Raw genomic sequence first — 115,343 nt, 5'->3', positions numbered from 1 at the left:
GCATGGCAACCGGATAGTTCTGTTTTTATAATGAGATCAGACTTTGAGTGCAGGTCCGGGAGATCTGCCGCCTGCAAGGTTCAAAACGCATAAAAGGGAGGCAAATCATGCGAACTGACAGCGAAATTGGCGTACACGTAGAACTCAAAGAAGGGGTTCTGGTCCGTATAAATAATGGCCTGCTGGAGCTGGACATCGATCTGGCGACAGGGGAGGCTTCCTGCACCAGCAGGAATTCCTCCGAAGTGAGGGGGATGCGCAGCGCATACCGCTGGAACGGCCGGGAATATCATACCGGAAGCTATGAGAGCCATCAGCTGAAGGAGCAGCACGGGATTGTTCAGGACGGATTCGGCAGAGGCATTCATCTGATTGTCCTGCACGAGTCGGCAGAGCTTCCGCAGCTGGAGCAGCATTTTTATATTTATGAGCAATCCGCATTTGTCCTGCTGCAGAGCGTAATGGCCAGTGATTCGGAGCTCCGGATCAATCGTATGGCAGTCCTTCAATCCGGGGAAGTGTCCCTGGACGGGGAGTCCGGACCGGCGGATGTAAGTGTGCTGCGGGTGCCTTATGACAATGACAAATGGGTCAGATATACGGTGGAGAAGCCGCCGCTCCAGACGGAGAGCTACGAAGTAACAGCATTGTTCCGGCCGGACAGCCGCCGCGGAATAATTCTCGGTTCCCTCACCCATAAGGTATGGAAAACCGGAATTAAGGTGAAAAGCGGGCAGGCCGGAGGAATCTTGGATTTGGAGCTGTACGGCGGTGCCGCAGGCGAGATGACCCGCGACTTTCAGCCGCATGGATATGTTAAGGGGACAAGTGTAGAATCACCGCTGGTATGGCTGGGCTTCTATGAGGATTACAGAGAAGGTCTGGAAGCCTACGGACGGGCCAACACCTGGATCGAAGCTCCGCTGCCATGGGCAGGAGGGGTGCCGGCCGGCTGGAACAGCTGGTCCGCCGCGATGAGCAACCTGGATTATGACCTGTACACTTCAACCAGTGATTTCCTGAAACAGGAAGTACAGCCGCTCGGATTCCACAATGAGGACACGCTGTACATCAACTTCGATGCTTTCTGGGACCAGCTGACACCGGCCGAAATGGCGGATGCGCTGAACGTGGTGCGGAACAACGGCCATAAGCCCGGCACCTATTGGACGCCTTTTGCCTTCTGGGGCAGTCCCGCCCAGTTCGGTAAGCCTGTTGAAGGGACGGACGGCAAATACACGTACGCCGATATCCTTCTGCGGGACAGTGAAGGCGAGGTTCTGCCCGATGTGGACGGCGGTCTGGCTATTGATCCTACGCACCCGGGCAGCGTACTGAGAATCGACTGGTTCACGGACAAATTCATTGCTGAGGGATTTGAGTATATCAAGCTGGATTTCCTCGCGCATGGTGCGCTGGAGGGACAGCACCACAATCCGGAGATTACCACCGGGATTGCGGCTTATCATTACGGGATGTCGTACTTGCAGCAGAAGCTCTCACCGGAAGCGGCAGGCCGACCATTCTTCATCAACCTGTCTATTGCTCCGCTGTTCCCGTATGCATTCGCGCACAGCCGCCGCGTATCCTGTGACGTCTTCGGTACGCTTAAGGACACGGAGTACCTGCTTAACTCACTGACGCATGGCTGGTGGATGAATAACACGCTATACCGCTATAACGATCCCGACCATTCGGTGCTGTATAAGAGCTTCAACCAGGAGCCGACCGGATGGCATGAGGGAAGAAGCCGGCTGACGGCTTCGGTCATTGCAGGTACGGTTCTGCTGCTGGGCGATGATTTCCGCAAGGAGGAAGCGGCCATCCGGGCCAAGGCATGGCTCGGCAACAAGGATATCATGGATGTGGCCCGTCTCGGGAAGACCTTCCGGCCGGTTGAAGGCGATCTGGGCGAGCGGGCTTCCGATGTCTTCGTGCTTGAAGCTGCTGAAGAGGCAGCCTTCTATCTGGCTGTCTTCAACTTCGATGATGCACAGGCTGCGCATAAATCCGTCCCGCTTGCGCGCGCCGGGCTGGATGCCAAGGCGGCTTACATTCTTCAGGATCTGTGGGAAGGCACGCAAGGAGAAGTATCCGGTGGTGAGCTTTCAATAACACTAGAACCGGCAGAATCGAAAATTTACAAGCTGATTGTAAAGACATGGCAGACAGGAGAATGAGGGATGAACGACTATAGATTGTGGTATTCGGCCCCCGCGGAGGGCTGGGCTCAGGGGCTGCCTCTGGGTAACGGCAGATTAGGGGCCGTTGTGATGGCTGCTCCGCACCGTGAAGTGTGGAGCATGAGCGAGGTTACCTATTGGTCGGGACAGACTGACCCGGTGCCTGCCTCCGGAGGGGGCAAGGCTGCGCTGGAAGAGATGCGCCAGCATTTCTTCAGCGGGGACTACGACGCTGGCGACCGTCTTGCCAAGCAGCATCTGCAGCCTAAGAAGCAGAATTTCGGTACGAACCTCGGATTATGCGAGGTGGTGATTGAATTTGCGGAGCAGAAGCAAGAGCGGGAGCATGAATCAGGAGATGCCGGGCACTTCCGGCGGGAGCTGAATCTGACGAACGCGGTGGCTGGAGCCGTGTATCAGGGCAAGAGCGCAGCGCTGCACCGTGAGGTTTTCGCCTCGCATGCCGGCAATCTGGTGGCTTCAAGAATCTGGAGCGGTCTGCCGGGCGAAGTGTCCTTTACGCTGAGTCTGGTGAACGGAACGGAGTCGTTCACAGCGGCAGCCGTGGATGATGAAACGCTGGAATTCAAGAGCCAGGCAACAGAACGTATACACAGCAACGGTGCTTGCGGGGTCCATGCCAAAGGGTTGGTCAAGGTGGCGGTATCCGGCGGTACGATTCATAGCGGGGACGGCAAGCTGACAGTCACCGGAGCCGATGAAGCGCGGATTTACTTCGCCGTCAGCACCGATTACCGCCGTACAGATACGGACTGGGAATCAGACAGCCGCTGCACACTGGAGCAGGCAATGGGCAAGGGGTACGAACTGCTGAGGGAAGAGCATATTGCCGATTACCGCCGGGAGTACGACAAGGTAAGTATTCAGCTGGGCCGCTCAGACAAGGCGGATCTCCCTACCGATCAGCGTATTCAATCCCTGGCCCGGGGCGGCGGGGAGGATCCTCAGCTGTTCGCGCTGTTCCTGCAGTACGGACGATATCTGACAATCACCGGCTCACGGGCGGATTCACCGCTGCCGCTGCATTTGCAGGGCATCTGGAATGACGGTGAAGCCTGCCGGATGGGCTGGAGCTGCGACTATCACTTGGACGTTAACACACAGATGAATTATTACCCTACGGAGATTACGAATCTGGGGGACAGTCATCTTCCGCTGATGCGCTATATTGAAGAGCTGGCACAGGTTGGAAGATCGACCGCAAGCCAGCTGTATGGCAGCGGGGGCTGGGTCGCCCATGTCTTCTCCAATGTCTGGGGATTCACACTTCCGGGCTGGGAGACTTCATGGGGACTCAATGTAACAGGCGGACTATGGCTCGCCACCCATCTGATCACGCATTATGAATATACCCTTGACCATAAATTCCTAGAGCAACAGGCTTATCCTGTACTCAAAGAGGCTGCAACCTTCTACCTGGATTACATGTGTGTCCATCCCAAGTACGGATGGCTGGTTACCGGCCCGGCCAATTCGCCGGAGAACAGCTTCTATCCCGGTGATCCCGGTGAAGGAGCGCAGCAGCTGTCCATGGGACCGACCATGGATCAGATTGTGGTGCGGGAGCTGTTTGAATTCTGCCTGATGTCGGCGGAACTGCTGGACAGGGATGAAGCGTTCCAGCGGATGCTGCGGCAAGCTATATCTAAGCTTCCGCCGCTTCAGATCGGCAAGAAGGGCCAGCTGCAGGAATGGCTGGAGGACTATGAGGAAGCCCAGCCGGAGCACCGGCACCTGTCCCATATGTTTGCACTATATCCCGGCAATGGGATCACTCCCGGCCGGACACCGGAGCTCAGCAGGGCAGCCCGAGTGACACTGGAGAACCGGATGCTCCAGAATGAGCTGGAGGATGTGGAGTTCACCGCGGCTTTGTTCGGGCTTGGCTTTGCCAGGCTGCATGACGGGGAGAAGGCCTACAAGCACATCTCCCACCTCATCGGCGGCCTGTGTTTCGATAATCTGTTCACCTATTCCAAATCGGGTATAGCCGGAGCGGAGAGCAATATCTTCGTTATCGACGGAAATTTCGGCGGTACGGCTGTTATTGCCGAGATGCTGCTGCAAAGCCATGCCGATGAGATACACCTGCTGCCTGCTCTTCCGGCCGCCTGGAGCACAGGAGCGGTATCCGGCCTCCGTGCCAAGGGGAATGCCGAAGTGGACGTTGCCTGGCATGACGGCCGGCTGACAGCAGCCGAGGTCCGCACCTTCTCTCCGGGAATGGTTACGGTACGCTGGGGAGATCAAAGAACTTCCTTCCTGGCAGAAACAGGCGGAAGCTACAAATTGGACAGCCGGCTGGAGCTGTTATCATGATACAGGCGGGGGGCGAAGGTTGCCCCCGTCTTTTCAATTAAATTAAAAAGACCTTAGACATCCACTACAGCGAAGATGCATATTTTGGTTGCCCTTTGTTCTTCTCAATTCCAATGCTGGAGAATTAGGCAATAAAATCATAGATTTCGGCTACCCCAGCATTGGACCTGAATGGAATAATAAAACTGCGGAACCAAATATGAAGTCATGGTAGAAAGGAATGTTTGAAATGAAAATCAACAAAACACCTCCCCATCCGTATATCGGGATGTGGGAAACTACTGATGGTTATGTGCGGCATGAATTGCTGCCTAACGGCCGTTATGATGAGGCGCGCGGGAATCGAAATCATGCTTATCAGGGATGCTATACCATTCTGGGCGATCATATCGAATATGTGGATGATACAGGCTTCACTGCTGACGGTGATTTTCGCGATTCGGTGCTCTATCACGGGGGCATGGTTTTTTACCGGAAAGAGTAGAATAAATATTCAATAAAAAGCGAAAAAAGCACTGCACTCTCAAGAAAGAGAATGTGCGTGCTTTTTTTATTGCGGATTCATTCCCAGGAATCTGCGTACATCCCTAATGGGCGGCTGACCGAACAAGCGGGCGTACTCACGGTTGAACTGCGTGGCACTCTCGTAGCCAACCTGATAAGCAACACTTGTAGCATCGCTCATTGTCGCAAGGAGAAGCCTTCGGGCTTCGGTAAGCCGCAGTCGCTTTTGGTACTGGAGGGGGGTCATGGCCGTTACTTCTTTAAAGCAGGAAAAAAAAGACGATGTGCTCATTCCAGCTGCTTTCGCAAGATTATCCACTCGCATGGGTTCTGTATACTCCCGGTTAATCTGTTCAATCACGGGGACAATTCGCTGGGCGCGGCTGCCCAAGAGAGCGAAGTTCCGTATGGTGTTCCCCTGTTCGGTCTGCAGCATGCGGTAAAGAATCTCGCGCACTGCATAAGGGGCCAAGGCAGGCAGGTCTTCTGGAGTATCTAGCAAACGAATTAGACGTAAGATGGCTTCATGAAGTGAATTGCTCATCTGGCCGATAACTAGGGCGCGATGAGATTTATGTCCTGTGTTTTCTGTGAAATAAGGTTGTTGAATTATATCCAGTATTTGATCCATCTCGAATTGAAGCTGCAGAGACAAGTATGGTTTCTCCGGAGAGGCATCAATTACTTGACCGGTAATCGGCAGGTGCACAGATGCGACCAAGTAACTGCCAGGATCATAAAAATAGCTTTCCGGGCCTAACAGTACTTGCTTGGCGCCTTGGGCAATCACACACAGGGATGGCTTGTATACTGCAGGAACCGGCTCGGACACATCGGAAGAACGAACAAATGAAAGAGCGTGATAAGCGGTAATGATAGTTCCGTCCTGTATGGCAAGACGTTCAATTCGTTCGGTCAATTCAGTCAACGGTATTCTCCATTCTGTAGGTCCTTTAATATACTTTATTACTTTTTGGAGAATTAGGCAATTCTTTAGCAGCTTTCGGCTAACTCAGGGTAGGAAGTTACCGCCATAATGAAGATGTAACAACGAGCTTATTTCATTAATTCATAAAGGAGAGATGCTGCATGTCTGAATTAAAAGAGAAAGTAGTGCTTATTACCGGTGCCAGCAGTGGTATCGGTGAAGCAACCGCCAGATGGCTCGCTAAGCGCGGCGCGAAGGTAGTGCTCGGAGCACGACGGACGGACAGGCTGCAAAAACTGGCGGAGGAAATCAGAAATGAGGGTGGTATGGTGGAGTACCAGCTACTTGATGTAACCGATTTTGAGCAGATGAAGGCGATTGTCCAATTTACCATAAATCAATTCGGACGTCTTGATGCTCTCGTAAATAATGCTGGCGTGATGCCGCTGTCACCGCTTGATGCATTGAAGATCGAGGAGTGGAACCTCATGCTTGATGTCAATGTTCGTGGTGTACTGCACGGAATCGGAGCTGTAATTCCGATCATGAAGAAACAGAATTTTGGTCATATCATTAATATCGCCTCTGTCGGTGCCTATACCGTCTTTCCAAAATCAGCGGTGTATTGCGCTACCAAGTTCGCGGTCCGAGCAATCACAGAGGGCCTACGCCAGGAGATGGGGGAGACCATTCGTACAACAGTTATTTCTCCTGGAGTTACCGAATCGGAATTAGCTGATACTATCACAGATGAGTCAGCACGTGAGATGATGGAATCGTTCCGGGCTAATCCACTTCCGGCTTCCGGCATTGCCCGCGCCATTGCCTATGTCCTTGAACAGCCTGCGGAAGTGGATGTGAATGAATTGATTGTGCGACCAACGGGGCACCCGGCTTAAATCGTATACTAGCTTTGAAACAAGAAATATAGCAAATTGTCAGGATAAAGGTATTAGACTCGCATAGCGATTGCAGCCACTTACGACGGCAAATCATCGCTACAGAGTCTAATGCTTTTTGTTATATGACGAGAGCCAGGCTTGCGTGTAATACCCTTCGCATTTCCAGCAAGAGCTGCTTTTTGTTCCAGAGTAACCGGTAACTCTAGGCAGCGCAGATAATGACTTCCATCGACGATTTTAGAGCAGAAGCGGTATACTCCTAATTAACGAACTATACCTGAAAATGACTTTCTTTGTTCCGGGCCATCGTTGAATGGCAGGAAAAGAATATAATTGGAGTGGAAGCAGGCAGCAAAGAGGGGGGACTCCGGTGTACAGCATTTTTCTGGTAGATGATGAAGCACTTGAACTTGAGACGCTGAGAGACTATATACGCTGGGAAGAGATGGGGATCTATGTCGTTGGCACAGCCGGCAATGGCAGGGAAGCCCTGGAGAAGATAGAGGCTACCCGGCCGGACATTGTGCTTACGGATGTGCAGATGCCCATTATGAACGGCATTGATCTTGCCCATACCCTTAATGAACGTTATGACTGGATTCAGGTGATGTTCTTAACCGGGCACGATGAATTCCATTATGTGAAATCCGCCCTCCATGCAGGAGCTGTCGGATATTTGCTGAAGCCGCTTGATCTGAGTGAAATTGAGAGCGTTATCACCAAAGTGAAGCAGCTCTGCGAGGAATCGCGGATGAAGCTTCGTTCGATAGAGGCTGCCAAAGCCAAGATCCTCAAGGAGCTTTCCTGTGAAAAAAATACGGAACTTGCCGCCGGACTGGCGAACAGCTTCAGTCTGCTGGCACGCCTGCCGGAGACGACCCGTTATGCCTTGGCATTATTCAGCGTTGATCCTAAGGAAGCAGAGGGGGAGCAGCAGAGTCTGGAGGAATGGATGAGCAGGCTGGAGGCTTATCTCGGTCATTTTTTCAAGATGAAGAATGTGGATACGGTCTTTGTACCCTATAAGGAAGGGGAAGTAGGAGTCTATATGGAAGCTGCGAAGCAGCCGGGCCACTATGCCTGGGAGGACCTCGCTGAGGCTATGCGCAGGGCGCTGGATTTCACAGTAACCGCTGCTGTAGGCGGGCAGGAGTCCACTCTCCCCTATATCCATGAATTGTATGAACAGACGCGTGTGATCCTGAACGAGCGCTTCTATGAAGGTGCGGGCAAAATCATTCATGGCGATGCGGTCCGTGGCCAGTTCTACAGCGAACATCTGCCGCCATTTGAGCGGAAGGAATGGTTCAATACGATCAATCAGCTGGATTTCGGGGAGGCTGCACAGCAGCTCCACCGGTATTTCGGGGGATTGGCCACGCTGCGGGTCAAACAAAAAAACATTTGCGACTGGGCCATTAATCTGACGGACGAACTGCTGGCGCTGCACGAGCCGGCCCCTGAAGGCTTCAAGCGCGCGGAGCTGTATCATTCCATCTATAATGCGCTGACGCTGCATGAGATTGAAGATCTGATTCTGGGTACGGCGGAAACTGCTGTGAGCATGCTGGGTGAGCGTTTGCTGGACAAAAATGCAAAGCTCGTCCACAAGGTCCGTACCGTGATTGACCAGCAGTATGATCTGCCGATTACGATCAACAGCCTGTCGGAGCAGGTGTATTTGTCGCCGAACTATTTACGGTCTATTTTCAAGGATAAGACCGGTATGACGATTCACGATTATCTGACACGCATCCGGCTTGGCAAGGCGAAGGAGCTGCTGGCAGACGGCTCGCTTAAGGTTCAGGATATTGCACAGCGTGTCGGCTATGAGAGCACATCGTATTTTATATCCTTGTTTGTGAAGAATCTGGGGGTCACTCCGAACGAGTTCCGTAAAAGTATGTGAGCGTAAGCAAGAAAGATGATTTCCCTTATGAATTGTAAGATTGCGATATGGTGCATTCCCCTCCCGGTTTTTACAATTAGCTTGGAAAGCGATTACAAGAGCTATGGAGACAACCAAACGGAGGGATGTTATGCTTGGACAGTTTATGAAAAAAGGGTTTCTGTTTCTTATCATCATCTGCCTGGCGGGGGCCGGCGGGAGCCAGTTCATCAGGCCGGTATACGCAGATGATGCGAACACCTATGAAGCCGAGGCTGACGGGAATATTTTGAACGGGAATGCTTCGATTTCGGACAGTCCTGTGGCTTCCGGCGGCAAGAAGGTCGGGGGCATGTATCAGGGCAGCTCCCTGCAGTTTACGAATGTCAATGTCAGCGCGGCGGGAGATTATACAATCACTGTGTACTATATCTCCGGCGATTCCCGCCCCTTCAATATCAGTGCCAACGGCGGGGCCAGACAGTTCGAGGAACCGCCTGAGACTGCTGACTGGGATACGGTGGGCACTTACGATGTGAGGCTATCCTTGAACGCTGGAGCCAACACCATCCTGATCGATGACAACAATTGGTATTCACCGGACATCGACAAGATCGTAATCGGCGGCTTGGCGCCTACCGGTCCGGGTGAAGGTGAAGGCGACTGGATGAACAATCTGCACGGTGCAGTGATTGAGGCTGAAGCAGCCGGGAATATCGTAACCGGCAATGCCAAGGTGGCAGACAGCAGTATCAGCTCCGGCGGCCAAAAGGTAACGGATCTGTATCAGAACAGCTCCCTGAAGTTTACGGACGTCACTGTTCCGGCAGCCGGAACCTATCTGATCCGGATATCTTATATTTCCGGCGATCCCCGGCCTGTCTATATGCAGGTGAATCAGGGTCCGGACGAGATAGTTGATCTGCCGAAGACGGCCAGCTGGAATACGTTAGGAACTTATGATGTGGAGGCGGGACTGCAGGCGGGACTGAACACGATCACCTTCTCGGACCATAACTGGTATTCCCCGGATATGGACAAGATCGAAGTGATTCCGTTCACGGTCAGCTATGAAGCGGAAGCTCCGGGTAACGGGTTGACCGGCGAGGCCCGGGTTTCGGACAGCCCTAAGGCTTCCGGCGGGCAAAAGGTAGGGTATCTGAATGGCGGAAGCTCCCTGACCTTCAACAAGATAACCGCCCCTATGACAGGTGATTACCGGGTCACGGTAGCCTATATTTCAGGCGATCCGCGCAGCTTCTATGTCCGTGCCAACGGCGGTGCCGAGCAGTATTATGAACTGCCAAAGACTCCGGACTGGGATACAGTAGGCATGTATGAACTTACACTACCGCTGAACGAAGGCGAGAATACCATTACTTTTGCCGACGGCAATTGGTATGCGCCGGATATTGACCGGATTATCGTCGAGCCGGCGGCGAACACCGGGCCGGAGAATCCGGGTGAAGAGGATGACAATCTCGGGACAGCGGGAGAATCGCACAGCTACGGGACGATCACGGTTACCGATTATACTTACGGCCAGCTGGTATCAGGCGGACCCTATGAGGTCTCCTTGAATACCAAGACCGGGTACACCGGTTACAGTTGGGCTGACGGACAGAAGCTGCAGGGAATTTACAGCAGCATCAAGCTCGGAGGCACTCTTATAGAGAGCAAAGGCTATGAGAGTCATGCCAGTGCCGGTGCACCCGTTGAGATTCAGGACGGATTCGGCAAAGGGATTGAGCTGACTTTTGTCCATACTTCGGCTGGTAAGCCAGTACTGAAGCAGGTCTACAAATTTTATGAGGGTAAAGACTATTTCCTTACCCGCCTGGATGCAGTCAGCGATACGGCGATTCAGACCAATTATATGTCGCCGGTTACCGTGAAACGTACGGGTGGTGTGGATATTGGTACCAGTGCGGATAACCGGGTGCTGACGGTGCCTTTTGACAACGATGCCTGGATCCGTTATAAATCCCAGACCATGAACCGGGCGGATACCAGTTATGAGCTGACGGCAGTATTCAATAACTCGACCCGCAGCGGACTGGTGCTCGGCTCTGTAACCCATGATACCTGGAAGACCGGCATTGATTGGAAAGGTTCAGCGGGCCAGCTCAATGAGCTGGCGGTCTATGGCGGTGCAGCCAGCGATGTGACCCGCGATAGCCAGCCTCATGGCAGCCTGACGGGCACAGAAGTATCCTCGCCGCTGATTATGGTAGGCGGTTTCAGCGATTACCGTACCGGTCTGGAGGAATACGGCAAAGCCAATGCCATCATTGCGCCTCCCCTTGAGCTTAGCCAGGCGCTGCCGCAAGGCGTGCCGGTCGGCTGGAACAGCTGGGGTGCTTATGAAAGCTCACTGTCGTATCAGGACGTGGTGGATGTCTCCAACTATTTCAAGGAGCATCTGCAGAAGTTCAACAATAACGGCAATGTATTCATCAACATGGACTCTTACTGGGACAATCTGAATGATCAGCAGCTTGCAGATGCCGTATCCGTAATTAAAGGCAACGGCCAGCATGCCGGGATCTATTGGGCACCGTTTGTATACTGGGGCAATAATATGAGCCAGCCGGTAGAAGGCACCAATAACCAGTATACGTATGGAGATATTGTGCTTAAGAATTCCGCAGGTCAGCCGCTGCCGACGCTGGATGGGGCCTATCCGCTGGATGTGACGCACCCCGGAGCACAAATGCGGATGAATTATTTCCTCGGCAAGTTCAAGAGTCTTGGCTTCACGTATATTAAATTGGATTTCCTGACTCATGGCTCTCTGGAAGGTCAGCATTATGACCCGGAAGTAACGACAGGAATCCAGGCGTATAATGAAGGAATGCGTTATGTTAATGAGCAGCTGGACGGAACCATGTTCATCAGCGAATCCATTGCTCCGATCTTCCCGAGCCAATATGCACACAGCCGGCGCATTTCCTGCGACACTTACGGCAAGATCAATGAAACAGAATATATGCTGAATTCATTGACCTACGGCTTTTGGCAAAATGGAACAATCTATCCGTATACCGACCCCGATCATCTCGCACTCAGCCGTGCTTCAAGCTTGACGGAAGCGCGCAGCCGGGTGAACTCGGGCGTCATTGCCGGAACGGTACTGCTGGATTCGGATAATGTGAACGATACTAAGGCACAGGAGTACATGGCTGCCTTGTATAACAACACGGACGTTCTCCAGTTGGCGCTGAAGGGGCAAGCGTTCAAGCCGCTGGAAGGAAACACGAATGCCAATGCTGCCGACACCTTTGTTCTGAAGGAAGGAAGCGATTATTACTTGGCTGTATTCAACTTCAGCGCCAATGCTTCGGCGGATAAGACGGTTGATCTCGGCCGCGCCGGACTGGATGCTGCGGAATCCTACACGATGCAAGACCTGTGGACGGGAGAAACTACGTCCATCACCGGTTCTTTGGCGGTGTCGCTGCAGCCGGCGGAATCGAAATTGGTGAAATTGACGGTCAGTCCGAAGCCGGTAACAGGTGTCACCCTCGACAAGGCGGAGCTTACACTTACCGCAGGTGAAACCGCTAAGCTGACTGCTGTGGTGAACCCGGAAGCGGCAACCCATAAAGCGGTAATCTGGACTTCCAGTGATACCGCCGTAGCCACTGTAGCGGATGGAATGGTAACTGCTGTTCGAGCCGGCAAGGCCACGATTACGGTGAAGACAGTGGACGGAGGATTGACAGCCAAGGCAGACGTTACGGTCACAGCTGCCGCTTCTGAAGGACCGGGGAATCCTGGGAACCCTGGCAACAATGGAAATAACGGAAATAACGGAAATAACGGAAATAACGGAAATAACGGAAATAACGGAAACAACGGAAACAACGGAAACAACGGCAACAATGGCAACAATGGCAACAGTAATAACAACACCGTCTCCGGCAGTATTGTGAGCCCGGCCAATGCCGCTGGAACTCTGGCCCTCACGCCGGATATGCTCCAATTGGACAATGCGTCCGGACTAGCGGCCGTGAAGCTCAAGGGAGGTGTGCAGGAGCTGCAGCTGTCTTCCGCTGTAGTCCGCCAGCTGGCGAATCTTACGCTGGAAGTGAAATCGGGCAAGCTCTCGCTGCAGATCCCGGGAGATCTGATCCGCCAGCTGCAGAACAGGCTGCCGGAGAACCAGCGTGAAGACAGCGTGATTTCGCTGAAGATGGTGCCGCTCGGCAGTAAGGGAAGTGCGGTGGTAGCCGCCGCTGCGGGAACCCTCCGTGCGGATCTTGCCCTGAAGGGGGATATCTATGCATTCAGCCTGTCGGTTACCACAAAAGCCGGGGCTACGGAGACGCTCCCCGCATTCAATCTTCCGGTCACGCTGAGCCTGGCAGCCGCAGAGGGCTTCGATGCTAAGCGGGGAGGCATCTACTATATTACCGATAACGGTAAGCTGGAATATATCAAGGCCGATTATACCAATGGTGTACTGACGGCCAAGGTCAGCCACTTCAGCACCTATGCCGTTCTGGAACTGGACCGGACCTTTGCCGATGTTCCGGCCGCACATTGGGCCGGCTCCGTAATCAGGGAACTTGCGGCGAAGCTGCTTATTCAAGGCACCAGCGCAGACAAGTTCGAACCGGGACGGGCGGTTACCCGTGCCGAATTCACCTCCATCCTCGTTCATTCCCTTGGACTGACGGCTCCAGGCGAATCACGCTTCACGGATGTGGCGCCGGATGCCTGGTATGCAGAGCCGGTCTGCATCGCATACACAGCCGGTATCGTAAGCGGCAGAGCTACGGCAAGATTCGAGCCCGGCGCACAGATTACCCGTGAGGAAATGACGGTGATGCTGATGAAGGCTTATGCGTTGAAGAACGGCCAGGCACCGGCTGGTGCTTCTGTTGCGGCTTTTGACGATATGAACCTCGTGTCTTCGTGGGCGAAGTCTTCTGTATTTGAGGCAGCAGAACTCGGACTGGTTCAAGGAGAGCGGCCGGGACAGTTTGCCCCTCAAGGGATCGCTTCCCGGGCAGAAGCGGCCCAAGTGATCTATAACCTGCTATTCGCTGTCCAATAAGCTTTACACTCATGAAACAGGAGAATCCCGCAGCCATGAACGGCTGGCCGGGATTCTCCTGTTTGGCATGCCTGAAGGCAGCTGCGGCTTAACTGTACATCGTACAACTAAATCATCTGTTTTTCTGACAATCATCCCTTTAGTTGTATTTCGTACAATTAAAAAGCCGGATATAGGCCGGTTTAACCGATTTATGCAGTTTAGTTGTACAGACTGCAGTTAAAAGTTGTGCGGGCACCCTTTTACAATTTTTAAATGTACTAAATACAACTATCGCTGAGTTTTTGGGCCTTGGGCCGGATACGCCTCTTCAACTGCCGGCCTTATAACTTTGCTAGTCGCCGGCCTCGTACCTTTACAAGCTGCCGCGCCTCATTGGTTGCTGGACTACACTGCCTTTTGCGGCAGCCGGATTTGTACGACCGTACCTATGCCTAGCCGGCTGTATACTTTTACCCCGTAATACTCACCGAATTTAAGCTTGATCCGCCGGTCTACGTTCATAATGCCATAGCCCCGGCCCGGCTTCTCTCCCATCAGCGACTGCAGTGTCTCCCGGCTCATACCCATGCCGTCATCAATCACAGACAGGATAATGTCATTGTCCTGTGTGACGCCTTTGATATGGATGTTCAGCGGGTTGTCTTGATTCCAAGAGGCATGGATTACCGAGTTCTCGATAAAAGGCTGCAGGGTCAGTTTCACTGTAGAGTAGGGCAGGATCGCCTCATCAATCGTGTAGGTAATGTTCAGCTGCCCCTTGAAGCGGATCAGCTGGATGGCATTATAGCTCCGGGTCAGTTTGATCTCTTCATTGATCGTCAGGATACTCTTCCCTTTATTGAGCGAGATCCGGTAGAACTTGGCCAGATTCTGCACCATATCCTGGATCTGGCTGTCCTGATGCTTAACCGCAAGGGAGGAGATGGAGCCAAGCGTGTTATACAGGAAATGAGGATTGATCTGGGCCTGCAGCAGGTCGAGCTCTGCTTCCTTGCCGAGCAGCTCTTTCCGGGACACCTCGGTAATCAGACCGCTCAAGCGGCCGGTCATCTGGTTGAAGGCGAAGTGCAGCTGGCCGATCTCGTCATTGCCGAGCTGCTCTTCCCTAGGCGTATTGAAGTCGCCCCGCTCAATGCGGCGGACCATCCGGATTAAGGTCCGGATACGGTTGCTGAACAGCGACGCGGTAATATAGATAAGAAGCAAGGCTACGCCAATGAAGGCGAGCGAGATTTTGATAATGAGCTGTGACAAGGACTTGGCGTCTTTGATGATGCTCTCGTAAGGGACAACTGACACGGTCTTCCAGCCGTTGGCGAGGGTGTTGTAGACGGCAAAAGCCTTAACCCCCTTGTACGTGGTATCGAACCGGCCGGAAGCTTCTCCTGCGAACTGATGATTGAGCATTTCGGGCAGGCTTGTATCCAGAAGCTTCTTGTTGGCGGACGACAGAATAATGCCCTCGTCATTGATAATGAAGATGTCTTTGCCGCCGGCTTCCTTCTCCATCAGGGAAAAGATGACCGATTCGGAGACACTGAAGACCAGCGTTCCGTAGGGATATTCGTTCCGGTTGTTGTTCAGCAGTCTGGCGAGAGTGAACATGGCGGGACTGTCTTCACTTTGCGGAGTAGTCAGATAGATGATATTGCCATGGGACTGCTGCAGCTGCTTGTACAGCTCTGTAGCTTGAACTTCGGGTGTAACGGGTTTGATATAATAATTATCTTTGGGCAGAGACGGATTATCGGAATAGATGAATGCGCTGTCAAAATCAGGATAAGCCGCCATAACCGTATCTATGCGGTTGCCAATATACTTATAGACGTCCAGATAAGAAGGATCATCCACGTATTCAGCCGTCAGATAGCTGGCGAGCCTGTCATCCAGATAAATAGAAGCAGATATATGTTCATAGCTGTCCAGTTTGTTTTCGAGATTCTTATTAATCTGCGCCGTTGAACTCATCATATTGATATAGATCTGCTCGGTGAGTTTGGATTTGGTAAGTTCATAGGAGAAATAGACCAGCAGCATCATCGGAATGATGGTGACCAGAACGAACACCAGGAACAATTTGGAGCGGAAGCTCAGGTCGACAAAAGGCAGATAAATATACTTTCTATACAATTGACGCATCGGAGAAGCCCCTTCTTTACCGGTTATTGACTAGTTCATCATAGCAGACGCAATAATGAAATCCAATAATCGGATGTGCCGAAACATCTTTAAAAAGCGCTATCATTCGGAGGATTGGAGTATAGAAAGCACCCCGCTGCAGATTTAAGATGAATACATGAAGTCGAACTGAGAGGTAGCCAGGCATGCTGCTGTAGAGGAAAAGGGAGGGAATTTGATGTATAAAGCAAGCGCTATCAAATCAGTCAGGGGCAATAGCCTGTGGAACAGGTTAAAGGAGCAAAAGTGGTTATTTGTGCTCATGCTGCCTGCTTTTATTGCGACATTGCTATTTTCTTACGGGCCTATGTTTGGAATGTACATGGCGTTTACGAATTACCAGCCGGGCGGAGGCACATTTCTGCACCAGTTCTTCGGGGCCGAATTTGTGGGCTTCAAATGGCTTGAATACTTCTTCACCACCGGTGATTTCTACCGGATCATGCGCAATACGCTGGCGACAAGCCTGCTGACCCTGCTGTTCGGGTTCCCGGCTCCGATCATCCTGGCGCTTATGCTGAATGAGGCAAGGCAGGGATTCTTCAAACGTTTTGTGCAGACGGTCTCCTACCTGCCGCATTTCATCTCCTGGGTTATCGCGGCCAACATTGTGATTACGATGCTAGCTTCGGACGGGATGTTCAATAATCTCCTGGTGCTGCTGGGAATTGTCAAAGAACCGGTCGCTTTCCTGCAAAATGGCCCCCTGTTCTGGTGGATTATCGCCTTGTCCAACATGTGGAAGGAAATGGGCTTCAGTGCCATCATGTATCTGGCAGCAATATCTGCCGTTAACCCTGAGTTGTATGAAGCGGCAAGGGTAGACGGAGCCAGCCGGTTCCGGCAAATGTGGCATATTACGCTGCCTGCGCTGCGTCCAACCATTGTGATCCTGGGAATCCTGGCGGTCGGAGGCATTCTGAATGCGGGCTTTGAACAGCAATATCTGCTGCAAAATAACACCGTGCTCCAATATTCGGAAGTTATCGACATATATGCTTACAAATACGGGCTGCAGAACAGCATGTTCTCTTACGGGGCTGCCGTGGGGATGTTCAAATCTGTGGTTGCCTTCATCCTAGTTGTCATTGTGAACCGGATTTCCCGTAATGTGAACGACCAGGCGTTGTTCTAAATACAAGAATAGAGAGGAGCGCTTGTAATGATTTTAGACAGATTCGGTGATCATATCTTCAGATTCATTGTATATTCCATTCTTATCCTTGTCCTGCTGGTTACCTTTCTGCCCTTTTGGAATATTCTCGTTCTTTCCTTGAACAGCGCGGAGGATACAGTGAGGGGCGGGGTCTACTTCTGGCCCAGAGTCCTCACCCTGGACAGCTATAATCAGATACTCAAAGACAGTGAGATTATGAGCGGTTTATGGGTAACGGTCAAACGGACCGTGGTTGGTGCTCCGCTGTCGGTGCTTGTCATTACGATGCTGGCGTATCCGCTGAGCCGGCGTAATCTGGTAGGCCGCAAGGGCTGGAATCTCTACTTCGTCTTTACCATGTATTTCGGCGGCGGTCTGATTCCCTATTACATGGTGCTCAAAGCGCTGAACATGATTGATACGTTCTCTGTATTTATCCTGCCAAGCCTGATGAATGTTTTCTATATGATCATTGTCCGCACGTTTATGGAACAGCTGCCCGGTGAGATCGAAGAGTCGGCGAGGGTAGACGGGGCGAATGACCTGACGATTTTCTTCCGGATCGTACTGCCGCTGACCACGCCTGTACTGGCGACAGTGGGTCTGTTTCAGGCCATCGGGCACTGGAATTCCTGGTTCGATTCGTATGCGTTCACCTACAGCTCTGATCTGAAGACCCTGCAGGCCGTACTCGTCAAAATATTAAGCCAGTTCCAGACCGGAGGCATGGTATCGCAGACGCAGATGCTGGCCAACTCCGCCAAGCGGAATGCGGTTTCGAGTGATACAATCCGGATGGCGGCGACGATGGTGGCAACCCTGCCGATTATTCTCGTGTATCCCTTCCTGCAGAAGTACTTTGTCAAGGGTATGACACTGGGGGCAGTAAAAAGTTAATATAGTTAAACAGATTCTGAAGGGAGGTGGGCGGAAGCTTGTGCCTTGCTGCTTAATGCACTAATGAATTCTTATTTAATGGGAGGAATCAGGGTGTCAATGATAAACAAAAACAAATGGATGAACGTGGGGTTCTCTGCCGCACTTACTGCCGGACTGCTTGCCGGATGCGCTTCGGGTAACGGGAAAGAAAATGCTGGTGCAAATACAAATACAAATACAGCAGCAGGCGAAGAGACGAAGCAGGAATCGATTACGTTAACCTGGTTTGACGGAAATACCAAGGGAGAACCGTTCACGGATGCAGTAGCCCAGGAAATTACGAAACGGACCGGCATACAGGTCTCTATTCAGCAGCCGACCGGAAATCCGACGGAGAAGCTTAGCCTGATGCTTGCCAGCGGCGACTATCCGGATGTGGTACTCATGAGCCGTGGAGATGCTTCCCTGGATAAGTACATTACAAGCGGCGCGTTCATTCCGCTCGATGATTTAATAGAGAAATTCGGCCCGGATCTGAAGGCCATGTATGGTGACACCTTACAGAAAACCCGTTATAAAGACGGTAAGAATTATTATTTCGCGAACTGGTACGGACTGGACAGCGATCCGGTGTTCGGGATGAATATCAGACAGAACCTGCTTGAGGAGCTGGCTCCGGACAAGGCAGACGGCTCCACTCCGTTCACTACGGATGAATTCGAGGCCCTGCTCAAGAGCTTCAAAGCGAAGTACCCGACCATTGACGGCAAGGAATCGATTCCAATGGCCATGAACGGTGAGAATATGGGTGCCATTCTGGGGACGTTCAAGGGAATGTGGGGTCTCAAAACCTACTATGATAACAACGGAACGCTGCAATATGATGTGAAGGATCCGAAGTACCGTGAGATGATGATGTACATTAACCGTCTGTACCGGGAAGGTTTGATTGAGAAGGAATTCGCCATCAGCAAAACCCAGACCTGGATTCAGAAGCTTGCCACAGGGGCCGTATTCGCCACACCGGCTGCCTATTGGGATCCGGGTAACGGAAACGCGGCACTCAAGAAAGACGGCGGTGTGAAGAACCAGCTGTTTGCATACAAGGTGGTTGCGCCAGGGATTGATCCGGCACAGACAACCTTTGGACCGCGGAGCTCGCTGGGCTGGGATGCTATCGGAATTACCAAGAACAACAAGCACCCGGAAGAAACCATGAAGCTGTTCAATTTCCTGGCCAGTGACGAAGGACAGCATCTGCTGTTATGGGGTCTGGAAGGTCAGCAGTACACCATGGTGGACGGCAAAAGACAGCCTGATCCGGCGTTCCTGCAGAGCTTCAAGGATAACTGGGACGATACGGTGAAGAAGAGCGGTGTCCGCAAATGGCTGTGGTTCATTAAGAACGGGCTGGATCCAAATGGCCAGCCTTACGATTTGGCGGTTAAATATCAGCGCAGTGAAGGCGATGAGCTGGCGATCAAGAGCCTGGGGGATTCCGTATGGGATACAGCGGAATTTGACAATCTCAATCCTGACGGCGGAACGCCCGAAGCGCTGACTGCCCAGAAGGTTAAGGATATTATGGATCAGAGCATCACAAGAACGATTATTGCCAATTCCGAGGAAGCTGCCAACGCCACCTTCGACAAGATGCTTGCCGATATGAAGAAGGCCGGGGATGAGGAAGTGGAAAAGATCATTAACCAGAAGTACAAAGAACGTATGGAACTGTGGGCTTCCAATTAAAGCATAATGAATCTCAGGGCTTCCTCTCTCGCGCATGCGGAGGGGAAGCCCTCTTTGTTGTCACATTAATGCTGGGAGATTCAGAGAAGCGTCCGGCTCTCCTGGCCGTTCCTGCGGAAATCCAGCGGAGCTTGGCGGTAGATCTTCTTGAATTGATGATAGAAGTGGCTGACGTTCTCAAAGCCGGCTTCGAGGGCAATCTCGACGACCCGAAGCTCAGTGGTGAGCAGCAGATTGCGGGCTGTATTCAACCTCAGCTAATTGATATATCCGGTAGGCGTCTGGTTCAAATACTGCCGGAATGCCCGGTTCACATGGCCGGGGCTTCTTCTGGACAGCTTGTACAGAGCCGGGAGACCCTGGTTCAGATTCTCCTTCAGCTGGATTTTGGAGACGGCGTGCTCCAGCCACAGGGGAAATTCAGGCTGCCCGGCGGTCTCCGGTGAGAAGAAATAGCGGGTCAGTGTATCGATGAGCAGGCCCTTCAGATGAATTCTTGCCTTCACTCTGTCGATCGTGCAGAGCATAAGGTAACGTTCGATATGACGAAAGAATTCGTCCATTTCCTGCCGGGACAGCATGGCGATCCGGGGAAGCGCCGGGCCCAGTACTCCGCGCGTAAACTCTTCTTCATTCAGATAAGCGAGCGCTTCCCCAATCAGGCCCGGGCGGCAGGGAATGTTCAAGAAACGGCAATCCCCGTCACCCTCCGCTTCATATCTGTGCGTGTCATCGGGCCTGACGAGTACAAGACAGCCGGCCTTGAGCACCTGAACCTCCCCATTGACGATATGCCTGCACGCACCTTCGGCCGGAAGTCCAACTATCACCGCAGCGGCGATAGTTCCTTTGCTCTAAAAAATTTAAGTTCAATTAATATAGGGAGGGTTAAGAAATGCAGCTTGTTGATCTTAAAGGCAAATGGAAAATGAGGCGGCTTGAGGGTCCGCATTGGCTGGAAGCCAGTGTGCCGGGATCTGTCTATCATGATTTACTGAATGCAGGAGCAATGCCAGACCCGTTCTACCGCGAGCAGGAGTACGGGGTTCTGAAATTATCCAATTACGATTATGAATTCCGGCGTACGTTTCAGATCGATACCGGTATACTGGCACATGACCGTGTGGTGCTGCGGTGCGAAGGGCTGGATACCCTATGTGAGCTGTACCTGAACGGGATGCTGATTCTGAACAGCGACAATATGCACCGGACATATGAAACGGATATCAAGGCTGCACTGATTCCCGGTGACAATACCATCCATGCGGTGTTCCGCTCCCCCATGGAATACTCCCTTAGGAAACAGGCGGAGCTGAAGCTGGTCAATTGTGCCGATGCGGTCGAGGGGATCTCCCACCTGCGCAAGGCACATTCCATGTTCGGCTGGAACTGGGGTCCGAAGCTGCCTGATATGGGCATCTGGAGAAGCATTTCCATCCAGGGCTATAACAGTGCCCGCCTCGAGGATGTGTATATTACGCAAACTCACGGGGAGGGCCGGGTCTCGCTGGATGTCCGGGTAAGAACAGAGGGCTGGGTTGCCGCCGAACGTGAGATTGTGGTCAGCGTCCACGCGCCATCGGGGGAAGTCCTGGAGCAGCGTGTGTCCGAGAAGGCTGGCACAGATCTTCATATCGGGCTGGGTATTGATCAGCCTGAGCTGTGGTGGCCGAATAATCTGGGCGGACAACCGCTGTACCGGGTAGAGGTTGTTCTGAACCAGCAAGGGAAAGTACTCGATCAGCAGACGCTGCGGATCAGGCTCCGAACGATTACGGTGAAGCAGGAAGAGGACGAGTGGGGAGAATCGTTTGCTTTTGAGGTGAACGGGGTGATTATATTCTCCACGGGTGCGGACTATATCCTGGAAGACAACCTTCTGGCACGCACGAACTGTGAACGGACAGACCGTCTGCTTCAAAGCTGCGTTGCCGCTAATTTCAACACCATCCGTGTCTGGGGAGGCGGATATTACCCGGATGATTATTTCTATGATCTCTGCTACGAATATGGCCTCATCGTCTGGCAGGATCATCTGTATGCCTGCTTTATTTTGCGCTGACCGAGGGATTCGAGGAGAACATCACCCATGAGACCATCGACAATATGAAGCGTCTTCGCCATCATGCCTCGCTGGGTCTGTGGTGCGGCAACAACGAGCAGGAATTGGCTTGGGACGAATGGAACTGGGAAAATGTTACCTCCCTACAGCTTAAGGCGGATTATATCAAGCAATATGAGGTGCTGCTACCAGCGATTGCCCGGGTGATCGATCCGAATACATTCTACTGGCGGGCTTCGCCGTCCTCCAAGGGCGGATTTGACAAGCCGAATGACGAGAATTACGGCGACATGCACTACTGGGGAGTGTGGCACGGAAAGGAACCCTTTACGGACTACCGGAAGCTCTATCCGCGCTATATGTCGGAGTTCGGACTTCAGTCTTTTCCAGGCCTGTAGACGATCGAGAGCTTCACCTTGCCGGAGGACCGCAATATCTTCTCCTTTGTGATGGATTCCCATCAGAAGAACAACACGGGGAATGAGGAGAAAGACAGGTTCGTCATCACGGTGAAATCCAAGGCTTATGCCCGGTTTGTAGCGCTGGATTTCAAGCAAACGGACGCCATCTTCAGCGACAACTATTTCGACATGCCGGGCGGCGCTGCAAGAACCGTTACAGTTGCCAAGAAAGCTCTCAGCAGCTCCAGGACAGCAGAAGAGCTATACGGTCAGCTTAGTCTCCGTTCTGTCTTTGATATCTAGGCAGATCCCGCTTCACCATATGGATCGTTTCCCCGGCGGTAGTCTGCATCATACCGGCAGGACCTGTGTGCGTCTGCACTTCCCCGGAGGAGCGGGTGCATTCGGCCCCTTGCTCCCAAGGAATATAGAAGGATAACGGAGCTCCTGCTTCACTGAACACCTCGATTTGCTGCACTTCACCTGCCCGGATGGACGCGCTGACCAGGAACCCGCCTACCGCTCGCAGGCTACGGAATTCTGCGCTTTGCTGCTCCGGCCAATTAGGGAAGAAGCGCAGCACGCCGTTATAGCTCTGGAGTAGGCACTCGTTGATAACGGCGGGCAGTGCGAAATTCTCGAACCAGATGCCCATACGCGACATGTAGCTGAAGTCGTCAGTGTCGGAGTACCGTCCGCCGCTCATCAGCACTTTGTCTGTGCAGGTGCCGTTCGGCAGCAGGCAGTAGGAGATCTGCCGCTTGAAGCGCTCCAGATCAAGGATACCAAGCCGCGCTCCGGCCAGGGACTGGAACACCAGCTCATTCCCGCCCTCATTCAGATGATTCCGGTAAGTATTCACCGCAATCTGATACTCTACGGGCGGAGAATGCAGGCCGTGCTCTTCGCCGGGGAATACCGTGGTCAGCGGAACCGGGACGTTGTAGACAGTCTCCGGGTCCTCGCTTGCCACCGACACCAATACACGGCCTTCAGCGGATTGGGCTGCCGGATATACCGGGAAGTGATTCAGGATATCCTGTACTTCGGTTAGCAGAGCTGCTTCTGCTTCATCCTCACCCAGAACTGTACAAGCGCTGATGAACGCCCGGAAGATAAATTTGGTCAGCGTCAGGTCGATCAGGCAATCGCTGTTGCGGGCAAATCCCGGAGTGATCTCATACAGCTCGGGCACCACCGTCGGAAAAATATGATAACAGCCGTCCTCCCGGAGACGGTTATTTACTTCGGGACGTTTCATATAAGCAGTCATGAACAAGACGGCTTCCCTGATGGGCGTGAAGGCGCGATTGCGTAGGAATTCCTTATCCATGGAATATAGATAATGCCACCATAAGCTCTGTACAGTCCACGGGGTCTCACATATTTCCCGGCCCCAATGCGGAACAGGGTAAGGCATCATGCTCATTTCAACAGGATAGGCTGAATGCGGGAAATAGGCACCGGGCAGACCGTAATAGTCACGCGCCCACTTGCGGCTGACCGGCAGTACATGATCTACCATGTCTACATAAGGCAGATGCTTCTCCAGATGGTTGCTGGAGAATGTCACCCAGAACGGCTGCTGTGTATTGTAGTTCATATGGTAGTCTCCGTGCCATTCCGAGCCGATGGAACCATAGCTCCAGTTGGCGAACAGGCCAGGGCAGGTGATCCCCGCCTTGACGGAGCAATTCAGGAAGTAGAGATTACGATACCAGATCCGCTCCAGGAATTCATCCTCCAAGGCGATGAACGAATGTCCCCAGTAATTTCGCCATGCTTCCCGGGTCCCTAGCAGTGCAGTGTTGTACTGGGTGCGTGTAGGTGAACCCATAACAGCTGCTACACCAACTCCAGTTACTGGTTCTGCTCCGGCCCGGGCTCCAGACTCAGGCTGAGCTCCAAATACAGGTACAACGTCAGTCATAAGGTGAACGCCAGCTTCAGATCCGAGTCCGGTTTCAGGCCCAGTTTCGGTTACTGTTCGTGGTCCTGCTCCAGGTGTAGTTCCAGCTTCAACTGCAGGTCCGGCATCCTCCGCCTCTGCGGCTGTAGATTCAACGCCCGCTCCTTCAGCCCCTATCTGTGCTGCAAAGCCCTCCTGCAATTCTGCGCAGGCCAGGAATCCGCCGGAGTTCACTGAGATGTCCAGGCGGGCAGTGTCACTGCCGCTGATTATTTCTGCTCCCGGTAGCCGGAGCGCCAGCCGGAAGGCCTTATCCCGCTCATGCGGAATATAGGGCGAAGCGGGAAACTCCATATGCGGCAGAATTTGTGTAAAAGACAGCCGGCCAGCCGCAGCATCATCCCAGTGTGCCGGAGGGAATTCCTGCGGCGTTTTGGGATCGGGGATCAGTCTGGCTTCGTGGAACAGAGGGAGCTGCGCCCCGGTTGCCGTATCTATGACAGACATCCACAGCCTATCCTGTTCCATCTCCACGAACAGCTCGAATACCGCCGGTTCACCGCCGACTAGAAAATCAACCGTGCAGCGTCCCTCGCCTATATGCACCGTGTGACCCAGCACCTCAGCCCGGCGCCGGTCAAACCGGAGCAGCAGCGAGCCGCAGGGCATCGGGCGCGGATAAGGTTTGCTGTAATTGTCTCCGGCCATTTCGCAGTATTCCCGGTACCACGGGTTGTCCGTAAGCTGTGGAAGGTCAGCGGGAAGCGCAGTGAAGCGGTCGTACACTTCCTGGAAAGTCATGATCTCTTCTGCGTGATGCTCGGCAATGCGGATATCCCAGACATTATTGTGTCCGAAGTGCAGTATAACCGCATCCGGCCGGGTGGTCACCACCACACCCAGCCCGCCGTTACCAAGCAGTGCCCCCTCGAAGAAATCTGCCGCCGGCCCGCGGAAGTTAATATTATGACGGCTGGCTTGCTCCTGGGCATGAATCTGACCGCCCGCCGCTGTATAACCTGCTGCTGGTCCAGGTTTCTCCTCTGCCGCCCCAGCCTCCGTCTTAGCCTCTACCACAGTGACCGCCATAGAATCTGCCGCCTCCGCAGTCACCGCCCCAGCACTCACTGCCGCAGCCACCGCCCCGGCCATCCCAAGCTCCACCACCTCTGTATTCGCCGCTTCCGCACCCTCTGGCACCGGTGGTACCTTAGTTTTTTTCATAATAGTTATGCCTCCTCCAAGCAGTGCTCACCTATACTTCCAATACGCCAAACTATCTATATGGTTTTCCTGCATAAATCGTAGGCGATTCCCTCCGGAAAGTATTTAGCGGAGGGTCCGGTTTTTGCACGATCGGCGGATGAATTGGTGCCGGGCTGTTGGGCCAGGCCTGAACAGGGGAAAGGTACGCTGCTGCCGCAAATGTACCTTTACGATGAGCAGACAACGGCTTATATTCAGGTCAGAAAGCGCTATCAATAAGCGGTGTCTATTTGTTCTAGGGGGATAAACAGCGATGGCTAAAATGAAGGCAAAACAAACAAAGAAAAGCTTCGGGTTCGCAGTCTCGGTTATTGTAATCAGTGTGCTGGTGCTCATTGTATCCGTGGCCTTCCTGACACGGTCCAAAGCGGCCGGCGGACTGGAGGGACTGCCCAATTATATGGAAATCCGCGGGGACTTCGATGCAAACGGTCTGAAATATGAGAAGCAGCCGCATTTGGGCAGCAGCACAGCCAAAGCCAAGGTGATCGAATTTGCCGATTTCAAATGCCCTGCCTGCAAAAAGTGGAAGGAGACCTATTTTGAGCGGTTCAAACAGGAATTCATCGATACCGGTAAAGCCGAGCTGTTCTTCACAAATTTTGCTTTCATTGACCGCGATTCAATCATGGCAGCGAGTGCCGGAGAAGCGGTATTTGCTCAGGACAACAATAAATTCTGGGATTTTATGAGCAAGCTGTACGATCAGCAGGGGGATGAGACGAAGATTTGGGCTACACCCCAGTTTATGCTTGATTTTGTGAAGGACAATATCAGCGGCATCGATTATGACCGCTTCGCTAAGGATCTGCAGGCCCATACGTACATGCTACCGGTCAAAGAGGATTTCAAAACAGCGGGGAATTACGGAGTGAACGGTACTCCGAAGTTTATGGTGAACGGCAAGCTGCTGCAGACGGCATCCTATGAGGAGCTCGCTGCTGCCATTGAAGCCGCGCAGGCTTCCAGCGGTACAGAGTAACCGCTGCGGAAGGGGGGAGACGGTATGAACTTTTCCGCTATACATCCGTATGTCTATCTGGCTACCCGCTATCCTTTTGCCAAAGGACAATCCAGCTCCCCGAGAATCTGCTATATGAGCTCGGTCTACCTGATCAGCGAGGGACACGGCATCCTCTTGACCGGCGGGCAGACGCTCCGGGTAAGTCCGGGAATGCTGATCCATCTTCCGCCCGGACAGCTTCATGAATGGCAGGCAGACTCTGCCGATCCGATGGTTCATCAGTGCTGCTACTTCGATTGGCATCATGTGGACCGGGAAGGCCGCTTTGACTGGGCCTGTCCGATCTGTTATAAGCCGGAGCAGCTGCAGCAGGAGATGCTGGGTCCTCTTTTCCCGTATCCGCTTCCGCAGTTCATGGACGTGGGGCTGCTGCGCGGGTGGACTGAGCGGTTTCAGAAGTTCTATAAGGCAGGGGAGTTCGACAATGAGCAGACCTTCATCCGCAATCTGACCATCCAGCGTCATTTCCAGGAATTTGTTGATGATCTGCTGCATCTGCTGCTGAGCGGCCAGCCGATTCCGGACCGGAGGATCAGCGGACTGCTGGAGCAGATGGAGCAGGATTTGCTGCATGATGTACCGAAGCCGCTCGAAGCTTACTACAGCAGTCTTCACCTGAGCAGAGGGCATTTTTTCGAGCTGTTCCGCAAATCCACCGGGGTCTCGCCAGTGGAGTATATGAACCGCTTCCGGATTAACCGGGCCAAGGAAGACCTGCTGCATAGCCCGCTGAGCATCACCGAGATTGCCGCAAAAAACCACTTCAGCTCACTCCATTACTTCTCCCGTCTCTTCCACCGGATGACTGGCCTGACCCCGCGGGAATTCCGAGTGCTTTGAAATGGTACCGCCCTTTAATAAGACTGCAAAGCCGTCACTTGTCCTGTGGGGATAAGCGCCGCTTAGGCCCGTATAAGTAACGTCGATTAACAAGTGCACTGGAATGACTTCAGATATTAAGGCGGGCGCCATGGACGAAACAGTGTCCATGGCGCCTGCTGTTTCTGGTTACGGCAGAATTCTATTGCATATTGTACAGCCGAATAAGGGGGAATGGCTCTATTTTTGCCTTCTATTGCATTCTGTACATTAGATTTTCGGATTTCAGCCCATATCGGACGTTTTCCTAAATTCTGCTGTACCTAATGCAATAGAATGTGATTTGGGGAGTCTTTTACTCTGCTTCTGTTGTACATTCTGCAATCAGCCGGTCCTTGGTCTTTCAAGATCATTCATTGTTAGGCGGGGCAGCCGTCTCTTGCGGAGGGTAAAAGTCACAGTTGAATCCATTAGCAGCATTTATGATGGGAGCAAGGGCTCAACCTTCACGGCATTATCAGCAAACTCAGAGGTTTTAAGCCAAGCTAAATAAAATAATAGCGGAGATGAAACGGGACTATGCTGATGATAGCCGAAGCTGGCACAGAGAATCTTGAAGAGATGTGTCTGCTGCTGCAGGAGCTGTTTGGAATGGAGCAAGACTTCGCCGGTGCGGCTAACCGGGATAAGCAGAGGGCAGGGCTGCGGCTGATTCTGGAGCATCCGGAACGCGGTCAATTGCTGCTGCTCAAGCGGGGAGATAAGGTGGCTGGTATGGTGAATCTGGTGTTTGCGTTCAGCACGTTTGAAGGCGGGCCGGTAATCATACTGGAGGATTTCATTGTGGCGGCAGATGAGCGCGGGCAGGGCAGCGGCCGGTTTTTCATGGACGGCATTGTTGCTTACGCCAAGGAGCATGGTTTTCTGCGGATCACCCTGCTGGCCGATGCGGAGAACGCGCGGGCGCTGCATTTTTATGAAGCTGCGGGTTATGAGTACTCTAATATGAGATGTCTGCGGCTGGCGGTGAAGTGATGGAGAACAGTCTTGTTTTTGCGGAGAGATACTGGACAGTGAGGGATGAAGGACGGGATTAAAAGATAGATATTAGACGGTTTCTCATCTATCTGGCAGTTGGAATACTCTGCAGAAAATCGACCTCAGAGGATAGCGCAGAAGCTTTTCCTGCTCAGGAGATAGGTGTCCCGGCAGACAGACGAGCATAATGCAGTCTATTGCATTGTGCCTGCCGGGCATCCTTCATTTAACGAGTCCTATCAGGCAAACAGCGGATTGCCCTGCATGCCCACCCAGAGCGGCGATTGTTCCAGACAAGCGGCCAGTTGAAGCAGCAGATCCTCGCGTCCCTTGGAGGCCATGACCTGAACCCCGATCGGCAGGCCTTCCGCCGTGAGATGCACTGGTACGCTCATCGCCGGCTGACCGGTCAGATTCGCCAGCTGGGTGAAAGGCGTATAGGTTAGGCTGGGCTCGAACATCTCATAGATCATCCGGCGCTGAGCGTCTTTGGACAGACTGCTGACCTCCAGCAGCTTCTGAATCTCCTCAGACGTCTGGGTCAGCTCTCCGATCTTCGGTGCGGAATCCGCATTCGCAGGTGTGATGTACAGGTCGAACCGGTCCATCAGCGCCGCCATCTGCGCGGCAGCCATATCCCATTCATGCAGGCTGTGAACGAATTCTGCAGCTGAGACCTGTTTACCGGCTTCGGCCAGCACCCAGGTAACAATATCCACTTCGCTTGCCGCAATCGTGCGGCCCATACCGCTCTCGAGCGACAGGAACATCGCCGATACCTCACCGGCATTCATCGTATAGTAGTTATCCATCAGTCTGACCCCGTTAACCGGACTCAGCTTCTCCTCGACCGCATAGCCTTCCGATTCCAGCCACTTTACAGTGTTCATCACAGCATGTACAGCTTCTTCTGATACCGGTGTGCCCACCGGTGAAGCTGTAGTGTACGCAATCCGCAGCTTCTGCTGCGCAGGCTTCAGCAGATCATCCAGATAGACCCCCGGATACAGCGGGGTCTGAAAAGCAGCTTCCGGCTGCACCACCTGCAGCAGATCAAGCATCGCGGCACTGTCGCGCACAGTCCGCGTCAGGGCGAAGTCGATCGACGCGCCCTGCCACTGGCGGCCGACGCCAGGGCCGACCGGCGTGCGCCCGCGCGTCGGCTTCAGTCCGAACAGGCCGGTGAACGAAGCCGGTATGCGGATGGAGCCGCCGCCGTCACTGGCTCCGGCCGCCGGAACAATCCCTGCGGCTACGGCCGCCGCAGCCCCGCCGCTGGAACCGCCGGGGGAATAGGCGGGGTTCCAGGGGTTGCGTGCCGGGCCGTGAAGCAGCGGCTCGGTAATATTTTTGAGGCCGAATTCCGGCGTATTCGTGTGTCCCAGCGGGATGAAGCCGCCGCGGCGGATACGGGCGACGTAATTAGAGTCCCGCTTGGGAATATTGTCCTTCATGAGCATGGCGCCCGAGGTCAGCGGTTCTCCGCCAATCGCCTGGGAGATATCCTTCAGCAGATAGGGTACGCCGGCAAACGGCCGGGAAGTGTCGCCATCAGGGACCGGCATCTCATCCGCTTCCTTCAGCGCTGCCTCCCGGCGGGTACGCACCACCGCATTCAGCAGCGGATTCATTTCATCGAGCCGGGCGAAGGCGGTTTCCACGAGCTCGCGGGGTGAGACTTCGCGTGCCTTGACAAGAGCGGCAAGCCCTAGAGCATCATAAGCGGAATAAGAAGACAACGACATGTGAATAACCTCTTTCTTGCAGGATGTGCAGGCTATATCGCTATAGATGCTTCTGCGGATAATGAGAATAGACGGGACCAGCTTCTCTAGTATACTTCGGGAGCGCCAGACTTCCCAATGGTCTGCTAGAATTCACCTGGGTCGATGCTTCTTCGCACAACCTGGATATCCTTGAGCGGCGGGAGGCCGAACAGTCTGCGGTATTCGCGGCTGAACTGCGAGGCACTCTCATAGCCTACTTCCATGGCAGCAGCCGTGGCACCCATGGAACCGCTCAGCATGAGCCGTCTGGCTTCCTGGAGGCGCAACTGCTTCTGATACTGCAACGGTCCCATTGCCGTAATGGCTTTGAACTTATGATGCAAGCCGGACACGCTCATATTATGGGCATCAGCAAGCTCCTGGACGGTGAAGGAGCGGCTGAAATTCTGATGAATCCATATGGTGCGCGGTAAGCCCGCAGCTGGAAGGAAACAATCAAGTCCGCTCATCCGTGAGATAGTTCTTCACCGGAGGCGGGGTATAATCAGCGAGTTGCTGCAGAATTCCCTCCGCAGTCGTATCGTTCAGCATGATGGAATGCTGTTTCTCCTGCATGAACTTCTCCTGGACCATGTTGCCGAACAGGGCAATCAGCGGATCGTAGTAACCGTTGACGTTCAGCAGCCCGCAGGGCTTCTGATGCAGACCGAGCTGCGCCCACGTAAAGATCTCGAAATATTCCTCCATCGTGCCCGGCCCGCCCGGCATGGCAATGAATCCATCGGCAAGCTCAGACATCTTCAGCTTCCGTTCGTGCATGGAGTCCACCATAATCAGTTCGGTCAGACGGGTATGCTCGATTTCTCTTTTCTTGAGAAAATGGGGCAGAACCCCGATCACGCGTCCCCCCGCCTGCATGACGCTATCTGCAATAGCGCCCATTAAGCCGACAGTAGCTCCGCCATAGATCAGCGTGATGCCCCGTGCAGCCAGCTCTTTGCCCAGAGCAACAGCGTACTCTTTGTAGACGGGCGAAGCGCCGTCATTCGAACCGCAAAAAACAGCGATACTCTTCATATAATGCTGACTCTCCTTTGCCTAAGTATCTGAAAATAACTTTGTGACGATGTTGCACCAGTGTATCTACATCCAAGATACCACACGATATCGTGTGGTAGAAGGATATGCTCAATGTTTAACCGCTCCTTTGCGGATGGTTTTAATGGACGGGCCCGATATGAAGTTCTTATGGGTCAGGTACCTCGATGTCTTCTCCCTATGTTGCCGAGGCATTAGCCCTTGTGCTTAACTATTATCAAAGTGAATCCCAATTCAACCGCAAGTTAACTGAAGGTGAGTTATATTCGCAGATTGTCAGATGTACTTTGCCGCCGGGCAGTTCCAAAGCAGCTGAAGGCAATGGCTTGCTCTTTCTGACCGCACCGGAGCTGCTGGCTGAGTATTGGAGAAACAATAAACCGGATTTGAACCATATTCATAATCCGCACCCTGACAAGGAGGTTCAATCATGCCCGAAGGAATGTCTTTTGAATTCAAGCTTTTCCTTGACCCTATTCAAAGAGGCTAATCTGCTGCTCGAGCAGGATATGTCCAAAACCAAATGGGCACTTGACCGATTGAAGCAAGCACATACAACACAAACTACACACAAAAAAGGAGCGATTATTATGCCGTTGAATCCATACGGAGTGTTAAAAGGAAAGATCATCAGAGGAATACCTGCACCACCCACAGGTGACAGCACCCCGCATTATCATGCAGTAGTCGAGGCTGCCGGCAGAGAATACAAATTGGCCATCAACGTTCAATCCACTGAGGAGCCTTCAGAGCTGCTCTATCTGGTCGGAGATAAATTTAATTCTGAGCAGATTACCCACCTGCAGAGTTTAAAGGACGGGGTTACTAAAATTGGTAAATCCAACCGTGATGAATTTGCCTTGGACTACATCCGTGGCGGACTGTTTGACCCCTCCAAGATGATCGCACTTCGATACAATGAAGACGGTCCGGATAATGACTTGAATGAGAAAGTGGATGCTTATCTGCAACGTGCCATCAAGGATGAAACAGCCAAAATCTATGTATACGGCGAACCTTTCCCGGGCGGTATTCACAATATCCACATGAATCAAGGGAACGTTAAAAAATACAGAGCAGACGACGGCATCTGGCAGGATGGCGGAATTGTGATTCATTTTGAGCAGGAGGACAAATGGCTCGGCCTGTTCCTCGCCTTCCAGTCGCAATCCTGGTGCACAGATGACCAGGGCCATATGGAGCGTCCGGTAAGTGAATGCAATCACCTGACCCAAAAGTCTGCACAAGTGTCGGGATAGCCGAAAGTGGAATCGCAAAATATCAAGTATCTTCTGGATACGTACAATCAAATCCGTTTTTATGTGGATATTCTTGAATCAGCAGTACAAAGGCATGCGTGGAATTTCTGGTGACAATCCTCAGACTATAAAGGACCGCTACAAAGAATACATTGCTCAGCAGGATGAGAAACTGGAGCGAGATCTAGGGAACCGGATGAACGGAGCTTTACAAGCCGTACGGGGCAAATCCTAGCTGACTTACGCGGTATCCCAGATAAATGCACTAGAGCCTGTTCGCCCGGGTAATTAGAACCCATTAAGCAAGACCCTGCGGCTTCTTCTGCAAAGGTCTTGCTTTTTTACATTTAAACCTTCAATAATGTATCACGGATTTCCGGCTATGTACCTTCTTTCTCCGCAGCAGCAGAAGAATTCCGATAGCAAAGCCCATACAGGTAAGCGAAGCCGTTGTGGCGTAGCTGCCCGTCCAGATTACCAGATTCACATTCAGCAGCGAGTGGACGCCCACTACGATGAACAGATTCCGGGTCAGGACATAGAGGAGTGCAAACAGCATCCCGAGAATAACCAGCTGGATAAAATCATACACAAACTCCATTCCGTGAAGTCCGCCGTAAATCCGGTTCGGAATATGCATGAGGGCAAAGACTGTTTGCGAGATGACCATCGCCTTAACTATGCGGGAGGAAGGCTTACCCGTTCCAGACAACCAATGATGGATCTGCACAAAAAGGAAGCCGCGGAAGATGATCTCCTCCAGCAAGGCATTGCCGAACAATTGTCCAAGCAAAGCGCCCAGAAACAGATTCGGAATGTCGGCAAGGTCCTGATTCCATGTAAGTGCTGTACCGGCAATGAGATTGATGCAGGTACTCATTACATTGACAGCCAGCCAGAACACAAATGTCCATAGGCATCCGGCCAGCAGCTTCTCCCGTCTCAGTCCCAGATCCCGCAGCGGAATCCGGACCATTGCCCATAAATAAATAATGACAATTACCATGAGACCAAGCAGTCCCGCGCATAACGTGGCATTTATCCACCCGTGTGTCAGCCGGTTAATGTCATCGAAGGTCCCCTTTTCAAAGAAAAGGAGGTTCACCGTCATCGCGAAAATAATCTCCAGAATAATAAGGCCAACGATAAACCTGGCTGAAATACGTTTTCCTGTAAAAATCCCTGCATTTTCCCCTGTCTTAAGCTGCATATAAGTAACACTCCTTTGGATGAAGAAATATTTACCAGTAAATCCCTCTCTATTACTATATTGGCTATGCAATGGATTCACTGTCACAGAAGTCACAACAGTCACAGACGTCATTGAGGTCACACCGCTGCACTGCCATCATCCTGCCAGTCATAAACAGAGCGCTGCTATGGGCATAAGCTGATCGCGATTGGACCTCTGGGAACCTTCGTCGGAGACGGATTGTCCGGCGGTATTAACTGGCTGCAGCGGTACCGTAATGAATGTCTTCAGAACCAAGCATGCTATGGTTATCCGGGGCACTGACGACATGGAACTCCTGATCCACGTCGGGATCAACACCGTGAAGCTGCGCGGCCAATTCTTCGAAGCGCATGTGCAGGCCGGTGATCCGATTCAGGCTGGCGACAAGCTGCTCACCTTCGATCTGGCGCAAATTGCACAGAATTATGATATTACAACCGCTATGGTCGTTACCAATACGGCTGATTATAAGCAGATTCTGCCGCTTAAGCTGGGCGAAGTAACATTCGGCGAACCGGTGCTGAACGCTGAGCTATAAGGTTACAGAATCCGCTTCATCCAAACAAAAGGCTATTAGTAACGGAGGGAAGTTTGGAACTCTAGGAGCGATAGCGTCCGCCTGAAAGCTTTCCGCAGGAAAGCTCGCATGGGAAGCATAAGCTATGTTTGGATTTCTACCGCTGACAGCGGAATAAATTCAGGAAATCCAAACATAACAGTGGCCGGAAGTCCCAACATCCCGCAGTTACGGCCTGCCTTTTATAACGAACAATAGGAGATGACAAAATGACGACTTTTCCACATGGCTTCCTATGGGGCGGAGCAATCGCTGCAAACCAGGCAGAGGGTGCTTTTGACGCAGATGGTAAAGGATTATCTACGGCAGATATGATGCCATACTATAAGAAAAAAGATTACACCAACCTCAAAGAGCTGATGCATGTCACCAGTGAAACGATCGAGCGGATTCATCCGGAATTCCGCATTGGCTGCATGCTTGCGCGTATGATCCATTATCCGGCGACCAGTGATCCGGAGGATGTGCTGCAGGCCCAGATTGATAATCAGTTTAACCTGATGCATACCGATGTGCAGGCACGGGGAAGTTATCCTCCATTCATGAAGCGTTATTTTGCCGAGAATAATATTGTGGTAGCCACTGAGCCTGGCGATCAGCAGCTCCTGCGTGAGAACACGGTGGACTTCATCTCCTTCAGCTACTATACATCGCTTATATCCACAGTTACCCCGGAGAAATACGGCGTGACCGGCGGCAATCTGTTCAGCACCGTGAAGAATCCGAACCTGAAAATTACTGAATGGGGCTGGCAGCTGGATCCGGTTGGCCTGCGGATTGTCCTGAAAGAGCTGTACGACCGTTACCAGCTTCCGCTGTTTGTGGTGGAGAACGGGCTGGGTGCGAAGGATAAGGTCGAAGAGGATGGTTCCATCCAGGATGATTACCGGATCGATTATTTACGCAAGCATATCACTCAGGTCAAGGAAGCGGTTCTGGACGGGGTCGAAGTCATGGGCTACACCGCCTGGGGGGCGATTGATATTATCAGCGCGTCGACTTCGGAGATGTCCAAGCGTTACGGCGTGATCTATGTGGACCAGGAGGATGACGGAAACGGAACGCTTGACCGGAAGAAGAAGAAGAGCTTTTACTGGTACAAGAAGGCAATTGCCAGCAATGGAGCGGATTTGGAGTAGGCAGCTCCTGGCTGGTGCTGCCTTCCGCATTGACAACAATTTTAGAAGCGGCTATACTTTCTGTAATCTTATAGTTGGTATACGTTGAACGAGCCAGTAGCAGACTTTGTCCCTGTTCCCAGAAAGCCGGGGGTTGATGGAACCTTGGTATATACAATGGACTGCGAATTACACCTCGGGAGTATCTTGGGTAATGCCAAGCGGAGCTAAGCGAACGATAACTCGCGGAAGAGTGGTACGGACATGTTTGAATGTGATGTCTGTGCAATTTGGGTGGTAACACGGTTAATTATAATCGTCCCTGTGTCTATATAGACAAGGGGCGATTTTTTGTTGCCCAAATTCGGGAATTGCAGAGTTACCCGGTAAGCTGGCTGTTTATCAATGCATACCAATTACACATAAAACATACCAAAGGGGCTGTACATGTTGAACATTATCGACGAGTTGCTGTGGCGCGACGCCATTAACCAGCAGACAGATGCGGACGGACTGCGCGAATTAACAGAGAGTAAGGCTGTATCGCTGTACTGCGGCGTGGACCCTACAGGCAACACTATGCATATCGGCCACCTGATTCCTTTTATGATGCTTAGACGCTTCCAGCTGGCGGGACACCGTCCGGTCATTCTGATTGGCGGGGCTACCGGAACGATTGGTGATCCGAGCGGACGCCAGAGCGAGCGCTCCCTGCAGACGCTGGAGCAGGTACAGGAGAATGTGGATGCGCTGACGGCCCAGATGAAGAAGCTGTTCATTACTGAAGGCGACAATCAGGTGCGGATGGTTAACAACTACGACTGGACCAAGGACATGAACGTCATCGAATTCCTGCGCGACATCGGCAAGAACTTCAGCATCAACACGATGCTGGCTAAGGACGTAGTCTCCAGCCGCTTGGACAGCGGAATCTCGTTCACCGAGTTCTCCTACCAGATCCTGCAGTCCATGGATTACCTGCATCTATACCAGCATGAGGATGTGCAGCTGCAGATCGGCGGTTCGGACCAGTGGGGCAATATCACCAGCGGCCTGGATCTGATCCGTAAGAAAGAAGGCAACGAAGCCAAAGCCTTCGGCCTGACCATCCCGCTTATGCTCAAGGCAGACGGTACCAAGTTCGGCAAATCCGCCGGCGGCGCCATCTGGCTGGATCCGAAGCAGACCACACCTTACGAGTTCTACCAGTTCTGGGCGAACACCGATGACCGCGATGTGGTGAAATACCTGAAATACTTCACCTTCCTGAGCAAGGAGGAAATTGAGGCGCTTGCTGAGAAGGTGGCGACGGAGCCGCATAAACGCGAGGCACAAAAAACACTGGCCGAAGAGATGACCCGCTTCGTCCACAGCGAAGAGCTGCTGGAGCAGGCTAAACGCATCAGCGCTGCGCTGTTCAGCGGCGATATCCGCTCGCTGACCGCCGATGAAATCGAAGAAGGCTTCAAGGAGATGCCGACCTTCACCGCAGATAAGGAATCGAAGAACATCGTGGACTGGCTGGTGGAGCTGGGGATTGAACCGTCCAAACGCCAGGCGCGTGAGGATATTACCAAGGGTGCAATCTCCATTAACGGGGAGCGCGTCAATGAGCTGGAGACGGAGATTACGGCGGAGCAGGCCATCGGCGGCAAGTTCATCATCGTCCGCAAAGGCAAGAAGAACTACAGCCTGGTGAAGTTGGGCTAAGCTATAGCTTCTGGTTGGGAAGTCCATAGGTAAAAAGGTAAACAGATAAACCATAAGAGGCTATCCCGCTGTGTCAGCAATGACGGGGATAACCTCTTTTTTATAAGGTGATTTATTGTTTTGGGGTGCCTGCAAAGTACCTAAGTGGTCAGCGTGGCTGTGAGGAGGTAATCAATAGTCGCAAGGAAGTGAGTGTGGTGGTGGGCTAGGTGATCAGTAGTCGCAAGGAAGTGAGTGTGGTAGTGAGCGAGGTGATCAGTAGTCGCAAGGAAGTGAATGTGCTGGTGAGCGAGGTGATCAGTGGTCAGCGAGGTAAGGATGAGGTAACCAGTAGTGTGGTAGTGAGTGAGTTGATGTGTGGTCAGCGTGGTAGTGAGCGAAGTGAACAGTAGTCAGCGTGGTGCGAAGTAATCAGTGTTCAGCGTGGTAAGGAGGAGGTAACCAGTAGTCAGCGTGGTAGTCAGCGAGCACAAGCCCCACTCTTGTGGGGGGATTCTCCTATATCCGTATATAATTGTTAATTGTTGTATGAAATACAGCATTTACCCTCTTTCAAGCGGATTATCCTGACAATTGTTGTATTTCATACAACAATCCCCTCAAACTCCGTGGAAACTAGGGGGGCAGAGTTGTAATACGTACAACATTTCTGCCTGGACGGGCAGTAAAGCTTAATCTTTGCTCAAAAAACTCATTCGCTGCCGGGCAGAACGCTCAGCACACACCCAGCACACACCCAGCACACACCCAGCACATACCAGCACAGCCTCATATTCCCCACAGCAGCCGGAAGCCCGGCCCTGCACCGAATGAATATCGGTGCTTGAGAAAACAGTTGGCTCCTGCGGCGCTGCTGGAATCTACATCTTTTTGTCATTGATAATCATTATCACATGATCTATTGTTAGAGATAGAATCGAATCGAGAAGTGAGGGTACTACACTAATCGGCTTAATCAGGTGTAATCCGGCTTAATCCTCAAGCAGCGCCAGCTCGTCTTCGAGTTTGGCAATCTGCTCGCGGATGGCCTTTGCCCGCGCTTCGTCTTGCGCCTTTACTGCCACAGCCAATTCTTCTGCAGCTAATTCGATCTGGTATTCCAGATAGGTGTAGTCCGATGCGGCAGCAGGGTGACTGGAACGCTGTGAATAAGTCATGGCCTCACACTTCCTTTCTGTTATTAATGTGATGCCCGGCTCTGAGCATCGTATCCATCGTATCCATCGCATCCATCGCATCTACAGTATGTTCATGATACAGCCTTTCTGTAAGCCGCTCAACCTTAGTCACCCGTGACAGCCGTATTTTTGCGCCCGAAATAAGGCTTTGGCGAGGGGATTGCGACATTATTCACAGACAGTAGGCCCGGTTCTGGTTTTACCATAAGAAGTATTGAAAATTAAAGCTTAATTTTTCAGTAACGTTTGCAGGGGGAACTCCCGCGGAGGAAGGTTGATATACATAATGAAAGCTTTATCTTTTAACACATTGGGCGAAGCCAAGCGGCATCTGGAACAACTGGATAGCAGCAGAGGCTTGGTGCTGTTCGCTTCCGCTGCGGCAGTCAGCGAATTGTCCCGGCATGCACCCTCCCGGGCGGTATTGTGCTCAACCAAAGGCGAATATACCCCGCAGGGCTACCGCAGCGGCGTAGTCACTGGGTTCGAATACGAATCAGGGATAGCCGATATTGTGGAGATCCTGCATCCGCCCGTGCTTAGAGGCAATGTGCTAAGTGCCTCATATCACAAAGTACAAGGCAACTCTAATGCCTTTCTGCTGCTGCTATGTGACGGTACAGGCGCGATGGAGGAGACGATCCTCTCCTCGCTATTTTTCATTGCCCCGGAGTTCAAGATTATTGGGGGAAGTGCAGCGGATGATGAGCATGGAGAGACTTATATTTACATAGGAAGCCGCCGGGTGCAGAACCTGGGGATTTTCTTCAATATGCCGGGTCGTACTGCACTGGTTAAAGAAAATATTTATGTTCCCACCGGGACAACGCTGCTGGTGACAGAAGCCGATGTGTTCGGCAGAACGGTGTATTCCTTCAACGGACGTCCTGCTGCGGAAGAATACGCGCGCGTGCTTGGTGTCCCGGAGGCGGAGCTGGCAGAGCATTTCCTGAGCAGCCCGCTGGGCAAAAGATACGAAGACGATCTGATCATCGCCTCACCGATGACCATTAATCCGGATGGCTCTGTCACATTTTACAGCCAGGTTATGTCTAGTACTTATGTAGAGGTGCTGAGTGCAGCAGATCCGCTTGCTGTGCTGGGGGAGACGCTGGGCGGGAGCCCGTACAAGCCTTCCTTTGTGCTTAACATTAACTGTACGCTGCGGGACCAGCTCTTCATCCGGGACGGTCTGTGGGCGGATTTTGACAGGACTATGCTCGGATTCTGCGGCAACACTACAGGTTTCATCAGCTACGGAGAGCAATATTATAAAAAGCATGCCAACCAGACCATGATTCTGCTGCTGGTTGAATAAGGGAGAGTAGATTGATTATGCAGTGGATAACCAGATTACGCACTTCATGGGGCAAAAGCATCTCTGCCGGAGCTGTTCAAAGTCATAATACATTAGCCGTTCTTGAAAAAACGGACAGCTCCGGACAATCAGCCGGGACGCTAAAGACAGCTGGAGCAGCGGCTAATGCTACTGAGCCTCCAGAGAATACTGGCAGGACAGCTGCCGCTAACGACGCTTCAGCCACTGAATCCTATGGGATGCACGCCTATACCCTGGCCGGACAGATCCGCCGCGAAACTGACGAGATTCTTAAGGAAGAGGCCCAGCTGGTAGAGGAGTTTGCGGCTTTACGGGCGGGCAGCGGTGAGCTGATCAGCCAGATCTGCGGGACCCAGCAGCTTCTGGAGCATCTGAAGACCAACAGCGGACAGACCGAAGATCTCATCAATGAAATGTATGGCAGCCTCTCTTTTTCCTCCAATAAAATTGAATTCGCCAAAGAGGCCAATATCCAGATCTCGGCGGAAATGCAGAAGGCTTCGGCGGTATTTACTGAATTTGTCAGCTTGAATGAGGACCTGCGGGGGCATTTCCGGAGCATCGAGCAGCTGGCAAAGATCATTACGGATATTGCTGAGCAGACGAATCTGTTGTCGCTGAATGCAGCGATCGAGGCGGCGCGGGCCGGAGAGCACGGACGGGGCTTCTCGGTGGTTGCCACAGAAATCCGCAAGCTGGCCGACAGCACGCGCAGTCATGTGAAGGAGATCATGGGCTCCCTTTCGGGGATGACCCAGGTGATGGAGCAGCTTCACAGCAAGTCCGGTGACGGGACAACGGCGATGACAGAGACGAATGCGAAGATCAGCCAGTCCACGGTATACATGAACGAGATCGTGGAAGCGGAGGAAGAGGTATTCCAGCATCTGGAGAAGATTCAGGAATCGCAGGAGAGCAGCATGGAGGATGTGGAGCAGATCAATGGCGATCTGCTGCGTATTCTGGAGAAATCGGGACAGGATGCAGGGCAGTTCCAGAAGATGGTGCTTACCGTCCAGCAAAAAGCCGACCACTATCAGCAGCTGCTTAATCATTTGCATCAGATAGAGCAGCTGCAGCAGCTGGATGAAGCACAGAAGACTGGCGTATAAGCAGAAGCGAGTATCCGATAAAAAAGACTACACCCGGCAGAGGGAATGCAGGTGGTCAGCCTCTTTGCTATGTAACAGCACTGCTCCAGAGAAACGGAGCAAAAAGGAGTAAATCATCGGCCGCTTAAGAGCGAAAGCAAAGTATACGCCTTCATTCGTGCAGGAACGGCATTTTTGGCTTCTTTTGTCAACCGCAGCGTTTTACATTAAATGGCTGCAGGCGTAAGATTCAAATCAACAACCGAATGAAATTTAACTGTTCTCAAATGGCTGAATTCCAGTAATGGGAACGGGGGAACCAACGGTGATTACGGCTTAGGCTCAGATAGCGGCCGCACACCTGGGGTGAATCCTTGCTGCATGCTGTATAACGGTGCTCCGGCAAGGTAGGGCAATCTCGCTGCCCGAATCCGTCAGCTAACCCCGTAAGCCTCGAAGAGAGAGGATGAGCGCCATGATCGATTAACCGACCACGGAGAGCCCTGCTGCTGCTGTGGTCTTTTTGCTGTGCAGGCAGCAGGGGGAGACGGTCTGAATTAAGACGGATAATTCATATAACAACGGGAAAAGTTTATTTATATTGTGATCAGAACTGCCTAAGGAGGTGATCGTTATCTTAACTACATTTATCGTGTGCTTCTGGGTCGGACTGCTCCTGCTCCTCAGCGGCGGACTTCATGGGCATGGCCTGGCGGGTCATCTGCATGCGGGGGGCGGTGACGCCGGGGGGCCGGGCTTTGTGCCTATACTCCCGCTGATGGTGTTTGTCACAGTCTGGGGCGGCGCTGGTTATATGCTTAGCCGCTTCAGCGGAATGAGCGTGCTTGCAGTAGTGCTGATCTGCACCATGATAGCCTTGCTGACAGGGTGTCTGATGTATGCAGTGCTGGCCCGGGTGATGACCCGGTATGACAGCAGCATGAATGAATTGGATTATGAGCAGGCAGGGCAGCTTGGATACGTCAGTGTACCTGCAGCGGATGGGGCAGCCGGGGAAATGAAATATGTGCTGCACGGAACGATGCGCTCCATTGGAGTGCGGGCAGCAATCGGCCAGCAGCTCGTGAAGGGCGACAGGGTGATTATTTTGAAGGTGGATAAGGGAATGGCGGAAGTAACCCTCTTCGAGAGGGAATTCGGAGAATTATAAATGACGGGGAGTGTCGGACCAAATGGTTATTCTTTATTTAATCTCGGGCATTGTTGTTGTTATTCTGCTGGCTTTGTTCAGTATCGTGACCGCTTATAAAAAAGTCCCGCCCAATCAGGCGATGATTGTATACGGTCTCGGCGGTAAAAGAGTGGTGCAGGGCGGCGGGACGTTCGTCATCCCGGGCTTCCAGAACAATAAGACCATCTCGATGATGCTGATGAGCTTCGATGTCATTCCAGCGCAGGCGATGTTCTCCCGGCAGGGCATCAAGCTCAACCTGGAGGCGGTCGCCCAGATAAAAATCAAAAGCGATCCCACCGCTATTCTGACGGCCAGTGAGCAGTTCATCGACCGGCCCGAAGAAGACCGCGAGACAATTATCCTGCATTCGGTGGAGGGCCACCTGCGCGGCTTAATCGGGCAATTGACGGTGGAATCCATCCTCAAGACGCCTGATGAAATCAACAGCAAGATGAGGGAGACCTGCTCGGAGGACCTCGACAAGATGGGGCTTGAGGTCGTCAGCTTCACCATCAAAAAAATTACGGATGACAAAGGGTACATCGACAATATGGGGGTTCCGGAAATTGAGCGCATCCGCCGCGATGCCAGCATTGCCAAGGCGGAAGCGGAACGCGATATTCAGATCAAGCAGGCCGAGGCGGAGAAGGAATCCTCCATTGCCAAAGCCAATGCACATCAGGCCACCATTGAAGCGGGAACCGCCGCCCGCGCGAAGGAGTCCCTGTACGAGAAGGAACTGAACATTAAGCAGGCGGATTTCAAGCTGGAGACAGAAGTGAAGAAGGCTCAGGCGGATCTTGCGTATGAATTGCAGCAGAACAAAATTAAGCAATCGCTCGTTACCGAACAGGTCAAAATCACGCAGATGGAAGCGGAGGCCAACCGGACAGTCAGGGAAATCGAAGTCGAGCTGAGACAGCGGGAGCTGGAGGCAACGGTGATCAAGCCTGCCCAGGCGGAGAACCAGGCTACGATCATGAGAGCCGAAGCCGCCAAGCAGCGGCAGATTCTTGAGGCGGAAGCCGAGGCAGCGACAACCACCAAGCGCGGACTGGCCACGGCAGAAGCTGAGCTGGCGAAAGGGAGAGCGAATGCGGAGATTGTCCAGCTGGCCGGAGCGGCGGAAGCGGGAGCCCTGGAGAAGAAAGCCGAAGCGTACAAACAGTTCACACAAGCTGCGCTTACCGTGGAATTCCTGAAAATACTGCCGGAGCTGGCTGAGAAAATTGCTTCCCCGCTCGCCAAGGTGGATAAGATTACAGTGATTTCCCAGGATGGAGCTACCTCAGGCGTGAACAAAATTACCGGCGATATTGCCAAAATAATGGCCCAGGTTCCTGAGTTGACCCAGACGCTTACCGGTATGAATGTGACCGAAGCGCTCAGCGGACTGCTTGGCCGGGATAAAGAGCAGTAATTCATATACAGCAGCAATAAAGCCGCCGTTCTTTCGTTAATGGAGAATTGCGGATTTATTGCTTTTTTGTATTCCGGGTTTCTCTCACTGGTTACAGACGTGAAGTTAGATTTGTAGTAAACTGGAAGGAATGTACAGTCTGCCCGCAATTATTCTACAGAAAAGAATGTGATATGTTTATGCAGCTTCAGGCTCGACTGCCGGCCAAAAAATGGCTGGAGAAGTATCTTTCCGGGGAAGGGATGGATTACCGGCAAATTATAGCTTTATTTATTCCGATCCTGATTGACCAGGCTTTCATCATCGGGCTAAATCTGGTAAACACTGCGATGATCAGCTCATCCGGCATGGCGGCGGTCAGTGCGGTGAATATGGTAGATTCACTGAATATTTTCCTGATCAACGTGTTCGTTGCCATTGCTACCGGCGGGACAGTGGTCGTTGCGCAGTACAAAGGCAGCGGCAACGACCGGATGGTATCCCAGGCTACGGCGGGTTCGGTCACCTCGGTATCGCTGATCGCCGTGGGAATCGGAATTCTGCTTATGGGCTTCCACACGCCGATACTGAACCTGCTGTTCGGAACAGCTTCCGCCGATGTGCTGGATAATGCCCGGATCTACATGATCGGCAGCAGTATTTCTTATCTGGGGATCGCGGTGGTTCAGGCTGTGTGCGGTGCGCTGCGTGGCGTCGGCAGGACGCGGGCTTCGCTGATGCTGTCGCTGATCATGAATCTGTTATACGTACTCCTGAACGTAGTCTTCATTAACCTGCTGCATATGGGTGTGCTGGGGATGACACTGGCGGTCAACATCGCGCGGTATGCGGGCATGATCTTTGCCCTGGTGTACCTGTTCAAGATTGACACGGTACTGCGTGTGCGGGTCCGCGACCTGTTCCATGTTCCGCTCTCCATGCTGCGCAGAATTATGTTCATCGGTGTTCCATTTGCAGCAGAGCAGATGTTCTTCAATGGCGGCAAGCTGCTGACCCAGATATTTATTGTTAGTATGGGCACCTATGCTATTGCGACCAATGCTATTGCCGGCTCGCTGGCGATGGTGTTTCAGATTCCGGCCAGTGCGTTGTCGCTGACGATCGTAACGGTGGTCGGCCAAAGCATCGGACGGGGGGATGTGGCAGATGCCAGAAAATTCATCAAGTCCTTCCTCTGGATCGGTTCAGCCTCGTATGCCTTGGTCGCCCTGATCCTGATGCCGCTGTTCCATCCGCTAGTGTCGATCTTCTCTCCGCCTCCTGAGATCATTGACGACTTGTTTATAGTCCTGCTGGTGAATGCCATTGCCCAGATTCCGCTGTGGGCGGTCAGCTTCATTCTGCCGTCCGCGCTGCGGGCAGCGGGGGATTCCCGCTTCACCTCTATTACCTCCATGCTGTCGATGTGGCTGTTCCGGGTTATATTCGGTTACATACTCGGGATCGTCCTCGGCTACGGTGTGCTGGGGGTCTGGCTGGCGATGAACTGCGAGTGGGCGGTCCGCGGAGCTGTTTTTCTATGGCGCTTCAGAGGCGAGAAATGGTTTGCGCACAAGCTGATATGATAGCTGCTGGTGATAAGGCTGTCCCCTGGCGTATCTCCCATATATGAAACAGACAACAGAGCAGTGCTGCTCCCGGTACCAGGCAGCGCTGCTTTGTGTTTTTCGCATAGTGTACAGACTCCCTGCAGGTGGTGTAATGAAGGCTGCACGATACGATGCCGAGCTACGTTAGGCGGTCCAAGTGTTCTCCGGTAGGAGCGGCTTCTTCAGGCAAGCAAGTGGATAAACGTATCTTAATTCGTCAACTTCTAAGCAATGTGCTGAAGCAAGTGGAAAAACAGCATCTAACATGGTTGGTTTTCACTACTTTGAATGGTATGGAATGATTTAAGTGCTGTTTATCCAACTGCTGTTGATTAAGCAGAGGACATTCGCCTATCAGCAAGTGTAGTAAATCCAACTGCTATTAATCCGGTCTCTATAGCATCCGACTTATAACGTGATAGATCGGTCCTTCTTAGTTGTGACACTCCAGGAAATGAACTATAAAAAGCACGGTACAATCTTTAGTTTCGGGTAAGACGCGGTTTTGGCATTGTGCTACGATTTGGGTTGAGAAGGGGGCAGCTTTCATACAACTGTAAGCGCTTAACTCAAAAGAAATCCAAATTCATACAGAGGAGTGCAATGCATGAAGCGAATAATCAAGCAAGTCTCTCTCGTATTACTGGCGGCCGTCCTGCTTCTTCCGGCAGGCGGGTATATTCCCGCTGCTCAGGCAGCAGAGGCCCCGGCCATGGTTTATCACGAAACCTTTGGGGGCGGCATAGGCAAGGCTGTCCAATCCGGAGGCGCCAGCCTTAGTGCAGTCACGGGAGTTCCTTTTGACGGAAATGCCGATGGGGCAGCGTTATACGTAAGCAACCGGGTAAATAACTGGGATGCGGTCGATTTTAAGTTCTCGGATGTCGGCCTCAAGAACGGGCAAACGTACACCGTCACTGCGGTCGTCTACGTTGACGCCAATGTTGCGCTCCCCAGCGGTGCCAATGCAGCTCTGCAGACGGTAGACGACTATACCAACGATGCAGCAGTACCTTATAAAGCAGGGGAATCCGTAATCCTGACTAAGAAATTTACGGTCGATACCAGCAAGAAGGATTATGCCTTACGCATCAACTCCAACGAGGCCGGGGCCGCAGTGCCATTCTACCTTGGAGATATTCTGTTCACTGAAGAGGGCGCTCCAGGCGGCGGGGAGGAACCTGTCCGGGACCCGGCTTTACCATTCAATACGATCACCTTTGAAGACCAGACAGCAGGCGGCTTCACTGGCAGAGCGGGAACCGAGCTGCTTACGGTGACCAATGAAGAGAATCATACGGCTGATGGTGCCTACGCACTGAAGGTGGAAGGCAGGACATCTACCTGGCACGGGCCTTCCCTGCGTGTGGAGAAGTACGTGGACAAGGGCAGCGAATATACCCTCTCTGCCTGGGTGAAGCTGATCGATCCGGCAAGCGCGCAGCTCCAGCTGTCTACGCAGGTGGGCAATGACAGCGGTGCGAGTTATGTGGCCCTGTCCCCCAAGACGATCAGCACCGCTGACGGCTGGGTGAAATTTGAGGGCAGCTACCGCTATAACAGTGTGGGCGGCGAATATCTGACTCTTTATATTGAGAGCTCCAACAACACAGCAGCCTCCTTTTATATCGACGATATCACTTTTGAGCATACAGGCACCGGCCCGGTGGATATTCAAAGGGATCTGGTTCCTCTAAAAGCAGCCTATCAGAATGACTTCCTGATCGGCAACGCATTATCCGCCGAGGATCTGGAAGGTGTCCGGCTGGATCTGCTGAAGATGCACCACAACGTTGCTACCGCAGGCAATGCCATGAAGCCGGATGCGCTGCAGCCGACTAAGGGGAATTTCACTTTTACAGCGGCAGATGCCATGGTGAACAAGGTGCTGGCTGAAGGGATGAAGATGCATGGGCATGTACTGGTATGGTATCAGCAGTCGCCTGACTGGATGAACCTGACCACGGATGCAGCAGGCAATAAAGTTCCTCTGGGGCGTGCCGAAGCTCTAACGAATCTGAGAACCCACATCCAGGGAGTCATGGAGCATTTCGGCGGCAGGGTAATTTCCTGGGATGTGGTCAATGAAGCGATGAATGATAACCCGTCCAATCCGTCTAACTGGCAAGCAGCTCTGCGTCAAGCTCCCTGGCAGGATGCCATCGGAGCGGACTATGTAGAGCAGGCTTTCCTGGCGGCCAGAGAGGTGCTGGACGATCATCCAGAGTGGGATATCAAGCTGTATTATAATGATTATAACGATGATAACCAGAACAAAGCCCAGGCCATATACAGTATGGTCAAGGAGATTAACGACCGGTACGCGCTTGCCCACCCCGGGAAGCTGCTGATTGACGGTGTGGGGATGCAGGCACATTACAATATCAACACGAATCCCGATAACGTCAAGCTGTCGCTGGAGAAATTCATCTCGCTTGGGGTAGAGGTGAGCATTACCGAGCTCGATATTCAAGCCGGAAGCGACAATAAGCAAACGGAGAAGGAATTGGTCGACCAGGGCTATCTGTATGCGAGATTGATGGATATCTACAAGACGCATGCCGCCAATATCGCACGTGTTACCTTCTGGGGAATGGATGACCGTACGAGCTGGAGAGCCTCCTCAAGCCCGCTGCTGTTCGACAGGGATTTGCAGGCCAAACCGGCATATTACGGCGTCATCGATCCGGCAAAATATATGGCAGAGCATCAACCGAACACGACAGAGGCTAAGGTGTCTGAGGCCGTTTACGGCACACCGGTCATTGACGGAACCGCGGATGCAATCTGGTCCTTGGCGCCTGAGATGGCAGTGAACCGGTATCAGATGGCCTGGCAGGGTGCAAGCGGAACGGCACGCGCGCTGTGGGATGACCAGAATCTATATGTACTGGTCCAGGTCAGCGATGCCCAGCTGGACAAGAGTAATACGAATGTGTGGGAGCAAGACTCTGTCGAGGTCTTCCTGGATGAGAATCTGGGCCGGACCACCTTCTATCAGGACGATGACGGACAGTTCCGGGTCAATTATGACAATGAAGCCTCCTTCAGTCCGGCAGACATCAGTGCAGGCTTCGTGTCGGCAACCAAGGTAGCCGGAACAAGCTATACCCTTGAAATGAAGATTCCGTTCAAAAAAATCACCCCGGCCGGCGGCACCAAGGTCGGCTTCGACACTCAGATTAACGATGCCAAGAGCGGCGTCCGGCAAAGTGTTGCCGCCTGGAATGATACCACCGGGAACGGTTATCAGGACACCTCTGTATACGGCATATTGACTCTCAAGAGCAGGGATGAACAACCGGAACCGACAACGGCACCAACGCCGACACCGGCAGCAACAACAGAACCAACAGCGGAACCAACAGCTACACCAACCCCGACCCCGGCACCGGTATCTGGCGGAACAAACTATGTCAATAGCACCCCTACGCCGAAGCCTGTGAATCTGGACAGCAAGGACGGCGTGGTTACGATCAGACCGGAGGTCAAGAATCAGGGAGGAGAGGCAAAGGCCGCGGTTACGGGCGATATTCTGCGAAAAGCGCTGGAGCAGGCAGTCCCGGCAGCAGACGGCATGAAACAAATCGTGATCGACCTGCCGAAGCAGACGGGTGCAGCCTCATATGAAGTTGAACTGCCGCTGCAAAGCCTGAAGGGGCAGGCAAACTTCGTGCTTGTGATCAAGACCGACCATGCAACGCTCTCAATTCCAAGCGGGCAGCTGGCAGGCATTACAGCAAACACTGAATACATCTCCATTCGTGTAAAAGCGTCCCCGGCGGCCAGTCCGGATGCGGCAGCCGGCAGTCGTCCGGTGGTGGAGCTGAAGTTGTCGGCCGGAGGCCGGGAGATGGCCTGGAGCAACGCGGATATGCCAATAACAGTTTCTATTCCTTACAAGCCGGCAGTGGAAGAGCTGGGTTACTCAGATTCACTGCTGGTGCGCTATCTCCGTGAGGATGGCCATAGGACTGCTGTCGTGAACAGCCGTTATGATGCGGCGAACGGATCACTTGTGTTCCAGACATCAGAGTTTGGCACTTTTGCAGCGGCGTATGCTCCATTGACATTCACGGATCTGGGGAATCTGTCTTGGGCTAAGCAGGCTGTCGCTGCCATGGCGGCGCGTGATCTTGTCCAGGGAACCTCCAGCGGCAATTTCTCCCCGGCGGTTCCAATGAGCAGAGCAGATTTCACCGCATCCCTTCTGAAGGTGCTTGAACTCAAAGCTACTGCAGTATCAGGTGCTGGATTCAGCGATGTCGGGAATCATGCTGAGCATTTCAAGGAGCTTGCCGCCGCGAAGCAGCTCGGCATTGTCACCGGCTATGCAGATAACTCCTTTAAGCCGGACAGCACGATTTCACGGCAGGAGATGATGGTAATCGCTGCCCGCGCGCTGAAGTCAGCCGGGATAGCGGCGCAAGGCAGCGGAACTCTGGATGCTTACGCGGATGCAGAGCGAATCTCCGCCTACGCCAAGGACAGTCTGGAAGCTCTGCTGAAATACGGAGTTGTGAACGGTAAGAACGGCAGGCTTGCCCCGGACGATACTCTTACCCGTGCGGAAGCAGCGGTCATTCTGTACCGGATCTGGAAGCTGTAATTCGTACGTAGAGTTTTCTTTCTGATTGAGCGCAGCAACAGCCAGCCGCCGGGCGGATCTCCGGAAGCTGGCTGTTTATGTTGCAGGTTTATTGTTCTTCTTAAATATGCTGGCAATCAGCGTCCATTGTAATTCCGCACAAGTTCATCCATCACGCGGCTGGTACGGATAGCGGTATCGCCGGTGCTGAGAGCGGTGCCGCATCCCAGAAGCTCATCTACAATGGACTGGATCAGCGGCTGCTGGATATGGGGCGGGTGGGCAATGAATTCAGGGTACTCCCCATCTTCGGTCCTGAGAATAACCGGCTGCTCCGCAAAGGTGGAAAAGGTGATACTGCCACGGCTGCCGATGATTTCAGTAACGTCTTCGTTAGTAAAGGCATTAAAGCACCAGATGCCCGTCCCATGAACGCCTGTCTCAAAGCGGTATCTACCGGATACGGTATCCTCAGGTTTGTAGGGGCTTCCAAAGTTGGACGCATATCCGTTGACATCTTCAATCGGGCCAAGCAGGAAATCGAGCAGATCCAGCGTATGGCTGCCCACATCCAGCAATAACCCGCCGCCGGAAATTTCCGGGTCCACCCGCCAATTCTCCTCACTTACCGCTGCGAGCGGCTTAGTCATATGCAGGGTGCGCACAAACCTGGGTTCGCCGATCGCTCCCGTGTCCAGCCACTCCTTAACCTTGCGGAAGCGCGGAAGCCCTCTGCGGTAATAAGCGACGTACAGCGGAACCCCCGCCTGCCCGCAGGCAGCAATCATGGCTTCGCATTCTGCCGTATTAAGACCCATGGGCTTCTCCACATAGACTGGCTTTCCGGCCTGCGCTGCCGCTAAGGTGTACTCCATATGGGTGGACGGCGGTGTAGCGATATACACGGCATCCACGCCGGGGTCGGCTATCAGACCGGCTGCCCCGTCGTACCAGCGGGGTACCCCATGCCGCCGCGCATAGTCGGCTGCAAGTTCTCCGCTGCGCCTCATGACGGCAGCGAGCTGTGATCCTCCGGCCTTTTGCAAGGCCGGACCGCTCTTAACCTCGGTTACATCCCCGCAGCCGATAATGCCCCAGTGAATGATTTTGTCCAATTCAGTATCCTCCTCGGGTTCTAGTCCTGCTTACAACATTCTCTTCATTATATCAACGATTTCCGCTGAATTGTTGTATGAGAGACAGCATTTTTCGCGCCTCCAAGCGGCTTAGTGCCTGCAACAATCTATGTGAAATAATGCCCGTTTTCCAGATCGGCGACCAGTCGGGGTTGAACCGGTTGCCAGCCCAGAAGCTCCCTTGTTGCCAGGCTTGCCTGCGCAGTGTTGTACAAGCTTGTGATGTCGATTGCCGCGATGGCACCAAGGAAGCCGAAGTGGGCGGCGGCGGCTTCAGCTGTTATGCTGACCTCCAGCACACTCAATTGCCGCCCGATGACCTCTGCGATCTCGCGGAGCGGAATGCCTTCATCGCCAGCGCCGAGCAGCCGTGAGCCTGCCGGGGCAGACTCCAGCGCCAGGCGGTACAGCACCGCTGCATCCAGGCGATGAACTGCTGGCCAACGGTTGCTTCCGTCACCGATGTAGGCGGCGAAGCCCTTCGCCCGGGCGATATTAATCATCATCGGCACAAAACGCAAGAGATGATGAAGAGCTGGCAGGCGGGCTCATCAGGTGTGTTTTTTTAATCAGGCGAGAGTGAGACGCGCGGCGGTACTTACTGTTACGTATCTCCTCTCGCTTTTCTATTTTGAAAGGCGGCCGGGAAGTTTTTTGCTCTGAGATTTTTGGGAAAGACGGGCACGCGTTCACGGATCGCCGCTTCCGGCTCTTTGCCTCTGTTCCAATAGTTTGTTTCGGATCGTATTGGAAAGAATGGGGGGAGGAGGGATTGCGCTATGCATGCTTATATGGATATTCTGGTCCGCACGATAATTTCCGTCATCCTACTTCTGTTTATCCCTAAGCTGCTGGGCAAGCAGATGATATCGAACATGACCGCACATAACTTCGTCACCAGCATTATGCTGGGGTCGATAGCCGCCAATCTGGCGTTTAACGAGAGCCTGAAATCGGTCTATTTGATTTTGGCACTGGTCGTTGTTGCCGCCTTGTCGTTTCTGCTGTCGCTGATCGCGCTGAAGAGCCATAAGTGGAGGGCTTGGATTTCCGGTTCACCCACGGTACTGATTGAGGGAGGAAAGATATTGGAGGGCAACATGCGCAAACTGAAATATACGCTGGATTCACTCGCTCAGTCGCTGCGGGAGAAGGATATTTTCAATATAGAAGAGGTGGATTATGCCATTCTTGAAGATAACGGAAGGTTGTCCGTACTGAAAAAGGAGGCATATCAGGGAGTACAGAAGAAGGATATGAAACTGCCGTCTCACCCGCAAGCCTTCCCGGTAGAATTAATTATGGATGGCATTGTGATGGAGGATAACCTGAAGAATTACGGACTTACGACACAATGGCTGGAGAACGAGCTAAGACGTAAAGGAAAATGTATCTCCGACGTGTTCTATGCAGTGAGAGGAACGCAGCAGCAACTCATTTTCGATTTCTATAAGGATGATATCCGCCATCCGCTGGATAAAGAGTGACACTCAATCTAACTCATTGTTATGGTCGAGACGACAGGATTTAACAATCCGCATTATACGCCTATTATATAGGTCGATTTCATTAACGGGTACCGTTCGATTTAAGGACGGTACCGTTTCTGTGTATAGAAACCGTTTCAGTTCAAAAAAGAAAATTGGTATGGTGGATTGTCCGGAAATTGGTAGTATATAAATAAAATGTATATAAGGTATAATATTCCATGTACCGCTGCAATGCGGTGAAGTGAAATGCTCCGAAGGAGGATTAAGATGAATCAAGTCCATACCGGGAAAGAAGAAAGCAGCAGAGCGTTTAAAGTGGAATTTTCGGAGGACGTTTTTGAGATAGCCCCTGATTTACATGTCGGGTTGATCGCGACCTCTCATATTGCAAACTTAGACAGGGATTCTGAAGTGAACGCGCTGCTTGCTCATATGGAACAGGAAATCATGAACTCAGGATTGCAAAAAGAATCAATAAGTGAAATTCCGACCATTGCAGCCTGGCGAAAGGTCTATAGTCAATTTGGTGTCAAGCCCGCAAGGTATCCTTGCGCTGCAGAATCGCTCATAAGACGTGTAGTTGAACAGGGGGCATTGGCCCGAATCCATACGCTCGTGAATTTATGCAATGCGATCTCTTTGAAATGCCGCACACCGATAGCTTCCTGCGATATCTCTGATATACAAGAATTCGTTATCAGAAGAGCTGCGGGGAATGAACCGTTCTTGCCGATTGGGAAAGTGGATGAGTGCGAGCTTCCTTCAGCCGGTGAGATTATTTATGCAGATGATGCCGGGAGAGCACACTCCCGGCGCTGGAACTGGAGACAGAGCGATCATATTAAGACAACCGCCGAATCCTCACAAATGCTGTTTACGATTGAAGCGGTCCATAAAGAAGCTAGAGTACTTGTAGAGGCCACTACGTTTCTTTTAAATGAATTGCTGCAGCCATTTACCGGAGCAGGGAGATCGGAATGGGCGTTTATTCATAAGGATTCTCCTGTGCATACCTTTCAATTACATACCGGGGAGGTTTTTGCGGATCGTGACAGAGCCCATGAGGCAAGTGAAGAAAGGTATTATTGACTCCATTCCCATTGTTATCGGGTATATCCCGGCATGCATCACCTTCGGCCTGGTCGGCAAAGCCCTTTCCTTAAGCGACCTGGAGGTCTTCCTTCTATCCGCTGTGGTCTACGCCGGAGCAAGCCAGTTTATCGCAGCCAAGCTGCTCGCAGCGGGAACCGCTGCCCCTATTATTTTGCTGCTCACGTTCGTCATCAATTTAAGATACTTTTTCATCAGCATGTCATTCTCTTCCAGAATGAACCGGAATACACGCCCCTTCTACAAAGGATTTGTTGGATTCGGGCTGACAGAAGAGGTGTATGCGGTCAGTATGATGTCCGACAAAAACCGCAGAGAAGCAGGGAATCATTCCCTTCCTTATCTGCTGGGGCTGGAGGTCCCGCCCTATGCCGTCACTCTAATCGCAACGTATGCAGGGATTATGCTAGCAGACTATATTCCCGCCAATATTTTGCCGGCGCTGAATACTTCCCTGTACGCTTTGCTTATTGCACTAGTAATACCCCAGATCCGGCTCAGCAAAAGAAACCTGGCGATCTGTATTTCAGCCGCTGCTTCCTCCTGGTTGCTGCAGCCCTTGTTAGGAACAGCTACTGTAGTGGCTGCGATGATCATAGGAGCATGTGTCGGCGGAATATTTCCTTCCAAAGAAGAAAAGGTCAGGAGTGAAGTCATGTGACAATCATTGTGATCCTGGGAATGGGCATGCTTACCTTCTTATTCCGCATTGCGCCGCTGCTGCTTGTGCGTAAGGCAGAGATGGAGGAGCGAAAGAACTGGTTTCTGGAGAATCTTCCTCTGGCTGTACTCAGCGCGTTAATTATTCCCGGTATATTTCAGGTGGATCAAGAGGCGCCGATGGTCGGGATTGCAGCGGGTGTGGTTGCTATTGTTCTTGTACTCGCTAAAAAGGTGCCATTGTTTGGTGTCATCATTGCTTCTGTCGCTGTTGCTGTTTTGGTTGAAATTCTATAATCCATTAAGAATGGGAGGAAAATGCGCCTATGGATATTAAGCCGGTAGAACTGCTAGCGATATGCGGATCAACCCGCATTGGTGGGAATACAGACCAGATCCTGCAGTATAGCAATGAAATAGCTATCCACAGAGGAGCAAATCTCTCAGTACTTAATTTAAGAGAGTATAATATCTCACCTTCCGGGACCTGCGGGGATTGTAACTACCGGGAGAAGGCCTGCGGGCTGACGGACGACATGCTGTACATTGTACAGATGATGCAGAAGGCCGAAGGGATCATTTATGCAGTTCCTGTTCATGGTTTTGGCATGGGGCATCTGATGCAAATGTTTATTGAACGCTCAGGGGTATGCTATCTCCGGTTTGAGCGGCCCCTTACGAACAAGGTCGGGGGAGCTATCATTACAGGCCGGCGCTACAATCACCAGCATGTTCATTCTCAGATTGTGAACAATATTCTGCTGAATCGCATGATCCTGGTAGGGAGCGGTTTCCCCGCCCTTCTGCATGCCGGACAAGCAAGCGAGGTATTCAGTGATTTAGAGGGGCTGGATTCTGTGCGGAGAATGATCAACCGGATGATTGATATGATCTCAGCTATGAAGCATTATTCGCAGATTACGAATCATTCCTTTTTGCAGTGTGAGGAAGAGAATGAGCGGAGAATATGCGAGAACGAGCTTCGTCGTCTGCAAGCACCGCTAGTGTAAAAGATTCACCCATCATTGGTTTTCATATACTAAAAAATAAAAAGTGGAGGTTGATGGCTGTGACGAATAAGGAACTGGAGGCTCTCGGAGGGATTGATTTTCCTAACATGGAATGGACAAGCTGGGAAAAGCCGGGTGCTAACGGGCGTGTGAAAATCAGTTATATCGGCAATAAGCGGCTTCGGTTGCTGGAGCTTCCTCCGGGATTCAATGAAGAGCATTGGTGCCTGAAAGGGCATGTGGGTTATGTGCTGCAGGGAGAATTCACAATACATTATGAGGACAGAAAGGTATCCTGCAGTCCCGGAATGGGTTTTGTAATTCCTGATGGGGATCCGCATCGGTCACAGGGGATGGAAGGTAACCCGACTCTGGTGTTTGTTCTTGATGAAATGGACTAATACAGATGGGGAGTGTGAAGAATCTTGCATCCGATTCAAGTAGACACTGAAGTGTATGATATTCCGTTTCACGATTCCTTTGAGACCTATTTATCCTTACGGGAACAGCTGGGGGAGCAAAACACCTACTTTCTGGAAACCTTATCGGGGTCTTCCAAGAGTGCCCAGAGTACTTTTATAGGGTTCAAACCGCTTTTTACGATTACAGCGTTCTCAACAGAAATACAACTGACAGGACTAGAGTCCATTATGGAGCGGGTAAGCCAGGGAGGGCTGAAGGCAGGGCTGCTTGTCTCACGGGATGGGGTTTTGCATTTGCGGGACCGCAAGGGCTTGTGGGATTTCCTGCGGTTCGTTCAGTCCCAGTTCACCGTTTCTGTCCCGGACCAGGGCGAAGCCTTCTATTTCGGATTTTTTGGATACTTGGGCTATGATACGGCGTGGTCTGTTGAAAGTCTGCCGAGTCAGATTCCGAATGATGGAACGGTCCCGGATCTTGCCTTGTCCATTTACCAAGGGTTAATTGAATATAGTCTGGTTGACAAGACAGTCAGGCTGATTCTTAACCAATCTGCTGAGGGCTGGGATGACCTGTCCAAGGCGGAGATTGGCCGTATGCTCCACAAGGGTGAATTGCAGGTAAACCGGACGTTAGCAGATGCTGTAGAGCCGTTATCCGTGGAATATACGATAGACCGTCAGGTGTATCAGAATAATGTGAAGAAAGCTCTCTCATATATTTCGGCCGGAGATATCTATCAAGTCCAGCTAGGCAATCAAATTAATATTAATAGTCTTATGACTCCAGTTGACGTTTATCGGAGACTACGGGTGCGTAATCCATCGCCATATATGTATTTGGCCACTTTTGGAAGGATGACGCTGATCGGCGCCAGTCCAGAGCTGTATATTAAAATCCAGGGTGGGAACATCACAATGAGGCCTATTGCGGGTACTTGCCCCAAGGGTTCCACTCCAGAGGAGAATGAGAGACTCATACAAGCTCTGAAGCGGGATGAAAAGGAAGTAGCGGAGCACATTATGCTGGTAGATTTATGCCGTAATGATATTGGCCGGGTCTGTGAAACAGGGACTCTGGAGGTAGACGAACTGATGGTGATCGAGAAGTACTCACATTTGAACCATCTGGTATCAAGTGTAGGAGGAACGCAGAAGGCCTCAAAGGACATGTATGACATTATTGCGGCTACTTTTCCGGCAGGCACAATGACTGGAGCCCCCAAGATTCGGGCCATGGAAATCATTGAAGAGCTTGAAACCACGCGCCGCGGGGCATATGCGGGGGCTATGGGATTCATTGATTTCAACGGATATGTAAATATGGCACTGTGCATTCGGACAGCGGTTCATCGGAAGCCTGATTCGTATTCCATCCGCGCCTCTGCGGGAGTGGTGGCTGATTCTGTGCCGGAGAAGGAATGGAGTGAAACTTTTCATAAAATGGGTGCATTATTCTGGGCGGTCACAGGCAGGGAGGTACTGCATGAGAGCATTAGTCGTTGACGCATATGATAGCTTTGTATATATTATTTGCCAATATCTGATGAAAGCCGGAGTAGAGCTTGAAGTGGTGCGTAACGATCAGTTAAGTTCGGGTCTTGTGGAGCTGATGGCTCCAGATTTTGTAGTTCTGGGTCCAGGTCCGGGCCATCCGGCTGATGCGCGGTATATCGAGCTGATCCGGCAATATGGAGCCTGTCTTCCGATCCTTGGCGTATGTCTGGGCCACCAGGCGATTGGACTTGCTTTTGGCGGCAAAGTGATAGGGGCGAAACATCTGATGCATGGCAAAACCAGTGAGATTATCCACGATGGTAAAGGCTGTTTTACAGAACTCCATAATCCGTTCCGGGCTACGCGTTATCATTCCCTGATCGTGAGCCGGGAGGGGCTGCCGGATTGTCTGGAAGTCACTGCAGAATCTGCGGATGATGGATATATTATGGGGGTACGGCATAGGGAATTTCCAATCGAATCTATTCAATTTCATCCTGAAAGTGTATGCACTGAAAGCGGATATCAAATATTTCATAATTTCATTTCGACCTATGTATCATACTCATATGAATCTCAAATTATCTAGGGAGGATTTGTAATGTTGAATGAGAACCTTGCGCTTCATCGTCAAGAGATTGATATCATTGACCGGCAGATTGTGGCTTTGCTCGCTGAAAGAACGCGGGTCGTTAAGAAAATTATGGTCTTGAAGACGGATGAAGAGTCTGTCCGTTCCTGTGACCGGGTTCAGCAGGTACTAGATAAGGTAGCCAGGCTGGCAGAGGATGCAGGTCTTGAACCACAGATCGCTACGGCTACTTACAAGACTTTAATTACGGTTCTGACGGATATGCAGCTTGAATATCTGCACAGCCGTGAGCAGTCAGATGAGCCAGCGGTGTGAGCACCGCGGTTCATGATCTGAAGTCGGCCCTTGTATACTTGGCGGAACAGGGTGAAGGACCCCGGCGGTATACGGTGCCTGTGGACGCTAAATATGAATTAGCCGCTCTATATGCTGCCCAGGGAGGCGGGGTTCCAGTCGCATCACCAACCGGCCCCGGAGTGCCGATGTTATTCGAACATGTGATGCCTGTGAACAAGACGGCGCTGGCGGGGATCTTTGGAACCCGGAAACGGTGTGCAATGCTTCTCGGGGCGAAAGAACAATATATTGCGGACTTCCTGCTGGATGCCGCACAGCATTCTATTGAGCCCGTAAAATGCGAGAAGCCGCCCTGTCAGGAGGTGGTCCATCAGGACGTTGACCTCGCCCGGCTGCCGATCCCTACAATGAGTACGCAGGATGCGGGACCCTATATTACACTCGGGTTAGTAGTCGCTAAGCATCCTGTCACTGGTGACAGTAATATTTCCATTCATAGGCTATGGGTGAAAAGCAACAACGAGCTGACAATCTGGATGGTCCCGGGCCGCCACTTGGAGGGCTTCTACCTGGCTGCACAAGAAATGGGCGTGCCGCTTCCGATCTCCATCAATATCGGTCTGGACCCTGCTATATACATTGCCTCCTGCTGCACGGGTGCTGTAGCGCCCGAGGGGTTCAATGAGCTGGCTATTGCAGGCGGATTACGGGGACAGCCAGTCAAGGTTTCCTCCTGTTTATCTGTTGCCGCAGACTGCTTGTCCGAAGCGGAGTATGTACTGGAAGGTGCAATCACCCATGAGTATGCTCCTGAAGGAGAGCCTGGGGGCCATTCCATGCCGGAGTTTCTGGGATATGACGGCCAGGCACACCCCCATTTGCCTGTTGTGAAGATTACGGGAATCACATCCTCAGCTCATCCCATATTTCAAACCGTGATTGGTCCAGGGTACGAGCAATCCAATCTTTTAGCGGTGGGGATGGAAGCCGGAGTCCTCCAGTATGTACGCAATCAAGTGACCTCCCGGATTACCAATGCTTATTGCAGCTCTGCCGGGGGAGGCCAACTGCTGTTATTTGCTCAATTTCATAAAATGAATGACGAGGACGATCTCGCTGTCAGGCGCGCGGGAACGATGATTCTTCGGTCTTTTCGTATGATCAAACAGGTGATCCTGGTTGATGAGGATGTGAACCTGTTCAGTGAAGAGGAGGTGTGGTGGGCCATGACGACCCGTTTTCAGGCGGATGTGGACATTATTACCTTCCCGGGACTTGAAGGCTTCCATCTGGACCCGTCGCAAATGCCAGGCATGTCCCCACAGATAACGAAGCCTGGCATGACCACAAAAGTCGTGTTTGATTGCACAGTACCGTATAGAATGAGAGACTCGTTTATAAGAACTTCTTTTGGCACACCTAAAAATATATAGGGGGTTACTCTATGAGTATTATTAAGGTAACTGCGGATGGTATATTTGGCGAAGAAGATCAGGAGCAGTTTGGCGGAAGCTATGTTCCGGAAGAGCTAAAGGCGGCGCTTAATAAACTGGACGAAGCTTTTCAGCGTTATAAGGACGACGAAGAGTTCGAGCGGGAGTTCCAGTACTACCTGAATGAATATGTGGGCAGGCCAAGTCTGTTGTATTATGCGCAGCGGCTGACGGATAAATTGGGCGGGGCCAAAATTTACCTCAAGCGTGAAGATTTAAATCATACCGGAGCGCATAAGATCAATAATACTATCGGCCAGATTCTGCTTGCCCACCGGATGAAGGCCAAAAGAATTATTGCAGAGACTGGCGCAGGGCAACATGGTGTAGCGACTGCTACCGTATGTGCCTTGTTTAATATCCCTTGCACCATTTATATGGGTGAGGTGGATATTGAACGACAGGCTCTCAATGTATTCCGTATGCAGATGCTGGGAGCAGAGGTTGTGGCTGCGAAGTCCGGTAACAGAACACTGAAGGAAGCCGTGGATGAAGCGCTGAATGATTTCGCACAGAACTATGAAGATACCTACTATCTCATCGGCTCTGTTGTTGGACCGCATCCGTTTCCGCTGATGGTCCGTCATTTTCAGGCTATCATTGGAAGAGAGGCCAAACAGCAGATTCTGCAGAAGGAAGGGCGCCTTCCTGATCTGATCACTGCTTGTGTAGGCGGGGGATCCAATGCGATTGGGCTGTTTCATCCCTTCGTGGATGATCCTGGTGTCACGATAGTGGGCGTAGAGCCTGCAGGAAAAGGGATCGAGACCGGAATCCATGCGGCTCCGCTTAGTACAGGCAAGCCGGACATTATTCACGGGTTCAGATGCTACGTGATGAACGATGCCGAGAACTGCCATTCCATTGCAGCCGGGTTGGATTACCCTGGTGTGGGCCCGGAACATAGCTATTACAAGCAGATTAAGCGTGCGGAATATGTCTCGGTTACCGATGAAGAAGCGTTGAATGCCTTCTTGACCCTATCTAAGACGGAAGGAATTATCCCGGCCCTGGAAAGCTCCCACGCTGTCGCCTATGCGATGAAGGTTGCAGGAGCCATGAGCAGGGATGAAATTATTGTGGTTAGTCTTTCTGGCCGCGGGGACAAGGATGTTGCTCAAGTCTATGAAATGCTCCAGGATCGCCCGGCACTGCAAGAAGTATAGGAAGAGCTATATACAGCAAGCCTTCGGTGTTTCAAAACCCGGAGGCTTAAATCCATTTATAGAGAAAGATCGCATAGGGGATAGAGGGGGATATACTTGGGATCTGAATTGTTAATTACAATAGATAAGACTTTGGATACATCCTTATCCAGACAGGTGTTTGAGCAAATCTTGCAGGCAATCAACAGCGGGTGCTTGCGAGCCGGAGACCAGCTTCCCGCCACGCGATTGTTGTCAGAGCAGATTCTGGTTTCCCGCAGTGTCATTCTTCAATCCTATGAGCAGCTACGGGCGGAAGGTTATCTGGAGATGAGGAGAGGAGCGGGAACGTTTGTTGCCGTCAACGCAGCGGGCGCAGATACAGACCCCGGCAGTATGACGGGCAATTATTGCGCTGTGTCGACCAAAGCACCGAAATTCGTATCGGCTCTTCCCTCACCGTCAACGGTTCCTTATGATTTCCGTCATGGTGTGCCAGCTTGGGATATGTTTCCGATGGACCGGTGGCAGCGTGCCTTGACGGAGGTCTGCCGGAGGGCCACGCCTGATATGCTTACATACGGACCGGCAGAAGGCACCCTGGCACTTCGGGAGGAGATTGCCAGGCTAGTTCGTTCTACCCGCTCCATTCCGGCGCTTCCGGAGCAAATTGTGATTACGACAGGGGCTACGCAAGCTCTGGATATTCTCGCCAGGCTTTGCCTGAGTAAAGGAGATCAGGTGCTGGTTGAAGACCCAACCCATAACGTGCTCAGGGAAATATTCAGCTACTCAGGGGGTGAAGTGATTCCCGTACGGGTTGATCAGGAAGGAATATGTGTTCAGGAGATGGATGAATGTCTAGCGCTTCACAGTAAAAGACAGTCAACAACCCCCAAGCTGATCTATGTAACCCCTTCGCATCAGTTTCCGGTGGGGGTGACGATGTCATTTAACCGGAGAATTCAGCTTCTGGAGTGGGCAAGAAGGTCTGGAGCACTCATTATTGAAGACGATTATGACAGTGAATACCGGTATGTAGGGCAGAAGGTATCTGCACTCGCAGGGCTGGATAACTCTGGACGGGTCGTATATGTGGGAAGCTTCAGCAAAATTCTGTTTCCTGCACTGCGGATTGGCTATACCATTCTTCCACCTTCCTTGATAAAGCCCTTTCTGGCAATCAAATGGATTACGGATCGGATGACCCCTACGCTGGAGCAGGAAGCGCTCGCGGATTTCATCCAGTCAGGACAATATGCCAAGCATGTAAGCCGAATGGGGAAATTATATGCCACCCGCCGCTCCTGTCTGGTAAATGCGCTGCAACATGAGTTTGGCAGCCGGGTCAAGGTTTTCGGAGACGAAGCTGGATTACATCTGCTCATTGAGCTGGATACAATGGTGAATGAGCAGTGGATTGCCGCGAAGGCTCTAGGGCTTGGAGTGAAGATATATCCGGCATCCGATTACTTTCTTGAGCATATGCCTCAGAAGCCTACATTTATTCTGGGATATTCGAATCTATCCGAGAATCAGATCAGAATGGGCATCAAGAAGGTGGCACTTGCCGAGAAAGAATGCCGGGAAGGCCCCTGATATTCGTGCAAAAAACCCCTTGACAATCAAGGGGGCTGGCAGATTAGTTATGGTCGAGACGACAGGATTCGAACCTGCGGCCTCTTACTCCCGAAGCAAGCGCTCTACCAAGCTGAGCTACGTCTCGACGTACTGAACAAATTGAATTATACGCCTGTATGTAAGCGCTGTAAATATTCTTTTTGGCACAGCTTACCGGCCCCGCTCAGGCAATTTTCCTGCCCGAGATTGACAGATATCAGGCCGCTGGCTATACTTGAAATGTTAAAATGTAAATCGGATAAAACGTTGATGAAAACAAGTACGCCGGAGAATGGCTCCATCAGAGAACAGGTTCCTTTGCGGATTCCCCGCAATTGGCTGTGAGAACCTTGAAGGCAGGCCGGCAGAAAGCTAGTTTCGGAGTGCGGGGATAATCCCGCCGGGGGGCACCCGTTAACAGCCGCACAAGGCGATCGTCTGCAATAGTCCGTGTTCTCACGGAACAAGACGATAACCAGGGTGGTACCGCGATAATCATCGTCCCTGAATCTAATTCAGGGGCGTTTTTTGTTTTTGATTTTTCGGGTAACTTTTTGGGGCAACAATGAGTTTTCCGGCCAAAGTGCCGCATTAAATGATGAGACGGGAGCTGTACATGATGAAAGCAAGTGAAATCCGTTCCAAATGGCTGCAGTTTTTTGAGAGTAAAGGTCACCGCATTGAGCCGAGCGCCTCGCTCGTGCCCCACAACGATCCATCGCTGCTATGGATTAACGCAGGCATGGCGCCGCTGAAGGCTTACTTCGACGGCCGGGAGATTCCTGAGAATCCCCGCCTGACCAACTCACAGAAATGTATCCGTACCAATGATATTGAGAACGTAGGCAAGACGCGCCGTCACCACACGTTCTTCGAGATGCTGGGTAACTTCTCCATCGGCGATTACTTCAAGGAAGAAGCGATTACCTGGGCTTGGGAATTCCTTACCGGCAAGGAATGGATCGGCTTTGATGGCGACCGGATTTCCGTTACCGTGTATGCAGAGGACGAAGAAGCGTTCAAGCTGTGGAATGAAAAAGTCGGTCTGCCTGCAGAACGCATCATCAAGCTGGGCGACGAGAACTTCTGGGACATCGGTGAAGGACCTTGCGGCCCTTGCTCGGAGATCTTCTATGACCGCGGCGAGGCTTACGGCAGTGATATGAGTGATCCTGAGATGTATCCGGGCGGCGAGAATGAACGCTGGCTGGAAGTGTGGAACCTCGTGTTCTCGCAGTTCAATCATAACAAGGACGGCAGCTACACACCGCTTCCTAACAAGAATATTGATACCGGCGCAGGTCTGGAGCGCTTCGCTTCTATTCTGCAGGATGTGGACTCCAACTTCGACACCGACCTGTTCCAGCCGATTATCCAGAAGACTGCCGGTCTTGCCGGTGTAACCTACAAGGATAATGTTGAACAGGATATTGCGCTCAAAGTCATTGCCGACCATGTGCGTACCGTTACTTTTGCGGTAGGTGACGGCGTGCTTCCTTCCAATGAAGGACGCGGCTACATCATCCGCCGTCTGCTCCGCCGTGCAGTCCGTTACGGCAAGACACTTGGACTTGATCGTCCGTTCCTGCACGAGCTGACGGAGACGGTTGGCGAAGTTATGGGTGTATACTATCCTTCCGTAGTGGAGAACCGTGAATATATTGCCAAAATCATCCGCCTGGAAGAAGAACGGTTCCACGAAACATTGTCCGATGGTCTTGCTATCTTGGGCGAGATCAGTGCCAAAGCAAAGGCTGACGGCCTAAGTGCTATTGCAGGTGCTGATGCGTTCAAGCTCTATGACACTTACGGATTCCCGTTCGACCTGACAGAGGACTTCGCTTCCGAGCAGGGGCTTACGGTAGACCGTGAAGGCTTCGATACTGCGATGCAGGAGCAGCGTGACCGCGCCAGAGCAGCCCGCCAGGACAGCGCCAGCATGAAGATCCAGGGCGGAGCACTTGCCGAGCTGACGGTTAAAAGTGAATTTGTTGGATATAATGACACGGTAACCGAGTCTAAAGTGCTGGCGATTGTAGTTGACGGCGCACTTGCTGATGTCGTCAGTGAAGGCGCCCAGTGCCAGGTTATCCTTGAAACGACTCCATTCTACGCTGAAAGCGGCGGTCAGGTGAGCGATACCGGACTTTTGACCGGCGGCTCTGTGACTGCCAAGGTTACCGGACTCTTCAAAGCTCCGCATGGCCAGCATGTGCATCTGGTTACTGTCGAAGCCGGGGACCTGAAGGTTGGAGATACAGTCCGTGCGGAAGTGAACCGTGCCGAGCGTGAGGATATCGTGAAGAACCATACGGCAACCCACCTGCTGCATAAAGCGCTGAAGGAAGTGCTTGGCGGCCATGTCAACCAGGCAGGTTCTTTAGTAGAAGGCTCACGCCTGCGCTTTGACTTCTCGCATTTCGGAGCCATCACTCCGGAGGAGCTCAGCGATATCGAACAACGCGTGAACGCCCAGATCTGGCGCGGCCTCGATGTTGTCATTGAGAACAAGCCGATTGATGAAGCCAAAGCTATGGGAGCGATGGCCCTCTTCGGTGAGAAATACGGCAATATCGTCCGTGTCGTGCAGGTCGGCGACTACAGCCTGGAGCTGTGCGGAGGATGCCACGTAGCCAATACATCGCAGATCGGAATCTTCAAGCTGCTCAGCGAGAGCGGCATTGGTTCCGGTGTGCGCCGGATCGAAGCGGTGACCGGCCGCTACGCCTACCAGTTCACGGAGAGCCAGCTGGATCTGCTGAAGCAATCGGCAGCACTGCTGAAGTCCTCGCTGACGGATGTGCCTAAGCGGATCGAAGCCCTGCATGCCCAGGTTCGTGAGCTGGGCCGCGAGAACGAATCGCTGCAGTCCAAGCTGAGCGCAACCTTTGCAGCTGAGCTGACCAGCAGTGTGATTACAGTAGGCGGTGGCACGCAGCTGTTGGCAGTATCCGTGCAAGCCGGCAATATTGATGCTCTGCGCTCGACTGCAGACGAACTGAAATCCAAGCTTCCGGATGCCGTACTGGTGCTCGGCGCAGTAATGGATGACAAGGTGAACTTTGTGGTTGCTGTGCCGCAGGACCTGGTGAAGAAAGGCTTCCACGCCGGCAAGCTGGTCAAAGAAATCGCTGCGGTCTGCGGCGGTGGCGGCGGCGGACGTCCGGACATGGCACAGGCTGGCGGCAAGGATGCCTCCAAGCTGGGCGAAGCCCTGAAGAAGGCCGAAGAGCTTGTAGCTGCATTGGCTTAACGGATTGCCTGAAATAGCTGAGAAATTCCCCGGATAAAGATACAGCGGTACTGAGGGCAACATATCAGTACCGCTGCTTTATTCACAAAATGTATAATTTTTGGGGTTATTCATTATTGACCCGGGGCTTGCAATAGCTTAAAACCCAAAAAAACATCTATTTTTGTAGATAAAATACCAAAAAAAGCGCTTTTACAGGGGCAGGATTTCCTCGTTGGGCCATGAATATGTTATGATGAAGGCAGCAAGTAAGCTGTACAGCAGCAACTTTGCGAAGCCGCCCGAATCGGGGTGATTTTGCAGAAGGAAGGTGTCACAAATGGACTCCATGGACAAAACGGTCAAATTCAATGTGAAGGGCGACGAAAAGGAAGCTTCTCCCCAGGAAATTTTACTCGCCGTGTACGACGCGCTGGTGGAGAAGGAATATCATCCGATCAACCAGATCGTAGGGTATCTACTTTCCGGAGATCCGGCTTACATTCCGCGCCACAACAATGCGAGAAGTTTGGTCCGGAGAAAAGAACGTGATGAGCTGATTGAGGAACTGGTCCGGTTCTATCTGGCCAATCATCGGGTGGACCAGCCGAAATGATGAAGAAGCTGGGACTGGATTACGGCGACCGCAGAATCGGTGTCGCCACAAGCGATATTTTCGGGTGGACAGCGCAGGCTTTGGAGACTATTGAGCGGCGCGGAAACGGCAACGAATTCGACCGTATCCGTGAACTGGTCAAGGAGTACGAAATCGGTGAGATTGTCGTTGGGCTGCCGAAGAATATGAACGGCTCAGTAGGACCCCGTGGTGAAATTTGCATCGAATTCGCAGACCAGCTGCGGGAGCAACTTGATTTACCCGTACACCTTTGGGATGAGCGTCTGACGACGGTATCTGCTGAGCGGGTGCTGATTGAAGGGGACGTCAGTCGGAAGAAACGCAAGGGGATTGTGGACAAAATGGCCGCAGCCCTGATATTGCAAAATTTTTTGGATGCTAACAGTAAAAGGTGAGGGGTGTGCGGATATGACAAACGAGCAGATCGGCCAAGAAGAAGAACCGGAAATTATCTATATTCCTGATGAGGAAGGTAATGAAGAGGAATTTGAGGTCATCATGAAGTTTGAAGTCGACGGATCGGATGCGAAGTATATGATGGTGGTTCCACTTGATTCTGAGGATGAAGAGACTGATGAAGTCTATGCGTTCCGTTACGAAGAAGACGGCGACGACTTGCAGCTGTTCATGATTGAGAATGACGAGGAATGGGCGATTGTAGAAGAAACCTTCAATACTTTGGTAGACGAGCTGGATGGAGGAGCGGAGAATGACTGATTTTTCCGCTGATCAAGCGGTATGGACTTCGAAGCTTAAAGAGGTATACGGAGAAACAGTAGAACTGGAAGATGAGCAGGGCAAGTCTTCCGTTTACGATATTATTGCTGAATTTGCTGTCGGTGATCGTGCTTATGCTGTTTTGGCCGGTTCTGGAAGAGCTGCGGAGCAGGAAATTCTGCGGATCGTGGTTTCTCCTGACGGGCTTCCTGAACTGGAGAGCATTATGGACGATGAAGAGTGGGAGGATGTTTCCGAGCTGTACGATGAGCTTACCTTCCCGGCTGAAGACACCGAATAATCCAATAGCATTAGCACGGAAGAGGGCGGATTTTTTTCCGCGCTCTTTTTGCTTGGAATGCAGGAAAATAAAAATATGTTGAATTTAAAACAATACAATTTTATACTTTATAGTCGGAAAGTGAGGCGTAACATTTGAAAGCCGTGATCCGCACTGTGCTCATTATAATCCTTGTCCTTGCAGCTGCTGCAGGGGGAGGAGCATGGTATATCTGGAATGGAATGCAGCCGGTAGAGCCCGCAGGGCCGGCCGTGACGGTTACAATAGAGAAGGGTATGGGAAGCTCACAAATTGCTGACCTGCTGGAAGAGAAGGGAATCATCAAGAACGGATTGTTTTTTAAAGGGTATCTAAAATGGGTCCAGGAAGGCTCCAGCTTCAAGGCAGGAAATTATAACGTGAGCCCGGGGGACTCTTATGATACCTTGATCAGCCGGATGAATGCAGGGGATGTCGTGAAGGAAGATACCGTTGTATTCACGATACCCGAAGGGTACACTGCGACTCAGGTTGCAGATAAGCTGGCTGAAGCGTGGAATCAGAAGGCAGAGGTGTTCCTGCAGTTGATTGATTCAGGTGCGGGCCTTGAGGCAGTAGGAACTTTAGGAATCCCGGAGAATAAGGAGCTGCGGCACCGTCTTGAAGGGTATCTGTTCCCGGAAACCTATGAGCTGGCCAAGGACAGTACTCCGCAGGAGGTCATTGAAGCCATGCTGGAGCAGCTGGTGAAGAAGCTGGACACGATCCCTGAGTGGAAGGCGAAGCTGGCGAACCGTGGGCTTACCTTGCATGAGCTGATGACGGTTGCTTCGCTCGTAGAGCGTGAGGTGGTAGTGAACGAGGAACGACCGCTGGTCGCCGGTATCATTTATAACAGACTGGACAAGGGCCAGAAGCTGGAGATTGATGCTACGGTCCAATATTTACTGGACAAGCAGAAGGAACGGCTCTACGAGAAGGACCTGAAGGTGGACAGCCCTTATAATACGTACAAGCAGGAAGGATTGCCGCCTGGACCGATCAGTAGCCCGGGGCTTGCTTCTATTGAAGCCGCAATGACTCCTGAGGTATCGGAATATTTCTTCTATGTCACCAAGAAGGATGGCTCTCAGGCGCATTTATTCGCCAAGACCTACAAGGAACATTTAGCCAATATCGAAAAAAGCAAACAAAATCAGTAGGAAAAGCGCTACAATAGTATTGATGCAATAGGCACAGGAGGTAACACAATGAATAACAAACCGGAGCTGCTGGCGACAGCAGCCTCGCTGGAAGAAGCGGCAGCTTTGCTTGCGGCAGGCGCAACTGCGCTGCTGATCGGGGATGACCGTTTCGGCATGCGGCTCGCCGGGCATTTCTCGCTGGAAGATACTTCAGCGGCTGTAAAGCTTGCACATGATACAGGCGGTAAGGTGTACGTAAGCATAAACGGGCTGATCTCCAATAAAATGCTGGAAGAACTGCCTGCTTACATCAAAGCCATCGGCGAATTGGGTGTAGACGGGGTCGAATTCGGAGACCCTGCTGTCCTGGCAGCTGTGAAGGCGGAAGCGCCAGGGCTGAAGCTGCACTGGAATGCAGAAATGACCTCTACCAATTACGCCACAGCCAATTATTGGGGCAGTAAGGGAGCTTCGCGGGTCGTTCTGGCACGTGAGCTGAATATGGACGAAATGACCGAAATGGTGCCTCATCTGCAAGTAGAGGCCCAGGTCCAGGTACATGGCATGACGAATATTTATCATTCCAAGCGTAAGCTGGTAGCCAGTTACATGTCTCATCAGGGACGTCCGGGTGATGGTGGCAGTCTTGGCAAGGAGCGCGGGCTTTTCCTGATAGAAGCAGAACGGCCGAATGAGAAATTCCCGATATATGAGGATGAGAACGGAACACATATTATGAGCTCGGACGATATTTGTATCCTTGAGGATCTGCATTTCCTGCTGAAGGCTGGCGTGCACAGCCTGAAGATTGAAGGGCTGCTGAAGCCGGTAGCTTATAACGTTGCCGTAGTTAAGGCTTACCGCCATGCTATTGACTTGTATGCTGCCGATCCCGCCGGATATGCTTACGATGAGGCCTGGATGGATGAGATCCGGGCGCTGCAGGACCCTGAGCGTGAACTGTCGTTCGGCTTCTTCTACAAAGAACAGGTATATTAAAATATATAAAAAGCATTGTCTCAGCTTTTGCAATGGATTGTCTAGGCTACATTATAGTGTAAGCAGCGGAGGGGAAGTTTGAACTGGAGGAGCGTCAGCGTTCGCCTTTGTCGGCGGATTTCACCGCTAAGCGGTATAAATCAAGAAATCTGCAGACAACAGCGACCGGAAGTCCAAACATTCCCCGCAGTTGCGCCTTCACACCAAATGCCGGCCGTTCAATCTTGCAGTAGCTGCGACAATTAGGAGGGAGAACAGGAATGGGAACCATGACCAAGCCCCAATTCAAGGGGAAACGTTATCGTCTGGACAAACCGGAGCTCCTGGCTCCGGCAGGAAACTTAGAGAAATTGAAATTCGCCGTGCATTATGGCGCGGATGCAGTATATATCGGAGGACAGAAATACGGCTTGCGCTCGGGAGCAGATAACTTTACCTTTGAGGAAATGCGCGAGGGTGTTGAATTTGCCAAGAAGTATGGCGCCAAAGTATTCGTAGCGACGAATATCTATGCTCACAATGAAGACATCGCCGGGATTGAAGAATACCTGCGTAACTTATATGAGGCCGGGATTGCGGCCATTATTGTAGCCGATCCGGTAATTGTAGACACCGCGCTCCGCCTTGTACCTGGCCTTGAGGTACATCTTAGTACCCAGCAGTCCACGCTCAACTGGCAGGCAGTATCTTTCTGGAAGCAGGAAGGACTGCCGCGGGTCGTGCTTGGCCGGGAGACCAGCTTAGAGGAGATTGCCGAGATCAAGCAGCATGTGGACATCGAGATCGAGAGCTTCATCCACGGTGCGATGTGCTCCTCGTACTCCGGACGTTGTGTGTTGTCCAATCACTTTACAGACCGCGATTCCAACCGCGGGGGTTGCTGCCAGTCCTGCCGCTGGAAATACGACCTGTTCGAGGATGGCCGTCCGGAAGGAACCTGGGTATCGGAAGAGGACCAGGCAGTGGCGCCTCAGGCATTGCAGCCTGGCGTAACCCAGCTGCCGCTGCATCAGCCGGAGGATAATCCGTTCTCGATGGGTTCGAAGGATTTGTGCATGCTGGAGAGTATTCCTGACCTGATCGAAGCCGGGATTGACAGCTTCAAGATCGAAGGCCGAATGAAGTCGATCCATTATGTGGCAACGGTGGTTAATGCGTACCGCAAAGCGATTGATGCTTATATGGCTGACCCCGAGGGTTATGTGCTGAAGCCAGAATGGCTGGAGGAGCTGCAGAAGGCTGCTAACCGTCCGCTCAATACAGGTTTCTTCTACGATACGCCGGATCATGAGGATCATATTTATGAGCCGGAGGAAAAAGCGGCACCTTATGATTTCGCCGGCCTGGTGCTGGAATATGATGCGGAGAGCGGCATGGCACTTGTCCAGCAGCGCAATAACTTCAAACCGGGCCAGGAAGTGGAATTCTTCGGACCGGATGACACCTTCTTCAAGCAGACCGTCGGCGAGCTGTGGGACGAGGCGGGGAATCCGCTGGATGTTGCCCGTCACCCGCTGCAGCGGGTGCGCATGAAGGTCGACCAGCCTGTAGCTTACTTTGACATGATGCGTAAAAGAAAATAAAGTTATAAGAAAGATTTAAAGGGATGTCCTTCTTCTAGAAGGGCGTCCTTTTTTTGCGTAAATACCTTGGAATCCGCCGGAAAGCGGGCTGGATCTGAAGAAAGATGAATGTGGAATGAACTTTCCGGCGGCTCCCCGGAGCAGGATACCTCTTACTGAAGCGGACTGAGAATCCGCCAATTTGCCAAAAGCCTGCCTAATCTGGATGAATCGGACTAAAAATCCTTTATCTTGTTCTTCTAAGCTTCAAATGAGCTGATTCAGAACAATTAACGGAATCTCAGTCCGGTTGTCGCGAGATTTTGCCTGATTTGGCCGAATAGCGGAATCTCAGTCCTCCTCACAAGCCGATGTGTCCATGAAGCGTCTGCCAAGTTCCGGCTGGAAATAATGCAGCATGGGAGCTTCATACACTCCGGTTTGATTCACCCGTAGGGGGTTTAGTTCTAGACCAAAATACTAATGCAGTTCGACAAAAACATAGAAATTTTAAAGAAATTTCTATAAAATACTAAGAAAAATGAGCCTTTGTGCCGATATATACCACAGGTAACGCTTACATACGACGTCTAATCTAATTGGCAGGTGATTGTAATGGGGGCTCCAAATCCGGAGAGCGACAGAGACAAACCGAAAGAGAGAAGGATTAAAGTGGGAAAGAACAGTAAAAAGCCTAAGGTTGTACAAAAGGCTGAGACAGGCCAAACAGGTGATACCCAGACAACAAGTAAAGCGGCAGTTCAAAAACTAACTTTAAAGAACGTCCTGAATGGTTCAGTACGCCAGGTAAAGAGAGTTAACCCGCTGAGATCAGTTGGTGTTAAGCTTTTCCTGATATTCTTATCTTCAATTGTGATTGTTGTGCTGTTCCTGGGGATTCTGTCTTACAACAAAGCCAAGAATACCATTAAGGATAATGTTTCCGAAGCCAACCGGCAGACGATTATCCAAACTTCTGAGAAGCTTGATATTACCTTGAAGCAGTATGAAAATTTGGCACTTCAGCTGTATTTCGATACGCAAATGCAATCGAATCTGAATGAGCTTGCAACTGCTGCGAGCAGTTATGATAAATTTGTGGCTACAGATGCCATCAGCAAGAAGCTCTCCAGCCAGACTACAACAGATTCTAATATCGTAGCGATCTCACTGATTCCTGAGGACCCTGCGATGACGATAATATCGAGCGGGAGCTCCGGTCTTACCATGGACGGCTTAAGAGATCAGGAATGGTACAAGACTGCTGTCAAAAATTCAACCTCGTATGAGCCTTACTATACCTCGGAAGCGAAGTCCGCACAGAACTACTGGTTCCCGACTTCCGTTAAAGGCGATGGCGGCAAGAATATCGCTATGGTCAGATCGCTCAAGAACCTGGGCTCGAATGCAGGTTATGTTGTATTGCTTGAGCTTAAGAGCACTTTGCTTGAAGAAGCCTTCGAGAGCGTGAAGCTTGGGGACGGTTCGCGGATTCAGCTGGTATCACCGGAAGGAATGGTAGTTGCTTCTTCCGTACCGGCAGAGGACGGCAAGGTGTCAGAGCTTAACTTTATTATGGAGAGCAAGAAGAACAGCGAGAGTCAGGAAGCCAAGGATGCGAGCGGCAAACATGTACTGGCTGTGTACAACCCGATGGAGAAGGCAGACTGGAAGCTCGCCGGAGTTGTTCCTACCGGCCAGCTGGTTGAAGCTGCCACTCCGATTCTGTTCACAACATTTATAGCGGCTGGAGCTGCAGCTCTGCTTGCCATTCTGGTTGGCTTCTGGATGGTACAGATGATTGCCAAGCCGCTGGCACGTCTGAAGGATCTTATGGTTCAGGGGGCCAAGGGTGACCTTAGCGTCCGTACAGAGTATGTCTCGAAGGATGAGATCGGAGATCTGTCCGCTTCTTTCAATCTGATGATGGGGCGGATCACCGAACTGGTTGCCCAGACAACGGAAACTGCGCGAGAGGTGCTTGAAACAGCCAATGATCTGGGCGACGCTTCCCGCAAGACGGCGATTTCTGCCAAGGAGATTGCTGCTGCTACAGAAGAGATTGCTGGCGGGGCCGGAAGTCTGGCACAGGAGGCGGAACGCGGCAATGAACTGACGGATCTAATTGCTACGCAGATGCAAAGTGTGATTGCTGCTAATTCCGAGATGGATCAGGCCGCCCGCGGAGTAGGGGAAGCCAGCGGACACGGTGCCAGCCAGCTCGAAGCGCTGCTGGAACAGACGGGCCGCACCGGTGAGATGACAAGCGCACTGGTGGACCGGGTCAACAACCTGAAGGACACGGTATATTCCGTGATTAAGGTACTGGATGTAATGAAGAATATTACCCAGCAGACGAATATCCTGTCTCTAAATGCAACGATTGAAGCGGCAAGAGCGGGTGAAGCAGGCAGAGGGTTCATGGTGGTTGCCGGTGAAGTCCGGCAGCTCGCTGACCAATCCAAGCAGTCTATCGCCCTGGTTGCCGGCATTACAGACAAGATTATGGCTGAAATGGATGAGACAGTAGCAGTGCTGTCAGAAGTGGCCCCGCTGTTCAAGGAACAGATGAGTTCAGTCAAGAGTACCAGTGACATCTTCGTATCGGTGAAGGGACAAATGGAAGACTTCATTACCAGCCTCGAATCGGTCACCGGTGCCATCGACAGCCTGAATCATTCCCAAGGCGTGTTGTCCGATGCCATGAGCAATGTAAGTGCGGTTGCGCAGCAGTCTTCGGCCACCTCTGAAGAAGTTGCTTCCCTCAGCAATGAGCAGCAGAATGTTAGTGATCAGCTCGTATCGCTGTCCGGTAAGCTGCAGAGTGCATCGACACAGCTGGAGAGCAAGCTGTCCCTGTTTAAGATCTAAGCATTCGGCAACGTACAATAACAAATTGAATCGTTCCGGGCATATATATGTTGCATTCCGCCGCTTCTTTCCATCCGGGAAGGAGCGGTTTCTTTATGCTTGTACATCGGTTTGCGACCCCGTATAATAATTTTGTTAGCTAAAAGTTATGATTTCCGAAAAAGTTAGCAACACTGAATAAAGACTCGTTATGTTAAACCGTGAATAGTATCTGGAGGTCTTATATATGGCTAAGAAAGTCACTATGCAAAAAATCGCCGACCATCTCGGCGTTTCCAAGTTTGTCGTGTCCAAATCCCTGTCCGGCAAAGGCGGTGTCAACGAAACTACCCGGGAGAGGGTCATTCAGGCGGCTTCGCAATTAGGTTACTTCACTCAAAAGAATGCCTATGTTCAAAGTATCAAACGCCCTCCGCAGCCTGTGGACAGTGACCGGAACAAACAGTCAGTCCTGGTGCTTATGCCTAATATCCGTTCGCAAACCCAGGATTCCCTATACTGGGGGAAGATTGTTGACGGCATTGCACTTGCGCTGGACCAGGAAGGTCTGGGCATGGTCATAGTCTCTGAGCACCGGACGGATAACTTCGTCAATATTCTCAACCCTAGCGGACTGCTCGGGCTGATTGGCGTGGGCCAGATCTCGACCTCACTGCTGCTGGAGGTGCACCGTATCGGCCTGCCGATGGTGCTGATTGACCATGAAGATCCGCTTATTCCAAGTGATACGGTATTCGCCAATAATACGGATTGCATGACCCGGCTCAGCAATCATCTGATGGGCACGGGACACACGGAGCTGCATTTTATCGGAAATATCCGCTATTCCCGCAGCTTCCGAGACCGCTGGATCGGCTTCCGCAGCGCCCTGGAAGAGAATGGAATGAGGACGCCTGCCGGTGATGATGAAATGCTGCAGCTGGAGGGAATGGATGATGGCACTTTTGATGAGAGCTTTAAGCAATGGATGCACATACGCAAGAAAACCAAAAGTCTGCCAACCGCGCTAGTCTGTGCCAATGATTTCATTGCGCTCACCATTAGTGATCTGCTCAAAGCAGAAGGTTTTGCGATCCCGGGTGATGTTTCGGTAACCGGCTTTGACAATATTGAGGACGCCACACGGGGGGTTCCCCCGCTCACTACTGTACATGTTCCAAAAGAGGCAATGGGCCGGGCGGCTGTAGAGAAGCTGCTGAACCGTATCCATAATCCTGCCGCACCGCTGGAGAAGATCCTGATTGCTGCCGACATTGTCCACCGGGATTCGGTGGCTGGACCAAGAGCATAGTTGGAATTATCAGTGCGTCTGAGCCGCTGTCCGCTATCCGCGCGTTAACTGCTGCTCTGAACACGCCGTTTCCTTTACACTCGATTCGCTACCCGTAGAATGGAGACGCATAAGTAAGCAGCGAAGGTATAATTGTTGTACTAAAATAGGAAATGTCCCGGTTATAGTTTCTCTTTTTGGTCTGAGCACACGCCTATATAATTTGGACATCAGTTAAGAGAAGGGTGTGACGTTACACATGGCCGCGATTCCGCAGAACGAGCAGGCTCTGCACCGGTTCATTTCAATAATCTGTTCACCGCTGTCCATCGTTCAATATGTTCTTACGAAACGTGATGCTCTAACCTACAAGCCCCCTGGAGAAATGATTCCTGTGCGGGATGTCTGCCTTCATGCCCAAGTTATGGGGAAGGGAGACCACACCGTAATTCTGGAAGCGGGTATGGGGGGATCATCCCTGGACTGGTCCATGGTGCAGCCGGAGCTGTCGCAGTATGCCAAGGTAGTCTCATATGACCGGGCAGGCCTGGGGTGGAGCGGGAGCGGCAGCCAGCCGGAAAGTGCAACCTGCAGGAAATACGTCCGCGAGCTCAGGGAACTGCTGAAGGCAATGGACTGCAAGCCTCCCTATATTTTGGTGGGCCACTCCTATGGAGGTATGATTGTGAGATGTTTTGCGGGGGAATATCCGGATGAAGTGGAAGGGCTCCTGCTGGTTGATGCTGTACATGAGAGCCGTTATCTTACGGATGAAATGAGCAACCGCCGAAAACAGCAGCGGGAGGCGAACAGACGGCAATATAAGCTAGGTTATCTGTTCGCGCCTGCGGGGATTCCCCGTTTGCTAAGAAGGCCTGTAGGAGGGCGGAGACTCCCGGCAGCTATCCAAAAAAACGCCTCAAGTCTGGGATACCGTAAGAGTGCTTACCGGGCCGCATATGCGGAACTGCTCTGCGCGGAAGAGAGTGCCCTGCAGCTGAAGGCGGCAGAGCCGCTAAGCAGCAAGCTGCCCATTACAGTGCTTAGCGCGGGCAGTCCGGATGAAGAATGGAAGCTAGGCCAGCAGCGCTTAGCCAGGTTGACCCCAAATGTACAGCATATTACCGAAGAAGATCCCCGGCATTCCATCCCCATACACAGACCGGAGACTGTCGTTAAATACGTCACCGAATTATTGAATACCTTATAGCCAGCGGATCAAACGAATAAAAGGCAGTACCGGCAGATCATTCTGCAGGTACTGCCTTTTTACTGGTAGAGACACTTCATGAGCTCTTCCTTCAGACGGAATTACAGCTGCAATTACAGCTGGAGATTCCGGTCAATCAGGGCAATGCGCTGCTGGACACAGGCATAAGTGCGGAGCGGATCTTCAGGAGTATTCAGCACATAATCAAGCATTTGCTCTACTGAAGTGGTAGCTACATGAATCCGGGTGTCGGAGGAAGCGTAGTAGATGTAGATGTCTCCGTTGTCCCGGGCGATTACGCCGTTGCAGAATACAACGTTGGATACATCGCCGATGCGTTCTTCACCGTCCGGAGCGATAAAATGTCCGCCGGGAGCATGGGTAACCTTGTTCGGCTCATTCAGATCGGACAGGAATGCGTACAGTACATAACGCAGTCCGGCAGCAGTGTTGCGGACACCATGGGCGATGTGCAGCCAGCCTTGAGGGGTTTTGACCGGTGCCGGGCCCTGGCCGTTTTTCACTTCCTTGATCGTATGATAATAACGCTGATCCATAATGGATTCGCTGGTAATTACAGCATTCTCAATAGTATCGGACAATCCCCAGCCGATGCCGCCGCCGGAGCCTGCATCAATGAACCCGTCCTGCGGGCGGGTGTAGAAAGCATATTTGCCGTCTACGAATTCAGGATGCAGCACTACATTACGCTGCTGGGCAGAGCCGGTCTTGAGGTCAGCCAGACGTTCCCAGGTCTTCAGGTCCTTAGTGCGGGTGATCCCGCACTGGGCGACTGCGCTGGACAGATCACCGTGCGGGGCAGCGGGATCTTTACGCTCAGTGCAGAAGAGGCCGTAGATCCAGCCGTCGGCATGTTTCACCAGACGAATATCGTAGACGTTGATATCCGGATCTTCAGTTTCCGGCAGGACAACCGGATGATCCCAGAAGCGGAAGCCGTCTACACCGCTGTCGCTCTCGGCCACAGCGAAGAAGGATTTGCGGTCATTCCCCTCGACACGGGCCACAATGTAGAACTTGCCGTCCAGCTCAATAGCCCCCGGATTAAAGATGCCGTTCACGCCGATCCGTTCAGCGAAATAAGGATTGGTTGCCGGGTTAAAGTCATAACGCCAGATCAGCGGCGCATGCTCTGCAGTGAGCAGCGGGTACCGATAACGGTCATAGGTACCGTTGCCAAAGGGAACCTTCTCATTTTTGCGGGCAATCAGTGATTCATACCGTTCTGTTAACTGCGCCTTGCGTTCTCTGAATAATGTGCTCATTATTTAGTCTCCTTTGAGGTTGTTGTCAATCTTCCGATCATTTCAAAGCAGGCTCTGCTGTTATGATAAGGGCATTTCCAGGCACTGACCTTGGCTGCATGCTCCAGCGGCTGCAGGGATTCATCAACGGCCCAGAACCACTCGCCTAATGTATGATCGACCATGTAGCTGTTAGTGAACGTCCAAGCTGCCTCGGCAGCCTCGCGGAAGCGTGGATCTCCGGATAGCTGGTAGGCATTATAGAAGCCCACGATTGCTTCCGCCTGCGGCCACCAGTCTTTATTCTTATCCAGCAGCCCATTATGATCGGCTTCATTCCAGATTCCGCCGTCAGTGTCAATGCCTTCAGCCAATGTAGCTTCGGCCATGGACAATGCAACTGCCAGCACCCGGTGCAGCAGCTCTTCATCCCCAAGCACTTCAGCCGCTTCAACCAGCAGCCAGCTGCCTTCGATATCGTGGCCGTAGGAGATATGGTCGGACTTGATATTCCACTCTTCATCCAGGAACAGATGGAAATGCTTGCCTTCAGCATCAATGATGTGGAGGAGCATAACCTCAATCAGCTCAGCCAGCCGGACCCGCAGCTCCTCGGATTTCCACACGCGGTACAGGCCGGTGTAGCCTTCAAGCACATGCAGATGGGTGTTCATCGACTTCTTCTCATTCATGTCCTTGCTGCTGAGGCTTAAATTCTCAGTCATCTGCCACTGCTCAGAAAGGGCTTCGATATAACCTTTATTAAGCGGATCATATCCGTGTTGCTCGACTAGACGGAACAGTGCCACAGCCTGATCAAGCGCATCCTGGCGTCCGGTGGCATGATGGAACTCGGCCAGGGCATAGATGGCGAAAGCCTGGCCGTAGATCTGTTTTTTGCGTTCGGAAGGGGCTCCCAGCGCATCAACCATCCAGTAATAGCCGCCGTACTCGGTGTCAGTGAAATATTGAAGCAAATAGGCGTAGGCCCGTTCAGTCATAGTCAGATATTCAGCGTCACCATACATGCGGTAAGCGCTCGCAAACGTCCACAGAATCCGTGCGTTCAGCACCAGGCTTTTTCCGGCCTCCGGATTGGTATTCATCTGGTTGTCAATTTCACCTACAAATCCGCCATGCTGTTCATCCAGGGTATGCTTCATCCAGAAGCTGAGGATATTGTCTTTCAGCTCTGCTTCCATTTCATTCCGCCAAATCAGGGGCGATTTCGTCATGTGGTTGTTCACTCCTAAACAGTAATGGTAGATATTGAAATCCGGCTACAGGGTAGACAAGGATTTCGTCTTGGAACCGTAATACGCTTCGATAATGCCGGCCGCCGGTTTGCCGTACATGCAGTAATCATCGTTGCCCGCAGCTTCGTCCAGCGGATAGAGCTGTGCCGGCCAATCCCACAGCATGAAGCCCCGTACCCAGTCCCGCTTCCCGCAGGCGCCGAACATGGCAAGGTAGAACCGGCTTTGCTCTTCAAGATCCGGGCCGCCCTCGAGATTCCAGTCATTCGGGATGGCGGCACTGCCGGTCCGGCTGGACCAGCTCACAGCCGATACAGAACATCTAGAAGCCGCTCTCTTCGGCAAGCACAGCATAATGAAGGATAAAGGCTGTATAGGAACGGAACCACTCTGACCATTTCGGCTCACAGGAAACATCCTTGTCGAAGAAGTTGATATGAGCCCGCCATGTGCCGTCTGCCGTCTGCACAATTCACAATGGGCTTCAGGCAAACCTTCAGTTCAAGTGATTTTGCCTGGCGGATGGCCCAGCGTACCTCTTCATCACTGACCGTAGGTTCCGACCAATAAGGGATTTCTGTAGATTGCGGGGTAGCTTGAAGTGCGCTGAATGCGATGGCGGTCCAATTCGCACCGGTAAACCTCTTCATCAGCTCCATGGAAGACTCCGCTGCATCATTGGCCCAGGAAAAATAATAATTTATTTGTATTTTGTTATTATGTTATTGTTATTTAATGATAACAATAATACAATTAAGTTATAACGCTTTTTATGAATGTTTTCAAGAGGGAATTGCGTGGGAAGCCTGAGACGAGCCGTCGAGAGTCAAATACCGCTCCAAGAACTTCGTACTTACGCCGGAAGAATGGTATGAGGAGAGCGGTTTCGTGATCAATGTGCTCTTCCCGTGCGCGACCTTGAATGATGCCGAAACGGGCCGCATTGCAATCTACTACTGGGCGGCTGACAATTATGTAGTGTTGCATATACGACAGTGCAGGAAATCATCAACTACGTGATCGACACCCATGAAGAGGTTGGCGATGATGCGGATTTGGGTAAAATCTAGATCGAATCTAGGCCGAATAAGGAAGCATTCATCTCATACAACAAAATCACAGCGATAAAGGATCTGATGGTATATTATTAATACTGGCCTTGTGCGGAAATCATTCCCTACAAGAATACAGCAGATCCGGCGGTGATTTTTTGAGCAAGTCAACAGTTCGCGGTAAAAGTATTCTAACTCGGCTGCATCCCTCCAAGTCGCTGGGGGTGCGGCTTTTTCTCGTGTTTTTCGTTGCGACGATGGGAATTGTTCTGTCTTTGGGCTATACATCCTACTCTGTTGCCAAACAAACTATCGAGAACAATGCACTGTCCGCTAATCAGCAGACAGTCGAGCAAACGGCAGAGAAGCTTGATGTGACTCTGCTGCGTTTTGAAGATAATCTGGGACAGCTGTTCTACAACAAGGATATTCAGCAGGCAGTCTCAGAAGAAAGTACTGCTGCCGCAGGCGGGGGTATGGAACATGCCGCTGTGATCAGTGGCGAGTTGAACCATTGGCTCACTGCAGTTACTAATGTGCAAGCGGTTTATTTGATTCCTCTAAATGAAGCTCTGCCTGCCGCGTCAGCGGGGGCTGTGGACAATGAATTCCTGGCGGGTGTCCGCAAAGCTTCGTGGTACAAGCAGCTGCAGGATAAGCCGCAGGGCTTGTGGATTACCGAGGCACTGAAGCAAGGGGAAGCAGAAGGCGTGGTCCATTTCGCCAAATCCGTAGCGGGGGAAGCCGGAAGCTCAGGATACATAGCGGTCTGTGACATCAAGACTACGGAGTTGGCCAGCCAGCTCAGCAAAGTCGATCTGGGGATGGACTCTTATATCCAACTGCTGACTACCAAAGATGAGATGATTGCCTCTTCCCAGCATGAGGAGACAGACACGTATCTTCGCTTGGGCGGCACCCTGTTCAAGGGACTCAGCGAGAGCACAGGGTCCCTGCCGACCAAAGATGAGAAGGGCAAATCCATTCTTGCCGTGTATGGTACGCTGCAGAGCTCGGGCTGGAGACTGCTGGGCGTTGTCCCTTCCGAGAATCTGATTAAGGATGCGGGACGTATCCTTAACACCACCTACATAGCAGTGGCTGCCGCTGCACTCATCGCCATTCTCATTGGCTTCTGGATGGTACGGATGGTCTCGCGGCCGCTGTCGCACCTGCGGGACCTGATGTTCCAAGGGGCAGAAGGTGACCTGCGTGTGCGTACAAAGGTAGTCTCGAATGATGAAATCGGCCAGCTGTCAGGCTCCTTCAACATGATGATGGAACGGATCACAGAGCTGGTCGTGCACACCAATGAAACTGCACGTGAAGTGCTGGAGACAGCAGATGCCCTGGGCAATGCATCCCGCGAGACCGCTGTAGCCGCACAGGATATTGCCGCAGCAACTGAACAGATTGCCGGCGGTGCAGGGAATCTGGCGCTGGAAGCAGACCGCGGAAATGAGATGACCGCCCAGATCTCCGAGCGGATGGATGCGGTGATTGCTGCGGCCCAGGAGATTGGCGGGACCGCACATAGCGTGGAGGCGTCCAGCAGAGAGGGTGTCGTCAAACTGCAGGAGCTGTTGGGCAGAACGCAAGAGACCGGCGATAGGACAGGGAAGCTCGTGATTAAGGTCAATGAACTCAAGGATACCACCTCGTCAGTCATCCGGGTGCTTGAGGTCATGCAGAACATTACCCAGCAGACCAATATTTTATCGCTTAATGCTACTATTGAAGCAGCCCGGGCAGGCGAAGCGGGCAAAGGCTTCACCGTGGTCGCTGATGAAATCCGTCAGCTGGCTGAACAGTCCAAGCGTTCCATTGCAGTAGTGGCTGAGATCACCGACAGAATTATGAATGACATGCATGAGACTGTAGCCGCATTATCCGAGGTGGCACCTTTGTTTGGAGAACAGATGACCTATGTACAGAACACCAGTGAGATCTTCATCAGCGTGCAGGGTCAAATGAATCATCTGATCACCCGGCTGGATTCCGTGTCATCGTCGATAGACGGGCTGAACCACTCGCAGAGAGTGCTGTCCGAGACGATTGGCAATGTCAGCTCGTTTGCGGAAGAATCCTCTGCCACCTCCGAGGAGGTGGCATCCCTCACCGGCGAGCAGGAGAGCGTAAGCGAATATTTGGTCAATCTCTCCGCCAAACTGGAGAATGCCTCATCCAAGCTTAAAGAACGATTGTCTAAATTTAGCGTGTAAGCTGTGAGTGTTAACCGCTTTTCCTTCTGGGGAAGCGGTTTTTTTGCGGGTTGGGGTGGGCATAATAGAACCCATAGTTCAGCAGCCCACTTGATGGAGGAATAACACTTGCAGAAGCTGGTTCACAAACGTATATTTTGGAGTCTGCTGATTCTGTCTGTGCTCGTTGCAGGCTTGATCATCAGACTGGCCTGGGTCCAGCTGCTGATGAAGAATCAGCAGGTAAGCAGCAGCGGGTACACGATGGCACAGATGGCTGAAATTCAGAGCGAGCGGGAGACAGTACTGGACAGTGGGCGGGGCCGGCTCTATGACAGGAACGGAGAACCGCTGGCCGGAGAGACTGTATGGACAGCGGCACTGTTTCCGCAGGAAGAATCACTTCCGCTGCATACGGTTACCGGGGAGCCTGCCGGGGATAACCAATTGCACCGCCTGGCAGAAATTCTTGGGGTCAGCTACAGCCAGCTGCAATCTACACGCACAGGGCTTAAGGAGCCGCTGCTCTGGCCCTCCGGCAAGGGGGGCACTCCGCTGGCATTGTCGTTGTCAGAGGCCCGGGAAGTGGAAGAGCTGGGAATTGAGGGGGTTAAGGCGCTACCCTTTGCCCGCAGATATGATGGAGCCGCTTCAGGACGGCAATGGCTTGGTTATTTGTCTGAAGCTTCGGGTGAAGCGCTACGGCAATCACCGACTGGTCTGCGGATTCCGCGTACAGGTACGGACGGGCTGGAGAAAACACTGGAGCCGCTGCTGCAGGGAGTGGGGCATACGGAGGCGGTTGCCCAGGTGGATGCCCGGGGAAACCGTGTTCCAGGCAGTCCGATTATAGTCAAAGCACCGGGGAATCCTTATTACCCGCTGTCTTTATATACCACGATTGATAAGAAACTACAGGAGAGTATTGAGCAACTGGCCGCAGAAGCGAACGTAAAGGAGGGGGCAGTTGTAGTCCTGGATAGCCAGAACGGCGATATTGCCGCGATGGTATCCTTGCCGTTCTACAACCCGGAGCAGATCTCACCGCAAGGAGGGGAGTGGAACAACCGGGCGCTGCAGGCAGCGGTACCCGGGTCCATCTTCAAGATAGTCACTGCCGCTGCTGCCCTGGAGGCCGGATTAACTTCACCGGAGGAACCGTTCTATTGTAATGGGGAATACGGTAAATACGGATTAACCTGCCTGAACGGCAAAGGACACGGCGCCCTTACGATGGCGCAAGGGTTCGCCGTGTCCTGTAATACCGTGTTCGCCACGCTTGCCGAGCGGCTTAGTGGAGCACAACTTAATGCTGCTGCTCTGGCACTTGGCCTTGGACGGGACATCGGCTGGCAGGCGGAGAATACGCTGGGCCTTCCACTGCTCCGGCCGCTCTCCGGGGAGCAGACGGGGACGATCTTCACCACGCTGCTGCCGGATGACGGCGGGGCCAGGGTGCAGACCGCGATCGGCCAGCGCGATGTGCGGATTACGCCTCTGCAGGCGGCGAACCTCGTAGTCACGCTGCTGCATGGCGGGGAGGTTAGAGCGCCGCGTATTCTGCAGCGGGTTGCGTTTGCCAACGGCCAGACGCTGAAGGAGCTTCCGGGACATCTGGCCCCTGCCCCGCAGGGCAGAATATCGGGGGCAACCGCCCGCGTGCTGCTGTCCATGATGCGTAAAGTGGTGACAGAAGGAACAGGCAAGACGCTGCAGGGCCTTGAATGGCCGGTCGCCGGCAAATCAGGCACAGCGCAGACTCTGGTCAAAGGCGCGGCCCGCAATAATCAATGGTTCATCGGCTATGGCCCGGTAGACCATCCGAGATATGCTGTATCCGTTGCTGTCGAGAACGTGGCTCCAAGCAGTCCGCAGGCAGCTGCCAAATTATTCGGTCAAGTATTTGAGCTGCTGTCCGGGTCAACGGGGGCCTGAGTATCGTCGGTGCCTGCTGTACCTGCCGAAGCTGTACCTGCCGTATTACCCGATACGGGGCCGCCTGCTGTGGAGGGTTCAGAAGCGGCGAACGGAGACACGATGAATTCCTCCTGCGGCAGATAGATCCAGCGCTGCAGATACCCCTGCTGAATCAGCTCCTTGAGCAGGATCAGCAGGATCGGCGACAGAATAAGGCCAGCGATACCAAATACAGAGGAAGACAGAATGACGAAGGATAGCATCAGGAACGCCGAGGAGACGCCAATCGAATTTCCGGTGATTTTGGGCTCCAGCAGCTGTCTGATCACCATCACCACTGCCAGCAGAATGATCAGACCAATGGCCAGTGAGGTATTGCCGACAATGAATAAATAAATGATCCAGGGGATCAGAATCGCCGGTACTCCAAGTAGTGGCAGCAGGTCGAACAAGGCGCAGATCAGAGCTAGAGTAAGAACATTTCCAGTCTGCAGGATCAGCAGTCCGGCGAGAACGATCACGAAGGTAATGCTGATCAGAATCAGCTGGGCTTTTAGATAAGAACCGATAGCCTTGAACACATTCCCCTGCAGGAAAGCGTAAGCCGTCTTAAAGGTCTTGGGCAGCTTGTCATGGGCAATCCGGCGCCAGTCCTTAATCTCCATACTGAGAAAAAAGGCCAGAATAATCGCAATGCCGAAATTAGCCATAAAGGAAGAGAAGGAGCCAAGCACACCGATCATATATTTAAAGAAGGTGACCATCCACGTCGAGAGGACATTGGTAGCATCGGTGAAATAACCGTTCAGCTTATCTGTGAGATCGGGCGGGAGCGCATCGATTTTTTGCTGGAGATAGGTGGTAGCCTCAGTAAAATGCTGCTGGACTATGTATGTATATCTGGGCAGATTATCCTGGAATTGAATGACCTGGGTCGTAATTAGCAGTCCGGCAGCAAATAAGGCGCCAAGCAGGATCACTAGGAAGAGGACCACGGAGATAGCGGAGGCAAAAGGCTTAGCCATTCCCTTGCGGTTCAGGAACCGGGCCAGCGGCTCAATCAGCAGGAAGACAAAAAAGGACAGGAACACAGGAGCGGCCAGCTGATACAGCTTACTGAATCCCAGCATCACGAGATACAGCGTCAGGATAACCAATCCGATGTCGAAAAAAGTGCGCCAATATTTTTTGTACAGCGGCAGCATAGAGATAAACGACTCCTTTTCTAGATAAATTTACAATAATCACTTCAATTCATTGTACACGATTTTATTAAAAAAGCGTCTATTTCTTTGGCAGCTGTGTTAAAATAGGGGGTAATGTTTTTTGAATGCACTACTTGTCGCCACAACGGTATTGTCCTCTTGCAGGACAGCAGACGCTTCTACTTACTCTACTTGGCCGTATCACACGTAAGACGAGCCAAAGTCAACTCTGGAAAAGCGGGGAATTTACATGCAGACTTTGCTGCTCTGGCTATTTTATATCTCTACCTTTTATGCTTTCATTCCTGGAATGATCAGCCGGATATTTGGTTATCGTGTCTTTCGAAAGGGAATCGGGCGCACGGATTACGGCCTGACCTTTGATGATGGACCTGACCCGCACTATACACCGTTATTGCTGGATTTGCTTAAGCGTTATGGGGCTAAGGCGACTTTCTTCGTGGTCGGTGCACATGCTGAAGCACATCCGGAGATTATTAAGCGTATGCATGATGAAGGGCATCTTATCGGGATTCACAATTATGTGCACAAGACGAACTGGCTGATGCGTCCGGCAACGGTGAGGAAGCAAATTCAGCGGACCGATGATATTATCTTCAAAATAACCGGCGAGCGCAGCACGTATTACCGTCCGCCGTGGGGGATTGTGAACCTGTTTGACTTCTCGAAGCGGCGGCAGGTGCAGATTGTACTCTGGTCGGCCATGTTCGGCGACTGGAAGGAGAAGCTGGGGGCGGAACGGCTGACCGACAAGCTGATCTCTAAGCTGGGTCCCGGTGAGGTCCTGCTGCTTCATGACTGTGGTACTACGCTCGGTGCCGATCCGCATGCACCAGAGCATATGCTTATTGCCCTGGAGCGGATGCTTCAAGAAGCGGATCGACGGGGGCTGCGAAGTATCCGGATTGACGAGATGATCAAGGCGGTACAGGACTCCCCTATTACAAGGCTGTCTTTCGGCAAACGGCTGGTTGTCGGCTTATGGCTGGCCTGGGAACAGGTATTCCAGCTATTGTTCCAGATCAAGACGATCTCTCCGGCAGATCCGTTCCTGCATTACCGGCTGCGTAAGTATCAGGGGAATCCCGTGCACATGGATAACGGCGAGACCTTAAGCAAAGGTGATAAGGTGATAGAGCTGCATATCGACAACAGGCAGCTGTTCGAGCTGGGCGTTCATTCGCGTTCCTCGGCACAGCTGGCCATCCGCATGATCCGCCGCATGGAGAAGGATCTCCCAGTGCTTGCGGAGCGGATTGCCGGTGATGTGGAACTGGCGGAAGCCAAGGCGCTCTACGGTGTGAGCTTGCTGAACCGCGGGCCGGAGAAATTCGGATTCATGGTTCTGGATCTGCCAAACGGCCTGTTCGCAAGCTCCACCAAATTCTATCTCAGTATTCTGCTCAGCGTCATTCATCCGTCAGGCGGAGCGAGACTTAAAGTCCGCAGTGAGCTGCTGGTACCCAAAATGATGCTGATGCCCGTGTCGCAGCTGTCTGGCCAGATGAACCAGCAGCGGCCGCAGAAGCCGGTGAAGCAGCGCGAACGGGTGCGGGAAGAGGAGCACTCCCTGGAAGCTGAGCTTGAACTGCCCGGAGCAACGGTGGTTCATTGAAGCGCATAAGGAATTAAATGAAATAGCCATAATAATAATTATAATACTAATTATAAGATAAGCTTCCATAACCTGCGGGTTTTGAAGGCTTTTTTTTTGATGAAAATTAGGCTATGGGGGTCCGAGCAAAGTACCTGAGTAATCATAGATGCTAAGCCCCACTTTGTGGGGTTATTTTGCGTTGCGGCAGAAATAGGAAATACTTCTGGTATCCATGCACTGGAGAATGATCTGAATTCTCACGATATAATCGCAATTTTATGGGATATTTCTTTCTGCGGGGCCGGGCTATGATTAATTCATACAGTGGGCGGCATCAACAGTTGAACTGAAGGGAGATGAGGATGATGACAGAGCGGTTGCTGCTCCGCCGGGTAAGGCGGATGAACGGTGAAGAAGTGGATTTGGTGGTGGAGAATGGAAGGATCGCAGAGATTGTACCCGCAGGTACCGCAGATGCGGCCGGCGGCCGGGTATGGGAGACGGCGGGAGCCTATGTCTCCAGCGGCTGGATTGATATGCATGTTCATGCTTTTCCCGCTTTTGACCCGTACGGGGACGAGATAGATGAGATAGGCGTGAAGCAAGGCGTGACCACTATTGTGGATGCCGGAAGCTGCGGGGCTGACCGGATCGCTGAGCTTGCAGAAGCGGGGCGGAGAGCGGCTACCAGGCTGCTGGCTTTCCTCAACATATCACATATCGGGCTGCAGCGGATTGATGAGCTGGCCGATATGGAATGGATTAACCGGGCAAGGCTACTGCTGGCTGTCTCGAAGCACCCGGGATTTATCGTAGGACTGAAGGCGAGGATCAGCCGGAGTGTGGTGAAGGAGAACGGACTTGAGCCGCTGCATGCGGCGGTTCAGCTCTCGGAAGAGACGGGCCTGCCGCTGATGGTACATATCGGCTCGGGTCCTCCGGATATCCGTGAGGTGATTCCGCTTTTGCGCAGGCGGGATATCATCACCCATTATTTGAACGGCAAAAGCAATAATCTGTTTGACGGTGCGGGCCAGCCGCTTGAAGTCTTGAAGGAAGCGGTCTTACGCGGAGTCCATTTGGATGTCGGACACGGAACAGCCAGCTTTTCCTTTGATGTGGCGGAAGCCGCGAGGCGCAGCGGTGTCCATCCGGATACGATCAGCAGCGACATCTACCGGGGCAACCGGATGCACGGCCCGGTCTTCAGTCTGGCCCATGTGCTGACTAAATTTCTTGCACTCGGCTATTCTCTTGAGGAAACAGTGGAACGGGTGACAACACAGGTTGCAGACTGGCTTGGCAGACCTGAGCTGGGTGAAATCCGCACCGGAGGCGAGGCTAATCTGACGTTATTCCGAGTGAAGGACCAGCTGGTCGAGTTGGTGGATTCAGAAGGCACGCGGCGGGTAGGCCGGCAAATTATTGAAGCGATGGGAGTGTTCGTTGATGGCAGATTCATTGAATGCGAAATACGGCCTGAAGCGGGTGATTAATGCCAGCGGCCGCATGAGTATCCTGGGGGTATCAGCCCCTACGGATACGGTGATGGATGCGATGAAGCAGGGAGGACAGCGGTATGTGGAGATTGCCGAGCTGGTAGATAAGGCTGGAGACTATGCAGCACGGCATATCGGTTCGGAGGCTGCGGTGATTGTCAATTCGGCTTCCAGCGGAATTGCACTTGCGGTAGCAGCGGTGGTAACACGCGGCGAACCGCGTGCAAGCCTTCGCCTGCATCAGGATAAGCTGTACCGGAATGAGATTATTATGCTGAAGGGGCATAACGTGCAATATGGTGCGCCTGTTGAAACTATGATCTACCTCGGCGGCGGGGCAGTCCTGGAAGCCGGTTATGCCAATGAAGGCCGGGCAGAGCATCTCAGGGACGCTGTGTCGGAGCGGACGGCTGCCATTTTGTATGTGAAATCCCATCATGCGGTGCAGAAGAATATGATTTCTGTCGAAGAGGCCTGGGAGGTCGCCCAGGCGGCAGGCCTTCCGTTGATTGTGGATGCCGCAGCAGAAGAGGATCTGCAGAAATATGTGCAGGTGTCCGATCTGGTTATTTATAGCGGTTCTAAAGCTATTGAAGGACCGACCTCCGGCATTGTCGCGGGCAAGCGGACCTATATCGAATGGCTGAAGGTACAGCTCCACGGCATCGGACGGAGTATGAAGGTCGGCAAAGAAACGACGTTCGGGCTGCTGCAGGCGCTGGATGAGTATGCGGTTAAACAGGATAACAGCAGGCAGGAAAAAGCAGCCTTGCAGACGTTGCTGACCCTGAATGGGCTTCCCGGCATACAGGTGTCTGTTGTCCAGGATGAAGCTGGACGGGCGATCTTCCGGGGGAGAGTCCAGGTGGACCGGGCTTTGGCCGGAATTTCCGCACAGGAGCTGTCCGAAGGGCTGCAGCAGGGGGATATCGCCATTTATACCCGGGACTACGGCGTCCGGCAGGGTTATTTCGATATTGATCCGCGTCCGCTCACGGGCGATGACATTCACATCATTGCGGCGAGAATTCGCCAATTGACTGGAGGAGAAGCAGATGTCTAAGATTGCAGAACGGTTCTACAAGGGACGGGTCGCCTTGAATGTGCTGGCCCGGGATATCGGGAACGCCAAAGAGGTGTTCGAGGCGTCCGAGGGGCATGTACTGGTTGGCGTACTCTCGAAGGATTATGCCACTGTCCAGGAAGCGGTAACAGCAATGGAAGCCTATGACCGGGAAATTGACGGTGCAGTATCCATCGGACTGGGAGCCGGGGATAACCGTCAAGCTGCAGTGGTGGCGGAAATCGCCAGGTACTATGGCGGAAGCCACATCAATCAGGTATTTCCTGCCGTAGGCATCACCCGTGCAAGTCTGGGCGGGAAGAACAGCTGGATCAACAGTCTGGTCTCTCCGGCAGGGCAGCCCGGCTATGTTAATATCTCCACTGGACCGGTTAGCGCCGCTCAGACGGAGCAGGCGGTTATTCCTGTGAAGGCAGCAATCGCCCTAGTACGGGATATGGGCGGCAATGCACTGAAATATTTCCCCATGCAGGGTCTGAGCAGGGAAGCAGAGCTGCGTGCGGTGGCTGAAGCCTGTGCCGAGGAGAGCTTTGCGCTGGAGCCGACAGGCGGCATTGACCTATCCAACTTTGAGGCTATATTGTCTATTGCGCTTAGTGCTGGCGTCCCGCAGGTCATTCCCCATGTCTATACCTCCATTATTGACCAGGGTACCGGGCTTACGCGGCCTGCCGATGTGCAGAAGCTATACCGGATGATGACCAGGCTGGCGGACAGCTATGTCTAAACAGATCGCCGCTTTCGGCGAAGTGATGATGCGGTTGCAGGTACCCGGATATGAGCTGCTGTCACAAGCCAGCAATCTGAACTATTCATTCTCTGGGAGTGGTGTGAATGTGTTATCCGCTCTGACCCGGTACGGGCATCAGGGCAGTCTGGTTACCAGGCTGCCCGAGGGGCCGCTGGGCGATGCCGCAATCGCCAGCCTGCGCAAGCTGGGCATTCATTCCGGCTATATTGAGCGCGGCGGGCAGTATATCGGAATGTATTTCCTGGAGAACGGGTTCGGGGCCCGGCCCGGCAGAGTGACCTACACGGACCGGGCCGGGAGCAGCTTCAATACAGCTCCGCAGAATACGTATTCCTTTGCCGGGCTTGCTGGCAAAGCGGATGCTGTCCATTTCTGCGGCATTACGCTGGCGATGAATGACGGTGTCAGAACGGCGATGAAAAGCTACGCCGAAGCGGTCAAGCTCAAGGGAGGCCTCGTGGTTTTTGACTGCAATTACCGCCCGTCCCTCTGGAGGGAAGGCGGCTATGAGCTGGCGAAGCCGCACTATGAAGAGATGCTTCATCTGGCTGACATTGTGCTCATGAACGAGCAGGATGCCATGTTCATCCTGGGCATGGATGCGGTAAAAGGCGAACGGGAGGCACAGCTGCGGGAGCTGATTCCTGAAGTGGCTGCCCGTTACAGTCTCTGTACAGTTGCCGGAACGCAGCGGACCATTCATGAGGACAACCGTCACTCCCTGCGCGGGTATATCTTCAAGGCAGGCTGCTTCTCGTTCTCAGATAATCTGACATTTACAGTCCTGGACAGGGTCGGAGCGGGAGATGCTTATGCCAGCGGTATTATTCACGGTGAGCTGGAGGGCTTTGATCCGCAGCATACCGTTTCATTCGCTGCCGCTGCCGGAGTGCTGGCGCATACTGTAGCGGGAGACTCGCCGATGTCCTCCGAGCAGGATGTCTTCCGGATGCTGATGAATCCGGGCGGCGATGTTCAGCGCTGAGTCTTCTCCCTTAACCGGGCATATTAGCGCTATTATTCGGATGATTTCTATACTGCGCGGGATATTTTGACGCCCGGGGGCGGGCTATAATGGGGATAATTCAATTCAAGTACAGGTTAACCCTGAGGAGGCAGAGCAATGAAAATCAACAGACATCCGGAGAATCCAATCGTGGTTCCGGGCAAATATGACTGGCGGCTGGCGACGGTATTTAATCCGGCAGTGATCAAGGATAACGGGAAATTCTATATGATTGAACGGACCGCAGGCTCCCTGACGCCGTGCAAAAATGTTCTGGGTCTGCTGGAAAGCGAGGATGGTGTCCATTTCACTCATGTGAAGGACGAGCCGGTGGTTACACCCGATATGCTCGGCTTTCCGTACGGCAGTGTACAGGACCCGAGAATAGTGAAAATTGGGGATCTGTTCTACATGAGCTTTGCGCTCCGCCCCTGTGCAATGAATTATTATCCGACCGGAACCGGCATTCCAGAGCGCTCCATACCTGAATATCCCGATGGCTGGGGAGAAGAGGAAGGACACTGGCTGACGCGCTCCATTCTGATGTCCTCCCGCAATCTGACGGACTGGGAGTATGTAAGTACTACAACCCCGCTTGAGATTAACGACCGCAACAACATGCTGTTCCCGGAGAAAATAGGCGGCAAATACGCGCTGCTGCGCAGACCGGAGGAGTACATCGGTGAAACTTACGGAACAGAGCAGGCAGCAATCTGGATCTCTTACTCGGAGGATCTGAAAAACTGGGAAGCCCCGAAGCTGCTGGCCAAAGCGGAAAACAGCTGGGAGAACAAAAAGATCGGTGCCTCCACTCCGCCCATTCGTACGGAGCATGGTTGGCTGCTGCTGTACCACGGTGTAGATGACGATACAGTGTACCGCCTGGGCGCGATGCTGCTCGATCTGGAAGATCCGTCCAAGGTGATCGCCAGAACGAAAGAATTCATCATGGAGCCCGAGACGTATTATGAGAAATTCGGCTATCAGATTCCCAATGTTATTTTTCCGACCGGCTGTGTACTCGATGACGGAATTCTGCATATCTACTACGGCGTAACCGATACAGCCATCGCACTGGCAACTGTTCCGCTCTCCGATATGCTGGAGCATCTGCTGGGGCAGACGGTATTGTAGAAGGATGTTCGCTAACCGCTTGGATATTTTCAGGCGGTTCCTATCCTGTTAATATTGGAAGCGTTTACCCGCAAGTCCCCCGGAAAAAGAGGTATTTATATAACGTCTTATGTAATATAATATGACTTTATTTCATGGTTTTTAGTGTTTTTTTCATATTTATTGCAAATCCGCTGTAGAATATCGGATATAATCTAACATTTGTGGGATATAGACCGCAGCTAATAGCTTTTATAATTAACGTAACAGCTCAGGTAGTCCCTGCAAGAGGGAATCTGAGGTGCGGGAATAGCAGATACTAATAATAGTAGAAAGAGGGTTGATTAGGGTGACAATGAAACAGACCAAAAAAGTAGCTTTGCTTGGGATGGCGGGCGCGCTGGCTTTGTTCACAGCAGCATGCGGCAACAGCAACAACGCGGGTAATGCAAGCGGGAGCGGGAATAGCGAAGAGACCATCACCCTGAATATGATGCATCCCTGGACCTCGCCCAATGTGGACAATGAGGTATACAAGGCGCGGATCGCCAAATTTGAGGCGGAGCATCCGAATATTGTGATCAAGCAGGACGGAGTGCCTTCTGCACAATATAAAACTAAGCTGCGGACGCTTGCAGCCGCCAACAATCTGGCGGACATCAATGTCGTATGGCCTGGAGCCGATCTCGAGCCGCTGGTGGAAGGCAGCCTGGTGGAGCCGATTGATGGTCTGATGGATAACTGGAAGTCAATTCTGCCGGAGAGCGCCCTGGCCGGGTTCAATATAGGCGGTCAGCAGTATGCCGTTCCGACCAAACAAACCTTCGTAGACATCATTTATTACAACAAAGAGATGTTCGCCCAAGTAGGCTACACAGAGTTTCCTGATACGTACGATAAGTTCATCGACGCAGTCACCAAGCTGAAAGCGGCGGGGATTACGCCAATCTCGCTGGGCAACAAGGAGCAATGGCCGCTACAGTCCTCCTATCTGTCCATTCTCGGAGACCGTTTTACCGGCAGTGACTTCCTTACAAAGGTGGTAAATAAGGAAGCGAAATTCACTGACCCCGAGTTCGTCAAAGCGATTGCGGTCATTGATGAGCTGACCAAGCTGAAGGCCTTCAATACCGATGCCAACAACATGGATTCCGTACAAGGCCAGGATTATTTCATCCAGGGCAAAGCAGCTATGCATATCTCTTCCTCAACGGTAGATGCGAGAATCCGGATCAATAATGACGAAGGCGACAAGTTCGGCATTGCCCTGTTCCCGAGTGTGGAAGGCGGCAAAGGTGATCCGGTGAAGAGTGCGGGTGTGGTGCAGTACGGCATCGCCATTAAGAGCGGACTGAATGAGAAAACCAAAGCGGCGGCTGAGGAATTCATGAAGTATTTTGTCAGTGAGGACCTGTACAAGGAGTTGATCCGCAACGGGGTTGTAGTTCCGGCCACCGTAGAAATTCCTGAGGATGCCAGCCCTTATCTGAAAGAAATGCTTGAGCTGACCAGCAAAGGCACGGCTCCTGTATTCGACAGCATCATTCCGACACAAGTGGTTGACGTTGTGCAGAACGGCATACAGGCGCTCACTATAGGCCGCGGCACACCGGAAGAGGTCGCCAAGGATGCACAGGCAGCTTTTGACCAAATGAACTAGGACTAACAGGGAGAAACGGAAACCGCCGTTTGCATCATCAGGCGAAGCCGTTTCTCCATTTCATAAGCAGAAGAGGATTCAACTGGAAGGGGGATGCCCTGTGCATACGCTTAAGCAAAATAAACTGGCGATCTTTATCGGATTATTCCCGGCGCTGGTCATCTATCTTGGAATTGCGATCATACCGATCGGCATTTCGCTCTACTACTCGGTGATGGACTGGAACGGGATCGGCAAGATGACGTTTGTCGGCTTGGACAACTACTCCCGTATTCTTACTGATGATACGTTCTGGCTGTCTGTACAGAATAACATTGTCATTATGCTGACGGGGCTGGTCGGTCAAATTCCGCTGGGGCTGATCATGGCGATGCTGCTGAACAAGGGACTTAAGGGCTCTGGCTTCTTCCGTACCGTAGGGTTCATGCCTGTTGTCATCTCGTCCGTCATGGTTTCCTTAATCTGGGGCATGATTTATAACACGGAATACGGGATGCTGAACAGCATGCTGGCCTTCTTCGGACTGGAGAGCTGGCAGCAGAACTGGCTGGGGGACATGAAGTGGTCTATGTTGTCCATCAGTGTGGCCTACATTTGGCAGAACTGCGGGCTGTACATGGTTATTTTCCTTGCTGCTCTGCAGAATATCCCGGATGAAGTTAATGAAGCTGCCGAGCTGGATGGTGCCACAGGATTCCGCCGGACACTGCATATCACGATTCCGATGCTCCGCAGCACAATTATGGTAGCGGTCGTATACAGCATCAGTAACTCTTTCCGCGTATTTGATTTGATTCAGGTACTGACCGGCGGCGGGCCGGCACATCAGACAGAAGTCATGACGCTCTATATGTACAACAGCGCATTTATGAATTTGCGTTACGGCTATGGCAGCGCAGTATCGATTCTGATTCTGCTGTTCAGTCTTGTTGTGATTTCTATCGTTAACCGGATTGGCCGGGAGAAGGACGCCTGATGAAGATCTACAGAAAGGAGGAGAGAAGTTATGGATAAAAAAACACCGTTATTCAAAGTCATGGCCTACACATTTTTGAGTCTGTTCGCTATTATGAATATAATTCCGATTTTCTGGATGATCGTTAATTCGTTTAAGGAAGAGCAGGAATATGCGGCGAACCCGTTCTCCTTCCCGACCACACTGCATTTCTCCAACTACACTAAGGCTTGGGAAATTGCGAATATGAACATTTACTTCTTGAACAGTCTGCTGATTACGTTCGTATCGCTGATTGTGACCGTGCTGCTGGGTTCGCTTGCCGCCTATTTCCTTGCCCGGTTCACCTTCAAGCTCAGGGGCTTCACGTATGCGTTGTTCCTGTTGGGGATGCTGGTGCCGATTCACGCCACATTGATCCCGATCTTCCTGATTATGCAGAAACTGAGCCTGATAGATACGTATTTCTCGCTAATTTTGCCGTATACGGCGTTTCACCTGTCACTTACGGTGTTCATTCTGGAGGGCTTTATGCGGGGCTTTCCCAAGGATCTGGAAGAGTCGGGGATTATGGACGGAGCGGGTGTATTCCGCATTTTCTGGTCTATTATTCTGCCAATCACCCGCCCGGCTATGGCTACCGTCGTGATTCTCAACTTTATTTACAACTGGAATGAATACTTATTCGCGCTTGTACTGATCACTTCCAATTCGCTTAAGACGCTTCCGCTGGGGCTGGCGAACTTCGTCGGTGTGGAGACGGCGAGCTATACGCTGCAGATGTCGGCGCTGACGATTGCACTCGTCCCAATATTGATCTTCTATCTGCTGCTGCAGAAGCAGCTGGTTACCGGGATGACCGCTGGAGCTGTCAAAGGCTAAATCCGGGTCCGCAGTGATGGGTGCAGCAGGTCCTGGAAGCAGCGGCGGTGGAGGAAAAAAGGAGTCTGAGGATGCAAACACGCTGGAGAAAGGCCGGTAATTTCGGCTTGAAGCGCAAGGCTATGGTGATATTTCTGCTATTTGTCTTTCTGCCGACCATCGGGGTCGGGGTCATTGTTCAATATAAGTACAACAAGGTACTCCGCGAGCAGTTCGTCAGTGCTACCCGCCGCAACCTTGATAATGTGACCAGCCAGCTTGGCGAACAGACCAAAATGGTGGAGGATATCGCCGACTACTTCATCCTGAGTCCCGACATGCGGAACTTTCTCCGCAGCTATCCGCCGCTTGAGGCTGAACAAAGGTCTGTATATAAACGCAATATTGAGGATTTCCTGACCTTCCAATTAATGTCGAGAAGTTATATCCGATCCATTGAGATTTCCGGCTACAACGGTAATACCATCGAGATGGGCGAGCCGTTCAGTGGGGATGAAGACAAGTGGGAGCGTGAGGCGGTGGCCCGAAAAGGCGGGATTCTCTGGACTGAGGGCTATCCGCTGAACAGTTCATGGAATGGGCAGGTCCGGGTGCTCTCCATGATCCGGGTCCTGAATTCCTTCAGTGAGATTACGAAGCCGCTCGGTATGCTGACCATCCGGCTCGATGAAGCGGATATCGCCGCTCAGCTTGAAAAAGGCGTGCTGGCAGCTGGTTACGGCAGCGTGTTCGTAATGGGCGGAGCAGGTGATCTGATCCTGGAATCCGTCAACCGTCTGCCGGACGGTTATGTGCCGGACCAGGGCCTGATGCAAAGGCTCACGGCTGGCAGCAGCAAGCTGGCCACCGCTGAAATCGGGGGCCAGCGGTATCTGACAATGTATAACCAAATTGAAAATTCCGACTGGAAAGTGGTCGTTATGATCTCCGAAGAGAAGATGGCGGAGGAATTCCGCAGCGTCAAGATCGTGATGTCCATTATCCTGATTGCTATTCTGGTGCTGGCGCTCACTGCACTTCTTGGATTCCACTATACGATTATCCGTCCGATTCTGCGGCTGAAGATCGAGACTGGGCGTGTGGCCGGCGGTGACTTCAGCGCGAGGGTGCCCGTCAGCTCTCAGGATGAGATTGCAGAACTGGGCAGCAAGTTTAATGAGATGGTCATGACCATCCAGCAGCTTATTGATCATAAATACAAGCTGGAGCTCCGCGAAAGGGAAGCGGAGCTAAGGCTGATGCAGAATCAGATGGACCCTCATTTTCTGTACAATACCCTGGATATGATCCGCTGGACGGCCCGCTTGGAGCAGGCGGAGCAATCCAGTCAACTGATCGAAATGCTGTCCAGATTCTTTCGCGCCAGCGTCAATAACGGAAGCTATCATACGACGTTGGGCAAGGAAATGGAATTTGTACAGGCTTATTTGTATTTACAGCAGTACCGTCTGGGGGATAAGCTGTCCTATTCGCTGCACCTGGAGCCGGGCATTGAAGAGGCAGTTACTCTGAAGGCGACCCTCCAGCCGCTGGTGGAGAACGCGGTCAAGCACGCTATGGATAGAAGCAAGCCTGTTCACACGATTGATGTAAAGGCTTATACGGCTGAAGATGAAATACGAATTGATGTGACCGACAATGGGATAGGCATGACTCCGGAGCGAATGCGGGAAATCGCAGCTACCCTGGATCACAAGCCTTCCATGCGCGTAAGCGGCCACGAAGGGGCGCTGCGCAATATTCATGAACGGCTGTCTATTTTTTTCGGACAGGATTACGGGCTGCGGATTATCCATACGTCGGGTGAAGGCACACGAATCCGTGTCTCGCTCCCGTTGCGGCAGGCCGGAAGCGAGGGGGCAGAAGATCATGAGCAATAACGGACGAACTGACACCAAAGGGCTTAAAATGCTGATTGTTGATGACGAACCGGTCATTTGCAAAGGACTTCGCCTGACCATCGACTGGGCTGCGCTGGGGATAGAGGTCATCGGCGAAGCTTACGACGGCGAGGAAGCGCTGCAGATTATGGGGGAGCATGAGGTGGATTTCGTGCTTTCGGACATCCGGATGGACGGTATGGATGGTCTCCAGCTTGCCGAGCAAGTGGGGCGGCGTTATCCTGAGGTCCGCATGATAATTATCAGCGGCTATGAAGATTTCGATTATGCACGCCAGGCGATCCGGCTCGGGGTGAACGACTATTTGCTGAAGCCGGTTAATATAGACGAGCTTACCGGAGTAGTGGGCAAGCTGGCAGAAGATATCCGGCAGCAGAAGCAGGAGGGCGGCAGGGATGAAGTGAAGCTCTGGCTGACCAATATGGCCCGGCAAGGGATGGCTTACCGCAAGGCTGCTCCCTCTTCACTTCAGGGAGAGCAGTTCAGAATTCTTGCCACGCAGCTGAGCTGCTTCTACGGGCGTTATTCGGAGCTTGGGCAAGAGGAGTATGAGCAGCTGCAGGAGCAGTGGATAGGCTGCCTTCAGGGGCAGCTGGCGTTACCAGGCCTGAAGCTTGTCTCTATCTTCGATCATGAGAATCTGCTGATTACATTGGCGGCGGCAGACCACCGGCTGGAGCCGCAGGAATGGCGTGAATGGCTGGAGGGCTTCGTTCCCGGGCTTATCCCCGGGGCGGAGCTGAATTGCGGAGCATCGCAGACTTATGACGATGCCGCAGAGACGGCGGACCGATGTGCGGAAGCTGTGGGGCTGCTGCGCTATGCTGTACTGGATAACTCTGCTGTGATTGAGGAAGATATTGTCCGGCAGTGGAGCGGTACAAGGGAGCCTGCGGCACTGGATATTGCAGGTACGGTGCAGAATCTGGTAGCGGCTCTATTCAAGCAGGATGCCAGTGAGACCGGGGAGCTGGTATCGGAAATGCTGAGTTTTTTCAAGCGTGAATCGTATTTGCTGCATGAGATCGTGACTGTGTATGAGGAGCTGTTCGCTCTGCTGCGCCAACGGCTGCGCAAGAGCGGAATTACCGGTATGGATTACGGCCGCCAGTCACCGGACCTCTACCTGTTTAATTCTTACGATGCTCTGCAGGAGCTGATCCAGAAGGACATGGGCGATCTGCTGGAGCTGATTGAACAGAATGGCACAGACCGCTCCTACTGGATCGTTGAGAAGGCCAAGCGTTACATTGAAGCGCAATACCGTACGGATCTGAAGGCATCCGAGGTCGCGGCCTGGCTGAAGATTACGCCCAGTTATTTCAGCTATATTTTCAAGCAGAGCACGGGCAAGGGGTTCACGGAATATATGAACGAGCTGCGGATCGAGCAGGCTAAGGCACTGCTTGCGGCTACACATGATAAGATCTTCGAAATTGCCGACAAGGTGGGCTACAAGGAATACAAATATTTCGTAACTGTGTTCAAGTCCTATACGGGCATGACCCCCAAGGAATATCGGGGCTTGAGGGCGAGCAAGGACTTGTAAGGTTAAGCCGGACAAGTCAGTTAGATAAGAAGCACTAAAGAAATAGACAAAAAGCAAAAGAAGCGGAGGGGGAATTTGGAACGTGCGTCTTATATAGATGACTTTGGCAAGCGGGAGGAGCAAGAGATGGAAATATATAAGCAACCTTCCTATAGTGTGGAGGAGCGGGTTCGGGATCTTCTGTCCCGCATGACACTGCGTGAAAAGACGGGCCAATTGAACCAGCGGATGTATGGCTGGGATGCTTATGCCTGGGAGAACGGGGAGCTTGTGCTTACCGAGGCCTTCCGCCGGGAAGTGGCTGAAGGAGCAGGCATGGGGGCATTGTATGGATTATTCCGCAGTGACCCGTGGTCAGGGGTGGATTACAGCAACGGGATTACAGCCGCCGCCAGCGCTGCTGCTGCGAACAAGGTGCAGCGCTACGTGCTGGAGCATACCCGGCTGGGCATTCCTGTGCTGCTTAGTGAGGAATGCCCGCATGGGCATCAGGCACTGGACGGAACACTGCTGCCCGTGAATCTGGCTGCCGGAGCAACCTGGAATCCACAACTGATGGAACAGACTTACAGCCGTGTAGCGCTGGAGCTGCGCAGCCGGGGGGCTCACCTCGGGCTGCTGTCCGCCCTGGATATTCTGCAAGATCCGCGCTGGGGCCGTTCCGAGGAATGCTACAGCGAGGACCCGTTCCTGGCGGCTGCCTTCACGGCATCGGCTGTGCGCGGGATGCAGGGAACAACGCCGGAAGAGCTGGATTCACCAGACAAGGTTGCAGTGATTCTTAAGCATCTGTGCGCTCAGGGAGCAGCGCAGGGCGGGAGGAATGCCGGGCCGGCAGCAATCGGTGAACGTGAGCTTCGCGAGATTCATCTCCCGGCCGCGCAGGCAGGTGCAGCGGCAGGTGCGGCCGGATTCATGGCAGCCTACAATGAAATCGACGGCATTCCCTGCCATGCGAATGAGGCGCTGCTGAGCGGTATTCTACGCGGGGAATGGGATTTCGGCGGGATCGTTATGGCTGACGGTCAGGCTGTTGACCGTCTGATTGCGCTGACCGGCAGTTATGAAGGCGCAGCGGCGCTGGCCTTATCCGCCGGCGTTGACCTGAGCCTGTGGGACAAAGCGTTCAGCACGCTTGAGGAGGCGGTGAATATGGGTCTTGTCCGCGAGGCTGATATTGACCGCGCAGTATCCCGTGTGCTGGCGCTGAAATTTCGGCTCGGCTTGTTTGAACGTCCATATACGGATGAGCAGCTGGCGCTTTCCGTGGTGGGTCATGCGGATACCCGCAGGCTGAACCTGCAGGTGGCGCGGGAATCGGCCGTTCTGCTGAAGAACGAAGACGCTTTGCTTCCGCTCGCCGGCAAGCTACGGCGGATTGCGGTTATCGGTCCGAACGCGGACCGGCTCTACAATCAGCTCGGCGATTATACCAGCATACAACGGGAAGGAAGCGGTACGACGGTACTGCAGGGCATCAGGCAATGTGCCCCGCCCGGGGTTGAGGTTGTACATGCCCTGGGCTGCGGCATCCGCGAATCTTCCACAGCCGGCCTGAGCGAAGCGGTGGAGCTGGCACAGCGTGCGGATGTTGCTGTATTGGTGCTGGGAGGCAGCAGTGCACGGCAGTTCGGCGGCGACTTTGAGGCCAACGGTGCCGCAATTATCAGTGAAGGCAGTCCATCCGAAATGGACTGCGGAGAAGGTGTGGATCTGGCCGACCTGCGGCTCGGCGGCATCCAGCTGCAGCTTGCTGAAGCGGTGGCTGCCACCGGCACACCGGTGGTCGCAGTCATTATCCAAGGCCGTCCGCATGCACTGGACGAACTGGAGCCGCTAGCCGGTGCACTTCTCTGCGCGGCATATCCCGGCGCGGAAGGCGGACAGGCCATCGCTGAAATTGTGTTCGGCCACGTGAATCCCAGCGGCAAGCTGCCGGTGTCTCTGCCGCGTTCCTCCGGGCAGTTGCCGGTGTATTACAACCAGAAGGACCCGGGCCGTCCCCGGGTATATGTGGATATGCCGTCTGCCCCGCTGTATGCCTTCGGACACGGGCTTAGCTACACAAGTTTCGAATACGGCAGTGTCTCGTTATCTGCTGACTCCATCTCAACAGCTGATCTGGATGCAGGCAGCCGGGTCGCTGTCAGCATCAATGTGAAGAATACCGGCGCTATCTCAGGGCTGGAGACAGTCCAGCTGTACATCCGTGCCCGGGAGTCGGGGATCACCCGCCGGATTGCGGAGCTGAAGGGCTTCAGCAAAATCTCTCTGCAGACCGGAGAAGAGCAGACCGTAACCTTCCATCTGGGCGTGGAAGAGCTGGGGATATGGAATACGTCAATGAAGTTTGCGCCTGTTCCCTGCCGGGTTACGGTGATGGCGGGAGGAAGCCTTGCCGGCACCCAGACAGCGGAGCTTGTGATTACTGGCGGTTTCAGTGCGGGGACATAGTCAGAGAATCGCTTGGGGCCGGTTGGCTTTCCCTTGCCCAAAATCCATTGACAAGCAGCATACGAACACAACAATATAGAGCAGCGGTTCTCCTGTTATTGGAGAATCACTGCTCTATTGACGTTATAAGCCTTGGGAATATAAAAGGGGCTGTCATCGCCGGCAGAATATCTGCTTACGGGACAGCCCCTTAATATTCAGCTTGTGACAGCTTCAGTTCCTCTGCTGTATCAGTTCACTGCGCTGCAGCCGATTAGATCTTCAGCACGCCGCCTTTGCTTGCATTGGTAACCAGCTTGGAGTAGCGGGCCAGGTAACCGGTCTTCACCTTCGGTTCGAAGCCTTTCCAGCCGCTGCGGCGGACAGCCAGCACTTCTTCTTCAACCAGCAGCTCGATCTTGCGGCCCTTCAGGTCCAGTTCGATGATGTCACCATCCTCGACAAAAGCAATCGGTCCGCCCTCAGCCGCTTCCGGCGAGATGTGGCCGATACTGATGCCGCGGGACGCTCCGGAGAACCGGCCGTCGGTGATCAGGCCGACCTTGGCGCCAAGACCCATACCGACGATCTGCGAAGTCGGTGCCAGCATTTCCGGCATACCCGGTCCGCCCTTCGGACCTTCATACCGGATAACAACGACATGGCCTTCTTTGACCTTGCCGTTCGCGATCCCTTCCAGCGCCTGCTCCTGGGAGTCGAAGCAGATGGCAGGTCCTTTGTGGTAGCCGCCAACGGAAGCATCTACGGCACCAACCTTGATGATGGAGCCTTCCGGAGCCAGGTTGCCGTAGAGTACAGCCAATCCGCCTACTGGGGAATAAGGGTTGTCTATTGTATGAATAACTGACGTATCCTGAATCTCATGACCCGTGACATTCTCGGCCAGAGTCTTGCCGGTTACGGTCATGCAGTCGCCGAAGATGGCACCCGGCTTCTTCAGCAGCTCGTTCAGCACAGCGCTGACGCCGCCTGCCCGGTCCACATCCTCGATGAAGATATCGGATGCCGGAGCCAGCTTGGCCAGATAAGGCACGCGGTTGGCTACTTCATTGATACGCTCCAGCGGATAGTCGATTTCAGCTTCCTGAGCCAGTGCCAGGGTATGCAGCACAGTGTTGGTGGAGCCGCCCATAGCCATATCCAGCGCAAAGGCATTGTCCAACGATTCATGGGTTACGATATCACGCGGTTTCAGATCCAGCTTGATCAGTTCCATTAGCTGTGTAGCTGATTTGCGGACGAAATCTCTGCGTTCTTCGGCAACAGCCAGAATGGTGCCGTTGCCCGGGAGAGCGAGGCCCATAGCTTCAGCCAGACAGTTCATGGAATTGGCTGTGAACATACCCGAACATGATCCGCAGGTTGGACAGCCGAATTGTTCCAGTTCAAGCAGTTCAGCGTCATTGATCTTGCCGACCTGATGGGCGCCAACGCCTTCGAACACGGATGTCAGGGAGAGCTTCTTGCCTTTGCTGTCTACGCCGGCCTTCATCGGTCCGCCGCTGACGAAGATCGTCGGGATGTTGACGCGCAGTGCGCCCATCATCATGCCCGGGGTGATTTTATCGCAATTGGGAATGCACACCATTCCATCGAACCAGTGAGCGGAAACCATCGTTTCCACAGAATCGGCAATAATCTCGCGGCTTGGGAGCGAATAGCGCATTCCGATATGTCCCATGGCAATACCGTCATCTACGCCGATGGTATTGAATTCGAATGGAACCCCGCCGGCTTCACGGATAGCTTCCTTAACGATTTTGCCGAATTCCTGCAGATGCACATGACCCGGTACAATGTCGAGATAGGAATTGCAGACTGCGATAAACGGCTTGCCGAAATCCTCTTCCTTAACGCCTGCGGCCCGCAGAAGGCTGCGGTGTGGAGCGCGGTCAAAGCCCTTTTTGATCATGTCTGAACGCATTTTCTTGTTTGCCATGATGAGATTTCCCCCTAAAAGTATTGTGAGCCTAACCTCTTGGAACGGTGAGAACAAATATAGTGCCGCATTAACGCATTGCAATCCCAGAGGCTGCGTGTCTGCGGTTTATAGAAGGAACAAGGTCCAGCTTCATGCAGTGAACAGAAGTAGGGCGGAGCCGTTTCTATAAAATAAGCGGATTGGATACGAACGTTAATAGAGAGTCTATCACAAAAAACCTCATTTTTCTACCGGGCAATGTGAAGTTTGTCGCAGTCATCTCCCGGCACACGAATGGAAACGGCTACACTGTCCTCCACAGGCATTCATAATCAAAAAGCCTATCCGCGGCGGGACAGGCTTCTACATATCAAGAAGGGAAGAGGTTTCAGTAAATAATTACTAAAGTGAGCGTCTGATGGCGGCGCGCTGGAGCGAGATCATCCAGTCTACAGACGGCTCAACCAGCGGGTTCAGCATACGTTTGACAGCGGGCTGGGCCAGCAGCACCGTGCAGGATACTGCGCCTGCAATCAGCAGTGCGGCTCCGGCAGCATTTCCGATATAGGCATACAGGCCGGAAACGGCAGCTGCCCGGACAATAAATCCATGAAGCAGGAAGACGTAGAGGGTGCGGCGTCCCAAATCTGTCATGCGGCTTAACCCGTAAGGGACCAGGCCCAGGAACGCCAGGGAAGCGGCAAATTGCAAAGCATACACAGCGAGCCGGAACACCCCCGCATACCATTCATGGGCACCGAGCTGCATATAGGTCATACTGCCCAACAGCCAGCCCATCGGGAGACCGCGTCCCGCTAAGCCCATCACGATAAGCAACAGGAGTGAAGCGGCAGCGGCAGCGGTTTTGACATATTGCTGATACAGCTTAACGAAAGCTCCGAAGGAGAAATGAGTTCCGATGACGAAAAAGGGCAGGTAAACAAAGGTGCGGCTGATGCTGAACCAGATGCCATCCAGCTGCAGATAACCTACAGCCACACCTGCGGCTATGGCAAAGGCAAACTGGGCGCTCTTGCTCCAGCGGCTCATCCCCAGCATGAGCAGACGCCAGAAGGCGTGGCTGGCCAGGAACCACAGGAGCAGGTAAGGAGCGAAGAAGGAATGCTGTATGTTATTTACATGGAAGAAGGAAATGTCGAGTGCCGAGTAGAGGCTCTGAAAAATAATATATTGCAGTCCAATCTGCAGCAGCACCTTACGGCCGGCTGAGCCCTGTAAGCTTTTACGGGCAAAGTAACCGGTCACGAGCACAAACAGCGGCATGTGAAAGCTGAAGATCCATTGGTACAGGGTGTGGAGTCCGCTCATTTCAAGAATCAGGGGTTCGATCGCATTGGCCACAAAGACAGTTACAATAAGCATGAAGCGTAAATTAAGAAAAAACGTTTCTCCACGCGTGTCGAGCGAGCTTTCCCGGATCATGACGTTACCTCCAATAAATGCGGTTTGCGCATTGCTTAATACTTTAATTTTAAAATACATGATTTTCGGTAAATAAATAGTGAAATATATCACAATGGTAAGCGCTCTCATGGTCGCTAGATGTGGCGAAGTGTTGAAGGTTGTTTGATTTCATTGATTACACTATAATTTTCTGTATGCAGTATCCGGGAGTGAACTCTATTGAGAAAAAGCAGTACCAAACGCAATGTGCTTATAGGAATTGTATTGATTCTGCTGGTGGCTGGGGTGTTTATATGGAAGTACCTGACTCCGTATCAGCCTGCTGAAAGAGCTGAGACTGCACTTGTCTCTGCCGGGGGAATTACAGTAGAGCAGAATGACAACTGGATCTCGTTCGAGCCGTCGGTTGCACTCGGCACCGCCGTGATCTTTTATCCCGGCGCACTGGTCGAGGCGGAAGCTTATGCTCCGCTTGCCAGGAAAATTGCAGCAGCCGGCCACCCGTTCTATATCGCAAGAATGCCGCTTAACCTGGCAGTGATCAAGGGGAATGCTGCCGAAGAGATCATCCGCGTGCATCCGAAGCAGTCCTTTGTGCTTGGCGGGCACTCGCTTGGCGGGGTAATGGCCTCGCGCTTCGCTGCAGCTCATGCCGACCAGCTGGAAGGCGTTTTTTTTCTGGCTTCCTACCCGGATGAGAAAGGCAGTTTAAAGAATACTACGCTGTCCGTATTGTCGGTGCTGGGTACCGAGGACAAGGTGGTTGATCAGGAGAGCTATAATAAAGGCCGCGCCTATCTTCCGGGCAACACGGTATACACGGCGGTCAATGGAGGCAATCATGCCCAGTTCGGTAGCTACGGCCCTCAGAAGGGTGACGGCATAGCCACCATCACAGAGGAAGAGCAGCAGAACCGCACTGCGCGGGCCTTGCTGGATTGGATAGGGAACCTGCGTCAGAGCAAGTGAGCACCGAATAACGGAAGTAACTCCGCCTGGGAGAGGAGTGTCAGTCTGAATGCCTGAATTGCATATTAATGAGATATCCGTTCCGTGCAGGGGCATCTTGTTCGACAAGGATGGAACGCTGCTGGATCTGCTTGCCACCTGGGGAAGCTGGGCGGACCTGATTCTGAAGGGGCTGGGCAGCCAGCTGGCAATAATCGGCGGCCTGCCGCGAGGCGGGCCGGAGCTTGCTTCTGTGCTGGGTACGGTTCATGATGCCACCGGCAAGGTGACCGGGTATGACCCCTCCGGACCGCTCTCTATGGCGACCGCTGAAGAAACGATCGGGATTCTGGCCTGGCAGCTGTATGCTGCCGGTGTTCCCTGGAATGAAGCGGTAACGCAGGTGAATGCGATCTCCAAGCAAGCTATGAACGAGCTGCGCCGGCAGAGGGCGGCGGTGGCGATGCCGGGGCTGCATGCTTTTCTGGAGCAGTGTGCGGCCGCTTCCCTGAAACTCGGTGTCGTGACCTCAGACCATATGGCCACTACCCGTGAGCATCTGGAGTGGCTTGGGATTTCCGGGTATTTCCATTCCGTCGTCACCAGAGACAGAGTGAAGCACGGCAAGCCTGCACCGGAGATGGCCGAGACGGCCTGCCGGGAGCTGGGCCTGCTGCCCGGCGAGACGGTCATTATCGGTGACAGCAATGCGGATATGCAGCTGGGCAAGGGTGCCGGACTGCGGCTTGCTGTGGGTCTGTCTCCAGATGGGACCGCAGCCCACCTGCTGGATGCGGATATTGTTGTTTCCGGCTATGCCCAGCTCCGGGTTACATTCTGATTTCATTTCTGTACAGAGAGGAAACGTGGGACTCTATGGATCAATTGCAGCTACTGGCTTCCTGGATCAAAGACAGCGGGAATATTGTTTTTTTTGGCGGCGCCGGAACATCAACGGAGAGCGGCATACCGGATTTTCGTTCGGCGGCCGGTCTATATCAGGCTCAGCATAACTCTCCGTATCCGCCTGAAGTGATGCTGAGCCGCAGCTTTTTCATGTCCTCGCCGGACATTTTTTTTGATTTCTACCGCAGTAAGATGATTCATCCCGAGGCGAAGCCGAACGGGGCCCACCGGCTGCTGGCTGAACTTGAAGCCAAGGGCAAGCTGAAGGCAATCATTACACAGAATATCGACGGTCTGCACCAGCTGGCGGGAAGCCGCCGGGTGCTGGAGCTGCACGGCTCGATTCACCGCAATCACTGCATGGACTGCAATACCTATTACGGTCTGGAGCAGATTCTGGAGCAGACGGCTGCTGTGCCGCTGTGCCCGGAGTGCGGCGGCATCATTAAGCCGGATGTGGTGCTCTATGAGGAAGCGCTCGATCATGATGTGCTGGTCGAAGCAGTGGCGGCGATTGCGGCAGCAGACCTGCTGCTGATTGGCGGCACTTCGCTCACAGTCCAGCCGGCGGCAAGCCTGATCACCTACTTCCGGGGAAGGCATACGGTGCTGCTTAACGGCGATCCGACCCCGTACGACCATCAGGCAGATCTGATCATTACGGACCGGATTGGCGATGTGATGGGCAGAATACAAGGACTGCTCGGATGAGGATTTCAAGCTTTTCCCCGGGGTGAAGATTACAAAGTCTGTACGGAGTTTAAAATAGGGTATTGCAATAACTGAGGAAACGAGAGGCAGGGATAAGCAATGGTATATGTGGCTAGCGATGAACGGTATGAAGTCATGCGTTATAACCGCACCGGCAGGTCGGGCCTCAAGCTTCCGGCAATTTCACTGGGCCTGTGGCATAATTTCGGCGGCATCGACACTTATGAGAATGGCCGCGAGATGATCACCCGCTCTTTCGATCTCGGAATTACCCATTTCGATCTGGCTAACAACTATGGTCCTCCGGCAGGCTCGGCAGAGGAACTGTTCGGCAAAGTTCTTGCCCGTGATCTCGCTCCCTACCGTGACGAGCTGGTAATCTCCACCAAGGCGGGATATTATATGTGGCCCGGCCCATACGGCGACTGGGGTTCACGCAAATATATTCTGTCCAGCCTGGACCAGAGCCTGAAACGGCTGGGACTGGACTATGTGGATATTTTTTATTCCCACCGTCCAGACCCCGAAACCCCGATGGAAGAAACGATGGGAGCACTGGATCATGCTGTACGTTCAGGTAAAGCGCTCTACATCGGCTTGTCCAACTACACGGCTGAGCAGACAGAGCAGGCAATTGGCATCCTGAAGGAGCTCGGAACACCGCTTCTGATTCATCAGCCGCGGTATTCCATGCTCGACCGCTGGATTGAAGGCGGGCTGCAGGATGTGCTGGAGGAGCATGGCATCGGCAGTATCGCTTTTACCCCGCTGGCTCAGGGCCTGCTGACCAGCAAATACCTGAACGGCATTCCCGGCGATTCCCGGGCCGCCGGGCCATCCGCCTTCCTGAATGAGAGCCGGATTACGCCGGAGGTGCTGCGCAAGATCCACGCGCTCAACCAGATGGCGGTAGCACGCGGCCAGAGCCTGGCCCAGTTCGCGCTCCTCTGGACGCTGCGCGGCGGCAAGGTGACCTCGGCGCTGATCGGCGCCAGCCGTGTAAGCCAGATCGAGGAGAATATCGCTGCTCTGGCGCATGGTGATTTCTCGCAGGAAGAGCTGGAACGGATTGAGACGATCCTTGGAACAGAGGATGAAGCCTGAGTAATCTATAGAATTGACAAGTAACAGCCCGCTTCCGGAACAGGAAACGGGCTGTTGGCTTAAGCGGAGTTCTGGTAGAACGCCGGATGTTCTCCTGAGCCTATTTCTCCCCGGGATTGGCAGTCGCCTGCCGGTAAGTGCTGGGGGACTGGGCACAAAAGCGTTTGAACTGCCGGGAGAAGTACAGGGCATCGGTCAGGCCGACGGAGGATGCGACCTGCTCTACCGATAGCTCGGGGCGTTCACGCAGCAGCTGGCGGGACTTCTCGATGCGCAGCTTCAGCAGATAGGTAACCGGCGAGAGGCCGGTCTCCTGCTTGAAGATGCGTGACAGATAAGCGCGGTTATAGCCCAGGCTGCCGCACATCTGTTCAATGGAGACCGGATGGGCATATTGGGAAGCCATATAGTTGATCATTTGCTTCACCGTGCGTTTGACCTGCGATTCTGCCCCGGGCAACCGTGACGAGGAGATCAGCAGACCGGATGCTTCGCCGACAATCAGGTAAAGATAGCCGAGCGAGGTCAGATGCGCGCTCTCCTTACCCCCATAGAAGGCGGACATCATCCCTGCGAGTGCGCCCGGGATCACACTGCCCTCAGCCGAGGTCAGGACCGGCTTCTCCGGGGAGAATCCGGCCTGCAAGGCGAGCTGCTCCGCCTCCGCTCCGGTGAAGGCGGCCCAGCGGTACCGCCAGGGCTGCTGCTGATCGGAGATGTAGCTGACCAGCTGGGCCGGGTGGATCAGGAAGCAGTCTCCCGTTCCCAGTTCATACTTGCGCTGCTCGGTCCGGAATACACCGGAGCCGGACTCAATGTAGTGAAGCAGATAATAATCGTAGATCTTGGGGCCGGCCTGATGCAGCGGAAGCGTCTGGCTCTCCCCGGCGAACAGCACATGCAGAGGCTGCTGATCGAAATACACGGGATTTGATCCTACGGAATAGGTATGTTCCAACGGCCATCCGCCTTTCTTGAATATAACGCTATCATAGCTAAGCATGAGGGGAAGCGCAGAAATGAATCTTTATCTCCAGTATATCCTCCCGGCGGCTGGAAGTCACATTTGTCCATGTATTGCACACATGATTGCATTATCAGGGCAAGTCTGATTTTATTATAATGTAAGCATGAAGGAAGCAAGTTGGAAACAAGTTGAAAGCCCAAGCACAAGCAGCGAAAGGATGGAGTGGCAATAATGAGCGTACAGGAACTTAACAGTAAATTTATCGAGAAATACGGAGAGAGCAGCGAAGAGGCGCGGGTGTTCTACGCACCAGGCCGTGTGAATCTCATCGGAGAGCATCTGGACTACAACGGCGGTTATGTGTTCCCGGCAGCACTGGACTTTGGAACTACCCTTATCGTGCGTCCGCGTACAGACGGCAAGGTTCAATTCGCATCGACGAATTTCCCTTATGAAGCCTCTATCGGCTACAGCGAAATCGGCAAAGCCAAAACCGGCGAGTGGGTTGACTATCCGGTTGGTGTTATGGTCGAGCTGGCCAAGAAGGACCTTCCGGTATCGGGAGGGTATGACCTCTTGTTCCACGGAGAAATTCCGAACGGCTCGGGCTTATCCTCTTCCGCTTCTATCGAGGTAGTAACAGGTTATGCCTTCCTGACACTGCTTGGTGGAGACACGGATACTGTAGAGATCGCCCTGCTGTCGCAGCGTGCGGAGAACCAGTATGTCGGCGTAAACTCCGGTATCATGGACCAGTTCGCTGTCGCCAATGGCAAACGCGACCAGGCCATCCTGCTGATGTGTGACACTCTGGAATACAGCCTGGTTCCATTTGTGACTGGCTCATATAAGCTGGTTATCGGCAATACGAACAAGAAGCGCGGTCTTGTGGACTCCAAGTACAATGAACGCCGCAGCCAATGCGAGGAGGCTCTGGCTATTTTGAAGCAAGAGGTACCAACCCTGTCTTATCTGGCCGAGCTTAAACCTGAACAATTCGAGCTTCATCAGCATAAAATCACCGACGAAACCGTTAGACGCCGCGCCCGTCATGTGGTGGAAGAGAACCAGCGTGTACTTGACTCGGTTGAAGTCCTGAAGAACAATGACCTGAAGCAATTCGGACTCTATATGAACGATTCCCATGTCTCCCTGCGTGACCTCTATGAAGTCAGCTGCGAAGAGCTGGACATTATGGTTGAAGAAGCGCAGCGTATTCCGGGAACACTCGGCTCGCGTATGACAGGTGCCGGATTCGGTGGATGTACAGTATCTCTGGTACATGAGGATGATGTGGAACGTTTCATTACCGAAGTCGGCGAAGCTTACAAGAATAGATCCGGTCTGACGGGCGAGTTCTATGTATGCACGATCGGCAACGGCGTTGAAGAACTGAAAGGAGTGAAATAAGATGGCGATTCTGGTAACGGGCGGAGCAGGATATATCGGTTCCCACACAGTAGCAGAGCTGCTGGACCGCGGGGAAGAGGTCGTAGTTATCGACAATCTGCTGACAGGGCACCGCGAGGCGCTGCTGGGCGGCAAGCTGTATGAGGGAGATCTGCGCGACAAGGAACTGCTGGCCAAGCTTTTCTCCGAGAACAAGATTGAAGCGGTAATCCATTTCGCAGCGAGTTCTCTGGTAGGCGAGAGCATGAAGGATCCGGTAAAATATTACGACAACAACGTGTACGGTACACAGTGTCTTCTCGAAGCGATGCAGCATGCCGGAGTGGATAAAATCGTCTTCTCCTCCACAGCCGCAACCTACGGCGAACCGGAAAAGGTGCCGATTGAAGAAACGGACCGCACTGAACCTGCGAATGTTTATGGGGAGACCAAGCTGACCATGGAGCGCATGATGGCCTGGTTCGACAAGGTGCTCGGCATCAAATACGTAGCGCTGCGCTACTTCAATGCTGCAGGTGCACATGCCAGCGGCAAAATCGGTGAAGACCACCGTCCGGAGAGTCACCTGATTCCGCTGGTGCTCCAGGCTGCACTCAAGCAGCGGGAGAACATCGCGGTCTTCGGCGAAGACTACCCGACAGAAGACGGAACCTGCGTACGAGACTATATCCATGTCAGCGATCTGGCGGATGCGCATGTCCGTGCGGTAACCTACCTGCGCAGCGGCAGTGCAAGCAATATCTTCAACCTGGGCAACGGCCTTGGTTTCTCAGTGAAGCAGGTGATTGAGACTGCGAAGAAGGTAACCGGCCTGGACATCCCGGTTGTAATCCAGGAGCGCCGCGCCGGTGATCCGGCAGTACTGGTCGCTTCTTCGGCCAAAGCCCGGACGATCCTGGGCTGGGACCCGCAGCATGCCGATCTGGAAGGCATCATCCAAAGCGCCTGGAACTGGCACTCCGCGAACCCGGAAGGGTATGGCGTCTAAGCCTGTCACTGTACTTGTTGTGAACAGTATGGAAGCCTGGCTTGAAGAATAGGCAATCATAAGATGAACAAAAGAAAAATAAAAAGCCAGAAGGATCGAAGGGGGATTTTGGAACTGTAGGAGCGTTAGCGACCGCCTGAAAGCTTTCCGCAGGAAAGCTCGCTTCGGAAGCATCAGCAGTCACCGGATTTCAGCCGCAATCAGCGGGTCAATCAAGAAATCTGGGGGCGGGCAGCGGCCGGAAGTCCAAATATTCACCGTAGTGACGTCTATGGCTTAAGTTAATATCTTAAGTTCAGCTATACAGGTTGCAGCAAATAAGGAGAATTGAAATGCAGAACGATAATATTACGGCTGCAGCCTCTGAGAAGGCATTGTATGCGATTGAGCAGCTGGTCCTGTTCGCGCAGCACAAGGAGCTGATTCAGCCTGCTGACGTTGATTACAGCCGCAATGAACTGCTGGACCAGTTCGGCTTCAGTGAGCCGTATGCCGGTGAATTCACTGAAGGTCCGCTTGAGAGTCCGCAGGCACCGCTGGATCAATTGATCGACTACGGGTTTGAGACCGGGCTGATTCCGGAGAATACGGACACTTACCGCGATCTGCTGGACGCCAAGATCATGGGCCTTCTGATGGCCCGGCCGTCTGAGGTAAATGCGGAGTTCGCCGCGATCCAGGCGGGGCAGGGCATTCAGGCGGCCACTGACCGCTTTTATAAGCTGAGTATTGATTCCAACTATATCCGTATGGACCGGGTGGCCAAGAATGTGTATTGGCTCCAGGATTCGCCGTACGGGGATATCGAGATGACGATCAATCTCTCCAAACCGGAGAAAAGCCCGAAGGAAATCGCCATGGCCCGGCTGCTCCCGCCGCCGGTCTATCCGAAATGCCAGCTCTGCCGCGAGAATGTCGGCTATGCCGGACGGGTCAATCACCCGCCGCGCCAGAATCTGCGAGTGATTCCTCTTGCGATGAACAATGAGAAATGGTTCTTCCAGTACTCGCCGTATGTGTACTATAACGAGCATTGTATCGTGTTCCACCATGATCATGTGCCGATGAAGCTGACGAAGGATACGCTGAAGCGTCTGCTTAGCTTTGTTGAAACCTTCCCGCATTATTTCATCGGCTCGAATGCCGATCTGCCGATTGTCGGCGGCTCCATTCTGACCCATGATCACTTCCAGGGCGGACGCCACACCTTCCCCATCCAGAAGGCGCCCAAAGAGGATAGCTTCACCCATGCTGCATATCCAGGCGTTAGCCTTAGCATTGTGAAATGGCCAATGTCTGTGCTGCGGATGCAGGGGGCAGATCCTGCCGTGCTGCTGGAAGCCGGCAACAGTATCTATGAGGCCTGGAAGACTTACAGCGATCCGGCAGCTGATGTCCTGGCCTTCAGTGAAGAAGCCGGGGAGAGCGTGCCGCATAACACGGTTACACCTATTGTCCGCCGGGCAGAAGACGGCGGCTATGAGATGGATCTGGTGCTGCGCAACAACCGGACCAGCGAAGAATATCCCGAAGGGATTTTCCACCCGCACCGGGAAATGCACCACATCAAGAAGGAGAACATCGGGCTAATTGAGGTTATGGGCCTGGCGATTCTGCCGGGACGCCTCAAGGAAGAGCTCGATGCTGTCGCTGGCGTTCTGGCCGGAGACACCGCGCTGCTGGAAGCGGTCCAGAGCCAGGGCGCTGATCATCCGCTCGCGCTGCATGCCTCCTGGATCGCGGAGCTGGCCGGCCGTTTCGGCACCTCCCTGAGCCGCGAGGAAGCGGTGAAGACAGTGCAGAACGAGGTAGGCACCAAGTTCACGCATATTCTGGAGCATGCGGGAGTCTACAAGCGTACACCGGAAGGCCAGGCGGCTTTCCGCCGGTTCGTGAACAGCAGCGGGTTCAACTAAGCTGCTGTGTCTTGTAAATGAGATGTCCCTGCCGGAGTATCGGCGGGGACATTTTTATATTGCGCGGGAAACTGCGATGCAATGATGTGTCCGCCAGAAGTGAGGGGCGGGAGGAAATGAGGGGCAGAAATGCCCCTGATTCCGCTGAAAGCGGGCGACGGGAGGAAATGAGGGGCAGAAGTGCCCCTGATTCCGCCGAAAGCGGGCGATGGGAGGAAATGAGGGGCAGAAGTGCCCCTGATTCCGCCGAAAGCGGGCGATGGGAGGAAATGAGGGGCAGAAGTGCCCCTAATTTCGCTGAAAGTGGGCGACGGGAGGAAATGAGGGGCAGAAGTGCCCCTGATTCCGCCGAAAGTGGGCGACGGGAGGAAATGAGGGGCAGAAGTGCCCCTGATTTCGCTGAAAGTGGGCGACAGGAGGAAATGAGGGGCAGAATCCCTTTGATCCCGCCGGACGTGGGCGATATGGGGGAATCAAAGGGATAAATCCCCCTAAATCCGCCGAAATCGGGCGGCAAGCGGAAAATAAAGGGATAAATCCCTTTGAATTTGTGCTAGGCAGGCGTTAAGGGAACGCCGTGTCTTTTAAACACGACACCGACCTTTTGCCGCTCCTCTGTAGTCATTTGAATGCGGCAAGCCGGAGGTCTATAATATACAAGTGCGTCACATTCATATACTCATGGAGGTTTACCCATATGCGTAAGTTTGAGTTCTATAACCCTACCAAGCTGATTTTTGGACAAGGGACATTGCAGGCACTCCGCACCGAAGTGCCGAAATACGGCAAGAATGTACTGCTGATGTACGGCGGCGGCAGCATTAAGCGCAGCGGCCTGTACGACAATGTAATTGCTGAGCTGAATGCCATCGGAGCTGTAGTTACGGAATTGGCCGGAGTGGAGCCTAACCCGCGCCTGTCTACCGTACATAAAGGCGTGGATTTATGCCGCGAGAACGGGATCGAACTGATCCTCGCCGTCGGCGGCGGCAGTGTGCTGGATTGTGCCAAGGCTGTAGCTGTCGGTGCGAAATACGATGGGGATATGTGGGACTTCGTGGAGCGCAAAGCGGCGCCTCAGGGAGCTCTTCCGCTGGGGACTGTGCTGACTATGGCGGCTACCGGTTCGGAAATGAACAACGGCTCGGTAATTACGAATGAAGTGACCAAGGAGAAAATGGGCTGGGGCAGCGTGCATGCCTATCCGGCATTCTCGATTCTTGATCCTGAGAATACCTTCTCCCTGCCGCGTGATCAGACGGTCTACGGCATGGTGGACATCATGTCCCATACACTGGAGCATTATTTCCACACAGACGGCAACACACCGGTACAGGACGGCTTCTGTGAAACCCTGCTTCGTACTGTAATCGAGACTGCACCCAAGCTGATCGAAGATCTGAATAACTACGAACTGCGTGAGACCATCATGTACTGCGGCACCATGGCACTGAACGGGATGGTCAGCATGGGCTTTGCCGGTGACTGGGCTACCCACAATATTGAGCATGCCGTATCCGCAGTTTACGATATTCCGCATGGCGGAGGATTGGCCATTCTGTTCCCGCAATGGATGAAGTATAACCTCAGTACGAACCCAGCCCGGTTCCGCCAATTGGCAGTGAACGTATTCGGCATCGATCCGGCCGGCAGAAGCGATGAAGAGGTCGGGCTTGAAGGCATCGTGGCGCTTCGCAGCTTCTGGGATTCGATCGGGGCTCCGAAGACGCTAGGTGATTATGACATCGATGACAGCGAAATCGGCAATATGGCTGACAAGGCTGTCCGTTTTGGCCCATTCGGCAACTTCCGCAAGCTTCAGCGTGAGGATGTT

General features: G+C 52.8%; 87 protein-coding genes, 1 tRNA gene, 4 pseudogenes and 1 riboswitch (1 of these 93 running past the window's edge). Of the genes and pseudogenes, 72 read left to right on the top strand and 20 right to left on the bottom strand.

Going from position 1 to position 115,343, the window contains the following annotated elements; all coding sequences use genetic code 11:
* Positions 1 to 107 precede the first annotated feature (107 nt).
* The 3 genes from MKZ24_RS29280 to MKZ24_RS29270 all read left to right on the top strand — a co-directional run bounded on the left by MKZ24_RS29280 (position 108) and on the right by MKZ24_RS29270 (position 5,007).
* The gene (locus tag MKZ24_RS29280; RefSeq protein WP_340789311.1) at positions 108 to 2,180 is read left to right on the top strand and encodes an alpha-galactosidase; all 2,073 of its coding nucleotides are present in this window, start codon (positions 108 to 110) and stop codon (positions 2,178 to 2,180) included.
* Positions 2,181 to 2,183: 3 nt separating this feature from the next.
* Positions 2,184 to 4,523, top strand: coding sequence for a glycoside hydrolase family 95 protein (locus MKZ24_RS29275; RefSeq protein WP_340789309.1), 2,340 nt, complete (start codon positions 2,184 to 2,186; stop codon positions 4,521 to 4,523).
* A 229-nt stretch (positions 4,524 to 4,752) separates the two neighbouring features.
* Positions 4,753 to 5,007, top strand: coding sequence for an Atu4866 domain-containing protein (locus MKZ24_RS29270; protein WP_042233942.1), 255 nt, complete (start codon positions 4,753 to 4,755; stop codon positions 5,005 to 5,007).
* 66 nt (positions 5,008 to 5,073) lie between these two features.
* Here MKZ24_RS29270 and MKZ24_RS29265 read toward each other — a convergent pair whose 3' ends face one another.
* Entirely contained in the window at positions 5,074 to 5,955 is an 882-nt protein-coding gene (locus MKZ24_RS29265) for an AraC family transcriptional regulator (protein ID WP_340789305.1), read from the bottom strand.
* Positions 5,956 to 6,116: 161 nt separating this feature from the next.
* Between MKZ24_RS29265 and MKZ24_RS29260 the strand changes: the two genes are divergently transcribed.
* From MKZ24_RS29260 to MKZ24_RS29250, 3 genes are all read left to right on the top strand, one after another.
* Positions 6,117 to 6,854, top strand: a complete 738-nt coding sequence (locus MKZ24_RS29260; protein WP_340789303.1) for an SDR family oxidoreductase — start codon at positions 6,117 to 6,119, stop codon at positions 6,852 to 6,854.
* A gap of 373 nt (positions 6,855 to 7,227) precedes the next feature.
* Entirely contained in the window at positions 7,228 to 8,766 is a 1,539-nt protein-coding gene (locus MKZ24_RS29255) for a response regulator (RefSeq protein ID WP_340789300.1), read from the top strand.
* A gap of 130 nt (positions 8,767 to 8,896) precedes the next feature.
* Positions 8,897 to 13,807 (top strand): S-layer homology domain-containing protein, encoded by a 4,911-nt coding sequence (locus MKZ24_RS29250; protein ID WP_340789298.1) that lies wholly within the window; start codon positions 8,897 to 8,899, stop codon positions 13,805 to 13,807.
* A 387-nt stretch (positions 13,808 to 14,194) separates the two neighbouring features.
* Here MKZ24_RS29250 and MKZ24_RS29245 read toward each other — a convergent pair whose 3' ends face one another.
* Positions 14,195 to 15,949 (bottom strand): cache domain-containing sensor histidine kinase, encoded by a 1,755-nt coding sequence (locus MKZ24_RS29245; RefSeq protein ID WP_042233949.1) that lies wholly within the window; start codon positions 15,947 to 15,949, stop codon positions 14,195 to 14,197.
* A gap of 217 nt (positions 15,950 to 16,166) precedes the next feature.
* Here MKZ24_RS29245 and MKZ24_RS29240 point away from each other — a divergent pair, with 217 nt between their 5' ends.
* From MKZ24_RS29240 to MKZ24_RS29230, 3 genes are all read left to right on the top strand, one after another.
* On the top strand, positions 16,167 to 17,123 hold the full coding sequence (locus MKZ24_RS29240; protein WP_340789294.1) for an ABC transporter permease: 957 nt from the start codon (positions 16,167 to 16,169) through the stop codon (positions 17,121 to 17,123).
* A gap of 27 nt (positions 17,124 to 17,150) precedes the next feature.
* Positions 17,151 to 18,041: a carbohydrate ABC transporter permease gene (locus MKZ24_RS29235; protein ID WP_042211426.1), complete on the top strand. Its 891-nt coding sequence runs from the start codon at positions 17,151 to 17,153 to the stop codon at positions 18,039 to 18,041.
* A 99-nt stretch (positions 18,042 to 18,140) separates the two neighbouring features.
* Positions 18,141 to 19,772 (top strand): extracellular solute-binding protein, encoded by a 1,632-nt coding sequence (locus MKZ24_RS29230; RefSeq protein ID WP_340790235.1) that lies wholly within the window; start codon positions 18,141 to 18,143, stop codon positions 19,770 to 19,772.
* Between the two features lie 80 nt (positions 19,773 to 19,852).
* On the opposite strand, the gene MKZ24_RS29225 is transcribed toward MKZ24_RS29230, so the two are convergent.
* Positions 19,853 to 20,023 carry a helix-turn-helix domain-containing protein gene (locus MKZ24_RS29225; protein ID WP_197073052.1) on the bottom strand — a complete coding sequence of 57 codons (171 nt, stop codon included), beginning with the start codon at positions 20,021 to 20,023 and terminating at the stop codon, positions 19,853 to 19,855.
* A 6-nt stretch (positions 20,024 to 20,029) separates the two neighbouring features.
* On the bottom strand, positions 20,030 to 20,602 hold the full coding sequence (locus MKZ24_RS29220) for an AraC family ligand binding domain-containing protein (protein WP_197073053.1): 573 nt from the start codon (positions 20,600 to 20,602) through the stop codon (positions 20,030 to 20,032).
* A gap of 65 nt (positions 20,603 to 20,667) precedes the next feature.
* On the opposite strand from MKZ24_RS29220, the gene MKZ24_RS29215 reads away from it, so the two are divergent.
* Genes MKZ24_RS29215 through MKZ24_RS29205 form a run of 3 tightly spaced genes read left to right on the top strand, consistent with a single transcriptional unit; the run spans position 20,668 to position 22,538 of the window.
* A complete protein-coding gene (locus MKZ24_RS29215; protein ID WP_340789290.1) occupies positions 20,668 to 21,834 on the top strand; it encodes a glycoside hydrolase family 2 protein in 1,167 nt (388 codons plus the stop codon).
* 44 nt (positions 21,835 to 21,878) lie between these two features.
* A complete protein-coding gene (locus MKZ24_RS29210; protein WP_340789288.1) occupies positions 21,879 to 22,232 on the top strand; it encodes a hypothetical protein in 354 nt (117 codons plus the stop codon).
* 18 nt (positions 22,233 to 22,250) lie between these two features.
* Entirely contained in the window at positions 22,251 to 22,538 is a 288-nt protein-coding gene (locus MKZ24_RS29205) for a glycoside hydrolase family 2 protein (RefSeq protein WP_340789286.1), read from the top strand.
* Here the strand turns inward: MKZ24_RS29205 and MKZ24_RS29200 are convergent.
* A complete protein-coding gene (locus tag MKZ24_RS29200) occupies positions 22,510 to 25,368 on the bottom strand; it encodes a glycosyl hydrolase family 95 catalytic domain-containing protein (RefSeq protein ID WP_340789284.1) in 2,859 nt (952 codons plus the stop codon). The two genes, MKZ24_RS29205 and MKZ24_RS29200, sit on opposite strands and share 29 nt — an antisense overlap.
* A gap of 295 nt (positions 25,369 to 25,663) precedes the next feature.
* On the opposite strand from MKZ24_RS29200, the gene MKZ24_RS29195 reads away from it, so the two are divergent.
* The 3 genes from MKZ24_RS29195 (at position 25,664) to MKZ24_RS29185 (ending at position 28,288) form a co-directional block, all read left to right on the top strand.
* Positions 25,664 to 26,392 (top strand): DsbA family protein, encoded by a 729-nt coding sequence (locus MKZ24_RS29195; protein WP_042233957.1) that lies wholly within the window; start codon positions 25,664 to 25,666, stop codon positions 26,390 to 26,392.
* Between the two features lie 24 nt (positions 26,393 to 26,416).
* Complete coding sequence (locus MKZ24_RS29190) at positions 26,417 to 27,274, top strand: AraC family transcriptional regulator (protein ID WP_042233960.1); 858 nt, start codon at positions 26,417 to 26,419, stop codon at positions 27,272 to 27,274.
* Positions 27,275 to 27,832: 558 nt separating this feature from the next.
* The gene (locus MKZ24_RS29185; RefSeq protein ID WP_042233961.1) at positions 27,833 to 28,288 is read left to right on the top strand and encodes a GNAT family N-acetyltransferase; all 456 of its coding nucleotides are present in this window, start codon (positions 27,833 to 27,835) and stop codon (positions 28,286 to 28,288) included.
* 242 nt (positions 28,289 to 28,530) lie between these two features.
* On the opposite strand, the gene MKZ24_RS29180 is transcribed toward MKZ24_RS29185, so the two are convergent.
* The 3 genes from MKZ24_RS29180 to MKZ24_RS29170 form a co-directional block, all read right to left on the bottom strand.
* Positions 28,531 to 30,036, bottom strand: a complete 1,506-nt coding sequence (locus tag MKZ24_RS29180) for an amidase (protein WP_340789279.1) — start codon at positions 30,034 to 30,036, stop codon at positions 28,531 to 28,533.
* Between the two features lie 125 nt (positions 30,037 to 30,161).
* Positions 30,162 to 30,527 carry a helix-turn-helix transcriptional regulator gene (locus MKZ24_RS29175; RefSeq protein ID WP_042233970.1) on the bottom strand — a complete coding sequence of 122 codons (366 nt, stop codon included), beginning with the start codon at positions 30,525 to 30,527 and terminating at the stop codon, positions 30,162 to 30,164.
* Positions 30,514 to 31,095, bottom strand: coding sequence for an LOG family protein (locus MKZ24_RS29170; protein ID WP_042233971.1), 582 nt, complete (start codon positions 31,093 to 31,095; stop codon positions 30,514 to 30,516). The genes MKZ24_RS29175 and MKZ24_RS29170 overlap by 14 nt, the downstream gene beginning before the upstream one ends.
* A 611-nt stretch (positions 31,096 to 31,706) precedes the next feature.
* Between MKZ24_RS29170 and MKZ24_RS29165 the strand changes: the two genes are divergently transcribed.
* Positions 31,707 to 32,375: a YukJ family protein gene (locus tag MKZ24_RS29165; protein ID WP_042241912.1), complete on the top strand. Its 669-nt coding sequence runs from the start codon at positions 31,707 to 31,709 to the stop codon at positions 32,373 to 32,375.
* A 355-nt stretch (positions 32,376 to 32,730) separates the two neighbouring features.
* Here the strand turns inward: MKZ24_RS29165 and MKZ24_RS29160 are convergent, their stop codons facing one another.
* Positions 32,731 to 33,585 (bottom strand): CPBP family intramembrane glutamic endopeptidase, encoded by an 855-nt coding sequence (locus tag MKZ24_RS29160; RefSeq protein WP_340789276.1) that lies wholly within the window; start codon positions 33,583 to 33,585, stop codon positions 32,731 to 32,733.
* A 190-nt stretch (positions 33,586 to 33,775) separates the two neighbouring features.
* On the opposite strand from MKZ24_RS29160, the gene MKZ24_RS29155 reads away from it, so the two are divergent.
* The 4 genes and pseudogenes from MKZ24_RS29155 to tyrS all read left to right on the top strand — a co-directional run bounded on the left by MKZ24_RS29155 (position 33,776) and on the right by tyrS (position 37,014).
* Positions 33,776 to 34,147, top strand: a complete 372-nt coding sequence (locus MKZ24_RS29155; protein ID WP_340789274.1) for a PTS sugar transporter subunit IIA — start codon at positions 33,776 to 33,778, stop codon at positions 34,145 to 34,147.
* A 248-nt stretch (positions 34,148 to 34,395) separates the two neighbouring features.
* A pseudogene (locus tag MKZ24_RS33190) lies at positions 34,396 to 34,506 on the top strand (family 1 glycosylhydrolase); the annotation flags it as partial.
* 66 nt (positions 34,507 to 34,572) lie between these two features.
* Positions 34,573 to 35,325: pseudogene (locus tag MKZ24_RS29150) on the top strand (family 1 glycosylhydrolase); the annotation flags it as partial.
* Between the two features lie 429 nt (positions 35,326 to 35,754).
* Positions 35,755 to 37,014 (top strand): tyrosine--tRNA ligase, encoded by a 1,260-nt coding sequence (gene tyrS / locus MKZ24_RS29145; RefSeq protein WP_042241914.1) that lies wholly within the window; start codon positions 35,755 to 35,757, stop codon positions 37,012 to 37,014.
* 971 nt (positions 37,015 to 37,985) lie between these two features.
* On the opposite strand, the gene MKZ24_RS29140 is transcribed toward tyrS, so the two are convergent.
* Complete coding sequence (locus tag MKZ24_RS29140; RefSeq protein ID WP_042233978.1) at positions 37,986 to 38,171, bottom strand: hypothetical protein; 186 nt, start codon at positions 38,169 to 38,171, stop codon at positions 37,986 to 37,988.
* Positions 38,172 to 38,478: 307 nt separating this feature from the next.
* On the opposite strand from MKZ24_RS29140, the gene MKZ24_RS29135 reads away from it, so the two are divergent.
* The 6 genes from MKZ24_RS29135 (at position 38,479) to MKZ24_RS29110 (ending at position 49,435) form a co-directional block, all read left to right on the top strand.
* Entirely contained in the window at positions 38,479 to 39,510 is a 1,032-nt protein-coding gene (locus MKZ24_RS29135; RefSeq protein WP_340789272.1) for an FIST signal transduction protein, read from the top strand.
* Positions 39,511 to 39,527: 17 nt separating this feature from the next.
* Positions 39,528 to 40,643, top strand: coding sequence for a methyl-accepting chemotaxis protein (locus MKZ24_RS29130; RefSeq protein WP_340789270.1), 1,116 nt, complete (start codon positions 39,528 to 39,530; stop codon positions 40,641 to 40,643).
* A gap of 258 nt (positions 40,644 to 40,901) precedes the next feature.
* A riboswitch (cyclic di-AMP (ydaO/yuaA leader) is annotated at positions 40,902 to 41,090 on the top strand.
* Between the two features lie 157 nt (positions 41,091 to 41,247).
* A complete protein-coding gene (locus MKZ24_RS29125; protein WP_156123025.1) occupies positions 41,248 to 41,793 on the top strand; it encodes a hypothetical protein in 546 nt (181 codons plus the stop codon).
* 22 nt (positions 41,794 to 41,815) lie between these two features.
* Positions 41,816 to 43,237 (top strand): flotillin family protein, encoded by a 1,422-nt coding sequence (locus MKZ24_RS29120; protein WP_042233984.1) that lies wholly within the window; start codon positions 41,816 to 41,818, stop codon positions 43,235 to 43,237.
* A 179-nt stretch (positions 43,238 to 43,416) separates the two neighbouring features.
* Positions 43,417 to 44,802: an MATE family efflux transporter gene (locus tag MKZ24_RS29115; RefSeq protein ID WP_442950506.1), complete on the top strand. Its 1,386-nt coding sequence runs from the start codon at positions 43,417 to 43,419 to the stop codon at positions 44,800 to 44,802.
* Between the two features lie 631 nt (positions 44,803 to 45,433).
* Positions 45,434 to 49,435, top strand: coding sequence for an endo-1,4-beta-xylanase (locus tag MKZ24_RS29110; protein ID WP_340789264.1), 4,002 nt, complete (start codon positions 45,434 to 45,436; stop codon positions 49,433 to 49,435).
* 116 nt (positions 49,436 to 49,551) lie between these two features.
* On the opposite strand, the gene MKZ24_RS29105 is transcribed toward MKZ24_RS29110, so the two are convergent.
* Both MKZ24_RS29105 and MKZ24_RS29100 read right to left on the bottom strand, forming a co-directional pair.
* Positions 49,552 to 50,529 carry a Gfo/Idh/MocA family protein gene (locus MKZ24_RS29105; RefSeq protein ID WP_340789262.1) on the bottom strand — a complete coding sequence of 326 codons (978 nt, stop codon included), beginning with the start codon at positions 50,527 to 50,529 and terminating at the stop codon, positions 49,552 to 49,554.
* Positions 50,530 to 50,657: 128 nt separating this feature from the next.
* Entirely contained in the window at positions 50,658 to 50,963 is a 306-nt protein-coding gene (locus tag MKZ24_RS29100) for a nucleoside-diphosphate sugar epimerase (RefSeq protein ID WP_340789260.1), read from the bottom strand.
* Between the two features lie 366 nt (positions 50,964 to 51,329).
* Between MKZ24_RS29100 and MKZ24_RS29095 the strand changes: the two genes are divergently transcribed.
* The 12 genes from MKZ24_RS29095 (at position 51,330) to pdxR (ending at position 61,862) form a co-directional block, all read left to right on the top strand.
* A complete protein-coding gene (locus MKZ24_RS29095; protein WP_042233991.1) occupies positions 51,330 to 52,037 on the top strand; it encodes a DUF421 domain-containing protein in 708 nt (235 codons plus the stop codon).
* Positions 52,038 to 52,307: 270 nt separating this feature from the next.
* Positions 52,308 to 53,129: a B3/B4 domain-containing protein gene (locus tag MKZ24_RS29090; RefSeq protein WP_052416126.1), complete on the top strand. Its 822-nt coding sequence runs from the start codon at positions 52,308 to 52,310 to the stop codon at positions 53,127 to 53,129.
* The gene (locus tag MKZ24_RS29085; RefSeq protein ID WP_197073054.1) at positions 53,089 to 53,811 is read left to right on the top strand and encodes an AzlC family ABC transporter permease; all 723 of its coding nucleotides are present in this window, start codon (positions 53,089 to 53,091) and stop codon (positions 53,809 to 53,811) included. The genes MKZ24_RS29090 and MKZ24_RS29085 overlap by 41 nt, the downstream gene beginning before the upstream one ends.
* Positions 53,808 to 54,107: an AzlD domain-containing protein gene (locus tag MKZ24_RS29080; RefSeq protein WP_042233995.1), complete on the top strand. Its 300-nt coding sequence runs from the start codon at positions 53,808 to 53,810 to the stop codon at positions 54,105 to 54,107. The genes MKZ24_RS29085 and MKZ24_RS29080 overlap by 4 nt, the downstream gene beginning before the upstream one ends.
* Before the next feature lie 29 nt (positions 54,108 to 54,136).
* The gene (locus MKZ24_RS29075) at positions 54,137 to 54,820 is read left to right on the top strand and encodes a flavodoxin family protein (RefSeq protein ID WP_042233998.1); all 684 of its coding nucleotides are present in this window, start codon (positions 54,137 to 54,139) and stop codon (positions 54,818 to 54,820) included.
* A 59-nt stretch (positions 54,821 to 54,879) separates the two neighbouring features.
* Positions 54,880 to 55,221 carry an AraC family ligand binding domain-containing protein gene (locus tag MKZ24_RS29070; protein ID WP_042241927.1) on the top strand — a complete coding sequence of 114 codons (342 nt, stop codon included), beginning with the start codon at positions 54,880 to 54,882 and terminating at the stop codon, positions 55,219 to 55,221.
* 24 nt (positions 55,222 to 55,245) lie between these two features.
* The gene (locus MKZ24_RS29065) at positions 55,246 to 56,745 is read left to right on the top strand and encodes an anthranilate synthase component I family protein (RefSeq protein WP_052416128.1); all 1,500 of its coding nucleotides are present in this window, start codon (positions 55,246 to 55,248) and stop codon (positions 56,743 to 56,745) included.
* Complete coding sequence (locus tag MKZ24_RS29060) at positions 56,726 to 57,325, top strand: anthranilate synthase component II (protein ID WP_042233999.1); 600 nt, start codon at positions 56,726 to 56,728, stop codon at positions 57,323 to 57,325. The genes MKZ24_RS29065 and MKZ24_RS29060 overlap by 20 nt, the downstream gene beginning before the upstream one ends.
* 12 nt (positions 57,326 to 57,337) lie before the next feature.
* Positions 57,338 to 57,643, top strand: coding sequence for a chorismate mutase (locus MKZ24_RS29055; protein WP_042234005.1), 306 nt, complete (start codon positions 57,338 to 57,340; stop codon positions 57,641 to 57,643).
* Positions 57,640 to 59,058, top strand: coding sequence for a UbiD family decarboxylase (locus MKZ24_RS29050; RefSeq protein WP_042234007.1), 1,419 nt, complete (start codon positions 57,640 to 57,642; stop codon positions 59,056 to 59,058). The genes MKZ24_RS29055 and MKZ24_RS29050 overlap by 4 nt, the downstream gene beginning before the upstream one ends.
* Positions 59,059 to 59,069: 11 nt before the next feature.
* Positions 59,070 to 60,284, top strand: coding sequence for a tryptophan synthase subunit beta (trpB, locus tag MKZ24_RS29045; protein ID WP_042234008.1), 1,215 nt, complete (start codon positions 59,070 to 59,072; stop codon positions 60,282 to 60,284).
* Positions 60,285 to 60,380: 96 nt separating this feature from the next.
* Complete coding sequence (gene pdxR / locus MKZ24_RS29040) at positions 60,381 to 61,862, top strand: MocR-like pyridoxine biosynthesis transcription factor PdxR (RefSeq protein WP_340789237.1); 1,482 nt, start codon at positions 60,381 to 60,383, stop codon at positions 61,860 to 61,862.
* A 50-nt stretch (positions 61,863 to 61,912) separates the two neighbouring features.
* Here pdxR and MKZ24_RS29035 read toward each other — a convergent pair.
* Positions 61,913 to 61,989, bottom strand: a tRNA-Pro gene (locus MKZ24_RS29035).
* A gap of 513 nt (positions 61,990 to 62,502) precedes the next feature.
* Here MKZ24_RS29035 and alaS point away from each other — a divergent pair.
* From alaS to MKZ24_RS28980, 11 genes are all read left to right on the top strand, one after another.
* Positions 62,503 to 65,136, top strand: coding sequence for an alanine--tRNA ligase (gene alaS, locus MKZ24_RS29030; RefSeq protein ID WP_042234012.1), 2,634 nt, complete (start codon positions 62,503 to 62,505; stop codon positions 65,134 to 65,136).
* Between the two features lie 319 nt (positions 65,137 to 65,455).
* A complete protein-coding gene (locus tag MKZ24_RS29025) occupies positions 65,456 to 65,731 on the top strand; it encodes an IreB family regulatory phosphoprotein (protein WP_036696603.1) in 276 nt (91 codons plus the stop codon).
* Entirely contained in the window at positions 65,731 to 66,147 is a 417-nt protein-coding gene (ruvX, locus tag MKZ24_RS29020; RefSeq protein ID WP_042140895.1) for a Holliday junction resolvase RuvX, read from the top strand. Before MKZ24_RS29025 ends, ruvX begins: the two co-directional genes overlap by 1 nt.
* Before the next feature lie 13 nt (positions 66,148 to 66,160).
* A complete protein-coding gene (locus MKZ24_RS29015) occupies positions 66,161 to 66,469 on the top strand; it encodes a DUF1292 domain-containing protein (protein WP_036696606.1) in 309 nt (102 codons plus the stop codon).
* The gene (locus MKZ24_RS29010; protein ID WP_039295631.1) at positions 66,462 to 66,770 is read left to right on the top strand and encodes a DUF1292 domain-containing protein; all 309 of its coding nucleotides are present in this window, start codon (positions 66,462 to 66,464) and stop codon (positions 66,768 to 66,770) included. The genes MKZ24_RS29015 and MKZ24_RS29010 overlap by 8 nt, the downstream gene beginning before the upstream one ends.
* 134 nt (positions 66,771 to 66,904) lie before the next feature.
* The gene (gene mltG / locus MKZ24_RS29005; RefSeq protein ID WP_197073055.1) at positions 66,905 to 67,951 is read left to right on the top strand and encodes an endolytic transglycosylase MltG; all 1,047 of its coding nucleotides are present in this window, start codon (positions 66,905 to 66,907) and stop codon (positions 67,949 to 67,951) included.
* Positions 67,952 to 67,999: 48 nt separating this feature from the next.
* Positions 68,000 to 68,932, top strand: a complete 933-nt coding sequence (locus MKZ24_RS29000) for a peptidase U32 family protein (protein WP_340789234.1) — start codon at positions 68,000 to 68,002, stop codon at positions 68,930 to 68,932.
* A 260-nt stretch (positions 68,933 to 69,192) separates the two neighbouring features.
* A complete protein-coding gene (locus MKZ24_RS28995) occupies positions 69,193 to 70,515 on the top strand; it encodes a peptidase U32 family protein (protein ID WP_042234016.1) in 1,323 nt (440 codons plus the stop codon).
* 651 nt (positions 70,516 to 71,166) lie between these two features.
* A complete protein-coding gene (locus tag MKZ24_RS28990) occupies positions 71,167 to 73,365 on the top strand; it encodes a methyl-accepting chemotaxis protein (RefSeq protein ID WP_231637806.1) in 2,199 nt (732 codons plus the stop codon).
* Between the two features lie 226 nt (positions 73,366 to 73,591).
* Positions 73,592 to 74,656, top strand: coding sequence for a LacI family DNA-binding transcriptional regulator (locus tag MKZ24_RS28985; protein WP_340789202.1), 1,065 nt, complete (start codon positions 73,592 to 73,594; stop codon positions 74,654 to 74,656).
* A 226-nt stretch (positions 74,657 to 74,882) separates the two neighbouring features.
* Positions 74,883 to 75,845 (top strand): alpha/beta fold hydrolase, encoded by a 963-nt coding sequence (locus tag MKZ24_RS28980; protein WP_231637807.1) that lies wholly within the window; start codon positions 74,883 to 74,885, stop codon positions 75,843 to 75,845.
* 113 nt (positions 75,846 to 75,958) lie between these two features.
* On the opposite strand, the gene MKZ24_RS28975 is transcribed toward MKZ24_RS28980, so the two are convergent.
* The 3 genes and pseudogenes from MKZ24_RS28975 to MKZ24_RS28965 all read right to left on the bottom strand — a co-directional run bounded on the left by MKZ24_RS28975 (position 75,959) and on the right by MKZ24_RS28965 (position 79,076).
* Positions 75,959 to 77,131, bottom strand: a complete 1,173-nt coding sequence (locus MKZ24_RS28975; protein ID WP_340789199.1) for a glycoside hydrolase family 130 protein — start codon at positions 77,129 to 77,131, stop codon at positions 75,959 to 75,961.
* Positions 77,131 to 78,345 (bottom strand): AGE family epimerase/isomerase, encoded by a 1,215-nt coding sequence (locus tag MKZ24_RS28970; RefSeq protein ID WP_042234026.1) that lies wholly within the window; start codon positions 78,343 to 78,345, stop codon positions 77,131 to 77,133. Before MKZ24_RS28970 ends, MKZ24_RS28975 begins: the two co-directional genes overlap by 1 nt.
* 45 nt (positions 78,346 to 78,390) lie before the next feature.
* A pseudogene (locus MKZ24_RS28965) lies at positions 78,391 to 79,076 on the bottom strand (glycoside hydrolase family 113).
* 100 nt (positions 79,077 to 79,176) lie between these two features.
* Between MKZ24_RS28965 and MKZ24_RS28960 the strand changes: the two are divergent.
* From MKZ24_RS28960 to MKZ24_RS28950, 3 genes and pseudogenes are all read left to right on the top strand, one after another.
* Positions 79,177 to 79,436, top strand: a pseudogene (locus MKZ24_RS28960) (glycoside hydrolase family 130 protein); the annotation flags it as partial.
* Between the two features lie 140 nt (positions 79,437 to 79,576).
* Positions 79,577 to 81,640 carry a methyl-accepting chemotaxis protein gene (locus tag MKZ24_RS28955; RefSeq protein WP_156123030.1) on the top strand — a complete coding sequence of 688 codons (2,064 nt, stop codon included), beginning with the start codon at positions 79,577 to 79,579 and terminating at the stop codon, positions 81,638 to 81,640.
* A 108-nt stretch (positions 81,641 to 81,748) separates the two neighbouring features.
* Complete coding sequence (locus MKZ24_RS28950) at positions 81,749 to 83,554, top strand: peptidoglycan D,D-transpeptidase FtsI family protein (protein WP_340789193.1); 1,806 nt, start codon at positions 81,749 to 81,751, stop codon at positions 83,552 to 83,554.
* Here MKZ24_RS28950 and MKZ24_RS28945 read toward each other — a convergent pair.
* Positions 83,515 to 84,741 carry an AI-2E family transporter gene (locus MKZ24_RS28945; protein ID WP_042234034.1) on the bottom strand — a complete coding sequence of 409 codons (1,227 nt, stop codon included), beginning with the start codon at positions 84,739 to 84,741 and terminating at the stop codon, positions 83,515 to 83,517. The genes MKZ24_RS28950 and MKZ24_RS28945 overlap by 40 nt on opposite strands.
* 250 nt (positions 84,742 to 84,991) lie before the next feature.
* Between MKZ24_RS28945 and MKZ24_RS28940 the strand changes: the two genes are divergently transcribed.
* The 12 genes from MKZ24_RS28940 (at position 84,992) to MKZ24_RS28885 (ending at position 101,213) form a co-directional block, all read left to right on the top strand.
* A complete protein-coding gene (locus MKZ24_RS28940) occupies positions 84,992 to 86,377 on the top strand; it encodes a polysaccharide deacetylase family protein (RefSeq protein ID WP_042234036.1) in 1,386 nt (461 codons plus the stop codon).
* A gap of 347 nt (positions 86,378 to 86,724) precedes the next feature.
* Positions 86,725 to 87,855 (top strand): amidohydrolase/deacetylase family metallohydrolase, encoded by a 1,131-nt coding sequence (locus MKZ24_RS28935; protein WP_042234038.1) that lies wholly within the window; start codon positions 86,725 to 86,727, stop codon positions 87,853 to 87,855.
* Positions 87,809 to 88,921 (top strand): DgaE family pyridoxal phosphate-dependent ammonia lyase, encoded by a 1,113-nt coding sequence (locus MKZ24_RS28930; RefSeq protein WP_042234040.1) that lies wholly within the window; start codon positions 87,809 to 87,811, stop codon positions 88,919 to 88,921. Before MKZ24_RS28935 ends, MKZ24_RS28930 begins: the two co-directional genes overlap by 47 nt.
* A complete protein-coding gene (gene dagF / locus MKZ24_RS28925; protein WP_042234044.1) occupies positions 88,914 to 89,669 on the top strand; it encodes a 2-dehydro-3-deoxy-phosphogluconate aldolase in 756 nt (251 codons plus the stop codon). Before MKZ24_RS28930 ends, dagF begins: the two co-directional genes overlap by 8 nt.
* Positions 89,662 to 90,678 carry a sugar kinase gene (locus tag MKZ24_RS28920; RefSeq protein WP_340789185.1) on the top strand — a complete coding sequence of 339 codons (1,017 nt, stop codon included), beginning with the start codon at positions 89,662 to 89,664 and terminating at the stop codon, positions 90,676 to 90,678. The genes dagF and MKZ24_RS28920 overlap by 8 nt, the downstream gene beginning before the upstream one ends.
* A 138-nt stretch (positions 90,679 to 90,816) precedes the next feature.
* Positions 90,817 to 91,833, top strand: a complete 1,017-nt coding sequence (locus MKZ24_RS28915; RefSeq protein ID WP_042234048.1) for a glycoside hydrolase family 130 protein — start codon at positions 90,817 to 90,819, stop codon at positions 91,831 to 91,833.
* A gap of 334 nt (positions 91,834 to 92,167) precedes the next feature.
* Positions 92,168 to 93,472 carry an extracellular solute-binding protein gene (locus tag MKZ24_RS28910; protein WP_042241936.1) on the top strand — a complete coding sequence of 435 codons (1,305 nt, stop codon included), beginning with the start codon at positions 92,168 to 92,170 and terminating at the stop codon, positions 93,470 to 93,472.
* A 100-nt stretch (positions 93,473 to 93,572) separates the two neighbouring features.
* A complete protein-coding gene (locus MKZ24_RS28905) occupies positions 93,573 to 94,448 on the top strand; it encodes a carbohydrate ABC transporter permease (RefSeq protein WP_340789181.1) in 876 nt (291 codons plus the stop codon).
* A gap of 30 nt (positions 94,449 to 94,478) precedes the next feature.
* Complete coding sequence (locus MKZ24_RS28900) at positions 94,479 to 95,309, top strand: carbohydrate ABC transporter permease (RefSeq protein ID WP_042234052.1); 831 nt, start codon at positions 94,479 to 94,481, stop codon at positions 95,307 to 95,309.
* Between the two features lie 71 nt (positions 95,310 to 95,380).
* Complete coding sequence (locus tag MKZ24_RS28895; RefSeq protein ID WP_340789179.1) at positions 95,381 to 97,189, top strand: cache domain-containing sensor histidine kinase; 1,809 nt, start codon at positions 95,381 to 95,383, stop codon at positions 97,187 to 97,189.
* Positions 97,179 to 98,759 (top strand): response regulator transcription factor, encoded by a 1,581-nt coding sequence (locus MKZ24_RS28890; protein WP_340789176.1) that lies wholly within the window; start codon positions 97,179 to 97,181, stop codon positions 98,757 to 98,759. The genes MKZ24_RS28895 and MKZ24_RS28890 overlap by 11 nt, the downstream gene beginning before the upstream one ends.
* Positions 98,760 to 98,885: 126 nt before the next feature.
* Complete coding sequence (locus MKZ24_RS28885) at positions 98,886 to 101,213, top strand: glycoside hydrolase family 3 N-terminal domain-containing protein (RefSeq protein WP_042234056.1); 2,328 nt, start codon at positions 98,886 to 98,888, stop codon at positions 101,211 to 101,213.
* Between the two features lie 253 nt (positions 101,214 to 101,466).
* Here the strand turns inward: MKZ24_RS28885 and ilvD are convergent, their stop codons facing one another.
* Together ilvD and MKZ24_RS28875 are read right to left on the bottom strand one after the other, a co-directional pair.
* On the bottom strand, positions 101,467 to 103,152 hold the full coding sequence (gene ilvD, locus MKZ24_RS28880) for a dihydroxy-acid dehydratase (RefSeq protein ID WP_042234058.1): 1,686 nt from the start codon (positions 103,150 to 103,152) through the stop codon (positions 101,467 to 101,469).
* A 384-nt stretch (positions 103,153 to 103,536) separates the two neighbouring features.
* Entirely contained in the window at positions 103,537 to 104,577 is a 1,041-nt protein-coding gene (locus MKZ24_RS28875) for an acyltransferase family protein (protein ID WP_042234060.1), read from the bottom strand.
* A 201-nt stretch (positions 104,578 to 104,778) separates the two neighbouring features.
* On the opposite strand from MKZ24_RS28875, the gene MKZ24_RS28870 reads away from it, so the two are divergent.
* The 4 genes from MKZ24_RS28870 to mgrA all read left to right on the top strand — a co-directional run bounded on the left by MKZ24_RS28870 (position 104,779) and on the right by mgrA (position 108,228).
* Entirely contained in the window at positions 104,779 to 105,528 is a 750-nt protein-coding gene (locus MKZ24_RS28870) for an alpha/beta hydrolase (RefSeq protein ID WP_042234063.1), read from the top strand.
* 49 nt (positions 105,529 to 105,577) lie between these two features.
* Complete coding sequence (locus MKZ24_RS28865) at positions 105,578 to 106,348, top strand: HAD family hydrolase (RefSeq protein ID WP_042234066.1); 771 nt, start codon at positions 105,578 to 105,580, stop codon at positions 106,346 to 106,348.
* A gap of 35 nt (positions 106,349 to 106,383) precedes the next feature.
* On the top strand, positions 106,384 to 107,124 hold the full coding sequence (locus MKZ24_RS28860; protein ID WP_042234068.1) for an NAD-dependent protein deacylase: 741 nt from the start codon (positions 106,384 to 106,386) through the stop codon (positions 107,122 to 107,124).
* 99 nt (positions 107,125 to 107,223) lie between these two features.
* Positions 107,224 to 108,228 carry an L-glyceraldehyde 3-phosphate reductase gene (mgrA, locus tag MKZ24_RS28855; protein ID WP_042234069.1) on the top strand — a complete coding sequence of 335 codons (1,005 nt, stop codon included), beginning with the start codon at positions 107,224 to 107,226 and terminating at the stop codon, positions 108,226 to 108,228.
* Between the two features lie 100 nt (positions 108,229 to 108,328).
* On the opposite strand, the gene MKZ24_RS28850 is transcribed toward mgrA, so the two are convergent.
* Entirely contained in the window at positions 108,329 to 109,231 is a 903-nt protein-coding gene (locus MKZ24_RS28850; protein WP_042234072.1) for an AraC family ligand binding domain-containing protein, read from the bottom strand.
* Between the two features lie 195 nt (positions 109,232 to 109,426).
* Between MKZ24_RS28850 and MKZ24_RS28845 the strand changes: the two genes are divergently transcribed.
* The 4 genes from MKZ24_RS28845 to MKZ24_RS28830 form a co-directional block, all read left to right on the top strand.
* Positions 109,427 to 110,605 carry a galactokinase gene (locus tag MKZ24_RS28845; RefSeq protein WP_042234073.1) on the top strand — a complete coding sequence of 393 codons (1,179 nt, stop codon included), beginning with the start codon at positions 109,427 to 109,429 and terminating at the stop codon, positions 110,603 to 110,605.
* A gap of 1 nt (position 110,606) precedes the next feature.
* Positions 110,607 to 111,593, top strand: coding sequence for a UDP-glucose 4-epimerase GalE (gene galE / locus MKZ24_RS28840; protein ID WP_042234075.1), 987 nt, complete (start codon positions 110,607 to 110,609; stop codon positions 111,591 to 111,593).
* A 332-nt stretch (positions 111,594 to 111,925) separates the two neighbouring features.
* Positions 111,926 to 113,509 (top strand): UDP-glucose--hexose-1-phosphate uridylyltransferase, encoded by a 1,584-nt coding sequence (locus MKZ24_RS28835; RefSeq protein WP_340789162.1) that lies wholly within the window; start codon positions 111,926 to 111,928, stop codon positions 113,507 to 113,509.
* Between the two features lie 697 nt (positions 113,510 to 114,206).
* Positions 114,207 to 115,343: the 5' portion of an iron-containing alcohol dehydrogenase gene (locus tag MKZ24_RS28830; protein ID WP_340789160.1), read on the top strand. The gene runs 27 nt beyond the window's last position; 1,137 of the gene's 1,164 nt are visible here — the first part of the coding sequence; its start codon is at positions 114,207 to 114,209; the stop codon falls past the right edge of the window.

Origin of the sequence: Paenibacillus sp. FSL R7-0297 (assembly GCF_038009025.1) — a bacterium.
In the GTDB taxonomy this organism is placed as follows: Bacteria; Bacillota; Bacilli; order Paenibacillales; family Paenibacillaceae; genus Paenibacillus_AQ.
This window is presented reverse-complemented; position numbering and strand designations above follow the sequence as displayed.

What these genes read in the sequence shown, in the direction of transcription:
- MKZ24_RS29280 (WP_340789311.1), top strand. Translation starts at nt 108, where the DNA reads ATGCGAACTGACAGCGAAATTGGCGTACACGTAGAACTCAAAGAAGGG.
- MKZ24_RS29275 (WP_340789309.1), top strand. Translation starts at nt 2,184, where the DNA reads ATGAACGACTATAGATTGTGGTATTCGGCCCCCGCGGAGGGCTGGGCT.
- MKZ24_RS29270 (WP_042233942.1), top strand. Translation starts at nt 4,753, where the DNA reads ATGAAAATCAACAAAACACCTCCCCATCCGTATATCGGGATGTGGGAA.
- MKZ24_RS29260 (WP_340789303.1), top strand. Translation starts at nt 6,117, where the DNA reads ATGTCTGAATTAAAAGAGAAAGTAGTGCTTATTACCGGTGCCAGCAGT.
- MKZ24_RS29250 (WP_340789298.1), top strand. Translation starts at nt 8,897, where the DNA reads ATGCTTGGACAGTTTATGAAAAAAGGGTTTCTGTTTCTTATCATCATC.
- MKZ24_RS29245 (WP_042233949.1), bottom strand. Translation starts at nt 15,949, where the DNA reads ATGCGTCAATTGTATAGAAAGTATATTTATCTGCCTTTTGTCGACCTG.
- MKZ24_RS29240 (WP_340789294.1), top strand. Translation starts at nt 16,167, where the DNA reads ATGTATAAAGCAAGCGCTATCAAATCAGTCAGGGGCAATAGCCTGTGG.
- MKZ24_RS29235 (WP_042211426.1), top strand. Translation starts at nt 17,151, where the DNA reads ATGATTTTAGACAGATTCGGTGATCATATCTTCAGATTCATTGTATAT.
- MKZ24_RS29230 (WP_340790235.1), top strand. Translation starts at nt 18,141, where the DNA reads ATGATAAACAAAAACAAATGGATGAACGTGGGGTTCTCTGCCGCACTT.
- MKZ24_RS29215 (WP_340789290.1), top strand. Translation starts at nt 20,668, where the DNA reads ATGCAGCTTGTTGATCTTAAAGGCAAATGGAAAATGAGGCGGCTTGAG.
- MKZ24_RS29210 (WP_340789288.1), top strand. Translation starts at nt 21,879, where the DNA reads ATGAAGCGTCTTCGCCATCATGCCTCGCTGGGTCTGTGGTGCGGCAAC.
- MKZ24_RS29200 (WP_340789284.1), bottom strand. Translation starts at nt 25,368, where the DNA reads ATGAAAAAAACTAAGGTACCACCGGTGCCAGAGGGTGCGGAAGCGGCG.
- MKZ24_RS29195 (WP_042233957.1), top strand. Translation starts at nt 25,664, where the DNA reads ATGGCTAAAATGAAGGCAAAACAAACAAAGAAAAGCTTCGGGTTCGCA.
- MKZ24_RS29190 (WP_042233960.1), top strand. Translation starts at nt 26,417, where the DNA reads ATGAACTTTTCCGCTATACATCCGTATGTCTATCTGGCTACCCGCTAT.
- MKZ24_RS29185 (WP_042233961.1), top strand. Translation starts at nt 27,833, where the DNA reads ATGCTGATGATAGCCGAAGCTGGCACAGAGAATCTTGAAGAGATGTGT.
- MKZ24_RS29180 (WP_340789279.1), bottom strand. Translation starts at nt 30,036, where the DNA reads ATGTCGTTGTCTTCTTATTCCGCTTATGATGCTCTAGGGCTTGCCGCT.
- MKZ24_RS29175 (WP_042233970.1), bottom strand. Translation starts at nt 30,527, where the DNA reads ATGAGCGGACTTGATTGTTTCCTTCCAGCTGCGGGCTTACCGCGCACC.
- MKZ24_RS29170 (WP_042233971.1), bottom strand. Translation starts at nt 31,095, where the DNA reads ATGAAGAGTATCGCTGTTTTTTGCGGTTCGAATGACGGCGCTTCGCCC.
- MKZ24_RS29165 (WP_042241912.1), top strand. Translation starts at nt 31,707, where the DNA reads ATGCCGTTGAATCCATACGGAGTGTTAAAAGGAAAGATCATCAGAGGA.
- MKZ24_RS29160 (WP_340789276.1), bottom strand. Translation starts at nt 33,585, where the DNA reads ATGCAGCTTAAGACAGGGGAAAATGCAGGGATTTTTACAGGAAAACGT.
- MKZ24_RS29140 (WP_042233978.1), bottom strand. Translation starts at nt 38,171, where the DNA reads ATGACTTATTCACAGCGTTCCAGTCACCCTGCTGCCGCATCGGACTAC.
- MKZ24_RS29135 (WP_340789272.1), top strand. Translation starts at nt 38,479, where the DNA reads ATGAAAGCTTTATCTTTTAACACATTGGGCGAAGCCAAGCGGCATCTG.
- MKZ24_RS29130 (WP_340789270.1), top strand. Translation starts at nt 39,528, where the DNA reads ATGCAGTGGATAACCAGATTACGCACTTCATGGGGCAAAAGCATCTCT.
- MKZ24_RS29120 (WP_042233984.1), top strand. Translation starts at nt 41,816, where the DNA reads ATGGTTATTCTTTATTTAATCTCGGGCATTGTTGTTGTTATTCTGCTG.
- MKZ24_RS29115 (WP_442950506.1), top strand. Translation starts at nt 43,417, where the DNA reads ATGCAGCTTCAGGCTCGACTGCCGGCCAAAAAATGGCTGGAGAAGTAT.
- MKZ24_RS29110 (WP_340789264.1), top strand. Translation starts at nt 45,434, where the DNA reads ATGAAGCGAATAATCAAGCAAGTCTCTCTCGTATTACTGGCGGCCGTC.
- MKZ24_RS29095 (WP_042233991.1), top strand. Translation starts at nt 51,330, where the DNA reads ATGCATGCTTATATGGATATTCTGGTCCGCACGATAATTTCCGTCATC.
- MKZ24_RS29090 (WP_052416126.1), top strand. Translation starts at nt 52,308, where the DNA reads ATGAATCAAGTCCATACCGGGAAAGAAGAAAGCAGCAGAGCGTTTAAA.
- MKZ24_RS29075 (WP_042233998.1), top strand. Translation starts at nt 54,137, where the DNA reads ATGGATATTAAGCCGGTAGAACTGCTAGCGATATGCGGATCAACCCGC.
- MKZ24_RS29060 (WP_042233999.1), top strand. Translation starts at nt 56,726, where the DNA reads ATGAGAGCATTAGTCGTTGACGCATATGATAGCTTTGTATATATTATT.
- MKZ24_RS29055 (WP_042234005.1), top strand. Translation starts at nt 57,338, where the DNA reads ATGTTGAATGAGAACCTTGCGCTTCATCGTCAAGAGATTGATATCATT.
- trpB (WP_042234008.1), top strand. Translation starts at nt 59,070, where the DNA reads ATGAGTATTATTAAGGTAACTGCGGATGGTATATTTGGCGAAGAAGAT.
- alaS (WP_042234012.1), top strand. Translation starts at nt 62,503, where the DNA reads ATGAAAGCAAGTGAAATCCGTTCCAAATGGCTGCAGTTTTTTGAGAGT.
- MKZ24_RS29025 (WP_036696603.1), top strand. Translation starts at nt 65,456, where the DNA reads ATGGACTCCATGGACAAAACGGTCAAATTCAATGTGAAGGGCGACGAA.
- ruvX (WP_042140895.1), top strand. Translation starts at nt 65,731, where the DNA reads ATGAAGAAGCTGGGACTGGATTACGGCGACCGCAGAATCGGTGTCGCC.
- MKZ24_RS29015 (WP_036696606.1), top strand. Translation starts at nt 66,161, where the DNA reads ATGACAAACGAGCAGATCGGCCAAGAAGAAGAACCGGAAATTATCTAT.
- MKZ24_RS29010 (WP_039295631.1), top strand. Translation starts at nt 66,462, where the DNA reads ATGACTGATTTTTCCGCTGATCAAGCGGTATGGACTTCGAAGCTTAAA.
- MKZ24_RS29000 (WP_340789234.1), top strand. Translation starts at nt 68,000, where the DNA reads ATGAATAACAAACCGGAGCTGCTGGCGACAGCAGCCTCGCTGGAAGAA.
- MKZ24_RS28995 (WP_042234016.1), top strand. Translation starts at nt 69,193, where the DNA reads ATGGGAACCATGACCAAGCCCCAATTCAAGGGGAAACGTTATCGTCTG.
- MKZ24_RS28985 (WP_340789202.1), top strand. Translation starts at nt 73,592, where the DNA reads ATGGCTAAGAAAGTCACTATGCAAAAAATCGCCGACCATCTCGGCGTT.
- MKZ24_RS28975 (WP_340789199.1), bottom strand. Translation starts at nt 77,131, where the DNA reads ATGAGCACATTATTCAGAGAACGCAAGGCGCAGTTAACAGAACGGTAT.
- MKZ24_RS28970 (WP_042234026.1), bottom strand. Translation starts at nt 78,345, where the DNA reads ATGACGAAATCGCCCCTGATTTGGCGGAATGAAATGGAAGCAGAGCTG.
- MKZ24_RS28945 (WP_042234034.1), bottom strand. Translation starts at nt 84,741, where the DNA reads ATGCTGCCGCTGTACAAAAAATATTGGCGCACTTTTTTCGACATCGGA.
- MKZ24_RS28940 (WP_042234036.1), top strand. Translation starts at nt 84,992, where the DNA reads ATGCAGACTTTGCTGCTCTGGCTATTTTATATCTCTACCTTTTATGCT.
- MKZ24_RS28935 (WP_042234038.1), top strand. Translation starts at nt 86,725, where the DNA reads ATGACAGAGCGGTTGCTGCTCCGCCGGGTAAGGCGGATGAACGGTGAA.
- MKZ24_RS28930 (WP_042234040.1), top strand. Translation starts at nt 87,809, where the DNA reads ATGGCAGATTCATTGAATGCGAAATACGGCCTGAAGCGGGTGATTAAT.
- dagF (WP_042234044.1), top strand. Translation starts at nt 88,914, where the DNA reads ATGTCTAAGATTGCAGAACGGTTCTACAAGGGACGGGTCGCCTTGAAT.
- MKZ24_RS28920 (WP_340789185.1), top strand. Translation starts at nt 89,662, where the DNA reads ATGTCTAAACAGATCGCCGCTTTCGGCGAAGTGATGATGCGGTTGCAG.
- MKZ24_RS28915 (WP_042234048.1), top strand. Translation starts at nt 90,817, where the DNA reads ATGAAAATCAACAGACATCCGGAGAATCCAATCGTGGTTCCGGGCAAA.
- MKZ24_RS28910 (WP_042241936.1), top strand. Translation starts at nt 92,168, where the DNA reads ATGAAACAGACCAAAAAAGTAGCTTTGCTTGGGATGGCGGGCGCGCTG.
- MKZ24_RS28900 (WP_042234052.1), top strand. Translation starts at nt 94,479, where the DNA reads ATGGATAAAAAAACACCGTTATTCAAAGTCATGGCCTACACATTTTTG.
- MKZ24_RS28895 (WP_340789179.1), top strand. Translation starts at nt 95,381, where the DNA reads ATGCAAACACGCTGGAGAAAGGCCGGTAATTTCGGCTTGAAGCGCAAG.
- MKZ24_RS28890 (WP_340789176.1), top strand. Translation starts at nt 97,179, where the DNA reads ATGAGCAATAACGGACGAACTGACACCAAAGGGCTTAAAATGCTGATT.
- MKZ24_RS28885 (WP_042234056.1), top strand. Translation starts at nt 98,886, where the DNA reads ATGGAAATATATAAGCAACCTTCCTATAGTGTGGAGGAGCGGGTTCGG.
- ilvD (WP_042234058.1), bottom strand. Translation starts at nt 103,152, where the DNA reads ATGGCAAACAAGAAAATGCGTTCAGACATGATCAAAAAGGGCTTTGAC.
- MKZ24_RS28875 (WP_042234060.1), bottom strand. Translation starts at nt 104,577, where the DNA reads ATGATCCGGGAAAGCTCGCTCGACACGCGTGGAGAAACGTTTTTTCTT.
- MKZ24_RS28865 (WP_042234066.1), top strand. Translation starts at nt 105,578, where the DNA reads ATGCCTGAATTGCATATTAATGAGATATCCGTTCCGTGCAGGGGCATC.
- MKZ24_RS28860 (WP_042234068.1), top strand. Translation starts at nt 106,384, where the DNA reads ATGGATCAATTGCAGCTACTGGCTTCCTGGATCAAAGACAGCGGGAAT.
- mgrA (WP_042234069.1), top strand. Translation starts at nt 107,224, where the DNA reads ATGGTATATGTGGCTAGCGATGAACGGTATGAAGTCATGCGTTATAAC.
- MKZ24_RS28850 (WP_042234072.1), bottom strand. Translation starts at nt 109,231, where the DNA reads ATGCTTAGCTATGATAGCGTTATATTCAAGAAAGGCGGATGGCCGTTG.
- MKZ24_RS28845 (WP_042234073.1), top strand. Translation starts at nt 109,427, where the DNA reads ATGAGCGTACAGGAACTTAACAGTAAATTTATCGAGAAATACGGAGAG.
- galE (WP_042234075.1), top strand. Translation starts at nt 110,607, where the DNA reads ATGGCGATTCTGGTAACGGGCGGAGCAGGATATATCGGTTCCCACACA.
- MKZ24_RS28835 (WP_340789162.1), top strand. Translation starts at nt 111,926, where the DNA reads ATGCAGAACGATAATATTACGGCTGCAGCCTCTGAGAAGGCATTGTAT.